Origin of the sequence: Sphingomonas humi, from assembly GCF_039536725.1 — a bacterium.
GTDB lineage: Bacteria > Pseudomonadota > Alphaproteobacteria > Sphingomonadales > Sphingomonadaceae > Sphingomicrobium > Sphingomicrobium humi.
Window position 1 is genome coordinate 615446 of sequence record NZ_BAAAZD010000002.1, and the last position, 112402, is coordinate 727847.

The 112402-nt window shown below is 67.1% G+C and carries 115 protein-coding genes and 2 tRNA genes (2 of these 117 cut by a window edge); 70 read left to right on the plus strand and 47 right to left on the minus strand.

Translation table 11 applies throughout. From position 1 onward, the window contains the following. The 4 genes from ABD729_RS10875 to queA form a co-directional block, all read left to right on the plus strand. Positions 1-647, plus strand: the 3' portion of a protein-coding gene (locus ABD729_RS10875) for a polyprenyl synthetase family protein (protein WP_425564889.1). The gene continues 262 nt to the left of window position 1, outside the view; the window shows 647 of its 909 coding nt (coding positions 263-909); its start codon lies off the left edge, out of view; its stop codon occupies positions 645-647. Beyond that, positions 644-1144, plus strand: coding sequence for a pantetheine-phosphate adenylyltransferase (gene coaD, locus ABD729_RS10880; RefSeq protein ID WP_344710267.1), 501 nt, complete (start codon positions 644-646; stop codon positions 1142-1144). The genes ABD729_RS10875 and coaD overlap by 4 nt, the downstream gene beginning before the upstream one ends. Before the next feature lie 7 nt (positions 1145-1151). Continuing rightward, positions 1152-1730, plus strand: coding sequence for a peptidylprolyl isomerase (locus tag ABD729_RS10885; protein ID WP_344710268.1), 579 nt, complete (start codon positions 1152-1154; stop codon positions 1728-1730). 96 nt (positions 1731-1826) lie between these two features. Next, positions 1827-2858 (plus strand): tRNA preQ1(34) S-adenosylmethionine ribosyltransferase-isomerase QueA, encoded by a 1032-nt coding sequence (gene queA, locus ABD729_RS10890; protein WP_344710269.1) that lies wholly within the window; start codon positions 1827-1829, stop codon positions 2856-2858. Here queA and ABD729_RS10895 read toward each other — a convergent pair. Together ABD729_RS10895 and ABD729_RS10900 are read right to left on the minus strand one after the other, a co-directional pair. Then, complete coding sequence (locus tag ABD729_RS10895) at positions 2855-4036, minus strand: glycosyltransferase (protein WP_344710270.1); 1182 nt, start codon at positions 4034-4036, stop codon at positions 2855-2857. The two genes, queA and ABD729_RS10895, sit on opposite strands and share 4 nt — an antisense overlap. Before the next feature lie 49 nt (positions 4037-4085). Beyond that, positions 4086-4820 (minus strand): fatty acid desaturase, encoded by a 735-nt coding sequence (locus tag ABD729_RS10900; RefSeq protein WP_344710271.1) that lies wholly within the window; start codon positions 4818-4820, stop codon positions 4086-4088. A gap of 107 nt (positions 4821-4927) precedes the next feature. Between ABD729_RS10900 and mscL the strand changes: the two genes are divergently transcribed. Next, a complete protein-coding gene (gene mscL / locus ABD729_RS10905) occupies positions 4928-5386 on the plus strand; it encodes a large conductance mechanosensitive channel protein MscL (RefSeq protein ID WP_344710272.1) in 459 nt (152 codons plus the stop codon). Here the strand turns inward: mscL and ABD729_RS10910 are convergent. Both ABD729_RS10910 and ABD729_RS10915 read right to left on the minus strand, forming a co-directional pair. Then, the gene (locus ABD729_RS10910; RefSeq protein ID WP_344710273.1) at positions 5357-6043 is read right to left on the minus strand and encodes a VV20781 family protein; all 687 of its coding nucleotides are present in this window, start codon (positions 6041-6043) and stop codon (positions 5357-5359) included. The genes mscL and ABD729_RS10910 overlap by 30 nt on opposite strands. Positions 6044-6131: 88 nt before the next feature. Beyond that, entirely contained in the window at positions 6132-6887 is a 756-nt protein-coding gene (locus tag ABD729_RS10915; protein WP_344710274.1) for a TSUP family transporter, read from the minus strand. Positions 6888-6942: 55 nt separating this feature from the next. Here ABD729_RS10915 and tgt point away from each other — a divergent pair, with 55 nt between their 5' ends. From tgt to ABD729_RS10935, 4 genes are read left to right on the plus strand one after another with little or no spacing between them, the layout of a single operon-like run. Continuing rightward, positions 6943-8085: a tRNA guanosine(34) transglycosylase Tgt gene (gene tgt, locus ABD729_RS10920; RefSeq protein WP_344710275.1), complete on the plus strand. Its 1143-nt coding sequence runs from the start codon at positions 6943-6945 to the stop codon at positions 8083-8085. A gap of 46 nt (positions 8086-8131) precedes the next feature. Beyond that, complete coding sequence (locus tag ABD729_RS10925) at positions 8132-8287, plus strand: hypothetical protein (protein WP_344710276.1); 156 nt, start codon at positions 8132-8134, stop codon at positions 8285-8287. Further along, positions 8284-9003: a hypothetical protein gene (locus ABD729_RS10930; protein ID WP_344710277.1), complete on the plus strand. Its 720-nt coding sequence runs from the start codon at positions 8284-8286 to the stop codon at positions 9001-9003. Before ABD729_RS10925 ends, ABD729_RS10930 begins: the two co-directional genes overlap by 4 nt. 44 nt (positions 9004-9047) lie before the next feature. Continuing rightward, positions 9048-9620, plus strand: a complete 573-nt coding sequence (locus ABD729_RS10935) for a J domain-containing protein (protein WP_344710278.1) — start codon at positions 9048-9050, stop codon at positions 9618-9620. Here the strand turns inward: ABD729_RS10935 and arsC are convergent. The 3 genes from arsC to ABD729_RS10950 all read right to left on the minus strand — a co-directional run bounded on the left by arsC (position 9617) and on the right by ABD729_RS10950 (position 11899). After that, positions 9617-9964, minus strand: a complete 348-nt coding sequence (arsC, locus tag ABD729_RS10940) for an arsenate reductase (glutaredoxin) (protein WP_344710279.1) — start codon at positions 9962-9964, stop codon at positions 9617-9619. The two genes, ABD729_RS10935 and arsC, sit on opposite strands and share 4 nt — an antisense overlap. 3 nt (positions 9965-9967) lie before the next feature. Further along, positions 9968-11425: a DEAD/DEAH box helicase gene (locus tag ABD729_RS10945; RefSeq protein ID WP_344710280.1), complete on the minus strand. Its 1458-nt coding sequence runs from the start codon at positions 11423-11425 to the stop codon at positions 9968-9970. Between the two features lie 99 nt (positions 11426-11524). Then, positions 11525-11899, minus strand: coding sequence for a hypothetical protein (locus ABD729_RS10950; protein ID WP_344710281.1), 375 nt, complete (start codon positions 11897-11899; stop codon positions 11525-11527). Between the two features lie 269 nt (positions 11900-12168). Between ABD729_RS10950 and ABD729_RS10955 the strand changes: the two genes are divergently transcribed. Further along, positions 12169-12972 carry a SapC family protein gene (locus tag ABD729_RS10955; protein ID WP_344710282.1) on the plus strand — a complete coding sequence of 268 codons (804 nt, stop codon included), beginning with the start codon at positions 12169-12171 and terminating at the stop codon, positions 12970-12972. A 144-nt stretch (positions 12973-13116) separates the two neighbouring features. Here the strand turns inward: ABD729_RS10955 and ABD729_RS10960 are convergent, their stop codons facing one another. Further along, positions 13117-13911: an N-formylglutamate amidohydrolase gene (locus tag ABD729_RS10960; protein ID WP_344710283.1), complete on the minus strand. Its 795-nt coding sequence runs from the start codon at positions 13909-13911 to the stop codon at positions 13117-13119. 201 nt (positions 13912-14112) lie between these two features. On the opposite strand from ABD729_RS10960, the gene cpdR reads away from it, so the two are divergent. Together cpdR and ABD729_RS10970 are read left to right on the plus strand one after the other, a co-directional pair. Next, entirely contained in the window at positions 14113-14490 is a 378-nt protein-coding gene (cpdR, locus tag ABD729_RS10965; RefSeq protein WP_344710284.1) for a cell cycle two-component system response regulator CpdR, read from the plus strand. A 90-nt stretch (positions 14491-14580) separates the two neighbouring features. Beyond that, positions 14581-16044 (plus strand): M48 family metalloprotease, encoded by a 1464-nt coding sequence (locus ABD729_RS10970; protein ID WP_344710285.1) that lies wholly within the window; start codon positions 14581-14583, stop codon positions 16042-16044. A gap of 81 nt (positions 16045-16125) precedes the next feature. On the opposite strand, the gene ABD729_RS10975 is transcribed toward ABD729_RS10970, so the two are convergent. Together ABD729_RS10975 and ABD729_RS10980 are read right to left on the minus strand one after the other, a co-directional pair. After that, the gene (locus tag ABD729_RS10975) at positions 16126-16308 is read right to left on the minus strand and encodes a Flp family type IVb pilin (RefSeq protein ID WP_344711421.1); all 183 of its coding nucleotides are present in this window, start codon (positions 16306-16308) and stop codon (positions 16126-16128) included. A gap of 98 nt (positions 16309-16406) precedes the next feature. Further along, on the minus strand, positions 16407-17156 hold the full coding sequence (locus ABD729_RS10980; RefSeq protein WP_344710286.1) for a hypothetical protein: 750 nt from the start codon (positions 17154-17156) through the stop codon (positions 16407-16409). Positions 17157-17171: 15 nt separating this feature from the next. On the opposite strand from ABD729_RS10980, the gene ABD729_RS10985 reads away from it, so the two are divergent. From ABD729_RS10985 to ABD729_RS11025, 9 genes are all read left to right on the plus strand, one after another. Next, entirely contained in the window at positions 17172-17915 is a 744-nt protein-coding gene (locus tag ABD729_RS10985) for a ComF family protein (RefSeq protein ID WP_344710287.1), read from the plus strand. Between the two features lie 67 nt (positions 17916-17982). Beyond that, on the plus strand, positions 17983-18237 hold the full coding sequence (gene grxC / locus ABD729_RS10990; protein WP_344711423.1) for a glutaredoxin 3: 255 nt from the start codon (positions 17983-17985) through the stop codon (positions 18235-18237). Continuing rightward, a complete protein-coding gene (locus ABD729_RS10995) occupies positions 18234-19061 on the plus strand; it encodes a carbon-nitrogen hydrolase family protein (protein WP_344710288.1) in 828 nt (275 codons plus the stop codon). The genes grxC and ABD729_RS10995 overlap by 4 nt, the downstream gene beginning before the upstream one ends. Before the next feature lie 53 nt (positions 19062-19114). Further along, positions 19115-19191: transfer RNA gene (locus ABD729_RS11000), tRNA-Arg, on the plus strand. Positions 19192-20201: 1010 nt separating this feature from the next. Beyond that, positions 20202-20846 (plus strand): hypothetical protein, encoded by a 645-nt coding sequence (locus ABD729_RS11005; protein WP_344710289.1) that lies wholly within the window; start codon positions 20202-20204, stop codon positions 20844-20846. 172 nt (positions 20847-21018) lie between these two features. Then, positions 21019-21264: a DUF6356 family protein gene (locus ABD729_RS11010; protein WP_344710290.1), complete on the plus strand. Its 246-nt coding sequence runs from the start codon at positions 21019-21021 to the stop codon at positions 21262-21264. Further along, complete coding sequence (locus ABD729_RS11015; protein ID WP_344710291.1) at positions 21254-22573, plus strand: FAD/NAD(P)-binding protein; 1320 nt, start codon at positions 21254-21256, stop codon at positions 22571-22573. The genes ABD729_RS11010 and ABD729_RS11015 overlap by 11 nt, the downstream gene beginning before the upstream one ends. Then, positions 22566-23180 carry a GTP cyclohydrolase I FolE gene (gene folE, locus ABD729_RS11020; protein ID WP_344710292.1) on the plus strand — a complete coding sequence of 205 codons (615 nt, stop codon included), beginning with the start codon at positions 22566-22568 and terminating at the stop codon, positions 23178-23180. Before ABD729_RS11015 ends, folE begins: the two co-directional genes overlap by 8 nt. 2 nt (positions 23181-23182) lie before the next feature. Then, positions 23183-24337, plus strand: coding sequence for an aromatic ring-hydroxylating oxygenase subunit alpha (locus ABD729_RS11025; RefSeq protein ID WP_344710293.1), 1155 nt, complete (start codon positions 23183-23185; stop codon positions 24335-24337). On the opposite strand, the gene ABD729_RS11030 is transcribed toward ABD729_RS11025, so the two are convergent. After that, positions 24276-25634 (minus strand): APC family permease, encoded by a 1359-nt coding sequence (locus ABD729_RS11030; RefSeq protein WP_344710294.1) that lies wholly within the window; start codon positions 25632-25634, stop codon positions 24276-24278. The two genes, ABD729_RS11025 and ABD729_RS11030, sit on opposite strands and share 62 nt — an antisense overlap. Positions 25635-25712: 78 nt before the next feature. On the opposite strand from ABD729_RS11030, the gene fabD reads away from it, so the two are divergent. The 7 genes from fabD (at position 25713) to ABD729_RS11065 (ending at position 33036) form a co-directional block, all read left to right on the plus strand. Beyond that, positions 25713-26639: an ACP S-malonyltransferase gene (gene fabD / locus ABD729_RS11035; protein ID WP_344710295.1), complete on the plus strand. Its 927-nt coding sequence runs from the start codon at positions 25713-25715 to the stop codon at positions 26637-26639. Then, the gene (gene fabG / locus ABD729_RS11040; protein ID WP_344711425.1) at positions 26639-27379 is read left to right on the plus strand and encodes a 3-oxoacyl-[acyl-carrier-protein] reductase; all 741 of its coding nucleotides are present in this window, start codon (positions 26639-26641) and stop codon (positions 27377-27379) included. Before fabD ends, fabG begins: the two co-directional genes overlap by 1 nt. A 172-nt stretch (positions 27380-27551) precedes the next feature. Next, positions 27552-29477: a molecular chaperone DnaK gene (gene dnaK, locus ABD729_RS11045; RefSeq protein ID WP_344710296.1), complete on the plus strand. Its 1926-nt coding sequence runs from the start codon at positions 27552-27554 to the stop codon at positions 29475-29477. A 92-nt stretch (positions 29478-29569) separates the two neighbouring features. Continuing rightward, positions 29570-30688: a molecular chaperone DnaJ gene (dnaJ, locus tag ABD729_RS11050; RefSeq protein ID WP_344710297.1), complete on the plus strand. Its 1119-nt coding sequence runs from the start codon at positions 29570-29572 to the stop codon at positions 30686-30688. A 38-nt stretch (positions 30689-30726) separates the two neighbouring features. Further along, positions 30727-31797, plus strand: coding sequence for a serine hydrolase domain-containing protein (locus ABD729_RS11055; RefSeq protein ID WP_344710298.1), 1071 nt, complete (start codon positions 30727-30729; stop codon positions 31795-31797). 71 nt (positions 31798-31868) lie between these two features. Then, entirely contained in the window at positions 31869-32789 is a 921-nt protein-coding gene (locus ABD729_RS11060) for an MBL fold metallo-hydrolase (RefSeq protein ID WP_344710299.1), read from the plus strand. Between the two features lie 100 nt (positions 32790-32889). Further along, entirely contained in the window at positions 32890-33036 is a 147-nt protein-coding gene (locus ABD729_RS11065; RefSeq protein WP_344710300.1) for a hypothetical protein, read from the plus strand. Positions 33037-33068: 32 nt separating this feature from the next. Here ABD729_RS11065 and purB read toward each other — a convergent pair whose 3' ends face one another. From purB to radC, 5 genes are read right to left on the minus strand one after another with little or no spacing between them, the layout of a single operon-like run. Further along, positions 33069-34391: an adenylosuccinate lyase gene (gene purB / locus ABD729_RS11070; protein ID WP_344710301.1), complete on the minus strand. Its 1323-nt coding sequence runs from the start codon at positions 34389-34391 to the stop codon at positions 33069-33071. Positions 34392-34443: 52 nt separating this feature from the next. Further along, positions 34444-36042 (minus strand): Na+/H+ antiporter, encoded by a 1599-nt coding sequence (locus ABD729_RS11075; RefSeq protein WP_344710302.1) that lies wholly within the window; start codon positions 36040-36042, stop codon positions 34444-34446. 22 nt (positions 36043-36064) lie between these two features. Continuing rightward, positions 36065-37915 (minus strand): ABC-F family ATP-binding cassette domain-containing protein, encoded by a 1851-nt coding sequence (locus ABD729_RS11080; RefSeq protein ID WP_344710303.1) that lies wholly within the window; start codon positions 37913-37915, stop codon positions 36065-36067. A 10-nt stretch (positions 37916-37925) separates the two neighbouring features. Beyond that, positions 37926-38465, minus strand: a complete 540-nt coding sequence (locus tag ABD729_RS11085) for a P-loop NTPase family protein (RefSeq protein ID WP_344710304.1) — start codon at positions 38463-38465, stop codon at positions 37926-37928. A 9-nt stretch (positions 38466-38474) separates the two neighbouring features. Continuing rightward, positions 38475-39155 (minus strand): RadC family protein, encoded by a 681-nt coding sequence (gene radC, locus ABD729_RS11090; protein WP_344710305.1) that lies wholly within the window; start codon positions 39153-39155, stop codon positions 38475-38477. Between the two features lie 153 nt (positions 39156-39308). On the opposite strand from radC, the gene ABD729_RS11095 reads away from it, so the two are divergent. From ABD729_RS11095 to ABD729_RS11105, 3 genes are read left to right on the plus strand one after another with little or no spacing between them, the layout of a single operon-like run. After that, positions 39309-42485 (plus strand): intermembrane phospholipid transport protein YdbH family protein, encoded by a 3177-nt coding sequence (locus ABD729_RS11095; protein WP_344710306.1) that lies wholly within the window; start codon positions 39309-39311, stop codon positions 42483-42485. Continuing rightward, the gene (locus ABD729_RS11100; RefSeq protein WP_344710307.1) at positions 42482-42706 is read left to right on the plus strand and encodes a YnbE family lipoprotein; all 225 of its coding nucleotides are present in this window, start codon (positions 42482-42484) and stop codon (positions 42704-42706) included. Before ABD729_RS11095 ends, ABD729_RS11100 begins: the two co-directional genes overlap by 4 nt. Beyond that, positions 42703-43071 carry a YdbL family probable chaperone protein gene (locus ABD729_RS11105; protein ID WP_344710308.1) on the plus strand — a complete coding sequence of 123 codons (369 nt, stop codon included), beginning with the start codon at positions 42703-42705 and terminating at the stop codon, positions 43069-43071. The genes ABD729_RS11100 and ABD729_RS11105 overlap by 4 nt, the downstream gene beginning before the upstream one ends. Here ABD729_RS11105 and ABD729_RS11110 read toward each other — a convergent pair. Further along, the gene (locus ABD729_RS11110; RefSeq protein ID WP_344710309.1) at positions 43053-43766 is read right to left on the minus strand and encodes a PdaC/SigV domain-containing protein; all 714 of its coding nucleotides are present in this window, start codon (positions 43764-43766) and stop codon (positions 43053-43055) included. The genes ABD729_RS11105 and ABD729_RS11110 overlap by 19 nt on opposite strands. A gap of 181 nt (positions 43767-43947) precedes the next feature. Between ABD729_RS11110 and ABD729_RS11115 the strand changes: the two genes are divergently transcribed. The 5 genes from ABD729_RS11115 to ABD729_RS11135 are packed head-to-tail and all read left to right on the plus strand — an operon-like array spanning position 43948 to position 46389. Further along, positions 43948-44274, plus strand: coding sequence for an AtpZ/AtpI family protein (locus ABD729_RS11115; protein WP_344710310.1), 327 nt, complete (start codon positions 43948-43950; stop codon positions 44272-44274). Further along, entirely contained in the window at positions 44274-45065 is a 792-nt protein-coding gene (locus tag ABD729_RS11120) for a F0F1 ATP synthase subunit A (RefSeq protein WP_344710311.1), read from the plus strand. Before ABD729_RS11115 ends, ABD729_RS11120 begins: the two co-directional genes overlap by 1 nt. Positions 45066-45097: 32 nt before the next feature. Then, positions 45098-45325, plus strand: coding sequence for a F0F1 ATP synthase subunit C (locus tag ABD729_RS11125; RefSeq protein WP_129383163.1), 228 nt, complete (start codon positions 45098-45100; stop codon positions 45323-45325). Between the two features lie 28 nt (positions 45326-45353). Further along, the gene (locus ABD729_RS11130; protein WP_344710312.1) at positions 45354-45848 is read left to right on the plus strand and encodes a F0F1 ATP synthase subunit B family protein; all 495 of its coding nucleotides are present in this window, start codon (positions 45354-45356) and stop codon (positions 45846-45848) included. Beyond that, entirely contained in the window at positions 45841-46389 is a 549-nt protein-coding gene (locus tag ABD729_RS11135) for a F0F1 ATP synthase subunit B (RefSeq protein ID WP_344710313.1), read from the plus strand. Before ABD729_RS11130 ends, ABD729_RS11135 begins: the two co-directional genes overlap by 8 nt. Before the next feature lie 8 nt (positions 46390-46397). Here the strand turns inward: ABD729_RS11135 and ABD729_RS11140 are convergent, their stop codons facing one another. From ABD729_RS11140 to ABD729_RS11170, 7 genes are all read right to left on the minus strand, one after another. After that, a complete protein-coding gene (locus tag ABD729_RS11140) occupies positions 46398-46916 on the minus strand; it encodes a hypothetical protein (protein WP_344710314.1) in 519 nt (172 codons plus the stop codon). A 3-nt stretch (positions 46917-46919) separates the two neighbouring features. Then, on the minus strand, positions 46920-47300 hold the full coding sequence (locus ABD729_RS11145) for a hypothetical protein (protein WP_344710315.1): 381 nt from the start codon (positions 47298-47300) through the stop codon (positions 46920-46922). Between the two features lie 92 nt (positions 47301-47392). Then, positions 47393-49417, minus strand: coding sequence for a phenylacetic acid degradation bifunctional protein PaaZ (paaZ, locus tag ABD729_RS11150; RefSeq protein WP_344710316.1), 2025 nt, complete (start codon positions 49415-49417; stop codon positions 47393-47395). A gap of 150 nt (positions 49418-49567) precedes the next feature. Next, entirely contained in the window at positions 49568-50350 is a 783-nt protein-coding gene (gene paaG / locus ABD729_RS11155) for a 2-(1,2-epoxy-1,2-dihydrophenyl)acetyl-CoA isomerase PaaG (protein WP_344710317.1), read from the minus strand. After that, positions 50347-50619 carry a PqqD family protein gene (locus ABD729_RS11160; RefSeq protein WP_344710318.1) on the minus strand — a complete coding sequence of 91 codons (273 nt, stop codon included), beginning with the start codon at positions 50617-50619 and terminating at the stop codon, positions 50347-50349. The genes paaG and ABD729_RS11160 overlap by 4 nt, the downstream gene beginning before the upstream one ends. Further along, a complete protein-coding gene (locus ABD729_RS11165; protein WP_344710319.1) occupies positions 50616-51158 on the minus strand; it encodes a YkgJ family cysteine cluster protein in 543 nt (180 codons plus the stop codon). The genes ABD729_RS11160 and ABD729_RS11165 overlap by 4 nt, the downstream gene beginning before the upstream one ends. Then, complete coding sequence (locus tag ABD729_RS11170; protein WP_344710321.1) at positions 51145-52947, minus strand: ABC transporter transmembrane domain-containing protein; 1803 nt, start codon at positions 52945-52947, stop codon at positions 51145-51147. Before ABD729_RS11170 ends, ABD729_RS11165 begins: the two co-directional genes overlap by 14 nt. Positions 52948-53074: 127 nt before the next feature. Between ABD729_RS11170 and ABD729_RS11175 the strand changes: the two genes are divergently transcribed. Genes ABD729_RS11175 through ABD729_RS11210 form a run of 8 tightly spaced genes read left to right on the plus strand, consistent with a single transcriptional unit; the run spans position 53075 to position 62838 of the window. Beyond that, the gene (locus ABD729_RS11175) at positions 53075-54295 is read left to right on the plus strand and encodes a polyhydroxyalkanoate depolymerase (RefSeq protein WP_344710322.1); all 1221 of its coding nucleotides are present in this window, start codon (positions 53075-53077) and stop codon (positions 54293-54295) included. Positions 54296-54318: 23 nt separating this feature from the next. After that, the gene (locus ABD729_RS11180) at positions 54319-55443 is read left to right on the plus strand and encodes a glycosyltransferase family 4 protein (RefSeq protein WP_344710323.1); all 1125 of its coding nucleotides are present in this window, start codon (positions 54319-54321) and stop codon (positions 55441-55443) included. An 11-nt stretch (positions 55444-55454) separates the two neighbouring features. Next, positions 55455-56237, plus strand: coding sequence for a metallophosphoesterase family protein (locus ABD729_RS11185; protein WP_344710324.1), 783 nt, complete (start codon positions 55455-55457; stop codon positions 56235-56237). After that, positions 56230-57282 carry an SDR family oxidoreductase gene (locus ABD729_RS11190; RefSeq protein ID WP_344710325.1) on the plus strand — a complete coding sequence of 351 codons (1053 nt, stop codon included), beginning with the start codon at positions 56230-56232 and terminating at the stop codon, positions 57280-57282. Before ABD729_RS11185 ends, ABD729_RS11190 begins: the two co-directional genes overlap by 8 nt. 9 nt (positions 57283-57291) lie before the next feature. Next, entirely contained in the window at positions 57292-58047 is a 756-nt protein-coding gene (locus ABD729_RS11195) for a polysaccharide biosynthesis/export family protein (protein ID WP_344710326.1), read from the plus strand. Between the two features lie 32 nt (positions 58048-58079). Further along, positions 58080-60287, plus strand: coding sequence for a GumC family protein (locus tag ABD729_RS11200; RefSeq protein WP_344710327.1), 2208 nt, complete (start codon positions 58080-58082; stop codon positions 60285-60287). Further along, positions 60287-61474 (plus strand): tetratricopeptide repeat protein, encoded by a 1188-nt coding sequence (locus ABD729_RS11205; RefSeq protein ID WP_344710328.1) that lies wholly within the window; start codon positions 60287-60289, stop codon positions 61472-61474. The genes ABD729_RS11200 and ABD729_RS11205 overlap by 1 nt, the downstream gene beginning before the upstream one ends. Beyond that, positions 61471-62838 (plus strand): O-antigen ligase family protein, encoded by a 1368-nt coding sequence (locus ABD729_RS11210; RefSeq protein ID WP_344710329.1) that lies wholly within the window; start codon positions 61471-61473, stop codon positions 62836-62838. Before ABD729_RS11205 ends, ABD729_RS11210 begins: the two co-directional genes overlap by 4 nt. Here ABD729_RS11210 and ABD729_RS11215 read toward each other — a convergent pair. Further along, the gene (locus ABD729_RS11215) at positions 62828-63907 is read right to left on the minus strand and encodes a nucleotidyltransferase family protein (protein WP_344710330.1); all 1080 of its coding nucleotides are present in this window, start codon (positions 63905-63907) and stop codon (positions 62828-62830) included. The two genes, ABD729_RS11210 and ABD729_RS11215, sit on opposite strands and share 11 nt — an antisense overlap. Positions 63908-63909: 2 nt before the next feature. On the opposite strand from ABD729_RS11215, the gene ABD729_RS11220 reads away from it, so the two are divergent. After that, complete coding sequence (locus ABD729_RS11220) at positions 63910-64794, plus strand: hypothetical protein (protein WP_344710331.1); 885 nt, start codon at positions 63910-63912, stop codon at positions 64792-64794. Here ABD729_RS11220 and ABD729_RS11225 read toward each other — a convergent pair. The 4 genes from ABD729_RS11225 to ABD729_RS11240 form a co-directional block, all read right to left on the minus strand. After that, a complete protein-coding gene (locus ABD729_RS11225) occupies positions 64712-65992 on the minus strand; it encodes a multidrug effflux MFS transporter (protein ID WP_344710332.1) in 1281 nt (426 codons plus the stop codon). The two genes, ABD729_RS11220 and ABD729_RS11225, sit on opposite strands and share 83 nt — an antisense overlap. Positions 65993-66004: 12 nt before the next feature. Next, positions 66005-66793, minus strand: a complete 789-nt coding sequence (locus ABD729_RS11230; RefSeq protein ID WP_344710333.1) for an HAD hydrolase-like protein — start codon at positions 66791-66793, stop codon at positions 66005-66007. A 1-nt stretch (position 66794) separates the two neighbouring features. Continuing rightward, positions 66795-68120, minus strand: coding sequence for a dicarboxylate/amino acid:cation symporter (locus ABD729_RS11235; protein ID WP_344710334.1), 1326 nt, complete (start codon positions 68118-68120; stop codon positions 66795-66797). 110 nt (positions 68121-68230) lie between these two features. Further along, on the minus strand, positions 68231-70276 hold the full coding sequence (locus ABD729_RS11240; protein WP_344710335.1) for an elongation factor G: 2046 nt from the start codon (positions 70274-70276) through the stop codon (positions 68231-68233). 171 nt (positions 70277-70447) lie between these two features. Here ABD729_RS11240 and ABD729_RS11245 point away from each other — a divergent pair, with 171 nt between their 5' ends. Next, on the plus strand, positions 70448-71695 hold the full coding sequence (locus tag ABD729_RS11245) for a YihY/virulence factor BrkB family protein (protein ID WP_344710336.1): 1248 nt from the start codon (positions 70448-70450) through the stop codon (positions 71693-71695). Here ABD729_RS11245 and ABD729_RS11250 read toward each other — a convergent pair. The 3 genes from ABD729_RS11250 to ABD729_RS11260 all read right to left on the minus strand — a co-directional run bounded on the left by ABD729_RS11250 (position 71682) and on the right by ABD729_RS11260 (position 74129). Further along, complete coding sequence (locus ABD729_RS11250; RefSeq protein WP_344710337.1) at positions 71682-72164, minus strand: NUDIX hydrolase; 483 nt, start codon at positions 72162-72164, stop codon at positions 71682-71684. The genes ABD729_RS11245 and ABD729_RS11250 overlap by 14 nt on opposite strands. 41 nt (positions 72165-72205) lie before the next feature. Further along, entirely contained in the window at positions 72206-73111 is a 906-nt protein-coding gene (gene rpoH / locus ABD729_RS11255; protein ID WP_344710338.1) for an RNA polymerase sigma factor RpoH, read from the minus strand. 61 nt (positions 73112-73172) lie between these two features. Continuing rightward, positions 73173-74129 carry an RluA family pseudouridine synthase gene (locus ABD729_RS11260; protein WP_344710339.1) on the minus strand — a complete coding sequence of 319 codons (957 nt, stop codon included), beginning with the start codon at positions 74127-74129 and terminating at the stop codon, positions 73173-73175. A 96-nt stretch (positions 74130-74225) separates the two neighbouring features. Here ABD729_RS11260 and ABD729_RS11265 point away from each other — a divergent pair, with 96 nt between their 5' ends. Further along, complete coding sequence (locus ABD729_RS11265) at positions 74226-74852, plus strand: histidine phosphotransferase family protein (RefSeq protein WP_344710340.1); 627 nt, start codon at positions 74226-74228, stop codon at positions 74850-74852. Here the strand turns inward: ABD729_RS11265 and ABD729_RS11270 are convergent. After that, positions 74849-75838 carry an NAD(P)/FAD-dependent oxidoreductase gene (locus ABD729_RS11270; RefSeq protein WP_344710341.1) on the minus strand — a complete coding sequence of 330 codons (990 nt, stop codon included), beginning with the start codon at positions 75836-75838 and terminating at the stop codon, positions 74849-74851. The genes ABD729_RS11265 and ABD729_RS11270 overlap by 4 nt on opposite strands. Before the next feature lie 65 nt (positions 75839-75903). Between ABD729_RS11270 and ABD729_RS11275 the strand changes: the two genes are divergently transcribed. Genes ABD729_RS11275 through rplS form a run of 3 tightly spaced genes read left to right on the plus strand, consistent with a single transcriptional unit; the run spans position 75904 to position 77350 of the window. Beyond that, positions 75904-76200, plus strand: coding sequence for a hypothetical protein (locus ABD729_RS11275; protein WP_344710342.1), 297 nt, complete (start codon positions 75904-75906; stop codon positions 76198-76200). Continuing rightward, positions 76197-76934: a tRNA (guanosine(37)-N1)-methyltransferase TrmD gene (trmD, locus tag ABD729_RS11280; RefSeq protein WP_344710343.1), complete on the plus strand. Its 738-nt coding sequence runs from the start codon at positions 76197-76199 to the stop codon at positions 76932-76934. The genes ABD729_RS11275 and trmD overlap by 4 nt, the downstream gene beginning before the upstream one ends. Next, positions 76931-77350, plus strand: a complete 420-nt coding sequence (gene rplS / locus ABD729_RS11285; RefSeq protein ID WP_344710344.1) for a 50S ribosomal protein L19 — start codon at positions 76931-76933, stop codon at positions 77348-77350. Before trmD ends, rplS begins: the two co-directional genes overlap by 4 nt. Positions 77351-77459: 109 nt before the next feature. Here rplS and ABD729_RS11290 read toward each other — a convergent pair whose 3' ends face one another. Further along, the gene (locus ABD729_RS11290; protein WP_344710345.1) at positions 77460-79700 is read right to left on the minus strand and encodes a M20/M25/M40 family metallo-hydrolase; all 2241 of its coding nucleotides are present in this window, start codon (positions 79698-79700) and stop codon (positions 77460-77462) included. 59 nt (positions 79701-79759) lie between these two features. Between ABD729_RS11290 and ABD729_RS11295 the strand changes: the two genes are divergently transcribed. Next, on the plus strand, positions 79760-80782 hold the full coding sequence (locus ABD729_RS11295; RefSeq protein ID WP_344710346.1) for an aspartate-semialdehyde dehydrogenase: 1023 nt from the start codon (positions 79760-79762) through the stop codon (positions 80780-80782). An 86-nt stretch (positions 80783-80868) separates the two neighbouring features. After that, complete coding sequence (locus ABD729_RS11300; RefSeq protein ID WP_344710347.1) at positions 80869-81318, plus strand: GFA family protein; 450 nt, start codon at positions 80869-80871, stop codon at positions 81316-81318. A 74-nt stretch (positions 81319-81392) separates the two neighbouring features. Here ABD729_RS11300 and rpsI read toward each other — a convergent pair whose 3' ends face one another. The 5 genes from rpsI to ABD729_RS11325 form a co-directional block, all read right to left on the minus strand. Then, positions 81393-81974: a 30S ribosomal protein S9 gene (gene rpsI, locus ABD729_RS11305; protein ID WP_344710348.1), complete on the minus strand. Its 582-nt coding sequence runs from the start codon at positions 81972-81974 to the stop codon at positions 81393-81395. A 1-nt stretch (position 81975) separates the two neighbouring features. After that, positions 81976-82455, minus strand: a complete 480-nt coding sequence (gene rplM / locus ABD729_RS11310) for a 50S ribosomal protein L13 (protein ID WP_168069155.1) — start codon at positions 82453-82455, stop codon at positions 81976-81978. 189 nt (positions 82456-82644) lie between these two features. Next, entirely contained in the window at positions 82645-83007 is a 363-nt protein-coding gene (locus tag ABD729_RS11315; RefSeq protein ID WP_344710349.1) for a bleomycin resistance protein, read from the minus strand. A gap of 3 nt (positions 83008-83010) precedes the next feature. After that, positions 83011-83331, minus strand: a complete 321-nt coding sequence (cutA, locus tag ABD729_RS11320; RefSeq protein ID WP_344710350.1) for a divalent-cation tolerance protein CutA — start codon at positions 83329-83331, stop codon at positions 83011-83013. Then, a complete protein-coding gene (locus tag ABD729_RS11325; RefSeq protein WP_344710351.1) occupies positions 83328-84434 on the minus strand; it encodes a COX15/CtaA family protein in 1107 nt (368 codons plus the stop codon). The genes cutA and ABD729_RS11325 overlap by 4 nt, the downstream gene beginning before the upstream one ends. Before the next feature lie 145 nt (positions 84435-84579). Here ABD729_RS11325 and ABD729_RS11330 point away from each other — a divergent pair, with 145 nt between their 5' ends. Then, positions 84580-84966: a MerC domain-containing protein gene (locus tag ABD729_RS11330; protein WP_344710352.1), complete on the plus strand. Its 387-nt coding sequence runs from the start codon at positions 84580-84582 to the stop codon at positions 84964-84966. On the opposite strand, the gene ABD729_RS11335 is transcribed toward ABD729_RS11330, so the two are convergent. Further along, positions 84963-85670 (minus strand): TMEM175 family protein, encoded by a 708-nt coding sequence (locus tag ABD729_RS11335; protein WP_344710353.1) that lies wholly within the window; start codon positions 85668-85670, stop codon positions 84963-84965. The genes ABD729_RS11330 and ABD729_RS11335 overlap by 4 nt on opposite strands. A gap of 71 nt (positions 85671-85741) precedes the next feature. On the opposite strand from ABD729_RS11335, the gene ABD729_RS11340 reads away from it, so the two are divergent. The 11 genes from ABD729_RS11340 to ABD729_RS11390 all read left to right on the plus strand — a co-directional run bounded on the left by ABD729_RS11340 (position 85742) and on the right by ABD729_RS11390 (position 96451). Then, complete coding sequence (locus ABD729_RS11340; RefSeq protein ID WP_344710354.1) at positions 85742-86200, plus strand: Fur family transcriptional regulator; 459 nt, start codon at positions 85742-85744, stop codon at positions 86198-86200. A 73-nt stretch (positions 86201-86273) separates the two neighbouring features. Further along, complete coding sequence (gene dxs, locus ABD729_RS11345; protein WP_344710355.1) at positions 86274-88202, plus strand: 1-deoxy-D-xylulose-5-phosphate synthase; 1929 nt, start codon at positions 86274-86276, stop codon at positions 88200-88202. A gap of 4 nt (positions 88203-88206) precedes the next feature. Then, positions 88207-88944, plus strand: a complete 738-nt coding sequence (locus tag ABD729_RS11350) for a TlyA family RNA methyltransferase (protein ID WP_344710356.1) — start codon at positions 88207-88209, stop codon at positions 88942-88944. Positions 88945-88947: 3 nt separating this feature from the next. Continuing rightward, complete coding sequence (locus tag ABD729_RS11355) at positions 88948-89493, plus strand: TspO/MBR family protein (protein WP_425564891.1); 546 nt, start codon at positions 88948-88950, stop codon at positions 89491-89493. An 18-nt stretch (positions 89494-89511) separates the two neighbouring features. Continuing rightward, positions 89512-89826: an accessory factor UbiK family protein gene (locus tag ABD729_RS11360; RefSeq protein ID WP_344710357.1), complete on the plus strand. Its 315-nt coding sequence runs from the start codon at positions 89512-89514 to the stop codon at positions 89824-89826. Positions 89827-89831: 5 nt separating this feature from the next. Further along, complete coding sequence (locus ABD729_RS11365; protein WP_344711428.1) at positions 89832-90344, plus strand: type III secretion system chaperone family protein; 513 nt, start codon at positions 89832-89834, stop codon at positions 90342-90344. Positions 90345-90482: 138 nt separating this feature from the next. Beyond that, positions 90483-91271 (plus strand): pyrroline-5-carboxylate reductase family protein, encoded by a 789-nt coding sequence (locus ABD729_RS11370; protein ID WP_344710358.1) that lies wholly within the window; start codon positions 90483-90485, stop codon positions 91269-91271. Between the two features lie 33 nt (positions 91272-91304). Beyond that, positions 91305-92177, plus strand: a complete 873-nt coding sequence (locus tag ABD729_RS11375; RefSeq protein WP_425564892.1) for a branched-chain amino acid aminotransferase — start codon at positions 91305-91307, stop codon at positions 92175-92177. Positions 92178-92248: 71 nt separating this feature from the next. Then, positions 92249-93844 carry an MFS transporter gene (locus ABD729_RS11380; protein ID WP_344710361.1) on the plus strand — a complete coding sequence of 532 codons (1596 nt, stop codon included), beginning with the start codon at positions 92249-92251 and terminating at the stop codon, positions 93842-93844. Positions 93845-93953: 109 nt separating this feature from the next. Further along, positions 93954-96314, plus strand: coding sequence for a putative bifunctional diguanylate cyclase/phosphodiesterase (locus ABD729_RS11385; RefSeq protein ID WP_344710362.1), 2361 nt, complete (start codon positions 93954-93956; stop codon positions 96312-96314). A 62-nt stretch (positions 96315-96376) separates the two neighbouring features. Beyond that, positions 96377-96451 (plus strand) — tRNA-Gln (locus tag ABD729_RS11390). Between the two features lie 127 nt (positions 96452-96578). On the opposite strand, the gene ABD729_RS11395 is transcribed toward ABD729_RS11390, so the two are convergent. The 7 genes from ABD729_RS11395 to ABD729_RS11425 all read right to left on the minus strand — a co-directional run bounded on the left by ABD729_RS11395 (position 96579) and on the right by ABD729_RS11425 (position 105446). After that, the gene (locus ABD729_RS11395) at positions 96579-97721 is read right to left on the minus strand and encodes a DUF1501 domain-containing protein (protein WP_344710364.1); all 1143 of its coding nucleotides are present in this window, start codon (positions 97719-97721) and stop codon (positions 96579-96581) included. 2 nt (positions 97722-97723) lie between these two features. After that, entirely contained in the window at positions 97724-99205 is a 1482-nt protein-coding gene (locus ABD729_RS11400) for a DUF1800 domain-containing protein (RefSeq protein WP_344710366.1), read from the minus strand. Positions 99206-99302: 97 nt separating this feature from the next. Continuing rightward, a complete protein-coding gene (locus ABD729_RS11405) occupies positions 99303-100340 on the minus strand; it encodes a methyltransferase domain-containing protein (protein ID WP_344710368.1) in 1038 nt (345 codons plus the stop codon). 87 nt (positions 100341-100427) lie between these two features. Further along, positions 100428-101507 carry an LLM class flavin-dependent oxidoreductase gene (locus ABD729_RS11410; protein ID WP_344710370.1) on the minus strand — a complete coding sequence of 360 codons (1080 nt, stop codon included), beginning with the start codon at positions 101505-101507 and terminating at the stop codon, positions 100428-100430. Continuing rightward, entirely contained in the window at positions 101504-102403 is a 900-nt protein-coding gene (locus ABD729_RS11415) for an aldo/keto reductase (protein ID WP_344710372.1), read from the minus strand. Before ABD729_RS11415 ends, ABD729_RS11410 begins: the two co-directional genes overlap by 4 nt. Positions 102404-102405: 2 nt before the next feature. Beyond that, positions 102406-103413 carry a LacI family DNA-binding transcriptional regulator gene (locus tag ABD729_RS11420; RefSeq protein WP_344710374.1) on the minus strand — a complete coding sequence of 336 codons (1008 nt, stop codon included), beginning with the start codon at positions 103411-103413 and terminating at the stop codon, positions 102406-102408. Further along, entirely contained in the window at positions 103410-105446 is a 2037-nt protein-coding gene (locus tag ABD729_RS11425; protein WP_344710376.1) for an alpha-glucosidase, read from the minus strand. Before ABD729_RS11425 ends, ABD729_RS11420 begins: the two co-directional genes overlap by 4 nt. 90 nt (positions 105447-105536) lie before the next feature. Here ABD729_RS11425 and ABD729_RS11430 point away from each other — a divergent pair, with 90 nt between their 5' ends. The 6 genes in view from ABD729_RS11430 to ABD729_RS11455 are tightly spaced (at most 34 nt apart) and all read left to right on the plus strand, a layout consistent with a single transcriptional unit that may run on beyond the window. Continuing rightward, the gene (locus tag ABD729_RS11430) at positions 105537-107969 is read left to right on the plus strand and encodes a TonB-dependent receptor (RefSeq protein WP_344710378.1); all 2433 of its coding nucleotides are present in this window, start codon (positions 105537-105539) and stop codon (positions 107967-107969) included. A gap of 5 nt (positions 107970-107974) precedes the next feature. Next, entirely contained in the window at positions 107975-109273 is a 1299-nt protein-coding gene (locus tag ABD729_RS11435) for an MFS transporter (RefSeq protein ID WP_344711430.1), read from the plus strand. Between the two features lie 34 nt (positions 109274-109307). Next, positions 109308-110780, plus strand: coding sequence for a glycerol-3-phosphate dehydrogenase (locus ABD729_RS11440; RefSeq protein WP_344710380.1), 1473 nt, complete (start codon positions 109308-109310; stop codon positions 110778-110780). Then, positions 110777-111334 (plus strand): NADPH-dependent FMN reductase, encoded by a 558-nt coding sequence (locus ABD729_RS11445; protein ID WP_344710382.1) that lies wholly within the window; start codon positions 110777-110779, stop codon positions 111332-111334. Before ABD729_RS11440 ends, ABD729_RS11445 begins: the two co-directional genes overlap by 4 nt. Next, on the plus strand, positions 111331-111924 hold the full coding sequence (locus ABD729_RS11450) for a 3,4-dihydroxy-2-butanone-4-phosphate synthase (protein WP_344710384.1): 594 nt from the start codon (positions 111331-111333) through the stop codon (positions 111922-111924). Before ABD729_RS11445 ends, ABD729_RS11450 begins: the two co-directional genes overlap by 4 nt. Next, positions 111911-112402: the start of an FGGY family carbohydrate kinase gene (locus ABD729_RS11455; RefSeq protein WP_344710386.1), read on the plus strand. It continues 981 nt past the right edge of the window; only the first 492 of its 1473 coding nucleotides appear in the window; the start codon lies at positions 111911-111913; the stop codon falls past the right edge of the window. The genes ABD729_RS11450 and ABD729_RS11455 overlap by 14 nt, the downstream gene beginning before the upstream one ends.

Below are 112402 nucleotides of genomic sequence, written 5' to 3' on the forward strand. Positions count from 1 at the left end.
GCCTGATCCACGACGACCTGCCGTGCATGGACGATGACGATCTGCGCCGCGGCAAGCCGACCGTCCACAAGGCCTTCGACGAAGCGACCGCAGTGCTTGCCGGGGACTGCCTCCACGCGCTGGCGTTCGAACTGCTGGCCGACGAGCGCACCCATGAGGATCCCTTCGTCCGCTGCGAACTGGTGCTCGCGCTGTCGAATGCGTCGGGCATCGACGGTATGGGCGGCGGGCAGGCGATGGACCTCGCGGCCGAGGGTCAGTCGCTCGACCTCCAGGCAATCACACGTCTGCAGCAGCTCAAGACCGGCGCGCTGATCGAATATTCGGTCGAGGCGGCGGTGATCATGGGCCGCGTCGCCGAGGAAGGCCGCGCGCGTTATCGCGGCTATGCCCGCAACGTCGGGCTCGCCTTCCAGATCGCCGACGACCTCCTCGATCATGAGGGCGACGAGGAAGCGGCGGGCAAGAAGCTCCACAAGGACGCGGAGATGGGCAAGGCGACCTTCGTCTCGCTGCTCGGCGCCGACCGAGCGCGCCAGCAGGCGACCATGCTGGTCGATCAGGCCATCGAGCATCTCCACGGCCATGGCGAGGAAGCCGACCTGCTCCGCGCCATTGCCCGCTACGCCGTGGAACGCGACCGGTGAGCCAGCGCACCGCCGTCTATCCCGGTACCTTCGATCCGATCACGCTTGGCCATCTCGACATCATCCGGCGCGGTAGCCGGCTGGCGGACCGGCTGGTGATCGGGGTCACCACCAACCCGTCCAAGACGCCGATGTTCTCGACCGAGGAGCGGATCGAGATGGTCCGCCGCGAGACTGCCGACATCGCCAATATCGAAGTGGTCGGCTTCGACGCCCTGCTGATGGATTTTGCGCAGACACAGGGCGCGTCGATGATCCTGCGCGGCCTGCGCGCGGTCGCCGACTTCGAATATGAGTATCAGATGGCGGGCATGAACCAGCAGCTGAACGACCAAATCGAGACGGTCTTCCTGATGGCCGACGTCTGCCTTCAGCCGATTGCGTCAAGGCTGGTGAAAGAAATCGCTCGCTATGGCGGCGACATCAACAAGTTCGTGACGCCCGCCGTTGCCGCCGACATGGCGGGGCGGAGCGGGCGCGACGGCCAGAGGGGCTAAGACAAGGATGTTCAAGAAGTTCGCGTTGCCGTTGCTGGCGCTGCTGGCGGCACCTGCCTTCGCCCAGGCCCCGGTCGCCGCCGCCCCGGCTGCGGCGCTGCCGATCAACGCGCCGGAATCGGTCACAGCGGACGCCTCCAACCGCTGGACGCTCGAGCTTTCGAATGGCGGGACGGTGGTCGTCCAGCTTCGCCCCGACGCCGCCCCGCAGGCGGTGGAGCGGATCAAGACGCTGACCCGGCAGGGTTTCTACAACGGCCTCGCCTTTCACCGCGTGATCCCAGGATTCATGGCGCAGGGCGGCGACCCCAAGGGCGATGGTACCGGCGGAAGCCCGCTTCCCGACGTGAAGGCTGAATTCAACGCCCTTCCGCACTTGCGCGGGACGGTGGCCGCGGCGCGCGCCGACAGTCCGGACAGCGCCAACAGCCAGTTCTACATCATGTTCGTGCCGCGCATCTCGCTCGACAACAAATATACGGTGTTCGGCCGGGTTGTCTCGGGCATGAACTTCGTCGATCAGATCGCGCCTGGCGAGCCGCCGGCGGAGCCGACCCGCATCGTCCGCGCGACCCTGGGCGGCTGACCCCGCCGATCGTCATCACGAGCAAAGCGAATTAAGGCACTCCGGCGCTGCCGCCATGGATTGCCTCGTTGCCTCGCTCCCCGCAATGACACCGCGATGAAGGTTTCCGACTTCGACTTCGCTCTCCCGGAGGAGAATATCGCGCTGCGCCCGGCGCGCCCGCGCGACTCTGCGCGGATGCTGCTGGTGGATGGCGAGCGGCTTGAAGATCGCGGCGTGCGCGACCTGCCCGCGCTCCTGTCTCCCGCCGACGTCCTCGTGTTCAACGACACCAAGGTCATCCCCGCGCAGCTCGAAGGCCGGCGCGGGGAAGCAAGCGTTGGGGCAACGCTTCATAAGCGCCACGACCTGCGCGCCTGGTGGGCGTTCGTCCGCAACGCCAAGCGGGTCCGGGTCGGCGATACGATCACCTTCGGCGGCGGGGTCGAGGCCGTGTGCGAGGAGAAAGGCAGCGACGGCGCGCTCCTGCTCCGCTTCGGCGGGGAAGAACCGGTCGAGCTGCTGCTTTACCGCGCGGGGACCATGCCGCTGCCCCCCTACATCGCTTCCAAGCGCACGATCGATGAGGCCGACGCCGCGGACTATCAGACCATGTTCGCGGCGAAGGAGGGGGCCGTCGCGGCGCCGACCGCCTCGCTCCACTTCACCCCGCGGCTGGTCGCCGCGATCGACGCCGCCGGCATCAAGCGCGAAACGCTGACGCTGCATGTTGGGGCCGGCACCTTTCTTCCGGTCAAGGCGGAAGACACCGCGGATCACAAAATGCACGCCGAATGGGGGCGGATCGATGCCGACACGGCCGATCGCCTCAATGCCGCGCGAAAGCGGGGCGGGCGGATCATCGCGGTCGGCACCACCGTACTGCGCCTCATCGAAACCGCGGCGGGGGAAGACGGCCTCATCTGTCCGTTCGAAGGCGACACCGACATCTTTATCACGCCCGGCTATCGCTGGAAGGCGGTCGGCGGACTGATGACCAATTTCCACCTGCCCCGCTCGACGCTGTTCATGCTGGTCAGCGCGCTGATGGGCCGCGACACGATGCAGCGCGCCTACGCGCATGCGATCGCGAGCGGATACCGCTTCTACAGTTACGGCGACTCGAGCCTGCTGCTGCCCGCGGGCTAGGGCAGGCACTGCTCGACAATATCGGCAGCCTTGCGCGCACCACCGGCACTGGCGAGCGCTTCCGCGACAACCGCGCAGCGCGACGCCATTGCCGCATCCTCGACCAGCCGCGCGACCTGTTCGGCAATCCTGCGCGGACGCCGCGGGCTCGCAAGCTTCTCGCCCAGCCCATGGTGCCGGATCCGGGCAAGGTTGCCCGGCTGATCGAAGCCGACCGGCCTCACCAGCAGCGGCACCCCGCACGCCAGCGCGTCCAGCACCGTGTTGCTTCCCCCGTGAGTGATGACGAGCGAGGAGCGCCGCATCACCGCACGATAGGGGAGGAAGGCGGCAGCGTGGTGAACACCGAGGGACGCGGCCTCGGCATCGCTCAGTCGCCCACCATGGGCAATCACCAGCGCGGCCCCGGCGTCCTTGCAGGCGACGGCCAGCGCGCGCCACAATTTCAGGTCTCCGCCTAGCAGGGTGCCCATCGTCGCGAAGACGAGCGGATGGCCGACAGGTACTGCGAAGGGAGGCGGCGCATCGGCGATGTCGGCCGCGCGGCGAAGCGGCCCGACGGGAACGAAGGGCAGGGGATCGGGCCGCGGGAAGTCCAGCGCCGGCACCATCTGCGCCAGCTGCACCTCGCCAAGGCAATCCTCCAAGATCGCATGCGGCCCGATGCCGAACCGCTCGGCCCAGGCGGCGATCATCCGGTTCTGCCGCCGGCTGAGCGCGGCCGCGATTGCCGACGTGCGCCGCAGCTTGGCTTCTGCCTCTGGCTCATACGGCCAGTCCAGGAAGGGCAGCGGGACACCGGGCGCCGGGTCGATCGGGACGGCGCAGGCAAGGCCCACGAAGGGCAGGTCGAGAGCCCTCGCCAGCAGAAAGCCCGCCGGCTCCAGCTGGTCACCGACGATGAGCTCGGCGCCAAGGGCGCGAAGCTGGTCGGGGCCTCCCTCGCACAGCTGATCGGTCAGCGCGGCGCTGTCGGCGATGGTGCGCAGGGTCGCGAGGAGGCCGCCGGGCTTTTCCGCCGCCGCCAGCACGCGATCGACCTCGGGGTCGCCGCGCCGTCCGGGCACGTGATGGACGGGAATCGCGCCGCTGCTCTCCTCAGCGCCGGCATTCAGGAGGAAGAAGGGGGCATGCCCGCGCGCCGCAAGCTCGTCGCCGAGGGCGCGAAAGCTCGCCACATGCGCCGCGAACGGCGGGCAGAGAAAGGCAATGCGGGCCAAGGCTGGCTTAGAGCTTCAGTTCGCGCCGCTTGGCGGGAAGCGACCACCAGGGGGTTCCCGGGCTCAAATGATGCTCGCGGTGATAGCCGAAGTGGAAACAGGTCAGCAGCGAAGCGAGCGCGCCAAAGTCGTTGCTTCGCGCCTTGTGCTCGTCGGCGAACGGCGTCTCCTCGTGTCGGTGCGGCAGGAAGGTGCCGAAGTAGAACAGCTGCAGCGAGGAGAGGATCGAGGGCAGCGCCCAGAACAATAGCAAGTTTCCGAGCGGCGCGCCGAGGACCAGCACGTAGCTCCAGACCAGCACGCTCAGCACCAGGAATTCGCGCAGACCGAAATACCGCACCATGAACTGCAGGTACCACGGCCAGAAGCGGGTCGGATGATCCGCCGCAAAATCGGGATCGCGCTCGCTTCCGACATGCTTGTGATGGTCGAAATGCTTGGGGCTAAGCCGGTCCATCCAGAAGCCTGCGTACAGCAGCAGGGTCAGCCGCCCGAAGAACAGGTTCACCCCGCGCCGGCCGGGGGCAAGGCTTCCGTGCATCGCGTCATGGGCGATGATGAACAGCCCGACGCTCAGCCAGCTCAGCACCGCCACCAGCGGCACCGCGAGCAGCCAGCCGGTGCCCTTCAGGGGAAGGAAGAAGACCGCCCAGACATGAAGCGCGACGAACGCAGCGATAATGCTCACGGCGAGGCCGATCCCGATCATGGTCTGCCGCCGACGCTGCACTTTGTTGAGCATTGCCGTTATATAGGCGCCGCCGCCCGCCCGCGCCACGGGCCAAAAGGCTGGCGTCTGGCGCTACGGGCGTGTCATAGTGCGCCCGCACCAAGGGGGAGCTGACGCAGATGCTTTCGGAATTCCGCGCCTTCATTGCCAAGGGCAATGTCTTGGGCCTTGCCGTCGCCGTGATCATCGGCGCGGCCTTCGGCACCATCGTCAGCAGCCTCACCGACGACATCATCATGCCGTTGATCGGGACCGTCACCGGCGGGATCGATTTCTCCAGCCACTTCCTCCTGCTCGGCGACGTCCCCGCCAGCTATACGGGATCGCCGACCGATTATGAGGCGCTGAAGAAGGCGGGCGTGCCGCTGCTCGGCTATGGGAAGTTCGTCACCGTGGTGGTCGGCTTCCTCATCCTCGCCTTCATCATCTTCCTGCTGGTGCGCACCGCCGCGCGGCTCATGAAGGAAGAAGAGGCCGCCGCGCCGCCCGAGGAGGTGCTGCTCCTCCGCGAGATCCGCGACAGCCTCAACCGTGGCCCGGCGCTACCGTCAGGGGTTGATGACCGCCGGATCCCATAGCACCGACAGCGCGAGGCCCCCGGCGAACACCGCTTCGCGCGCGGCCCCGGCGCGCGGCGCGAACAGGGTCTTGTTGGTGCCGTTGAGGTCGACCGCCCCGAAGCTGCGTCCGGCGCTGTCGAAACGATAACCGAGCGGCGTGGCGTTCGCGAGGCCGCCGCCCTGGTCGCGGTGGATCGACTTCACCTCGTAGCGGACCCCGTCGAACAGCATGAAGCCCTCGCGCCCGCGCTTGCTCAGCATCGATCCCAGTGTGCCGCGTTCTTCCTCGATCACCAGCTCACCGGCGAGCGCGCCGTTGCGGCTGAAGAGGCAGCGGTAGGAAAAGGGCCGGGCCCGGGCCGAGATCACGCCGACGTTGACCTCGCGCTCGCGGTAACGGCACGCGCCTTGCAGATTTGCGTAGCGAAACGTCCCCGCGCCCGTGTTGCTGACCAGCAGGTCATCGAGGATCTGCAGCCGGTCGGCGCCGCGGGTGAATTCGCCCGGCGCTCCGGCCAGCGTGAAGGTGCCGCGGCGCCATCCGCCCATGCCGTCGATGCCAAGCTCCTCGACCGACGCTGCAAGCTCGCTCGGCAGGGCGATCCGTGCTTCCCGCACACATCCGCCAAGCATCAGTGCAGCCGCTGACGCCGCTGCCATTCCGAAATATCTCATGGGTCGTTCCCCTCGTTGTCGTCGCGTAACGAGGGTTCGATTAACTGGGGGTAGGTTCGCGTTAACTGAACGAGTGGTTGTGGCAGGTTCAGGCGGAAAGATAACCCCACAGCAGGCGTCCGGTCATGGCAATGCTGGCGGTCACCAGCAGCGGCCGGATCAATTTCGCTCCGTGCCGCATCGCTGCATGACTGCCGAGCCAGCCGCCGGCCATCGCGCCGACCGCCATGTTAAGCCCGAGCAGCCACAGCACCTTGCCGCCGATCGCGAACAGCAGCACCGCGGCAACGTTGCTAATCCAGTTGAAGAACTTGGTCAGCGCCGTCGCCCGCGTCAGGCCGTAGCCACGCAGCGCGACCAGCGTCGAGGTGAAGAAGCTGCCCGTCCCCGGCCCGAAGAAGCCGTCGTACAGCCCGATGACGCCGCCAAGCGGGGCATAGCCTGAGGCACTGACCCGCTGGTGCGCGTCCTCGTCCGACATGCGCGGACTGACTAGGATATAGACTGCGTTGGCAAGCAGCAGCAGCGGGATCACCAGCGCCAGGGTGCGCGCCTCGACATGCTGCACCAGCAGCGCGCCGCTGACCGCCCCGGCGAACACGACCAGCGCCGTCGGCAGGTTCGGGCGCCACTCGATCAGGCCCTTGGCGGCATAGTTGCGCATCGCGACAAAGGTGCCGCACATCGATTGCAGCTTGTTGGTGCCGAGCGCGAACAGGGGCGGGACCCCGCTCACCAGCAAGGCCGGCATCATGATCAGCCCGCCCCCGCCGGCGATGGCGTCGATGAAGCCGGTCACGAAGGCGACGCCGGTCAAGACGGGGTAGAGCCAGGGTTCGATCACGGGCGCGTTCGTAGACGGTGGCTTCGCCGGCGGCCAGCTTGTAGGGGCCGCTGCCGTGACCCGCTTTTCCTTCACCGTCCAGGCGACCGACGGCCGCGCCCGGCTCGGCACCATCGCCATGCAGCGCGGCGAGATCCGCACCCCCGCCTTCATGCCGGTCGGCACCGCCGCGACCGTCAAGGCGGTGAAGCCCGAAGGCGTCCGCGCCGCGGGGGCCGACATCATCCTTGGCAACACCTATCACCTGATGCTCCGTCCGGGCGCCGAGCGCGTCGCGCGGCTGGGCGGGCTCCACCGCTTCATGCACTGGGAGCGGCCGATCCTGACCGACAGCGGCGGCTACCAGGTGATGAGCCTGTCCGACCTCAACAAGGTCACCGAGGAAGGGGTGACCTTCAAGAGCCACCTCGACGGGTCGCGCCACCTCCTCAGCCCAGAGCGATCGATCGAGGTCCAGCGTCTGCTCGGTTCGTCGATCGTGATGCAGTTCGACGAACTGGTCCGCCCCGACGTCACACCCGCCAAACAGCGCGAGGCGATGGACCGCTCGATCCGCTGGGCGCGCCGGAGCCGCGACGAATTCGACCGCGGCGAGGCCCATGCCGAGGCCAACGCCATCTTCGGCATCCAGCAAGGCGTCCTCGACGAGGCGCTGCGGCGGGAAAGCGCCGACGCGCTGATCGACATCGGCTTCGACGGTTACGCAGTGGGCGGCCTCGCGGTGGGGGAAGGGCAGGAAGCGATGCTCGGCTGCCTCGACTTCGCGCCGGGCCAGCTCCCCGCGGACAAGCCGCGCTACCTGATGGGGGTCGGCAAGCCCGACGACATCGTCGAAGCGGTCACCCGCGGCATCGATATGTTCGATTGCGTGCTTCCGACCCGCTCGGGACGGACCGGCCAAGCGTTCACCGCCGATGGCCCGCTCAACATCCGCAACGCCCGCCACGCCGAGGACCAGGAGCCACTGGAGGCAGGCTGCCCGTGCCCGGCCTGCACCAGCTACAGCCGCGCCTACCTCCACCATCTCGTCCGTTCGGGCGAGATCCTCGGCGCGATGCTGATGACCGAGCACAACCTGTGGTTCTACCAGCGGCTGATGCAGGGCCTGCGCGACGCGATTGGCGAGGGCCGGCTGACGACCCACGCGCACGATTTTCTTTCGCGCTACCGACAAAAGGGCACGACCGAACAGGCTTGACCCGGTCCTGCGCTGTCACGCACTCTCCCGGCACGGGAGGGGCGGCATGCAAAAGAAGGCAGGGTTCGGGCTCGGTGCATTCCTGCTGGTGGCGGGTTTCATCTGGATCGTATTCGACAACCTCGCGCTCGGCCTGATCTTCGGCCTGTTCGTCGGGCTCGCGGTCAACACGCGCCGTTCCGCGGCGGAACGCGAGCAATGAACGCGGAAACGAACACCCGTCACGAGCCGCGGATTCGCTTCGCCGACCTGGCCGAGGAAACGACCGGGTTCGGTGAGATCGAGTATCGCACCTTCCGCGACCTCCTGCTGCGGCCGCGCGCCGTGCTGATCACCTACCTTGAACGTGGTCCGACGGGCGGCGGTCACTATGCCCGGCCTTTCGGCTTCTATCTCGCGCTTTGCGGCGTGCTGATGTTCTACATGTTCCTGCTCGGCGGTTTGAAGGGCGTGATCGAAATGCAGCCCGCCGACCGGCTCGACCGCTGGATCGCCTTGTCGGGCAAGAGCCGGGAAATGTTCATCGACGATGCCGACGGCTGGATGGGGCTGGTTGCGGTGCCGCTGATGTCGCTCTTCTATGCGGGCTTCGGAATGCCGCTGATCCGCTGGTGGAGTGGCCTCGACTGGCGGCGGTCGATGCGCAGCACGCTTGTCCTGTTGTGCGCTTGGACGGTGCCGATCCTGTTTCTGGGCCCGCTGCCGATGGTGAAGGGGTTCGAAATCGCGGGATCGATCGTCATGTATGGCTTGCTGATCGTCGCCTTCATGCGAATGGGGCGCGGGATCTGGTATGAACGGATGGCCGCGGGTTTCGGCAAGGCGGTGATCTTCCTCGTCGCCATGGGCCTTGCAGCGTCGATCTCGATGACCCCGGTATTCGCGATCGGCGTCATGGGGGCGATCCACGGGAACTGAAGGGCCGTGTTGATGCCTACGAAAAGCGCGGGTATCTCAGCGGGATGGAGGCAATCGCCGACTATTATGCGATCCTCGGGGTCGAACCGGCGGCCGATGGTGCGGCGATCCGGATCGCTTATCGCAACCTCATGCGGCGTTACCATCCCGACGTGAACAAGACGGCGGAAGCGATCGACAAGGCGACCGCGATCAACGAAGCCTATGCCTGCCTCAGCGATCCCGATGCGCGGGCGGCCTATGACTGGCGGCGCGGCGCCTCCGAACAACGACGCAAGAGCACGCGCCAGAACCACGGCTTCGTTCCCAATCCCGCGTGGCAGCCGCCGCAGGACCATTATGGCCAGCACCCGTGGAACCGCCGACCCGACCATGACCTAATGGCTGATCTCAGGATCCTCCTGCAGCCACACAAGTGGAACTGGCTCAATCTCGGCCTCGCGGTCGTGATCACCGGCTGCATCTTCACCGCGACGTCGTTCGTCTCGCCGATCGCGCCCGCCCCGGCGGAAGCCGTGCAGGTGGAACTGAGGTCAGCGGAAGCGCGGTGCGCGGAAGGCGGGTCGAACGTCCAGCCGAGCGCGGAGTGCGCGCAGGCCCCGGCGGCCCGGCCCTAAAGCAGCTCGAGGAGCTTTTCCTTGGGCCGGCAGAGCGCCGTGCCCTTGGGCGTGATTACGATCGGCCGGTTGAGGAGGATCGGGTGCGCCTCGATCGCGTCGAGCAGTTGCTCGTCGCTGAGGCCCGAATCCGCCAGGTTCAGCTCGGCATAGGGCGGTGCATTCTCGCGCAGCAGGGCGCGAAGCGGAACGCCGGCGGTGCGGGCCAGCGCCTGCACCGTCTCGCGGCTCGGCGGCGTCTTCAGATATTCGATGACCTGCGGCTCGATCCCGCGCTCCTCGAGCATGCCGAGGACGTTGCGCGATGTGCCGCAGGCGGGATTATGGTAGACGGTGACCGTCACCGCCTAGCTTCCGAACCCCACCGACAGGAAGCCGGGCAGCGGACCATTCCAGCCTTCCTCGTCCGCCGGTTCGGGCCTGCGCTGCTCGGTGCGCGGGGCTGGCGCGGGCTGCTTGCGCTCGTCCCTTTGCGGTCTGGGCTCGGGCTGCCGCTGCTTTTGCGGCTCGTCCTGGGGCGAGGGCTGCTGCTGCTGTGGCGAGGGCTCCGCCCGTTCGCGCTGCTGCGGCGCGGGCGCTTCGGCCTTCGTGCGGCGCCGGGGTGCCTTTTCCTCGCTGTCACGCGAACGGCGCGCCTTGGCGGGCTGTTCGGAAGCGGGGGCTTCGTCCGCGCTGGCAGCAACCGGCGCGACGTCGGCGCCGACGCGCGTGATCCTGTTGCCGGTCAGTTTCTCGATCTGCGCGACCGCTTCTCCATCCTCACGGGTGGCCAGCGTGAACGCCTTGCCCTTGGCGCCGGCGCGGCCGGTGCGGCCGATCCGGTGGACATAATCGTCGGGCTGCCAAGGCACGTCGAAATTGAAGACGTGGCTGACGCCCTTTATGTCGAGCCCGCGGGCGGCGACGTCGGACGCCACCAGGATGTTGATCTCGCCGCCCTTGAAGCGGTCGAGTTCGGCGATCCGCGCCGCCTGCTCCATGTCGCCATGGATCTGGCCGACCGCGAACCCCGAACGCTTCAGGCTGGTGGTCAGCTCGCGCACGGTGGTCTTGCGGTTGCAGAAGATGATCGCGGTCGACACGTCCTCGGCGCGCAGCAGGTCGCGCAGGACTTCGCGCTTCTTGTCCGAACGGGTCTCGACCAGCTTTGCCTCGATGTTGAGGTTGGACGAGGCCGGGCGCGACACTTCGATCCGGCGTGGGTCGGTCAGGAACTTGGCGGCGAGCTTCTGGATCACCGGCGGCATGGTCGCCGAGAACAACAAGGTCTGCCGCTGCTTGGGCAGCTTGGTGCAGATTTCCTCGATGTCGGGGATGAACCCCATGTCGAGCATCCGGTCGGCCTCGTCGATGACCAGCAGGTCGCAACCGGTCAGCAGGATCTTGCCGCGCTGAAACAGGTCCATCAGCCGGCCCGGGGTGGCGATCAGCACGTCGACACCCTTTTCGAGCGCCTTGATCTGGTCGCCCATCTGCACGCCGCCGATCAGCAGCGCCATCGAAAGCTTGTGATACTTACCGTACTTCTCGAAATTCTCGGCGACCTGGGCCGCCAGTTCGCGGGTCGGTTCGAGGATCAGGCTGCGCGGCATACGGGCGCGGCTGCGTCCTTCGCCAAGGATGTCGATCATCGGCAGGACGAACGCAGCAGTCTTGCCGGTTCCGGTCTGGGCAATTCCGATCAGGTCCTTACCCATGAGAACGGGCGGGATCGCTCCAGCCTGGATGGGGGTCGGTTCGGTGTAGCCGCTATCGCCGATGGCGCGCAGCAGTTCGTCGGAAAGGCCGAGATCGGCAAAAGGCATCAAGTTATCCGGATAAGAGAAATGGCCGGTCACGAACAGGTTCGTGCCGGGCGCTGTGCGCCCTGCGTCAGACCCGCCTGGAAGTCAAGGAAATCCGCCTCAAAGCGGCTTTGGAACCATCCGCCGAAACTTGTCGATCCGGCACGAACCACCGATCCGGCTGCGGATCTCGTCGCGCTTGGCGCACAGTTTTTCGTCTTCGGGCTGGATGTAGAAATTGCCGTAGAAATCGAGCGTCGGGCAGTCATCTTCCATCCGCGCCCGGATGCGGGTGCGATCGCTGAGCAGGAAGTCGACCGATCGCTCCTCACCCAGCGCCGCCGCGACGATCTGGTCGGCGGCGATGCACTTGGGGCCCTTCTTCTCTTCCCAGCGAAGCGGACGCATGGCGCGCGGGCGGATCACCGGTACGCGAAAGATAACCTCTTCCCGGACCACCAGGCGCGTGACGGCGACCGGTTGCAGGGTCGCCAACCCGGCCAGGGACGCAAGCCAGGAGAGGGACGAGAACAACAGCATCAGGGCAGGGGAACCTGGTTGTGATGCGCCGGGCAGCGCTTGGATGACAGGCCCGCCAAATGGTGTGCGTGCGTTGAACTCAGGCTGAACTCACCGTGGCATTTGTGCACGGGAATGTGCCACACTTGCAAGCGGCAGCGAGCCCGCATAGAGGCGCGGCCCACTAGACTTTTCGAAAAGGGCGGCCAGCGAGCCTTCCCGTATCCAATAATCAGGAGAGTTCAATGGCTTCCGCTGCGCCGATCACCGGCCTTCCGCTCCTCTACAACCAGCTCGAGCCGATCAGCAGCCAGCAGCATGGCAAGATGAAGGTGCGCGGCCTCGACGCGCTACCGCAACTTGCCAACGTTCATGCCATTCCGCTGACCGTCGACGAGTTCGCGCTGGCGCAGCGCCATTACCCGATCATCTTCTCGGCCGGCGAGGATCCCCTCCCGCTCGCGCTCATGGGTCTGAACGAAGGCGTCAACACCTTCATCGACGCCGAGGGCAAGGGCATCGAGAAGTCGGTTTACCTGCCGGCCTATCTCCGCCGCTATCCCTTCCTCCTCGCCCGCCTCAATCCGCAGGGCGAGGAACTGTCGCTGTGCGTCGACCCGACCTCGGGCGCGGTCGGCGAGTTCGAGGACGGCCAGGCCCTTTTCGAAGACGACGGTCAGCCGAGTGAGGCGACCAAGTCGATCCTCCAGTTCTGCGAGCAGTTCGAGGAAGCCGGCCAGCGCACCACCCTTTTCATGGCCGAACTGAAGAAGGCCGGGCTGCTGATGGAAGGCGAAGTCGCGATCCAGCCGGAAGGCGCCGAGCAGCCGTTCATCTATCGCGGTTTCTCGATGGTCGACGAAGAGAAGCTGCGCGAGCTGCGCGGCGACGAGCTTCGCAAGATGAACCAGAACGGCCTCCTGCCGCTGGTCTTCGCCCATCTGTTCAGCCTGTCGCAGACCCGCGAAATCTTCGCTCGCCAGGTCGAGCAGGGCAAGGGACCGATCGATCGCCCGGCGACTGCGGCGCCGCAGCCCGTCGAGGCGTGAGCCTGACGCGGTGAGGTGAGGGCGACCCCCGTTGCCCTCGCCGCGCCGCTCACCACATCGGAATTGCGGCAGGCCTCTGGTCGAGGCCTGATTGCGTTCCCCAGACCTCAGAGCCCTCGGCACCTAGCTTGCCGGGGGCTTTTTTTATTCGGCGGCGAGCGGCACCTGGCGTTCCAACAGCGCCTTGCCGAGTTCGGACGCGATTGTTTCGATAAGGCGGCTGGCGCGATCGAAGCCGGGACCGGGCGCTCGTCCTGCGCTGTCGAGGTAGGACCGGCGGTCGAGCTCGAGCTGGAGCGCGTAGACGCCCTGTGCGGGCGCGCAATGGGCGGCGATCACCTGGCCGCCCGCGTAGGGGTCGTTGAGGGTCGTGGAGAAGCCGGCGTCCTCGCCGACCTTCCGGCACATCTCGGTGAGGAAGGGGGCCGCCGTCGTGCCGTGGCGATCGCCGATCACCAGCTCGGCCTGTCCCGCCCGCCACGGCATCGAATGGCAGTCCAGCAGCAGCACTTCGCCATGCTGCCGCTGCAGCAGCGCAAGCTGGTCGGCGATCAGCGCGTGAAAGGGCCGCCAGGCCGAAGCGATTCGCGCTTCAAGCTCCGCGGGCCCGATCCGCCGCCGCCATAATTCGCCCCCCGCGTTCAGTCGTCCGGGCACGAGGCCCAAGCCGGCGCGGGCGCGCCAGCTACCATGTTCAGAACCCGGCGGAAGGTTGATGACTGTAGGGTCCAGCTCATCTTCCGCCCGGTTGCAGTCGATCGCAGCGCGCGGCGCCTCTGCGATGACGCAGGAGAGGCCCAGGGCCTGGGCGCGCCAGACCAGCCGGTCCACCAGCGGATCCTCGAGCGGATAGAGGCTGCTTTCGCCGCGGCGACTGAGCCTTACCAGCCAGTCGGGGTAGGTCCGGCCGGCGTGCGGGACCGACAGCAGGAGCGGCAAGCGTCCGGTGCCCGGAACCAGGCGTGGCGGAGCAAGAAGGGGTGCGTTGCTCCGGGAAAGGATCAAGTCCGGCCTGGCTTTCATGGCTTCAGTGGAGTGCGACCTAGATGCACAGCGGGACAGATTCTTTCAACGGTGGCGCCGTTGTCTTCCGTTCCGCCTAGAAAATCTTAAAGCTTCACGGCATAAGAGACCACTCTGATGATCAAGATCCTGCTAGCCGAAGACGATAGTTCGATGCGCGAGTATCTCGCGCGGGCGCTTGAGCGCGTGGGCTACAGCGTGAAGGCGGTCGGTTGCGGTACCGAAGCGATGCCGCTTCTGGAAAGCGAGTCGTTCGATCTTCTCCTGACCGACATCGTGATGCCCGAAATGGACGGGATCGAACTGGCCCAAAAGGCCGGCGTGATCGATCCCTCGATCCGGGTGATGTTCATCACTGGCTTTGCCGCCGTCGCCTTGCAGAGCGGGCGGACCGCCCCTGAAGCGAAGATGCTGAGCAAGCCTTTCCACCTCAAGGACTTGGTCGCGGAAGTCGACCGGCTGTTCCAAACCGAGGATCAGCACGGCCGCCTGTAAGCCCGGCCTGCGTTGCCCCCACTTGCCGGAACCGGACCGCCTCCGTTCCGTTCAGCATGGCGAAAAGCCCCTCCCTCTAGGGTAGAAACCATGCGCAAGACCTTGTTTTTCCTCAGTGCTGCAGCGGTCGTCTCGGCGCCCGTGGCGCTCTCCGCCCAGACCGCCGTCCGCAACCTGCCGGCCCGCTACGTCCAGGAAGCGCAGCAGCAGCATCCCGCGGTCGTCCAGGAGTTCGGCGGCGCCGACACCGGACCTCGCGGCGCCTATGTCGACAGCGTCGGTCGCCGGGTCGCGGCTTATTCGGGCGTCAATCCGGGCTCGTATCGCTTCACCACGCTGAACTCGGCTGTCGAGAACGCTTTCGCTGTTCCGGGCGGTTACGTTTACATCACGCGCCAGCTGATGGGGCTGATGAACGACGAGGCGGAACTGGCCTTCGTCCTTGGTCACGAGACCGGCCACGTTGCGGCCAACCATGCGCAGGCCCGCGAGTCCGCGTCGCAGCGCAATGCCATCGGCGGTATCCTCGGCGCCATCCTCGGCTCGGTCATTGGCGGCGGCATCGGCAATGCGATCGGTCAGCTTGCCCAGACGGGTTCTCAGCTCAATACGCTGAAGTTCAGCCGCGCGCAGGAATATGACGCCGATCGGCTCGGCATCAGCTACATGACACGGGCGGGCTACGACCCGGCAGGCTCGTCGACCATGCTTGCCGCGCTTGGCCGCGCAACCGCGCTTGAAGCGCGCGTGCAGGGGCGCGACAGCCGTTCAACCCCCGAATGGGCGAGCACCCACCCGCTTTCCGAAAACCGGGTCTCGCAAGCCAATCAGATGGCGCGCGGAACGGGCCGCTATGGCACCGGCCTTCACAATCGCGACCAGTTCTTGGCGCAGCTCGAGGGCGTGTACGTCGATGACGACCCCGCGCAGGGGATGATTGAGGGTCGCACCTTCGTGCATCCCGACCTTCGCCTCGCCTTCACGGTCCCGACCGGTTACCTGATGCAGAACGGTTCGGACGCGGTTTCCATCGAGGGGTCCGGCGGGCAGGCCCAGTTCAAGACCGGCCGCTTCTCGGGCAATCTGCAGGCCTATATCCAGCAGCGCCTCCAGGAACTGACCGGTGGCCGGACGCAGGTGCAGATCGTGGACAACAATCGCACCACCGTGAACGGTATCCCGGCCGAATATGTCGTCGGTCGCGCGCAGACGTCGAACGGCATCGTCGATGTCAGCGTCTTCGCATACGCATTCGACCAGAACACCGCTTACGACTTCACGATGCTGACCCGAGGCGGGCAGGGCATCGGGCAGTTTGCGTCGATGGTGAATTCGCTGCGCCGCATCTCCGCCCAGGAGGCGGCGGCCATTCGCCCGCGGGTGATCGACGTCTACACCGTCCGTGGCGGCGATACGGTCCAGAGCCTGGCGGGCCGGATGGCCTATTCAAACTTCCAGGCCGAGCGCTTCCTGTCCCTGAACGGCCTGCCGGCGAACGCGCGGCTGGTCCCAGGCCAGAAGGTCAAACTGGTCGTCTTCGGCCAGCGCCGCTGACCGACGGCTGATATGGGTAATGGTCGGTGCCTTGATGGCACCGGCCGCTCCCTTCACTGATCTTTCCTGGCTTTCCGGCGCCTAGTTGACCTTGTTGGTTGCGCCATCGACGAAGCCGCCGATCTTGCCCCACAGGCCGTTCGATCCACCACCAAGGGTGGACATGCCGGAGATGCAGGCCACTGCAAGCAGGGCTGCTATCAAGCCGTATTCGATCGCCGTTGCGCCGCTCTGGTCAGCGCGCAACTTGCGCAACATCATCAGGATAGCGTCCAAGCCACCCTCCTCTGGTCCACGTCCACGACGATGGTGCTAAAGACCCAAGGTTAACGAACCTTCCGCATCATGTCCTTGCCTGTCCGTTAAGCAGCTTTTTGCGTGCTAGGTGTCCAGGCGGCGTAATGGAGGATCTCGATCCGCTCTTCGGTGGCGGTTCCGTCGCCTGCCGACGCGAAGGCGGTCCGGGCCGTCGCCCAGCGTGACTTCCCAAGGCTGCTGCGCGGTCGGGCAAGAAGGGCATTGGTTGCGCCATGATCGCGCAGGTCGCCGATCAGCCGGTCGAGGCTGCGGTAGCGGAGGGTCAAGCGATCGACGTCGACCACCGCGTCGGCAAGTCCTGCCGCTGACAGCAGGGTTGCCAGCGCGCCCGGCTCGACTCGCGGATGGCTTCGCGCGGCAAAGGCGCCGCTGTCACGGTCGGCCGCGTGGAGCGCCGCACGTAGGGCCGGCAGGCTGTTCCCCCCGGCCATCGCTCCCGCCAGCAATCCACCCGGCGCGAGGCGTGACGCGATGACCCGCAACAGGACGGGCAATTCGTCGCGACCCTCCAGCTCCCCCATGACGGCGATGAGATCGAGGCTGCTTTCGGTTTCGTCGGCAAGTGCGTCGATGGTGTCGGCGAAGCGAACCTCCCCGCCGATCGACGCCAGTCGGGTGCGAAGCGCAGGCGGCACCCCGGTCACCAGCACCCGATCGAACCGTCGGGTGACAAGGGCAAGCCGCTCACGCCACTCGTCGATTACGCGTTCGGCCAGAAATGGGCGGGTGTCGCGGGACAGTGCACGCCGCCACCGCAACCGGCGGGCTTTCTCGTCGAACAGGGCATCGGCCATGCCCCTCTTGTGGGAGTGCGCAAGCTGACGGACAAGGGGTGGATGGAAGCGGTGGTCGCAACGCATGGGCTCAAACGGGTAGGGGGCTGGCTCCTCGACTTCGCGCTTCCGCCGCGCTGCCCCGGCTGCGGCGAGATCGTCGGCCAGGTGGACCTCTTCTGCGGCGACTGCTGGGGAACCCTCGACTTCCTTGGCGGCGGATGCGCCGGCTGCGGCCTGCCGTTATCGCCAGGCGAGGTCGAAGAGTGCCGCGCCTGCGAGCAGGGCAGTGGACCGCTCGCTCGCACACGCGCGGCGCTTGCCTATGGCGACGTCCCGCGCTCGATCGCCATGCGCCTCAAATACGGGCGCAAGGTGGCGCTGGCGCGGACCATGGCTGGCCTGATGAAGCGCCCGCTGATGGACCTCGACCCCGCCTCGGTGCTGGTCCCGGTTCCCCTGCACCGCTGGCGGCTGTGGGGGAGAGGGTTCAACCAGTCCGTCCTGATCGCCAAGGCGATGGGCCGTCCGTTCGAACCAGATCTTTTGCGCCGCACGGTCGCGACGCCCAAGCTCAAGGGCCTTAACCCGAGCCAGCGGCGCAAGACCGTCGAGCGCGCCTTCGCCCTTCGGCCCGGCGCGGTTATCAAGGGTCGCAGCTTCATCTTGATCGATGACGTGATGACGACCGGCGCCACCGCCGAAGCCTGCGCCCGGGTGCTCCGCACGGCTGGCGCGGCGAAGGTTGAACTGCTCGCGTTCGCCCGTGTCTTGCGCTGAGGGTGGCGAACCGCGCCGCGGCTTCTATCTAAGGGGCAGACCAGAATCTGTTGGGAGCATGAGCGCCGTGGCCAATGTCGAAATGTATCTGAAGACCACCTGCCCGTACTGCATCCGTGCCGAAGCCTTGCTGCGCGGCAAGGGCATCACGGCGGTGACCTATAATCTCGATGCTGGCGGGCCCAAGCGCGAGGAAATGATTGAGCGGGCGGGACGCATGACCGTTCCCCAGATCTTCATCGATGGACGCCACGTCGGCGGCTGCGACGACCTGTTCGCGCTCGAGCGGGAAGGGCGGCTGGACCAGCTTCTCGCCGCATGAGCCGGATCGCGCTGCTCCAGGCACAGACCGGGATCGATCCGGCGCACAATGCCGAGGCGCTGATCGAGGCCGTGCGGCAGGCGCGGGCGGGCGGCGCGGACATGCTGTTCACCCCCGAGATGAGCGGCCTACTCGATCGCGATCGCGCCCGGGCCGCCCGGAACCTCAGCAGCGAGGCGGATGACCGTGTTCTGGCCGCGGTGCGCGACGCTGCGGCGCGCGAGGGCATGTGGGTTCACCTTGGCAGCCTTGCGATCAGGCGCGAGGACGGGCTGCTCGCCAATCGCGCTTTCGTGATCGATCCCGCGGGCGAGATTCGCGGCACCTACGACAAGATTCACCTGTTCGACGTGGACCTGCCCACGGGCGAAAGCTGGCGTGAATCGGCGAGCTATGCCCGCGGCAACCGGACCGTCGTAATCGAGGGCACACCGGTCGGTCGCCTTGGCCTCACCATCTGCTACGACCTGCGCTTCCCGGCCCTGTTCTCTGCTTTGGCGGAAGCGGGGGCAGAGACGATCGCCGTGCCTGCGGCCTTCACGGTCCCGACCGGCCAGGCGCATTGGGAAGTGCTGCTGCGTGCCCGAGCGATCGAAGCAGGACTGTTCATCGTCGCCGCCGCGCAGGCCGGCAAGCATGAGGACGGGCGCGAGACTTACGGGCACAGCCTCGTCGCGGGACCCTGGGGCGAACTGCTGCTGCAGATGGACGGTGCGCCGGGGCTTGGCTTTGCTGATATCGAGCTCGGCCGGATCACCGAGGTGCGCAGCCGGGTTCCGGCTCTCAGCCATCGTCGGTCCATTCCGCCGGTCGAGCGCGCCTGAGGGCGCTCACTCGTTGATCTTCGGCGCCGCCATCCTCTAAGAGACGCGCTGAAGGCCCCGTAGCTCAGCAGGATAGAGCGCCGGATTCCTAATCCGTAGGCCACTGGTTCGAATCCAGTCGGGGTCACCAAAGGTATCCAGATACCAGATTTAACCAGTCTGGTTCTGAAATTACTCTCAAAATTCATACACTTAGCTTGGGAAGGTTGGTTCGCCACTTTCCTAAGCTGAGTGCTGCTTACAGTAGATTTTGCAGTAGGTTGCCTTCGGGGTGTGAGTTACTGCGGGTTCGCGGAAAACGACTCGATATCAACTACTTAGAATTCAAAAGCTTTTCCGGTCAGTTCGAATCCTGGCAGTCACTGGTTCGAATCCCACCCTGGTTCTCATTTGCTTGATGCAGACTTTTAGGCTGCATAGCGGCACCCCGCCGGATCTTGTTGCCGGTTTTCAGGTTGTGTTGTGGCTGGCAGAGCACACCGCGATGGGACGGAAGTGCTGTACTTGACTTTACGTCAGGCCCCGTTAAGGGGCGCCGCCCCATACGCCGAAAAATTTTTGTGTCAATGTTGTTGCGCTTCCACTCGTCGAAAACTATCTTCAACTCGTCGCAAAGTGGTTGCTGCTCGCTTGGACATAGCACACATGTCTGCACAGACAATTTGATTCGAGTGGAACATTTGCAGAACTGGTTGCGCGGTTTTGTAAATTATTATCAGTAAGATGGGGAAGATGATGTCGAATGGTCCACGATTGCTTGAAGCGAACGCGGCATGTGGATCAGTTTTCTCTTACCCGGCCGCTCAGTCGGAAATTGCTACTAGAGAGAATAGAAAGGAGGCTGGTGAAATGAATGCAAAACATGACGCTCTGGCCGGCCTTCTCTTTGGAGGCGACCGGAAGCTTGTAAACCTAAAGCTGTGTCGGGGTGATGCTCCTGAGGTTAGTGAAGCGGATCTGCGCAGCGAGGTCCACTTTGCCCTTACTCAGGTCTTCCTAGGCATGTCCGAGGTTCACAAGGATTTCCCGGAAGATCCGAACGCAAAGAGAGTGGATCTAGCCGCTCTGTAGTTTGCGTTGAATCAGGCTACACGCTAAGCCCGGAGGCTCGCCTCCGGGCTTTTCTTTTGAGACGCGTCGATGATTGTTCAGAAGCTTTTGGATTGGTTCGACCAGAACGTCACCCAGCTGCACATCGACGTTAATGCCGTCCGCGATAAGCTGATCGAGATTGGAGTCCAGGACGAGATCGAGTTCCATTTCGTGAAAATGGACAAGGATAAAGTCCGGGGTCTGCTCTACAGGTACACGACGCATAGCGCTCCCTACGCACATCCCACATTCCACTCGCGCATCATTATTCCGCGGGAGATGGGAGAAGAAAGCGAAGCTTGGCAGCGCTTGGTCGCGGTCAAGGAACTCTTGCACATTACTGACTGCGACAGGCTCACTGCTGCCAGCCCTGAAGCTGTTAACAACCTGTTTGAGAAGTTCTCCATCCCGCCGGAGCTGCGTACCGCCGATGAAGATGAGCCCTTTGGGGGTTCCTTCCTGAACGATCGAGTACGCATCTATTTCGCGCTTGCTGTTCTGGTCCCAGCCAAGCCGCGCGACAAGCTCCGAGAGCTCTTTGCGGCAAAGGTGCTTACGGCACGAGAGATTGCTGAAATCGCCGCCATTCCCGTCCGCTATGTTCGGCATGTTTTAGACGATGATTTCGAGGCCCTGATCGGTACTCTCATCAAGTGGGAAATCTCCGAGCAGCCTGACGCGCACGCTGCTTAGTCGAACTCGTGTCATGCTGTCTCATATTGTCCCATGTCATCTCCCGAAGTTTGCAGTAGTAAAAGCAGTAAGTACATCTTCGACTTTTGGTTTTTTGTAATGAATTCAATTGGTTGCTCTGAACTAAGAGATACAGTCGGGGTCACCAGATACGCCAGGGGAGGCGACAAGAATGTTAGGCCGGCTGTTCCTCGACCACCCTCGTACGCTCGGCATGAGCTGGGCCGGCCACGGCGTCGGCGCGGTGGCGATCGGCCTCAGGATGATCGGCGGAGGCGCGGCCTGCCTGGTCCACGCCGTCGTCCCGGCGCTGTTCACCGAGACCGCCGGCCGCACGGTGATGGGGCTCTACGATTATATGACGCGGCGCAAGGCCGCTGCTCCCGATCCCCACGCCTGGCCCGATTATGAGATCTGAGCCGGCCGACGGCCGGCCTGTCGCGATTATCGGTGGTGGTTTCGCAGGAGCGATGACCGCCGCGCACCTGTCCGCGCGGGGTATTCCCGCGCTTCTCATCGACACCGCGGAACGGTTCGGGCGCGGCCTTGCCTATTCCACGCGCCAGCCTGTTCACATCCTCAACGTCGTCACCGCCAAGATGAGCGCGTGGCCGGCCGACCCTGCGCATTTCGCGACGTGGAGCGGCGATGACGGCACAACTTTCGCCGAACGGCGCGAATTCGGGCGCTACGTCGAGGAACAGCTTGCGGCTGCGCCACTGGTGAAGCGGGCTGGGGGAATGGCGGTCGACGCAGAGCGGGACGAGGGTGGCTGGACCGTCACCTTGTCGGACGGCGCCAAGGTTGCCGCCTCCGCACTGGTGCTCGCGCTTGGCAATCAGCCGCCAGCCCCGTTCCCGGGTTCCGACGGATTGCCGGAGCAGCGGTTCGTCAACAACCCGTGGAGCGACGCTGCGGAAGTCGCCATCGCGCGCGCGGCGGAAAGCCAGAGCGACGTCCTGATCCTCGGCACCGGGCTGACCATGATCGACGTGGTGCTGAGCCTCGCCGCCGCAGGGCATGAGGGCCGGATCACCGCGGTGTCGCGTCGGGGCCTTGTCCCTCGCGCCCACGTCAGTCCCCCTGGAGCACCGTCGCCCGTCAGCCTCGAAGAGGTTCCGCTTGGCAGCCTCATGGCCCTCTGGCGCTGGTTGCGCATCCGGTCGGCCGAAGTCGGCTTCCGGGCCGCCGTCGATGCGATCAGACCGCATAGTCTCGCGATCTGGCGCAGCCTCCCGCACGCCGATCGCCGCCGGTTCCTGCGCCATGCGCGGCCGCAGTGGGACGTCCACCGCCACCGTATCGCGCCGCAGGTCGCCGAGCAGATCAAGGGAATGATTGCCGCCGGCCAGCTCGACATCATTGCCGGCCGCGTCGCTTCAATGCAGGCCTCGGCCGACGAGCTCGAAATTAGCATCGCGCGGCGTGACGGGCGGGAGAGCGTCCGCCGCGTCGCCACCGCTTTCAATTGCACCGGACCTCTGGGCGATATCAGGCGCACGGCCGACCCGCTCCTTCGCGCATTGCTGGCCGACGGCGAGATCAGCTTCGATTCCCTCTCGCTCGGCCTCGAAGTCGATGAGCGAAGCAAAGCTGGGCCCTCGCTGTGGGCGCTCGGGCCGCTGACCAAAGGCATGTATTGGGAGATCGTTGCGGTTCCCGATATTCGTGGTCAGGCCGAAGCGGTCGCTTCGGACATTCACAAGGAATTGCTGAGCCATGGCTGACAGCCCACCCGACGGCGACCTGGTCGCGCCGGCTCCCAAGATCGCGGTGCCCGACGAAGTGGCCGAGGCGGTTCGAACCCTGATCCGCTGGGCCGGGGACGATCCCGACCGCGAGGGACTTCTCGATACGCCGGCTCGCGTGGCGCGGGCGTGGAAGGAATATGCCCGGGGTTACGAGGAGGACCCTGCCGCGCACCTTTACCGCACGTTCGAGGAAGTGGGCGGTTATGACGAAATCGTGCTGCTGAAGGACATTCCTTTCCAGTCGCATTGCGAACATCACATGGCGCCGATCATCGGCAAGGCGCATATCGCCTACCTGCCGAACACGCGGGTGGTCGGCATTTCCAAGCTCGCGCGGGTGCTGCACGGCTTTGCCCGCCGCCTGCAGGTCCAGGAACGCCTGACCGCGGAAGTCGCCGACTGCATCTGCGAGCATCTCCAGCCCAAGGGCGTGGCAGTCGTGATCGAGGCGACCCACGCCTGCATGACGGCGCGCGGGGTCAATACGCCGGGCGTGCTGATGACGACCAGCCGGATGATGGGCACGTTTCGCTCGGATGAGCGGAGCCGCAAGGAAGTGCTGTCGCTGATGGGACGCGGCTAGGCTTGGCCACCCGGCTGCGCCCGGCCGCCGACCCGCTCGACGACGTGAGCTTGCCCGGCTGGCTCTACTGGCATCCGGCCTTCTTCGCGGCCGAGCAGAAGGCGTTTCTTCGTGCCGTGCCCCAGATCGTCTGCCACCAGAACGAGATCGCCGAGCCTGGCGCATGGCGCAGCCTTGAGTTCCTTGGCGAGAGCATCATCGTCGTCCGCGGCGACGACGGGGTCGTACGCGCCTTTGCCAATGTCTGCCGGCATCGCGGGTCTCGCCTGCTCGATGGAAACGGCGGCTGCGTCAGGCTGCTGACCTGCCCCTACCACGCCTGGAGCTATGCCCGCGACGGACGCCTCGTTGCCGTGCCCCAGTCCGAAGATTACCCCGGGCTCGACAGGTCGCGGCTTGGCCTCAAGCCGGTCACGCTCGAGAATTGGCGCGGTTTCCTGTTCGTGACCCTCGAGCCCGGCGCTCCGACCGTTGCCGACATGATGGCGCCCTTCGAAGACGAGGTCGCGCCTTATCGTTTCGAGGAGTTGAGCGCGATTGGACGCGTGACGCTGCGATCCCGCGATCTCAATTGGAAGACCATCGCCGACAATTATTCGGACGCGCTCCACATCGCCGTCGGCCACCCGGGCCTGACGCGCCTATTCGGACGGGGGTACAGGGTCGAGGCGCATGAGCATGTCGACCGGATGGAGGGCGATCTTGTCGAGCGGCCTTCGAGCAATCTTTCGGAGCGGGCCTATCAGCAGATGCTGCCGGAAGCGGGGCATCTGCCGTCCAGCCATCGCCGCAAGTGGCTTTACTTCAAGCTGTGGCCGAACACCGCTTTCGACATCTATCCCGACCAAGTTGACTTCATGCAGTTCCTGCCGGTGACCGCCGAGCAGACCGTCATTCGGGAAATCAGCTATGCGCTGCCCGACGAGCGTCGGACAATGAGGGCGTCGCGTTACCTCAATTGGCGCATCAACCGGCGGGTCAATGCCGAGGACACCGCGCTGATCGGGCGGGTGCAGCAGGGCATGCGCTCACCTTCCTATGAGCCAGGGCCGCTTGGACGATCGGAAGTGGCGCTGCGCAGCTTCGCGAAGAAACTCAGGCGACTGGTTCCGGAGGCGCGGCTGCCTGCTCCGCCCGCGCACTGGCACGTCGGCTGAACCAGCGGATCGGCAGGCCCGCGACGGCCAGCAGCGCGGCCCACAGTACGGCTTCACCGCCCGACCCCCAGAACATCGCGACCGAATAAAGCAGCGCCGGGACCGCGACGGCGGCGCCGACCACCTGCAGCCGCCACGCCACCGCCGCGCAGGCAAGATACAGGACCAGCGCTCCGACGGCGGAAACCAGCGCGACGAAGTTGAAGGCGCTGAGGAAATTCTCGCTGACGCTGCCGGCCACCATCGCCATGGCGAGAAGCACCGCCGCGACCAGGCTGCGGCGCGACACGCCATTGCTGTCAATTGCAGCGAAGGAGGCAGGAAGGTCGCCCGCATTGGCAAGCGCGCGGGCAACCTCGACGGAAAGCAGGATCAGCGCGTTGCAGGTGCCGAGCGCGCTGACCGCCCCGACCAGCGCAACCAGGGTCCGCGCCGAGGGCCCGAAGCTGGGCGCGATCGCATCGGCGATAGGAGTGGGCGAGGCCGCGGCAATCGCACTCGGCAAGAGCCACAGCACCGCGAGCGTTGCGGCAAGATAGAGCATCGCGACAAACGCCGTTCCCCGGATGGTCGCGGAAGGCACCGATTCCTGCGCATTGTCGGTGACATTCGCGCTGATCGTACCCGCTTCGAACCCCGTGAAGGCGAAAAGCATGAGGGCGGCGGCGGCGATCGTCGCGGTCAGAGTGAGCGGGACCGGGGCCAGCGGCTGGACCGATCCTCCGCGCGCGACCAGCAGCAGGACGAGGAGAAGCACCAGGACCAGCGGGACCAGCTTGATCAGCGCCGCCGTCACTTGGACCCGCCCGGCCGATCGCGCGCCGCGCGACTGGACCAGCGCCAGCACGAGCAATGTCACGAGGCCGATGACGGTGATCGAAACCGGTGAGGCGAGCGCCGGAACGGCAACCCCGATCGCTCCTCCGACAGCGATGGCAGTGGCGGCTGCACCGGTCACCTGTGAGAGCATGCTGCTCCACATGGCGATGAAGGCGGCACGATCACCGAACGCCGAGGCGACATGGCTGTACGGCCCACCCGGCAATGCTCCGGCAAGCCGCGCCATGCAGAGCGCGAGCAAAAAGGTGCCGGCGCCCGTCAGCACGAAGGCAAGCACGAGATTGGCCCCGAACGGAGCGACCTGTGCCGGCAGAACGTAGATGCCCGAGCCGACGATCGTGCCGACCACCATCGCCAGGCTCATCATCCGTCCCAGTCGCTTGGCAGGTGGCGGCGGCGGGGGTGGGGGCGGAACGTCCGCTGCAAGATGCAGGTGACCTTCGGCCTCAACAGTCATTTGCTTCCCCCAACATCTTGGCATTGGCGCCGCACGCGCCTAGCCCCCGTCCGATCACTAGCAGCAACAGAGTATTTGATGCGCGCATTTCTTTTCCCGGGACAAGGCAGCCAGTCGGTCGGAATGGGCGCGGCACTGGCCGACGCGAGCCGCGCTGCCAAGGACGTGTTCGCGGAAGTCGATGAGGCACTCGGGCAGCATCTGTTCCGGCTGATGCGCGAAGGGCCGGAAGCCGAGCTGACGCTTACCGAAAACGCACAGCCCGCGATCATGGCGCACAGCATCGCTGTGCTGCGAACGCTCGGGCTGGACCTCGGCGCGAAGGCCGACTTCGTCGCGGGCCACTCGCTTGGCGAATATAGCGCGCTGTGCGCCGCCGGAAGCTTCGACCTTTCCACTACTGCCCTGCTGCTGAAGAAGCGCGGGCAGGCGATGCAGGCGGCCGTGCCGGTGGGCGTGGGCGCGATGGCGGCGCTGCTTGGCGCCGACCTCGACAAGGCGCAGGCGATTGCGTCCGCCGCAGCGCAAGGCGAAGTTTGCACCGTCGCCAACGACAACGACCCGTCGCAAGTCGTCATCTCCGGCCACCGCGCGGCGATCGAGCGCGCGATCGCCGTCGCCAAGGATCATGGCGCCAAGCGCGCGGTGCTGCTGCCCGTCTCGGCACCCTTCCACTGCCCGCTGATGCAACCCGCAGCCGACTTGATGGCCGAGGCGCTTGGCGACACCGACATCAAGGCGCCGGCGGTGCCGCTCTACGCCAATGTCATTGCCGCGCCGGTCACCGATCCCGACCGCATCCGCGAGCTGCTGGTCGAGCAGGTGACCGGCATGGTCCGCTGGCGCGAGAGCATCAAGGAAATGCGCGCTGCCGGGGTCGAGGAATTCGTCGAGATCGGCGGCAAGGTATTGGGTGCGATGGTCAAGCGGATCGCGCCGGACGCCAGGATCACGAGCGTGGTGATGATGGAAGACGTCGAAGCCCTCGCCAAGGAGATCGCATGATGTTTTCGCTCGAAGGAATGACCGCGCTCGTGACCGGCGCTTCGGGAGGGCTCGGCAGCGCCATCGCCAAGGCGCTTGCGGCGCAGGGCGCACGGCTGGCGGTGAGCGGGTCCAATGCCGACAAGCTCGAGTCCTTTCGCGCCGGGCTCGGCGGCGACCATGTCGCGCTTCCGTGCAACCTGTCCGACGGCGCCGCGGTCGATGCGCTGGTGCCGCAGGCGGTGGACGCGCTTGGCGGCAAGCTCGACATCCTCGTCAACAATGCCGGCGTGACGCGCGACAATCTGCTGATGCGGATGAAGGACGAGGAGTTCGAAAGCGTCATCGCGATCAATCTCGAAGCGGCCTTCCGCCTGATGCGCGCGGCGGCAAAGCCGATGATGAAGGCGCGCTACGGCCGCATCATCAGTGTCACTTCGGTGGTCGGTCAGACGGGCAATCCGGGACAGGCGAATTACGTGGCATCGAAGGCCGGGCTTGTCGGGATGAGCAAGGCGGTCGCCCAGGAACTCGCCACTCGCAACATCACGGTGAACTGTGTCGCTCCAGGCTTCATGGCGTCGGCCATGACCGATGCGCTGAACGATCAGCAGCGTGCTGCCATCCTGTCTAAGATTCCGTCGGGTGCGATGGGGACGGGCGACGACGTCGCCGCTGCCGTGGTGTTCCTCGCCAGCCGCGAGGCGGGCTATGTCACCGGCCAGACACTGCATGTGAATGGCGGCATGGCAATGATCTGAAGGCCGGCACCGGAAAGTTCCGGCACCGGCGCAACATCACTGCAGCCGTATTGCATCTCTGCAACACCGACTCCTTGTCGCGGCTTTGCCGCTCCCTATATCGCCGCCAGAACAGCAAGAACGGACGTGCTTGTTCAAGGCGTCCGGGGGCGAGTGAAAGGGTAACAAGACTATGGCGAAAGTGATCGGGATCGATCTCGGCACGACCAACAGCTGCGTTGCGGTGATGGAGGGCGGCAAGCCCAAGGTCATCGAGAATGCCGAAGGCGCGCGCACCACTCCCTCGGTGGTCGCCTTTACTAAGGATGGCGAGCGCCTCATCGGCCAGCCGGCCAAGCGCCAGGCCGTCACCAATCCTGACAACACGATCTTCGCGGTGAAGCGCCTCATCGGCCGCCGCTTCGACGACCCGGTGACCAAGAAGGACACCGAGCTGGTCCCTTACAAGATCGTCAAGGGCCAGAATGGCGATGCCTGGGTCAATGCCGGCAGCCAGGATTACAGCCCGTCGCAGATCAGCGCCTTCATCCTTCAGAAGATGAAAGAATCGGCCGAGGCTTATCTCGGCGAGACTGTCACCCAGGCGGTGATCACCGTGCCGGCCTACTTCAACGACGCGCAGCGCCAGGCGACCAAGGACGCCGGCCAGATCGCCGGCCTTGAAGTGCTGCGCATCATCAACGAGCCGACTGCCGCGGCGCTCGCCTACGGGCTCGAGAAGAACGACGGCAAGACGATCGCGGTCTACGACCTTGGCGGCGGCACGTTCGACGTGTCGGTGCTGGAAATCGGCGACGGCGTGTTCGAGGTGAAGTCGACCAATGGCGACACCTTCCTCGGCGGCGAGGATTTCGACGCCAAGATCGTCGAGCATCTGGCGGCCAAGTTCCAGGCGAAGGAGGGGATCGACCTGCGCAAGGATCGGCTCGCCCTGCAGCGCCTGAAGGAAGCAGCCGAGAAGGCCAAGATCGAGCTGTCGTCGGCCCAGACGACCGAGATCAACCAGCCCTTCATCACCGCCCGCATGGAAGGCGGCGCGACGACTCCGCTTCACCTCGTCGAGACGATCACTCGTTCCGACCTCGAGAAGCTGGTCGCGGACCTCATCAACCGCACCCTCGAGCCCTGCAAGAAGGCGCTCAAGGACGCGGGCCTCGACGCCGCGGCGATCGACGAAGTGGTGCTGGTTGGCGGCATGACCCGCATGCCGCGCGTGCGTGAAGTCGTGAAGGAGTTCTTCGGCAAGGAGCCGCACACCGGCGTCAATCCGGACGAGGTCGTCGCCATCGGCGCCGCGATCCAGGCCGGCGTCCTTCAGGGCGACGTCAAGGACGTGCTCCTGCTCGACGTGACCCCGCTGTCGCTCGGCATCGAGACGCTGGGCGGTGTCTTCACCCGTATGATCGATCGCAACACGACGATACCGACCAAGAAGAGCCAGGTCTTCTCGACCGCGGACGACAACCAGAATGCCGTCACCATCCGGGTCTTCCAGGGTGAGCGCGAAATGGCTGCGGACAACAAGATCCTCGGTCAGTTCGATCTCGTCGGCATTCCGCCGGCCCCCCGCGGCGTGCCACAGGTCGAGGTCACGTTCGACATCGACGCCAACGGCATCGTCAACGTGTCGGCCAAGGACAAGGGCACCGGCAAGGAACAGCAGATCCGCATCCAGGCGTCTGGTGGTCTGTCGGACTCCGACATCGAGAACATGGTCAAGCAGGCCGAGCAGTTCGCCGAAGAGGACAAGAAGCGGCGCGCCGCGGCCGAGGCGAAGAACAACGCCGAAAGCCTTGTCCATTCGACCGAGAAGCAGCTTGCCGAGCATGGCGACAAGGTGTCGGCCGACGTGAAGGCCGAGATCGAAGCTGCGATCGCCGAAACCAAGACCGCGATCGAGGGCAACGACCCCGACGTCATGACCACCAAGACCAATGCCCTGACGCAGGTCGCGATGAAGCTTGGCCAGGCGATCTACGAGAGCCAGCAGGCCAGCGGTTCGCAGGCGCAGGCCGACACGGCCGAAAGCGGTCAGGCGGCTGACGAGGAAGTAGTCGACGCGGAATATTCCGAAGTCGACGACGAGAAGAAGGCGTAACCGATGCTTATCGTCGTTCCGGCGACGGTTGCCTGTCGAAGTGATGCTTCGCCGGGCACCGCCGCCGGGACGTCGTTCCAAGGGTATACGTCATGAGCGTCCATGTTGATTATTACGAGCTCCTCGGCGTTCAGCGCGGAGCCGACGAAAAGACCATCAAGTCGGCCTTTCGCCGGCTTGCGATGGAATGTCACCCGGATCGCCACGGCGGCTGTCCGGAGCGTGAGGCGAAGTTCAAGCAGCTGAACGAGGCTTACGACTGCCTCAAGGATCCGCAGAAGCGCGCCGCCTATGATCGCTTCGGCCATGCTGCCTTCCAGAACGGCGGCGCGGGCGCGGGTGGCTTCGGCGGCGGGGCGGGGCCCGACTTTTCCGACATCTTCTCGTCGATCTTCGGCGAGTTCATGGACCCCCGCGGCGCTCGCCAGAATGCGGCTCGCGGCGCGGACCTTCGCTACGACCTCGAGCTGACGCTTGAGGAAAGCTTCGCCGGCAAGGCCGCCACCATCGACATCGAGACCATGGCCGCGTGCGAGCCGTGCGAAGGCGACGGCGCGCGCGGAACCGCGGTTCCCGAACGCTGCGGCACCTGCAACGGCGCCGGCAAGGTCCGCGCGCAGCAGGGCTTCTTCGTGGTCGAGCGCGGATGCCCGACCTGTCACGGTCATGGCGTCACCATCGCCGATCCGTGTCCCGTCTGTCAGGGCGAAGGCCGTTCGCTGAAGCGCCGCACCTTGACCATTCAGGTCCCAGCCGGGGTCGATGAAGGCACCCGCATCCGTGTCGCCGGCGAAGGCGAGGCGGGCATTCGCGGCGCGCCGGGCGGCGACCTCTACCTGTTCGTCCATTTGAAGCGCCACCCGATCTATGCCCGCGAGGGGACGACCCTCGTCGCCGACTGCCCCGTCACCTTCACCACGGCGGCGCTTGGTGGATCGATCACCGTTCCGGGGATCGACGGCGAGGAGATCGAGGTGAAAATCCCCGCCGGCATCCAGTCGGGTGAGACCCTGCGCCTGCGCGGTAAGGGAATGGCGGTGCTGAATGGCCGCGGCCGGGGTGACATGATCACCCGCGTGCTGGTCGAAACCCCGACCAGGCTGACGGCCAAGCAGAAGGAAATCCTCTGCCAGTTCCGCGAAACGGAAACCGGCGAGGAGTGCCCCAACGCGAAGAGTTTCTTCTCGCGCATCAAGGATGTGCTGGGCTAGGGTTCTCTTTGTAACTGCGTTTTTCCCCACGAGGCACGATGACGATCTTTTCCCGGCGGTCCTTCATGGCCGCCGCTGCCGCCACGCCCCTCGTGCTGCGCGTCGCCCCTGCTTCCGCCGCACCGTTGCCGCCTGGCGCCGCGGCGCTGATCGACGACTTCGTTGCCCGCCAGAAGCTGGGCGGCTCGGTCGCCTTTGGCCGGCAAGGGAAGATCACGTCCTCCCGGGTCTTCGGCCTTGCCGACCGGGAACGCGGCATTGCCTTCGGGCCCGCCACCACCGTTCGGATCGGATCGGTGTCGAAGTGGCTGACCACCGTGGCGGTGCTGCGGCTTGCCGAGCGCGGATTGCTGTCGATCGATGCCCCGCTTCGTGCGGCCTTGCCCGAGCTTGTCGGCCCTTATGGCGACGTGCCGCTGGTGCAGCTGCTCGCCAACAGCAGCGGCATCCCCGATCGCGTCACGCAGGCGATCGGCGCCGAACCCGGCCTTCGTGCATCGCTCGCCGGATCGCGCGAGATGGTCGCCCGCTTCGGCAGCGGTGAGCTGGCCTTCGCGCCGGGCACCCGCTTCGATTATGCCTTCAACAATTGGGTGCTGATTCACGCCGCCATCGAGCGCGTGACCAAGGCGCGCTTCGAAGACGTACTCGCGCGCGAAGTCTTCCGGCCCGCGGGACTTCGCCAGACCGGGTTTGCCGACACGAGGACCGGGCCGCTGCCAGGATCGGCCCGCGCCTACGACAATGGCGGAAAACTCAAGGAAGCGCTCGTGCCGCCGTTCGGAGGAGCAAGCGGCAATATCGTCAGCGGTGCCGCTGACCTCGTGCGCGCGGCCCATGCCATCTTCGATACGCGCCGCCTGCTGACGCCCCAATCGCGCACGCGGCTCGTCACTGTCCGCATGGCCGACGATCATTATGCGCTCGGCGGCCGGGTGCGCGACATCGCCGGACGGCAGGTCGCCTGGGAAACGGGCAAGGTGCAGGGCTATCGGACGCACCTTGCGCATGACCTTTCGAGCGGTCGCTCGGTCGTTCTCCTGTCCAACAGCGACACCAGCCAGGACGACATGACCGCGCTGGTCGATCGCTTGCTGCCCTACGCCTGAGGCGATGAGCGGTATTCCCGCGAGCGCCTGGCGCGACTAGCGTGCGCGCAAGGAACACAGGGGAGACCATCATGCGCCGTATCGCCGCCGCTATCGCATTGCTGCTTGCCGCCACCCCGGCTGCGGCCCAGCAGGACTATTCCAAGGTCGAGATCAAGGTCGAGCGCGTCGCGCCCGGCGTGGCCGTGCTGTTCGGTGCCGGGGGCAACATCGGCGTCAGCTACGGCGAGGACGGCAACGTCATTATCGACGACCAGTTTGCGCCGCTGGCACCCAAGATCATCGCGGCAGTCAAGTCGCTCCATCCCGATCCCATCAAGTTCCTGATCAACACCCACTGGCACGGTGACCATACCGGCGGAAACGTGGCGTTCGGCGAAGCGGGCGCGATCATCGTCGCGCATGACAACGTCCGCCGCCGGCTGTCGGCCGACACCTTTTTCAAGACCATGAACGAGCAGATCAAGGCGACCCCCAAGGCCGGCCTGCCCGTCGTTACCTTCGCCAAGGGAGTGACCATTCATCTCAATGGCGACGACCTGCAGGTGACCCACGTCGACAACGCCCACACCGATGGCGATTCGCTGGTCTATTGGAGCAGTGCCAACGTATTGCACATGGGCGACACCTTCTTCTTCAAGGCGACCTATCCCTTCATTGATCGCGAGAGCGGCGGCTCGATCGACGGGATGATCGCCGCGGCCAAGACCGGGCTCGGGATCGTCAAGCCGGGCGGCAAGGTCATTCCCGGCCACGGCCCCGTCGCCACTCGCGAAGATCTTCAGGCCTATCACGACATGCTGGCCGACATCCGCGCCAAGGTCGCCGCCGGCATTCGCGCCGGTCGGACCAAGGCGCAGGTGATCGCGTCCAGGCCAACCGCCGCCTACGAAGGCAAGGTCGCATCCAACGGCTTCATCACGCCGGACCGCTTTGTCGAGGGGACATACGACGAACTCAAGCCGAAGCTGGCTGGCAAGGCCAGGCGGTAAAGGTCGAGAAGTCGACCGGCAGGCCGGCTTGCGATTTGACCATTAGGCAGCGACCCACCGTGGCGCTAAACCGAAATAAACCAGCCAACGGAGGGCATGCATGAGCAAGAAGCGTCAGATGGAAACGGAGATAGCGCGCGAAAAGCGGCTCGCCGAGAACACCGAGGAGAAGATCGCGGCGCGCAAGGAAGCCTCGGACCGCCTCGATGAACGTGTCCGTGAAAACATCAGGGAGCACGGCGCCTAGGCCCCGCAAGGCGGATGGCGGCGGCTGGCTCGCTACGCCCGTCCGAATACCCGGGTGAAGATCGTGTCGACCTGGCGGAAGTGGTAGCCGAGGTCGAAGCTCTCATCGAGCTTCTTGGGCGGCAGGACCGCGGTGACTTCGGGGTCAGCCTTGAGCAGGTCTAGCAGTGACAGGGCGCCGTCGGATTCCCATACCTTCATCGCGTTGCGCTGGACCTTGGCGTAGGCATCCTCGCGGCTGAGCCCGGCCTGCGTCAGCGCCAGCAGCACGCGCTGCGAGTGGACGAGACCGCCCATCCGGTCGAGGTTCTTTTGCATCCGCTCAGGATAGACCAGCAGCTTGTCGATCACGCCCGTCAGCCGCGCTAGCGCGAAGTCGAGGGTGATCGTCGCGTCGGGGCCGATGAACCGTTCGACGCTGGAATGACTGATGTCCCGCTCGTGCCACAGCGCGACATTCTCCATCGCGGGCGTGACGGCGCTGCGCACCAGGCGGGCAAGGCCGGTGAGGTTCTCGGTCAACACCGGATTGCGCTTGTGCGGCATCGCGCTCGAACCTTTCTGGCCGGGCGAGAAATACTCCTCCGCTTCCAGCACTTCGGTCCGCTGCAGGTGCCGCACCTCGGTCGCCAGCCGCTCGATGCTCGACGCGATGACGCCCAGCGTCGCGAAAAACATGGCGTGGCGATCGCGCGGAATGACCTGCGTCGACGTGGGCTCGGGCGTCAGGCCGAGGCGCTTTGCGACATGCTCCTCCACCCGTGGATCGATGTTGGCGAAGGTGCCGACCGCGCCCGAGATCGCACAGGTCGCTATCTCCTCCCGCGCCGCTTGGAGGCGGGCGAGGTTGCGCGCGAACTCGGCATGCGCCTGGGCAAGCTTCAGCCCGAAGGTGACCGGCTCGGCATGGATTCCATGGCTTCGGCCAATAGTCGGGGTGAGCTTGTGCTCGAACGCCCGCCGCTCGAGAACTGCTAGCAGCTGCTTCAGGTCCTCGATCAGGACGTCGCTCGCCTGCGCCAGCTGTACCGCCAGCGCCGTGTCCAGCACGTCGCTGCTGGTCATTCCCTGGTGGAGCCAGCGCCGCTCGTCGCCAAGCTTTTCGCCGGCCCACGTCAGGAAGGCGATCACGTCATGCTTGGTCACCGCCTCGATCGCGTCGATCGCGGGCACGTCCACCGGGTCGATGACCCCGCGGCCATGCGCTTCGACGATCTTGGCCGCATCCTCACGCGGGATCATCCCGATTTCGCCCATCGCCTCGGCGGCGAACACTTCGATGTCCCACCAGATGCGGAAGCGGTTTTCGGCCGCCCAGATGGCGGTCATGGCGGGGCGTGAATAGCGGGGAACCATGGCCGCGCCCGCTAGCAGGGGAGGGGCGCTCCCGCAACGCGGACGGAGCGGATCAGCGCAGGTCGAGCTGCTCGCCGCGCTGGAAAGTGATGCTGACTTCCTCGAGGTCGAGGTCGCGTTCGAGGTCGTGCAGCACCTCGTCTTCGATCTTTCCTGCCCGGTGCAGGCGGATCAGCTCGCGGCGGCCCTCGGCGATGGCCAGCAACAGGACCTCGAAGTGGGACTGGATGCCGTCCATGAAGCCGTCCGCGTCCCGTGCGTATTTCTCCGATGCGCGGGCCCTGGCGCGCTGCTGTTCCAGCAATTGGGGATGGATCAGCTGTCCGTCCGCGTCATAAGCGTGGGCCTCGACCGCGCGAAGCTTGGCCTTGGCGATCGCGGCTTCGGTTTCGGGCAGGCTCATCCGCGGCGGCGGATCGCCATCGACGGGGCGGAGGCGACCGATCAGCCAGCCAAGACTGCCGCCCTGGACGATCACCGTCATCAGGATGGCGGCAAAGGCGGTGATCAGCATGAGATCGCGCCCCGGCATGGCGGCGGGCAGGGTCAGCGCAACTGCCAGGGTCACCACGCCGCGCATTCCGGTCCACGCCAGGACGCCGGCCTGCGAAGCGCCGAGCGGCCGCGCCCTGCGAACGCCAAGTCGTCGTGCGGCATGGAGCAGGGCGTCGCTTCCGAATACCCAAACCACCCGGGCGAAGGTCATCGCCGCAAGGACCCCCAGCACCGGCACCGCCATCGTCGCCGTGACTTCCGCAATGCCTCCGGCGCGGTCGACCACGCTGCGGAGCGAGAAGCCGATCAGGATGAAGACCAGTGCTTCCAGCGAAAAGATCATCGTCCGCCAGAAGCCGGTGCCCTGGATACGCACCCGTGCCGGCATCACCACGTGCTGGTACCAGCCAACCACCAGGCCCGAGGCGACGGTGGCGATCACCCCCGACACGTGGAGCGCTTCGCCGGCAAGATAGGCTGCCCAGCAGATGAGTGTCGAGGTGGTGACGAACAGGGTCCGGTCCTCGATCTTGGTGAGGAGGAAGACCGACAGGCGGCCGACCACCACACCGACCACCGCGCCGCCCAGCGCAAGCAAGGCGAAGCTGCCGATCGCCTCGCCGAGGTGGAAGGTGCCGCTCAGCGTTGCGGCGACGGCGAAGCGGAACAGCACGAGTCCGGTCGCGTCGTTGAGCAGGCTTTCGCCTTCCAACAATGCTTGCAGGCGGCGCGGAAGGCGGATGCCCTGCAACACGGCACGGGCCGAAACCGCGTCCGGCGGCGAGACAATGGCGCCAAGCGCGAAGCAGGCCGCCCAGGGCAGGTCCGGCACCAGCCACTTCACCGCCACGGCAACGAGGCAGGTGGTGAAGATCACCGCTCCGACCGCAAGCGAGATGATCCCGGGCAGGTGGGCGCGGAAACGGCCGAAGGCGGTGTAGTAGGCGCCTTCGAACAACAGTGGCGGAAGGAACAGCACCAGCGCCAGCTCAGGGTCGAGGGTGAAGGGCGGCAGCCCGGGGATGAACGCCAGCGCGCCGCCGCCGACCAGCAGCGCTGCGGACGGCGGGAAACGCAGCTTGTCGGCGAGCGCGTGCAGCGCGACCACTGCCGAAAGCAGTAGCAACACCAGTTCGAACGTCTCGACCGCTTTCATTCGCCCCCCTGCCTGCGGCCCGTCAGGCCGGTTCGCGTTCCAGTTTTTCCGCCAATGCCATCCAGCGCGCCTCGGCTTCCTCCAGCGCGGCCGCGACCTTGGCCCGGCGTTTCGACAGTTCGCTCATCGACAGCTTCGCAAATTGCGGTTCGGCGCCGGAGGGATCGAACATCGCGCGGTCGAGCTCGGACCTTTGCTCGGCAAGGCGCAGGCTTTCCTTTTCGGCATCGTCGGTCGCCTTTTTGAGCGCCTTGGCGTCTTCACGGGCCTTGGAGCCCTTCGGAACCTTGGACTTCGTGTCCGCCTTCGGCTGGTTCCGGCCAAGCACGAAATCGATGTAGTCCTCGATGCTGCCGGCGTAATCGACCGCCTTGCCATCATCCACCAGCACCAGCCGGTCGGCGGTCAGCTCGACCATGTGACGGTCGTGGCTGATTAGGATGACGGCGCCATCATATTCGTTGAGCGCCTGGACGAGCGCCTCGCGGGCATCGACGTCGAGGTGGTTGGTCGGCTCGTCGAGGATGAGAAGGTGCGGCGCCTCGCGGGTGATCAGCGCCAGCGCCAGCCGCGCCCGTTCGCCGCCCGACAGCTTGCTGGTCAGCGTCGTCGCCTTGTCCCCGGAGAATCCGAAGCGCCCGAGCTGCGCGCGCACGGCGGCGGGCGAGAGGCCTTCCATTGCCCGGCTCATGTGCATCAGCGGCGTCTCGTCGCCGTGCAGTTCCTCGACCTGATACTGGGTGAAATAGCCAACGCGCATTTTGCCGGTCGCGACCATCGCGCCTTCCATCGCCGGAAGCTGCGCCGCAAGCAGGCGCGCCAGTGTCGTCTTGCCGTTGCCGTTGCGGCCGAGCAGCGCGATCCGATCGTCGGGATCGATCCGCAGGTTCAATTTCCGCAGGATCGGCGTGTCACTGTAGCCGACCGCCGCCATCTCAAGCGTGATCAGCGGCGGCTTGAGTTCGGTTGGGCTGGGGAAAGCGAAGCTGAGGCTCGGATCGTCGGCCATGGCCGCGATCGGCTGCATCTTCGCCAGCATCTTGGCCCGGCTCTGCGCCTGCTTGGCGGTCGAGGCGCGCGCCGAATTGCGGGCGATATAGTCCTGCAAGCGCGCGCGCTGCGCATCCTGGCTGGCCTTGGCCGCCGCCAGCTGCGCCGCCCGCTCGGCCCGCTGCCGCTCGAAATCGTCATAGCCACCGGCATATTGCGTCAGCCGGCCGCCCTCGACGTGAAGGATCGTGTCGACCACGTTGTTGAGCAGGTCGCGTTCGTGGCTGATGACGACAAGCGTGCCGGCATAATCCTTGAGGAAATTCTCCAGCCACAGCGTCGCTTCGAGATCGAGGTGGTTCGACGGCTCGTCGAGCAGCAGGATGTCGGGTTCCGAAAAGAGCAGGGCGGCGAGCGCCACACGCATCTTCCAGCCGCCCGAATAACTGTCGAGCGGGCGCGCCTGCATTTCTTCGTCGAAACCGAGGCCGAGCAGGATCTTCGACGCCCGCGACGGCGCCCCATAGGCGTCGATCGCGAGCAGGCGCTCGTGCACTTCGCCGAGCCGGTCCATGTCGCTGTAATCTTCGGCGGCGAGCATCAGTTCGGCCCGCTCGGTGTCGGCGGCGAGCACGGTCTCGAACGGGGTCGCATCGCCACTCGGCGCTTCCTGAGCGATATAGCCGAGCCGGGTGCGCTTGGGCATCTCAATCTCGCCGTCGTCGGCCTCGAGCTGGCCGATCATGACCTTCATCAGGGTCGACTTGCCTGCACCGTTGCGGCCGATCAGTCCGACCCTGCTCTTGGGGCGGATGGTCGCGGTGGCGCGGTCAAGGATAGTCCGCCCGCCGAGGCGAACCGTGATTCCGTTGATAGTCAGCATGGCCGCGCGCCTACACGGATTGTGTGGCAAACGCGAGGCGGAGGCGATCGACCAGTGCGGCGGCCTCTTCGTCACTGCGCAGCCGCTCGACCTGGCAAGTGGCGGAAGTGGCCAGCTGACCGAGCCTGCGCCGCTGCGAGCGGCCAGTGGTCAGGATGTAATGCGCGAATTCCGGCAGCGAGCTAAGCCGTTCGGGGCAGCCGTCGGCCATGTCCGGGCGGGTCCGGCCGAGTTGGGTCAGCGCACGCCGCAACACTCGCCACAGTCGCAGCCCCATCGGGCGATCGACCCATATCAACAGGTCGGCACGCCGCAGCCGGCTCGGCCAGGTCGGGCTGAAGCCGCCCTCGAAAATCCAGCGCTCTCCGGCCTCCGTCTCGAGGCAAAGACGGCGCTTCTCGGCTTTCGATCGTTCAACCCAGCCAGATTGCCAGTGGATGCGGTCGATGTGGATGACGGGCAGCCCGGTTACGTCCCCGATCCGCCGTGCCAGCGTGCTTTTGCCCGAGCCAGGCTGACCGACAATCATGATCCTTTGCGGCAGTGCCATCGCGGACGTTCACATCAGTCCCATCGATCGAAGGCTGCTGCGGCCCTGCGCACCGACGATGACATGGTCGTGGACGGTGATCTTCATGTGCCGCCCGGCATCGACGATGTCGCGGGTGAGGCGGATGTCCTGCTGGCTCGGCGTCGGATCTCCGCTCGGATGATTGTGGACGAGGATCAGCGCGGTAGCGCCAAGCGCGATGGCCCGGGCGATGACTTCGCGCACGTGGACCGCGGCCTCGTCGACCGACCCGCGCCACATCGCCTCGTTGGCGATCAGCACGTTCTTGGCGTTGAGAAACAGCACGCGCACTTCCTCGACCTGGCTGTGGCTCATCGCTGCCTGGAGGTAATCGCCGAGCGCATCCCAGCTCGACAGCAGCGGGCGGCCTTCGGTGCGGGTCTCGAGGAGCCGTAGCGCGGTCGCGCGGGCGATCGCCAGGGCGCCGATGATACCGTCGGTCAGTCCCTCACGGCGAAGCACTTCGGGCGGCGCTTCGAGCAGTTGGCCAAGGCCGCCGAATGACGAAATAAGCTGTTTCGCCAAGGGCTTGGTATCGCGGCGGGGGATCGCGAGAGTCAGCAGATATTCAACCAGCTCATGGTCGAGCAACGCGTCGCCACCGCCCTCCAGCAGCCGATGCCGAAGGCGCGCGCGATGCCCATCGGCGCCATTCGGCTTGTCGCCCATGGGTTTGAAGCTATGCCCTTGCCGCGCGGCTGGCAACATGTCGGTTGCGGAACGGTCGCGGACACCGGAGGTTGGGACGCGTTAGTGACGGAAGAGACGACGGCCCGAAGTGAAGAACAGCAGGCGGAGGTGGTCGTCCGCCGCCGGCGCCGCGTGATTCCGCGTTTCCTCGGCTTCCTCCTCGTCGGCCTGCTGGTGCTTCTGGTCGTGGCCGCGATCGTCCTGTGGAGCCAGCGCCGCCCGATCGCGAACAACATCTTGTCGCGCGAACTCGCGAAACGCGGGGTACAGGCGACCTTCAAGCTCGACCGCATCGGCCTTCGCACCCAGCAGGTGTCGAACCTCGTGATCGGTGATCCGCGCCGCCCGGACCTCACCGCCAGGCTCGCGCAGATCCAGATGCGGATCAAATGGAACGGTCAGGTCGAATTCTACCGGGTGGTTGCGCGCGGGGTGCGCCTGCGCGGCCGGGTGGTCGGCAACAAGGTCAGCTGGGGGCAGGTCGATCGCCTGCTTCCACCGCCTTCGGGAAAGCCGTTCTCGCTTCCCGACATCAGCGTCGACCTTGCCGATACGTCCATCGCCGTGGCGACCCCCTACGGCCCGATCGGGGCAGCGGTGGAGGGTGAGGGCAAGCTAACCGGCGGCTTCAAGGGCCGTCTGGCCGCTGCTTCGCCCGCACTCGATGCGGGGCGCTGTACCCTGACCGGCATGCGCGCCGCGCTGGCGGTGGCCGTCGTCGCTCGCCGCCCGCAAGTGAGCGGGCCATTGAGCGCCGCCCGCTTTGCCTGCCCCACAAGCAATATCGCGATCAACGCACCGCGGTTCGATATCGACAGCCGTTTTTCGGAAGGCTTTGATCGCTTCACCGGCAAGGGACGGATGAGCGCCGCGGCCCTGGCTGCCGGGATCAATCAGCTGGCGCGCTTCAATGCCGATCTCACCTTCAGCGGCCGGCCGACGAATATCCTCGGGACGGTGAAGCTCAGCGCGGCCGGCGCCCGAATGGCGCAGCTGACGGCAGAGCGCACTCGCCTCGATGGCAGCTACCTGCTGAATGCGGCAAGCGGCCAGATCACCTTGGTGGCCGACTATGGCGCCAATGGTGTCGACCTCGACCGCGGCCTTACCGACCCGTTGGCGGCGGCCCTCGGCGGCGCGGCCGGGACGCCGCTGGAGCCGGTTGCGGCGGCACTCCGGGCAAGTTTCCAGCGTGCTACCCAGGATATGAACGCGGTGGGCAAATTGCGCCTCGTTAACGCCGCTGGCGGCGGCGCGGTCCGGGTCGACAGCGCCGACGTCCAGAGCGCGTCGGGTGCCCGCATTCTCGTCGGCGGCGAAGGGGACGGCATCACCTATTACTGGCCAACCAACAAGCTTCGGATCGACGGCCGCGTCCGGACCGCCGGTGGCGGGCTTCCGACCGCCGACCTCGCCCTTTCGATGCCGCGCGGCGGCGGGCCGATGAGCGGTCGGCTGGTCATGCAGCCCTATGCCGCGGGCGGCGCCCGGCTCGCGCTCGAGCCGGTCCGCTTCGCAGCCCTCGCCAACGGGGGCACCCGCATCGACACCGTGGCACTGCTCGACGGCCCGTTGTCGGGAGGGCGGGTGACCGGCCTTCGCCTGCCGATCAACGGAACGGTTGGGCCCGGCCGGCAGCTGGCGTTCGGGCAGGGCTGCGTACCCTTGTCGTTCGCGACCCTGCGGCTTGGAGCCTTGCAGCTCGGTCAGAGCCAGGTTCCGGTCTGTGCCGTCGGCCAGTCGGTGGTCTTCCGCCAACCTGACGGCGACATCGCGGTGCGGGCGTTCACCCGCAACCTCGGCCTCAACGGGCGGCTGGGGACTTCGCCCTTCGGCCTTCGCGCCGAACGTGCGGCGCTGGTCGGATCGCGCGCCTTCGATCTCGTCGGCATCGCTGCACGAATGGGCAATCCGGACGCGCCCGTCCTCCTCAACGCCGCCCGGTTGCAGGGTACCTTCAAGGGCAGCGGTATCAACGGCACTTTCGCCCGCGCCGACGCGACCATCGGCCGGGTTCCGATCAAGCTGACCGAGGCGGACGGCCGCTGGCTCTACTATCGCAATCGCCTGACCGTGAACGGCAGTGGGACGGCCAACGACATTGGCGCCGATCCGCCCCGTTTCTATCCGCTGCGCTCGAACGATCTGACCTTCAGCCTTGCCGGCAACGCCATTCGCGCCGGCGGCTCGCTTCGCAACCCGGGGACCGGCGCCCTCGTCACCAATGTCGCGATCCGCCACGATCTCGGCAACGGTGTCGGCAACGCCACCCTCGATGTGCCGGGCCTCGCTTTCACGCAGAACGGCCTTCAGCCCGAGATGATCACCCGCCTGACCGAAGGCGTCATCGCGCTCGTCAACGGCACGGTCACGGGGCAGGGCCGGATAGCCTGGAACGGCAGCGGGCAGGTAACCTCGACCGGCGAGTTCTCGACCACCAACATGGATCTCGCTGCCGCCTTCGGACCGGTCACCGGCCTCAATGGCACCATCCGTTTCAGCGACCTGCTGGGCCTCGAGACCGCGCCCGGTCAGACCATCCGCGTCGCGACCATCAACCCCGGCATCCTGGTCGAGAACGGGGTCATCACCTATCAATTGCTGCCCGGACAGCTGGTCCGCATCCAGTCGGGCCGCTGGCCCTTCATGGGCGGCGAACTGATCCTGCGCGAAACCGTGCTTAACCTCGGCCGGCCAAGCCCCAAGCGTCTCACGTTTGAAGTGCGCGGGCTCGACGCGAACATGTTCGTCAACAGCTTCGGCTTCACCGACCTCAAGGCCGAGGGCACGTTCGACGGCGTATTGCCGATGATCTTCGATGACAGTGGCGGCCGGATCGTCGGCGGCCGCCTCGACAGCCGCGCGCCCGGCGGACGGCTGTCGTACAATGGCGCGGTCAACAAGGCGAATCTCGGCACCGCAGGCAACCTTGCCTTCAATGCGCTCAAGGATCTGCGCTTCCGCTCGATGATCATCCGGCTCGACGGTGATCTGGCCGGTGAATTCGGAACCACGCTGGTCATCGACGGGGTCGGCCTTGCCGGCACGAATGGCACGCAAAAGCTGATCAGCCGCTTCGTCGGCCGCCTCCCGCTCAAGTTCAACGTCTCGATCCGCGGGCCCTTCCGCGCCCTGATTGGCACCGCCAAGTCCTTGCGCGACCCGCGCACGTTGATCGACAGCGTGCTCGACCGCCCGCTCGGCAACATCCCCGGTATCGTCACCGAGGTCCGTCGCCGCGAGGAAGACAGCACCCAGACCCAGACTCCCGTCCAGGAAGAAATCACGCCAGAAAGGAAGCAGCCATGAAACGGCCGATCCTGATTGCCATGCCGCTCGGACTTGCGCTTGCCGGCTGCGTCAATCTCAAGACCCCGGAAAAACCGATTGAGATCAACCTCAACGTCGCCATCCGTCAGGAAGTGCTGGTGCGCATGCAGCGCGACGTCGATACGCTGATCGACCAGAACCCGCAGGCCTTTCCGCAGCGCCCGGTCAGCCCGGCGCCGGCCCCTGCGAAACCGCAATGATCCGCTGGGCCGCCCTGGCAGTTGTCGCGGTTGCGGGCGCGGCGGCGGCGCAATCCGCCTACTTCGACGCCCGCGCCGCAGGTCAGGTGGGAGAGCGATACGACGGGTATCTCGGCTATTCCCAGACGCCGCCAGGGGCGCAGACGCGGGCCCAGACAGAGGCGCTGAATATCCGCCGCCGCGCGCTTTATTCGGACCTGGCCCAGCGCCGCGGCGTCAGTCCGCAGGAAGTCGGGATCACGGCCGGATGCACGCTACTGGCGCGTGTCGCCGTAGGGGAACGCTATATGCTGAGCGACGGCCAGTGGCGGGTGCGCCTCGCCGGCCAGCCAGCCCCCACCCCGGACTATTGCACGGGCGGTTGAGCCTCGAAGCTCGCCCGAAATTCGGGCTTCAGTCGCTGCACCATCGTCGCGGTGATCGGCAGGCTGATCTCGTACGGCCCCTCGGCATAGGGACCGGCGACATAGCTGTCCGCCGTCAGGTCGGCATGGTCGAAGCGGCCATTGCGATCGTGATCGGCGAGGGCAATCGTCAGCTCCTTCATTTCGGGGCACTGGCTGGGCCATTCTCCGTTCACGACCGTCTCGCCGCGGCGCTTGGCGCGTTCGCGGTCCAGCAGGACGCAGAAGGGAAGGCGGAGTGCTCCGTCCCAGCGCTGCCCCGCGAGCAGCAGGGCGGAATAGTTCGTCTCCCGACTGAGCTTCCGGTCCCACAGCAGCGCCGAGGTCCTGCCATTGGGATGCGCGCCGCCGGTATAGCTGCTGGTCGAAGTGACCAGTGACAGCAACTTGCCGCTCTGGCCCGCGGTCTCGACGCTCCGGCTGAACTGGAGCCCGTTCCAGTCCGACGTGCCCATTTCGCGACGCGCCTTCTTTTCGGCTACGGCCATGCGGTTCATCGCCTGCCGTTGCCGAACGGCATCAGCCCTGAAGCGTCGCGACAGGGCAGGGACCGCTTCGGCTTCGGCCGACCAGTTATATTCGAAGTCCAGATCCCTGGTTTCGCTAGCGATCGAAACCGGGGCGAGGGACAAGGCAAGAAGCAGCGGAAAGGGCATGCCCACAGGCTATTGCCCCGGCCCGCGAGCGGCAAGCGGTGTCCGCCGCCGGTTGACCTGTCGTCCCGCCCTGCTAAAGGGGCCGCGCCTTGGCGAGCTTTCCGCCGCCATGCCCCTTTGCCTATCCGCGTGACCACGCGCCTCCGTCTCGGAAGCGCCGCCACGCACAGGAGGAACGGTTATGGCGGAAGACAGTGAGCAGCAGGACGACCGGCTTCCCGCCGACCAGCGTCTCGACCACCTCGAACAGAGGGTGGCCGAAGCGCAGCGGAAGGAAGCGCTCAGGACCGGCAAGGGACCGGCCCCGGATGCGAACGAGCAGATGGGGCAGAAGGTGCTTGCGACCCTGATTGGCGGACTGCTTGGCGGCACGTTGATCGGCTGGCTTCTCGACAAGCTGCTGGGCACGTGGCCAGCGCTCTTCATCACGCTGATGGTGCTTGGCACCGCAAGCGGGTTTTGGAGCATCATCAAGATGTCGAACACGAAGACAAAGAGGGACCATTAGTGGCCGCCGAATCGGGCAAGATCGATCCGATGCACCAGTTCCAGGTCGAACCGCTGTTCGGCCAGGATTGGACCATTGCGGGCCACTCGATCGCCTTCACCAACTCGTCGCTGTGGATGGTCTTCACGCTCGCCGCCATCTGGCTGTTCATGCTTGGCGGCATGAAGCGTGAACTGGTTCCGGGCCGCTGGCAGGTCGCTGTCGAAGGCGTCACCGGCTTCATCAGCAACATGATGGAAACGAACGTCGGCCCCGCCGGCCGCAAGTTCGTGCCCTATGTCTTCACCTTGTTCATGTTCATCCTGTTCGCCAACATGCTGGGCCTGCTTCCGGTCGGCATCGTTCCGGGCGTCCACCCCTTCACCGTTACCAGCCACCTCACCGTCACGGCGGTGCTGGCGATCGTGTCCTTCTCGATCGTGCTGATCGTCGGCTTTGCCAAGCACGGCTTCCACTTCTTCAGCCTGTTCGTGCCGCACGGTGCGCCGTGGTGGATGCTGCCGATCCTCATCCCGGTCGAATTCGTTTCCTTCATGGTCCGTCCCTTCAGCCTGGCGCTGCGACTGTTCGTCGCCATGACCGCCGGCCACATCCTGCTGAAGGTGCTCGCGGGCTTCGTCATCAACGGCCTCAATGCCGAGGCTTTCTGGGTTGCCCCGGTGGTCAGCTTTCCGAGCCTGCTGCTGATGATCGGCATCAGCGCGCTCGAGCTGCTGGTGGCCGCGATCCAGGCTTATGTCTTCGCGCTGCTGACGAGCCTGTATCTCAACGACGCGATCAACCTTCACTAACCATAGCAACAAGATACAAAGGGAGTTTGAACATGGACGCAGAAGCCGCAAAGCTGCTCGGTGCTGGTCTCGCCGCCATTGGCGTTGGCATGGCCGCGCTCGGCGTGGGTAACGTCTTCGGCTCGTTCCTCGAGAGCGCGCTTCGTAACCCGGCCGCAGCCGACAGCCAGCAGGGCCGTCTCTTCATCGGCTTCGCCGCCGCCGAACTTCTCGGCCTGCTGGCGTTCGTCGTTGCGATGATCCTGCTCTTCGTCGCCTAACAACCAACCGCAAGTTCGAGGTCGGCCAGTGCCGCAAATCGCGCAAATCTCGGAGATCTTCGCCTCCCAGCTGTTCTGGCTGGTGGTCACCTTCGGGTTGATCTTCGTCGTCGTGGGTCTTGGGATGGTGCCTAAGATCCAGGGCACCGTTGATGCGCGCGACGCACGGATTGCGGCCGACCTCGCAACCGCCGCCACTGCCCGCGAAACCGCGGACAGGCTGGAGGCGGAACATCGCGCCGCCCTCGACCGCAGCCGGGCCGAAGCGGCCCGCGTCGCGGCCGAAGCGAAGGTGGAGGCGGCCAAGGCCACCGAAGCCCGCGTCAAGGAATCCGATGCCCTCGCGCAGGGCCGGGTCGACCAGGCGATGCAGCGGATCGCAGAAGCGCGTTCCTCTGCCGAAGCCGAGATCGAAGCGGTTGCGGCCGACGCCACCGCGGCGATGGTCCAGCGCGTCGCCGGCCTCGCCATCGACGAGAATACGGCCCGTGCTGCCGTGAAGCAGGAGCTGGTCCGTGGCTGACAACGTACAGCAGGAGCTGCACACCGAGGTGCAGGCGGGCGCCGAGCATCACGTCGACCCGAGCGCGCTCGGTTTCGACGCGACCATGCTGGTCGGCCTGTCGATGGCGGTCGTAGTCATTCTTCTCCTGTGGAAGAAGGTGCCGGCCGCGATCGGCAAGGCTCTCGACGGCAAGATCGCCGGGATCCGCGCCCAGCTCGACGAGGCTGCTGCCCTGCGGGCCGAGGCCGAGAAGCTCAAGGCGGACTATGAAGCCAAGGCTGCGTCGTCCGAAGCCGATGCCGCTGCCATGCTGGAGCGTGCGCGGCACGAGGCTGACGCCATCCGCGCCAAGGCCGAGGCCGATGCCGCCGCTCTGGTCGAGCGGCGCACCCGCATGGCCGAGGACAAGATCGCTGCCGAGGAGCGCACCGCCCTCCAGCAGCTCCGCGCCACCGCGGCCGACGCCGCTGCCAAGGCCGCGGCCAAGATCATCGCCGAGCGTCACGACGGCAGCAGCGACAAGGCGCTGATCGACCAGGCGATCGCCGGCATCCGCTAGGCCAGTTGCTAGGCGATCTCCCAGTCGAGTGACTGGGAGCCGCCGAGGGGCAAGGCGCTCCATTCTTTCGTGAAGTCGGCAATGCCGCAACGAATGGCGGTGACCTGCTCATCGCCAAGCCCTGGCATCGGGACGTGCGACTGCCAGCAGCCGCTTTCGGCCATGTCGCGCACGCCCTGCGGATCGCCGGTACCGCCGCTCCATTGATCGGCCTCGAACGCTTCCACGATTCGCTCGGCCTGGATCGCCTCGACGAACTCGGCCGTGGGAGGTTCGCCGCGCTTGGCGCTGGGGTGACCGGCCTGCCTGGCCATCTCAGCGATGGCTTCAGGGTGGTGGCCCTCGGCGATCAGGCCCCAGAAGCCTCGGGTGAAACCAAGACCGCGCTCGACGAAGACGTGCACCGCGTCGTGGGGCGTCGGGCCCTTGTGCGGAAGCTCGGTCGAAACCTGGCTGCCGTCCGGCCGCTGCACGTGGATGCGGTCCGACTTTTGCCCTTTGACGAAGGTAATCCGCATGGCGGGCATTCGCTAGGCTCGTTCGGTCTGGGGGGCGTCCGCGCGAGCGGCGCGAACGAAGAAGGCGGCGGATACCAGCCAGAAGCCGGTCAGGACGGTCGTGGCGACGATGGCGCGGGCGATCTCTCCCGGGATGGTCGCGGTGATCGGCGCCGTGAGGGTGAGGGCGCCCAGCGCGAGCTGCATCATCGCCACTGCCACCATACCCCGCGCCCAACCAACCGCACGGAAAGTTGCGGCAAAGCCCGTCGCGGGAATGGCGAGAAGGATCATGAACTGAGCGGCCGCAGACCCGTCGTCGTGTACGATCGTTGCCCAGACCGTGAGGAAGGAGCCCAGCAGCGCCACTGCCACACCGCCTCGATAGGCACGTCTGTCCGACAATCGCTGCATGACCCTGTCTCCCGTGCCAGGCTCACTTGGCCTCATCTCTTGCTTGAAGTCATGAGCGCGGAGTGAGGATCGGGTGAGGAATGCGTGGGTGCTCAGGGCACGTTTTCCGTCAGAAGATCATAGGTCGCAACCAGCTCGTCCTTCTGGTTGAAGATCTCGACCGCCCAGCGGACGACGCCGGTTTCCTCGCTCTTCAGCGACTTGGAGCGAACGGTCAATTCGACCCGCATCGAATCGCCGGGGTACAGCGGGGTCAGGAACCGCAAATTCTCGAGACCGGTGTTGGCAAGCACGGGGCCGGGGTCGGGGTCGACGAACAGGCCGGCGGCGAAGCTCAGGATCAAATAGCCGTGGGCGACGCGGCCTTCGAAAATGGGCGAGGCCTTGGCTGCTTCCTCGTCCATGTGGGCATAGAAAGTGTCGCCGGTGAAATGGGCGAAATGCTCGATATCCTCGACGCTGACCGTGCGGCTTGCGGTGCGCAGGGTGTCGCCGACCTCAAGCTCGCTCATCCGCTTGCGGAAGGGGTGCGCGTCGATGACGTGCTTGGGCCCGCCCGGAATATATTGCGAGGTAATGGCCGCGATCATCGTCGGCGAACCCTGCAAGGCGGTACGCTGCATGTAGTGGGTAACGCCGCGGATCCCGCCCATCTCCTCACCGCCGCCGGCGCGGCCCGGGCCGCCGTGGACGAGGACGGGAAGGGGGCTACCGTGCCCGGTCGAATCCTTCGCATTGTCACGATCGATGACCAGCATCCGGCCATGGAAGGCGCCCGCGCCGAGGATGAAGTCTCGCGCCACCTCGCCCGAATGGGTGAAGAGCGAAAGCGCCAGGCTGCCCTTGCCGCGATTGGCAAGACGGACGGCGTCGGCAAGGTCCCTGTAGGGCATCAGGGTCGCGACGGGCCCGAAGGGCTCGACGTCATGGGCCGCGTCGCAGGCCCAGGGATCGTCGGCGCAGAGCAGGACGGGCGCCATGAAGGCGCCGCCATCGGGGCCGGTCACCGCATCGGGATCGCCGGCGGCAATCCGGGCGCCCCCGGCGGTGATGAGGCCCACGGCTTCGCGAACGCTGTCGCGCTGGGCGCGGCTGACGAGGGCGCCGACCCGCGTCGCCTTGTCGCGCGGATCGCCGACGGGGAGCGCGGCGAGACTGGCGGCAATCGCCCGTTCGGCCTCGGCAAGGAACGCCTGCGGGACCATCGCGCGGCGGATGGCGGTGCACTTCTGCCCGGCCTTCACGGTCATCTCGTTGACCACTTCGGCGATGAACAGGTCGAATTCGGGCGTGCCGGGCGCCGCGTCGGGCCCCAGGACCGAGGCGTTGAGGCTATCTTGTTCGGCGATGAATTTGACGCTTTCGCGCTGGACCACCGGATGGGTACGAAGCTTGAGCGCGGTCGCGGCCGAGCCGGTGAAGCTGACGACGTCCTGGCCGGTGAGGTGGTCGAACAGGTCGCCGACCCCGCCCACCACCAGTTGCACCGCGCCGGGCGGAAGCACCCCGGCATCGATCATCACCCGGAAGGCGGCTTCGGCCAGCCAGGCGGTGGCGCTGGCGGGCTTCACGATGGCGGGAACGCCGGCGAGCAGGGTCGGGGCGAGCTTTTCGAGCATCCCCCAGACCGGGAAGTTGAAAGCGTTGATGTGAACCGCGACGCCCTGCAGCGAGGTGTAGATATGCTGGCCCTGGAACAGCCCTGACTTGCTCAACGGTTCAAGCTGGCCGTCGAGGAGAACGTGCGCATCGGGAAGCTCGCGCCGGCCCTTGCTGGAGAAGGAAAGCAGCGTGCCGGCGCCGCCTTCGATGTCGATCCAGCCGTCCCTGCGGGTCGCGCCGGTGGCATAGTTTAGTTCGTACAGCTCTTCCTTGGCGGCCATGATCGCGAGGCCGAGCGCCTTCAGCATCCGGGCGCGCTGGTGAAAGGTCATCGCCCGGAGCGCGGGGCCGCCGACGTTGCGGGCGAAATCCGCCATGGCGCCGAAATCGAGCCCGCCCGACCCGGTCAAGGCGACCGGCGAGCCGTCTAGCGCGCTCGGAAGCTCGGTCAGGCTGGCGGCATCGCCGGGGGTCCACTCACCGCGGGCGAAGTTGAGGAGCTGCTTGGTCTTCATTGGACACCGCCGGAAAGAGAAATACTGCCTTCGATTTCACTTTGTCTACTTCGCCCGCCAGCCGCTCGTGCGGGCCGCAAAGTCAGTCGCGGTGAAGGGCCGTGCATCGCACTTGCGATGACGGGTGCAATCCTATTGTTCAAGAGCCGCTCAGCGCCCGTGATAGGTGGCCGGGCGCTTCTCGAGGAAGGCGGCGACGCCTTCCCGATAATCTTCGGTGAAGCCGAGCCGGCGCATTTCGTCGCGCTGGAGGTCGAGTTCCTGGTCGAGCGTGCGTTCGCCGGTGGTGCGGACGATCTGCTTGATCGCGGCAAGGCCGAGCGGCGGCAGGCCGGCGAGCCTGGCGGCAAGCGCGTCCACTTCGCCGTCGAGCGCCTCGTCATCGACGCATTTCCAGATGAGGCCCCATTCGGCGGCCTTGTCGGCGGGAAGCGGTTCGGCGGTCAGCGCAAGGCCGAGCGCGCGGGCCTGGCCGACCAGCCGGGGCAGGTGCCAGCTGCCGCCGCTGTCGGGGATCAGGCCGAGGTTGGCGAAGCTCTGGATGAACTTGGCCGAGCGCCCGGCGATGACGAGATCGCAGGCGAGCGCGATATTGGCGCCGGCGCCCGCGGCGACGCCGTTGACCCGCGCGATTACCGGCTGCGGCAGGCTAGCAAGGCGGCGGATGAGCGGGTTCCAACTCTGTTCGACGGTTTCGCCAAGGTCGACCGCTTCGCCCGGCGAGACGGCGCGGTCGTTGAGGTCCTGGCCAGCGCAAAAGCCGCGACCGGCGCCGGTCAGGACGATCACGCGGGCGGTGCCGGCCACCTTATCGAGGGCGGCGCGAAGCTCCTCGTGCATGGCCGCGGTGAAGCTGTTGAGGCGGTCGGGGCGGTTGAGGGTGATCCGCGCGATCCCGCCCTGCTCGGCAAGAAGGATGGTCGGATCGCTCATCGCGTGGTCCCCTCGATCAGGCCTTCGGTTTCGAGCATGGACAGGAGGTCGCGGATTTCGGCGCGGCACTGTTCCTCGTCCACGTCATAATCGTCGAGCAGGGCAGCGACGATCTGGTCTTCGCTGCGCGGCGTTTCCAGCAGCTGCCAGACCGCGGCGGTGACGCCTTCCATGCCGAACGCGAACCCGCGGGTCGCCTGCAGCGCGACGACGTCGTCGCCGACCTCGGCGGACATGGCATCGGGGGAGCGCGCGTAGGTCGAGGTCATTCTTGCGGGCCTTTTTCTTCGGTGCCGATCACGCTCATGGCGAGGCTGCCCTCTTCATCGGGGCGGCGGAAGCGACGGTCAAGGAACAGTCCGAGGGTCGCGACGCGCAGGCGCTGTTCGGCCTCTGCGCGGGAAAGCGGGTGGGCATCGGGGACGAAGGCGCGGCGGATGTCGGGCAGGCTTTGCCCGGCGTCGAGCGTCGCCGTTGCAGCCGCTGCAAGACCGTTCGCGGTGGCGGTGGCGGCCAGCGCCTCGTCGAGGGTCACCGTTCCTTCGCGCAGGTCGCCGAGCACCTGGCAGGCATATTTGCGGCAGGCGGCGGGGCGATCCTGGTAGACGGTGCAGGCCGTTCCCTGGAGCTTGGGGCAGGGCTGGCGCCAGCCGGTCCGTGGGGGTTCGCCGATCGGTTCGAGCGGGAAGTCTTGCGCGCGCAGCCGGTCGAGCTCATCCTCCCGCGCCGGGACCCAGGCGTAGAGCGCGCCGTTGCAGCACATCGCGCAGGACAGGCAGAGCGTCGCCTCCGCGTCAGGCGGCGACATCGAACTGCAGGCGGGCGAGGCGCGCATAAAGGCCGCCGCGGGCCGTCAGCGAGGCGTGATTGCCCTCCTCGACGATGCGGCCTTCTTCCATGACGATGATGCGGTCGGCGGCGCGGACGGTGGCGAGGCGGTGCGCGATGACCACCGTGGTCCGGCTCTGCATCAGCCGTTCGAGCGCGTCCTGGACCGCGGCCTCGCTTTCGGCGTCGAGCGCGCTGGTCGCTTCGTCGAGGAGCAGCAGGGGCGCGTCGCGAAGGAGGGCGCGGGCGATGGCGATCCGCTGACGCTGCCCGCCCGACAGGCGCGCGCCGCCTTCGCCGAGATAGGTGTCGTAGCCGTCCGGCATGGAAAGCAGGAAGTCGTGGGCGTTGGCGGCGCGGGCTGCGGCTTCGATCTCTTCCTGCGTCGCGTCCCACCGGCCGTAGCGAAGATTGTCGCGGGCGCTGGCGGCGAAGATCACCGTTTCCTGCGGCACGAGCGCGATACGGGCGCGAAGGTCGGCGGGATCGCAGTCGCGGATATCGACCCCGTCGAAGGTGATCCGGCCCGCCTGCGGATCGTAGAAGCGCAGCGCGAGCGAGAAGAGGGTCGACTTGCCGGCGCCCGAGGGGCCGACCACCGCGACGGTTTCGCCAGGCGCGACGGCGAGGTCGAGGCCGGTGACCGCCTTGCTGTCGGGCCGCGTGGGGTAACGGAAGTCGACGTTTTCGAAGGCGAGTGCGCCGCGCGCCGGGCTGGGCAGCGCGACGGGGCTGGCGGGCGCGCTGATCTCCGCCCTCGTGGCGATGAGCTCGGCGATGCGCCCGGCGGCGCCCGAGGCGCGGAGGAGGTCGCCGTAGATTTCCGACAGGGCCGCGAAGGCACCGCCGACCAGCAGCCCGGTGAAGACGAAGGCCGCAATGTCCCCGCCGGTCATGCGGCCCGCCGCGACGTCGGAGGTGCCTTCCCAGATCACCAGCACGATCGCGCTGCTGAACAGGGCGATCAGGAGGACGGTCATCACCGCGCGAAGGCGCATGCGGGTCTTGGCGGTGGCGAAGGCGCGTTCGACCGTGTCGGCAAAGCGCTGTTCCTCGCGGCGCTCCTGGCCGAACGCCTGGACGATCTTCATCGCGCCGAGCACTTCGCTGACGTTGGTGCCGACGTCGGCGATCCGGTCCTGGCTGTCGCGCGACAGTTTGCGGACCTTGCGGCCGAACAGGATGATCGGGCCGAACAGGAGGGGGATGGCGATCAGCAACAGGCCGGCGAGCTTGGGGCTCAGCACGAACAGGTAGAGCGTCCCGCCGATGCCGGTGACGAAATTGCGCAGGCCAAAGGAGATCGAGCTGCCGACCGTCTGTTCGAGGACAGCGGTATCGGCGGTGAGGCGCGAGGCGATCTCGCTCGGGCGATTTTCCTCGAAGAAGCGGGGGGGCAGGGTGAGGAGGTTGCGCTGTACCTGCCGACGCAGGTCCGCGACCGTCCGCTCACCCAGCCACGACACGAAGTAGAAGCGAAAACCGGTGGCAAGGGCCAGCACCAGCACGATCATCAGCAGGTAGTGAAAGGCCTGCCCGACCGCCTCGTTGCTGACCGACCCGCCGGCAAAGCCGCGGTCGATCACTTCCTTGAAGCCGCGCGGGATGGCGAGAGTCGCGGCCGAGCTCAGGCCGAGGAACAGCAGCGCCCCGGCGATGCGCCACGGATATCGGGCCGCGGCCTGGAAGACGAGCTTGAGATTGCCGAGGCTCCGGTCGGCCTTGTCGCCGTCCTTCGCATTGTCCTTGTCCGTCGCAGCAGTGGCCATGGCGGCGAGGTAGCAGGGGAGTTCAAAACGACAAAGCCCCGCCAAAAGGGTGAGCGCGCCGCGGCTTGCCAGCGGACCCTTTCGGTTCCACACCGGTTGACGGGCAAAAGACTTGAAAAGAGCGTGGATGCTTTACGACGCATATGAAATGCAGCGCAGCTGGCTTGCCGGTGCGAGCCAATGGGCCGGAATGTCGGCCGACTGGCTGAACAGCAGTGCCAATCCGCTGAGCTACCACGGGATGAGCGGTATCGTCGCCGCCAGCCTCGACGTGTTCGCCCATGCCGCCGCGCCGCGCGGCAAGCCCGAATTCGGCCTAACCAGCGTCACCGTCGACGGCAAGGTCCTACCGGTCCGCGAGGAAATCGTCGACCGGATGCCGTTCGGGCAATTGAAGCATTTCGTCCGCGAAGGCGCGCCGGAAGGCCAGCCGAGGCTGCTGATCGTGGCGCCGATGTCGGGCCATTTCGCGACCCTGCTGCGCGGAACGGTCGAGCGGCTGCTGCCCGGCCACGAGGTCTATATCACCGACTGGCGCGATGCGCGGATGGTGCCGCTCAAGGACGGCAGCTTCGACCTCGACGATTATGTCGACACGCTGATAGGCTGGCTCGAGAAGATCGGGCCGGGCGCGCACATGCTGGCGGTGTGCCAGCCAAGCGTGCCGGCCTATGCCGCGACCGCGCTGATGAACGCCGACAAGCATCCGGCGACTCCGCGCACGCTGACCATGATGGGCGGGCCGATCGACACCCGCGAGGCGCCGACCGCGGTCAACACGCTGGCGACCGAACGGCCCCACGCCTGGTTCCAGCAGAACGTCGTCTGCACCGTTCCGGCCGCTTTTCCGGGCGGCGGGCGCAAGGTCTATCCGGGCTTCCTGCAGCTTGCCGGCTTCATGACCATGAACCTTGGCAGCCACCTCGTCAGCCATTGGGAGATGTTCAAGCATCTGGTCGACGGCGACGAGGAAGGAGCCGACGCGACCCGCGCTTTCTACGACGAATATCGCTCGGTCTGCGACATGACGGCGGAATTCTACCTGCAGACGGTGGACGTGGTGTTCCAGCGCCACCTGCTGCCCAAGGGCGAGATGATGCATCGCGGACGCCGGGTCGATCCAGGCGCGATTACGAAGACAGCGCTGCTGGCCATCGAGGGCGAGCGGGACGATATCTCGGGCGTCGGGCAGACCAGGGCGGCGCTCAAGATCGCCACCAGCCTGCCGGCGTCGGAGAAGAAATATCACCTCGCCAAGGGCGCGGGCCATTATGGCATCTTCAACGGCCGCAAGTGGCGCGAGAAGATCGCGCCGGTGGTCGAGCGCTTCATCGCCGAGCACGACTGAACCGCATCGTCCGCCGCAAGGCCGTGAGCGCTTCGAACCCGATCCTGTTCGTCGCCAACAGCAGCTGGAACCTGTCGCACCAGCGCGGCGGGCTGATCCGGGCGCTGCTGGCGGACGGCAAATGGCCGCTGGCGGCGGTGGTGCCGCGTGGCGACCGGCCGGTCGGCAACCTCCCCACTTATGAAGTGCCGCTGATCGCCGACGGGACCGCGCCGCTGACCGAGCTGAAGAGCCTGGTCGGGCTGATCGCATTGTTCCGCCAGGTCGCGCCGCGGGTGGTGCTCGGCTTCACCCCCAAGGGGAATATCTACGCCGGGCTGGCGGCGCGGGCGACCGGGCGGCCGTTCCTGCCCAACGTGTCGGGGCTCGGCACCGGCTTCATCCGCGGCGGCATGCTGCTGAAGATCCAGGCGGCGATGTACCGCGAGGCGTTCCGCGGGGTGCCGACCGTTTTCTTCCAGAACCGCGACGATGCCGCACTTTTCGAGAAGATGGGGCTGGTGAACCGCGATCAGGTCACGGTGATCCCCGGCTCCGGGGTCGACTGCAAGGCGTTCACCGCCGCCCCGCCCAAGGACCGCGAGGACGGCAAGCTGCGGCTGCTGTTCGTCGGGCGGCTGCTTGGCGACAAGGGGGTGCGCGAACTGGCGGGCGCGATGCGGCTGCTGAAGCCGCGCTATCCGGACCTGTCGCTGACCCTGGTGGGGGAGCTCGGCGTGGCCAACCGCACCGCCATTTCGCAGGCCGAACTGGACGGCTGGATCGGCGAGGGGCTGCTGGTCCACGCGGGCCATGCCGGGGACGTCCGGCCCTTCATCAAGGCCGCGGACGCGGTGATCCTGCCGTCCTACCGCGAAGGCATGCCGCGCGCGCTGCTGGAAGCCGCCGCGATGGCACGGCCCTTGCTGGCGAGCGACGTTCCGGGCTGCCGCGAGATCGTTCGCGACGGCGAGAACGGCCTGTTGTTCGAAGCGCGCTCCGAAACGGCGATGGCGCAAGGCATCGAACGCCTGATCACGGCCGGGGCCGCGACGCGCCGGGCCTGGGCCAGCCGTTCACGCGCAATCGCCGAGAGCGACTATGACGAACGGATCGTCTTCGAGGCCTATCGCACTGCGGTAATCGCCTTGTCAGGAAAAGACCGCTAGGGCGCGCGGCCATGTTCCGCCGCTTCTTCTCCTCCACCCGCGCGACCGCCAAGGGCCAGCCGGGCTGGCGTGCCTATGTCATTGGCGACGTTCACGGTTGCCTCGACCTCCTCGACCGGCTGATCACGGAAGTCGCCGACGACCATGCGGTGCGCGGGCCGGCACGCGGCCTCCTCGTGTTCCTTGGCGACCTGATCGACCGCGGACCCGATTCCGCCGGCGTGCTGCGGCGGCTGCGGCAGTTCGACCTGCCCGGCTTCCGGCTGGTGGGGCTATCGGGCAACCATGAGGAAGTGCTGCTGAAGATCCTTGCCGGGGATTCCACCGTCGTCACCGACTGGCTGCGGTTCGGCGGGGCGGAGACGCTCGCCAGCTACGGCGCCGATCCCAAGGCGTTGGAGACGATCAGTCCCGAGGCCGCGCAGCGCCGGATCGCCGATATCGTGCCCAAGGCCGACCGCCATTTCCTCGAAGGGCTGGCGGACTCGATGCGCTTCGGGGACTATTTCTTCGTCCATGCCGGGATCCGGCCCGGCATCCCGCACGACCACCAGAGCCTGCGCGACCTGCGCTGGATCCGCGAGCCCTTCCTGACCGACAGCCGCGACCACGGAATGGTCGTCGTCCATGGCCACACCATCAGCGAGGCGGTCGAGGAGGTCGGGTCGCGGATCGGGATCGACACCGGCGCCTATGCCACCGGCCGCCTGACGGCGCTGGGGATCGAAGGCGAGCGGCGCTGGCTAATCGACACGGTCGATGGCCTGCAGGAAAAGGGCGCTGACCTTGTTTGACCGGCTGTTCGCCGCACCCGGCATCGCAGCGCACCTTGGCGACCTCAAGTCCCGGCCACGCCGCTGGCTGGTGACAGGTGCTGCGGGCTTCATCGGTTCGAATTTGGTCGAGAGCCTGCTGCGGCTGGACCAGGAGGTTGTCGGGCTCGACAATTTCGCAACTGGGCACCAGCGCAATCTCGAAGAGCTGCTGGCCGCGGTGACGCCCGAACAGGCCGCACGTTTTCGCCTGCTGACCGGCGATATCCGCGACGCCCGGACCTGCGCCGAAGCCTGCGCGGGGGCCGAGATCGTGCTTCACCAGGCGGCGCTCGGCTCGGTCCCGCGCTCGATCGCCGACCCGCTCACCAGTCACGAGGTGAACGTCACCGGCTTCGTGCAGATGCTGGAGGCAGCGCGGCAGGCCGGCGTCCAGCGCTTCGTCTACGCCGCCTCGTCCAGCACCTATGGCGATGAACCGAACCTGCCCAAGCGTGAGGAGCGGATCGGCAACCCGCTGTCGCCTTATGCAGTCACCAAGCTGGTCAACGAGCTTTACGCGGCGGTCTATGCCCGCAGCTACGGCTTCAAGGCGACGGGCCTGCGCTATTTCAACGTGTTCGGACCCCGGCAGGACCCGCATGGGCCTTATGCCGCGGTGATCCCGCGCTGGGTCGACGCGCTGCTGGAGGGCGAGGGGATCGTCATCAACGGCGACGGCGAAACCAGCCGCGACTTCTGCTTTGTCGCCAATGCGGTGCAGGCCAACCTCCTCGCCGCGCTTGCCCCCGAAGAGCGGCAGGGCGAGGTGTTCAACGTCGCGGTGGGGGAGCGGACCAGCCTCAACCAGCTGTTCGCCCTCCTGCGCGACGGGCTGGCCCGGCACGGACGCCCGACCAACGGCGAAGCGAGCTACGGCCCGTTCCGCGCGGGCGATGTCCGCCACAGCGAGGCCGACATCGCCAAGGCGCGGGAAATGCTTGGCTATTCGCCGACCCACGATATTGCCGCCGGGATCGAGGCGGCGCTGCCGTGGTACCTTGCGCAGGCGCCGCTAAAGGCCTGAATAGTCCTGTTGCTTGCGCGCCTGATCCGCTATCAGCCGACCCGTGGGCTGGAGGGTGAAGGTCTGAACATGGGTTTGATGGCGAAATCTGTTGCGGGCGCGGCCCTGTTCACCACGCTGGGCCTGAGCGGTTGCGCCGACAAGCCGGGCGGCCCGATCCCCTACAACGTGCAGCTTGCCGCCCCCGATGCGCCCAAGCCCGTCAGCATCGAACAGAATTATCGCATCGCCCCGCTCGACACGGTGACTGTCAGCATCTTCCGCCAGAAGGACCTGTCGGGCGATTATGAGGTCGACCTGACCGGCCGCATCAACATGCCGCTGATCGGCAGCCTTGAAGCGGCGGAACTCACCACCACCGAACTCGACCAGAAGATCACCGCTGCCTATGGCGCGAAATATCTGGTCAATCCCGACGTCGGCGTGGGGGTCAAGACCTCGACCCGCCGCTCGGTCACGGTGGACGGTTCGGTCAAGCAGAGCGGGTCCTTCCCGGTCGGCGCGCCGATCACCCTGCTGCAGGCGATCGCCCTGTCGGGCGGCGTGGCGGAAGATGCGAACCTGCGCCGCGTGGCGGTCTTCCGGACCGTCGACGGGCAGCGCAAGGCCGCCGCCTTCGACCTGCAGGCGATCCGGCGCGGGCAGGCGCCCGACCCGCAGATCTTCGCGGGCGACATCGTGGTGGTTGACGGATCGGGCATCAAGGATGCGCAAAAGCGGATCCTCAGCAACATCCCGCTCCTGTCCATTTTCCGGCCGTTCTGACCTGAGCAACGCGCCGCGCTAGGAATCTTGCCGTGAATCGTGACCTTGCTTTCCCCGCGAACGGGCGACTTCCGGCAGCGCCGGGCGACCTGCGTCCGGGTGCCACGCCGCCCGTCGGCCGTCGGCCCGCGGTCCAGCACAACAATCTCGACCTTGCCAGCCTGCTGCGGATCGTCCGCGAGTGGCGCTGGCTGATCCTGGCCGCGGCCGTGGTCGGCCTTGCCGGCGGGATCATCCTCACCATGCTGACGACGCCGCTCTATCGGTCGTTCGTCACGCTGGAGGTCAATCCGCCGCGCGTGCAGGTCCTCGCCAAGGACGAGAACGAGGGCCAGGCCTCGAACGACTGGGACTTCATCGCGACGCAGGTCGGCCTGCTGCAGAGCCGCGCCGTGGCCGAGCGGACCGCGCAGGACCTGAACCTCGCCGCAAACAAAGACGTGGTCGGCGCCGCCGGAACGCTGCAGGAGCGGCTTGGCCGGGCCACCGGCCTGGTCGCCGGCGGGCTCGACGTGACGGTGCCCGAGGAAGGCACGCTGATCCGCTACAGCTATACCTCGGCCAATCCGCAGCTGGCGGCCACAATCGCCAACGGGCTTGCCGACAGCTTCATCAATTCAGGGCTGCAGCGGCGCTTTGAAAGTTCGGCCTACGCCCGGCAGTTCCTCGAGCGGCAGATCGCCAAGACCCGCGGCGACCTCGAGCGCAGCGAACAGGCGCTTGCCCGCTACGCCCAGGCGCAGGGGATCATCAACCTTGGTGGCAGCGGCGGGCAGGGCGGTTCCAGTTCGCCCGATCCCGGAAACTCGCTGCAGGGCGACAGCCTCGCTGCGCTGAATTCTGCGCTAGCGCAGGCGACCGCGCGCCGGGTCGCGGCCGAGGGCGCCTATCGCGCCGCGGTGTCGACCGGGCCGGGCACGGCGGTGACGTCCTCGACCTCGGGCCTGCGCCAGGCGCGCGCCGGGCTCGAAGCGGAATATAGCGAAAAGCGCGCGTCGCTGCAGCCGGAACATCCCGAGATGGTCAGCCTGCGCCAGCGGATCGACGAGCTGACCCAGCAGATTGCGCGGGAAGGCGCGCAGGCGACCGCCGGCGTCAACAATACGCTGTCCGCCGAATATCGCGGCGCGGTCGCGGCCGAGCGGGCGCTGCAGGGCCGGGTCAATTCACTGAAGGGGCAGGTGCTCGATCTGCGTGGCCGAAGCGTCCAATATGGCACCATCCAGCGCGACGTGGACACCAACCGCAGCCTGTATGACGCGCTGCTCGGCCGCTACAAGGAGATCGGCGTGGCGGGCGGGATCGGCACTTCGCCCATCTCGATCGTCGACCGGGCCGAACCGGCCGCCGCACCGTTCAAGCCGAACCTTCCCAAGAATTTGCTGGCGGGCCTTGCCATCGGCCTCATCGGCGGGATGGGCGCCGCGGTCGGCCTCGACCTCCTGCGCGACACCATCCGCACCCGCGACGACATGCGCAACAAGCTCGGCCTCGCCTGCGTCGGCCAGATCCCCAAGCGCCAGACCAAGGGCGACTTCGTCGAGGATCTGAAGGACCCGGGCTCGGTCGTGTCGGAGGCCTATAGCGCCACCGCCGCGGCACTGCGCTTTACCACCGAACATGGCGCGCCGCGCACGATGATGGTGACCTCCACTTCGCCGGCGGAGGGCAAGTCCTCCTCGGCGCTGGCGCTGGCGCAGAACTTCGCCCGGCGCGGGATCAACGTGCTGCTGATCGACGCCGATCTTCGCAAGCCGGCCTTCCGCGCCGCCAATGACGAGATCGGCCTGACCAAGCTGCTCACCAACGAGGACGAGCTGCTCAGCCATGTCGCGCCCACGCAGTTCGACCATCTAAGTCTGCTGCCCTGCGGAACGCTGCCGCCAAATCCGGCGGACCTGCTGGCTACCACCCGCTTTGCGATGATCATCGAGGAAGCGCTGCAGCATTTCCAGATGGTGATCGTCGACAGCCCGCCGGTGATCGGCCTCGCTGACGCGCCGCTGATCGCGCACACCTGCCGCAACGTGCTGTTCGTGGTCGAAAGCGGCCGCACCCGCACCCGCCAGGCCGCGGAAAGCCTCAACAACCTGGAGGCGTCGGGCGCGCACCTCATCGGCGGGCTGCTGACCAAGGCCAGCGAGAGCAACGGCGACTATAATTATTACAGCTATCGCTACGGCGAACTGGCCGACAAGCGCGAGCGGATCGCCCTGATCCCGCATCACCAGGAAGGTTGATGGCCATAGAAGGGGCGGACGAAGGGCGACGGTCGTGGCTGGCGTGGGCCGGCCTTGCCGTGGTTCTCCTGCTTGGCTTCCAGGCGGTCCGATCCGCCCTTGTCGCGGCCGAAGGCGAGCGCCGGCCCGCCCTGGCGCATGCCTTGTGGCCCTCGCACCCCTTGCCTCAAACCACGCTGGCGCTGGCCAGCATTGGTGCGGCGGCAGGGCAGGGCAAGCCGCCACCGCCCGCCGCGCTCGAGCAGATCCGCCGCGCCGGGCAGGTCGATCCGCTGGCGGTCGAACCGCTGCTGGTGGACGGAACCGCAAGCCTTGCCGCGGGCGACCGGGCGAGGGGAGAAAAGCTGCTGAAGGCCGCCCTGCACCGCGAACCGCGGTCGACCGCCGGGCACTTCCTCCTGGCCGACCTTTACGTCCGCGAAGGACGGGTGGGCGAGGCGCTCGAACATGTCGCGGTGCTTGGACGCCGGCTTGGCGGCGGCGGCGCGCAGCCCTTTGCTTCCGCGCTTGCCGTCTATCTGCGCGATCCGGCCAAGGTCGGGGAAGTCAGGCCGATGTTCGCCAGGGGCGCGAGCCTGCGGCAGGCGGTGATGATCGCGCTCGCCCAGGATCCGGCAGGCGCGGCTTCGCTCCGCGCGCTGGTCCGGCCGGGCGACGCCGGCGAAAGCTGGTTCCGGATTGCCTTCGAACGCGAACTTGCCGCCGGCAACGTCTCCCAGGCGCGAGGCCTGCTGGCCGCGGCCGGGCTGCGCGGCGGCGGGACGGCCCTCACCTCATGGGCGTCGGGCACGGCCGCGGGGCCCTTGTCGTGGGCGCTGGCGACATCTTCCGACGGCATCGCCGAAGCCGACACGGCGGGGCCGCTGCGGATCGTTTATTACGGCCGCGGCGAGACGTCGCTGGCCGAGCATCTGCTGTTGCTGGCCCCCGGGCGCTATCGGCTGACGTCCCAGTTCGGCGGCCAGGTTTCACCCGGCACCCTCGAATGGCGCGTGACCTGCCTTCAGGGCGCCCGGGTGATCGCGCGCTCGGCAGTGAACGGACAGGGAAGCGCGCAGCTGGTCGATGTCCCCGCCGACTGTCCGGCCCAGCGGCTGGCGCTGTGGGGGCGGATGGGTGACTTTCCCCGGACGACCTCCGCCGACCTGATGCGGGTGGCCTTGTCGCCAGTGGGGGCCGCACAGTGAAACTGCCGCTCCGCCACCTCGTCGTGCCCGCGTTCCTCTTCGTCTGCCTCCTGCTGGGCGGCAGTCCGCAGGGGATCTGGCGGCACCTGATCCTTCAGCTTGGCGGGCTGGCGCTGATCGGCTGGGCCCTGCTGGCGCTGCGGCGGAGCCACCTGACCAGCGCCGGGCGGCTGCTGCTGTGGCTGTGCGGCCTGTGGTTCGCGCTGGTGCTGGTCCAGCTTATCCCCCTGCCGCCGGCGCTGTGGAGCGGCCTGCCCGGGCGCGCCGTCGCGGTCGAGGGCTTCACCCTGCGGGGCGAGGCATTGCCCTGGCTGCCACTGTCGCTCGCGCCCGCCGCGACCTTGTCCACCCTTCCGTTGCTTGCGGTGCCGCTCGGGCTGATCGTCGCGGTGGTGGTGCTCGGCGCCTACCGGTCGCGCTGGTCGGTGGTTGCGCTGGTGGTCGGCGCCTGCCTGTCGGTCCTGCTTGGCGCCGTGCAGCTGAGCCAGGGCGGACCCTATCTGTTTGCCAACACCAACATCGGTGCCGCGACCGGGTTGTTCGCCAACAGCAACCACCAGGCAACGCTATTGCTCGCGACCCTCCCTTTCCTGGCGGCGATGATCGGCTACCAGCAGCAGGACGGGCGTTCCCGCCAGCCGGCCGCGGTGGGGCGCATCGTCAGCGCGCTCGGAGCGGTGACGGTGATCGTGCTCGGGATCATCCTCAACGGGTCGATGGCGGGCCTCGCGCTGCTGCTTCCGGTGGCGCTTGCAAGCCTCGCGCTGGCGCTGCCCGGCCAGGGCAAGCTGCCGCGGCTCTTGGCCGGGCTGGCGCTCGTGCTGCTGCTCGGCGCCGTGGTCGGGATTGTCATCTTCACCCAGGCCGGAAGCAATGTCTCGTCGGCGGCCGAGCGGTCGGAAATCTACCGGATCACGCTTCGGGCCATCGCCGATACCTTCCCGGCGGGCACCGGCCTTGGCAGCTTCCAGGCCTATTACCGATTGTACGAAGACCCGGCGCTGGTGAATTCCTTCTTCATCAACCACGCGCACAGCGATCCGCTCGAATGGGTGCTCGAGACCGGGCTGCTCGGCGTGCTTCTGCTCGGCGCGCTGCTGCTGTGGTGGGCGCGCCAGGCGATCAAGCTGTGGCGGGCGGAGCGGCCCGACTTCGTTGCACTGGCGGCGACGGTCGCCTCGGGGGCGATCCTTGCCCACAGCCTGGTCGACTATCCGCTGCGCGATGCGGCGATCCAGGCGGTGTTCGCCCTGTCGCTCGCCTTCATGGCCGAGCCGCGCAGCCATTCGGCAGAGCGCGGAAGCCGATCGCGGGGTGGCCAGCGCTCGCCGCGGCACCTGACGCTGGACGATGTCAGCGGATGAGCAGGAGCCCCAGTTTCCTCGTCAGTTCGCTGAGGAAATAATGCGATCCGGGCATGGCCAGCAATTGCGAGCGGTGGATGCGCAGCGTGCCGAAGCGGTGCGCGGTCGGTTCGCGCGGATCGCCGAGCGCCGCGGTGGCGAGGTCGACCAGCTTGAGTGTCGGACCGTCGGCTTCGAGCTCTTCGGGAAGCGGGGTTCCGAGCAGGCGGTTGGCAAGGATCAGCGCCGCGGCAAGCGTGCGTCCGGCGCCAAGGCGCGGGGCCTGTTCGACCACGCTCGCCAGTTGCGGTGCAGGGGTCCGGGCGACGATCGCGGCGAAGTCCGCCAGCCACTTCAGGCGAAACCAGGCGCTCGAGGCGCCGTGGACGGCCAGGTACGGGATCAGCAGCCGGTCGGGCAGGGTCGGAAGGGTGATGCCGCCGGGCACCTCGACGCGCTGCGGGGTCACGGTGGCGGTCGCCGTTGGCAGCAGGGATGGATTGTCGGCCAGTCGGCTGTGGAGATCGAGCAGTACCCCGTCGTCGCTTCGCCACTGGCTTTCCTTGTGCGCGCGGTGCCAGTCGGCGGGATCGACCGAGGGGTCGGGCTCCTGCGAGACGTAGCCGAGCGCGTCGAGGATGCGGGCGGCCTGGCCGATCGCCCCGGGCGCGACCAGCAGGTCGATATCGAGCTGATGCTTGGTCAGCGGGTGATCCCACGCCAGCGCGCCCAGCGTCTGTCCCTTGACGAACAGGTGGGGCAGCGAGGCACGGCTGAACGCGTGATGGATGCGCCCGCTCTCGACCGCCATGCGCAGGCCATCGGCCGCAATGCGCCGCGCGGCTTCGCCGATCGGTTGCGCGCCCAGCGGAACGATGGCGGTGCGCGACATGGTGCGCCACACCAGGCCCTCGACCCGGTGGCGCCGGGCAAGCTCGGCCAGGCGCCGTCCGTCCGCGGCGGCAAGCCGGGCTCCGAGGATCGCCAGCTCCGCCTCGCCAATGTACGGGCGGCAGCAGTCGATCAGCAGGGTGAGCATCGGCTCCATCACATCGTCCTTAGCGGCGGCGGGCGCGAAGGGCAGGGGCAATCGTGAATCACCTTGTCCGCATGTTCGGCCTGACCATCGAGAGCGAGTTGCCACTGCCGGGGCTGCCTCCCGCGCAAGAAGGCATGGCTCCCGACGTGGTCGTCCGGCGCGGCACGATCGGCCCGGACGCGGCCGACCTCGTCATTCCGGAGGTTGGCGACTTTGCCGTGCGCGACGGGCGCGAGATCGTGGTGGATGCGCTGCCCGAGGTGCCCGAACGCAACCTCCGCCTCTATCTCCTCGGCAGCGCAATGGGTTTGCTGCTGCACCAACGCGGCCTGTTTCCGCTTCACGCAAATGCGGTCGCGGTCGGGGGCCACGCCATTGCCGTCGCCGGCGCGTCGGGGGCGGGCAAGTCGACGCTGGCGGCCTGGTTCCTGCGACATGGGCTGACCCTGATCGGCGACGACGTGCTGGCGCTGCGTCCGACGCCGGGCGGCATGATGGCGCTTCCGGGGCCCCCGCGGGTGCGGCTGTGGCGCGAGGCGCTGGATCGCTTCGGGCTCGGCAGCGAGGGGCTGGAGCCCAGCTACGTGGACGCCGATTACGACAAGTGGGACCTGCCGGTTGCCGCCGCGGACCTCGCCGCCGACGAGCTGCCGCTGGCGGCGATCTATGTGCTGGAAGATGCGGCCGAGATCGGCTTCGCGCCAATGGGCGGCGCGGACGCGGCCGAGGCGCTGTTCGATCACACCTACCGCGGCGGCTATGTCGAGCAGGTCGGCAATGCGGCGGCGCACTGGAAGACGGTGGCGATCCTTGCCGCGTCCGTCCCGGTGTTCCGCCTGCAGCGGCCGCGCGACCTCAACCAGCTTGAGGCGCTGGGTCGCGCGCTGCTGGCGCATGCTTCGGAGCAAGCCGCTCGAACAGACGCCGGCGGTCGGTAAGGACGACCAGCGCCAGCGACGACAGGCCGCAGATGGTCAGGCCCCACAGATAGGGGATCTGCGTCCCGTTGAACGACTGCCCGATCGCCAGCCCCGCAAGCGCGGCGAGGAGGGTGCCGACGACCCCCTGGATCGACGAGGCCATGCCCGCCACCGCCGCCATCCGTTCCAGCGCCAGCGTGTTCATGTTGGCCGAGCAGAAGGAGAAACTGGCGAGCACCAGCGCCTGGCCCACGATGAACATCGGAAGGCTTTCGCCGATGAAGGTGGCGATGCAGGCGTGGGCAACGGCGAACAGCGCGAAGGCGACGACCCCGCTGTGGGCGACGCGGCGCAGGCCGAAGCGGCCGACCAGCTTGCTGTTGGTGAAACTGGCCAGCGCCATCGGGGCCGCGACGGCGCCGAACACCACCCCGATCAGTTCGGGCCGCTTGAACACGTCGAACACGATCTGCTGGATCGAGGAGATATAGGCGAGGAGGCCGGCGAACAGCGCGGTCTGCGCCAGCGTGTAGCCGAGCGACTGGCGGTCGCTGACGACGGCCCTGGCGCCCTCGGCAAGGTCGCCGACGCGCAAGGAACGGCGATGCTTTTCGCGAAGGGTCTCGGGGATGCGAAGGAACGCCCAGACGCCGATCAGAGCGCCATAGAAGCCGAGCACCCAGAAGATCGCCTGCCAGGGCCCAAGCGTCAGGATCAGCTGGCCAAGGCTCGGCGCGAGCACGGGGATGACCATGAACACCATCGCGACCAGGCTCATGACGCGGGCCATGGCCTCGCCTTCGAACAGGTCGCGGACCATGGCGAGGACGATCACCCGCGTCGCCGCCGCCGCCGCTCCCTGGAGCGCGCGGCCAGCGATCAGCATCTCGAAGCTTGGCGCGGCCGAACAGAGGAAGGCGAAGAAGACGTAGACCGCGATTCCCGCCATCAACGTCGGCTTGCGACCGAAACGGTCGGCGAGCGGACCCCAGAACAGCTGCCCGACGCCAAAGCCCATGGTGTAGGCGATGATCACCAGCTGGCGGCGGTTCTCTTCCTGCACGCCAAGGTGGCTGGCGATGTCGGCCAGCGCGGGGATCATCGCGTCGATGCCGATGGCGTTGAGCGCCATCAGGGCCGCAAGCAGTACGATCGTTTCGCGCGAGCCAGGGCGCGGCCCGGTGCCGAGCGGGGAGGGGTGGTGGAGGGAAACCATGGGAAGGCTGCTCTACGCCCCGGCCCCGGCTGCGGTTCCGAGGCCCGAAACGGTGGCGACAGGCCGCCATCCCGCCGGGAAGCGCGGCTCCTCGCCCGCATGGATTCCGTCCGCGACGAACACCGCGTCGATCCCGAAGGCCGCGGCCCCCGCCATGTCGGTCTGCAGCCCGTCGCCGACCGCCAGCACGGTGTCGCGATCCGGGTTGCCGCCAAGCGCAAGCGCGAGATCGTAGATGGCGGGGTAGGGCTTGCCGTACCAGGCGACCCGCCCGCCGAGCGCTTCATAGGCATCGGCGAGCGCCCCGGCGCAGACCATGACCTCGCCCATGTGATGGACGATCCGGTCGGGGTTGAGGCAATGCATCAGCACGTCGGCATCGCGCCAGGCAGCAAGCTCGGCGGCATAGTCGGCCACCGTTTCGCCGCTAGCGAGCCCGGCGCAGGCCAGTTCGTCGTAGCTCCCCTCCGCGACCACCAGGCCTCGGGCGGTGAGGTCGGCGAGGTCCGCCGCGGTGCCGCAGAAGCCGACCGGGCGGCCGCGCACCGCTGCAAGCCCCGCCTCGCCAGCGGTGACGATGCCGTCGTCGAGCGTGGGATCGAGCCCGAGCGCGAGCAATTGCGCGCGGATCGCGTCGGCGCTGCGGGGAGCGTTGGTGACGAACAGGATCGTCCGGCCCTGCTGCTTCCACGCGGCAAGGGTCTCGGGCACGCCGGGAAAGATGCGGCGCCCGTCATGGACGCAGCCCCACAGGTCGCAGAGGATCAGCCGGTAGCGGTCCGGCAGCGCGTAGAGGTCCACCTCAGACGTTGGGTCCGGGCGGCGGCACGTGGCTCGGCGCATGGCCATGCTCGATCACCGGCGATTCCTCGACGTCGAGTGGACCCTCCCACTTGGCGACGAGCACGCTTGCCACCGCATTGCCGACGACGTTGGTCGCGCTGCGGCCCATGTCGAGGAAATGGTCGACCGCAAGGATCAGCAGCAGGCCCGCTTCGGGAATGTTGAACATCGCCAGGCTGCCGGCGATCACCACCAGGCTGGCGCGCGGAACGCCGGCGATGCCCTTGCTGGTCACCATCAGGGTCAGCAGGAGGAGGATTTCCTGCCCGATCGACAGGTCGATGCCATAGGCCTGCGCGATGAAGATCGTCGCGAAGGTCATGTACATCATCGAACCGTCGAGGTTGAACGAATAGCCAAGCGGCAGGACGAAGCTGGCGATGCGCGGGGGCACGCCGAACTTGTCGAGCGCTTCCAGCGTGCGCGGGTAGGCGGCCTCGGAGGAGGCGGTGGAAAAGGCCAGCACCAACGGATCGCGCACGTAACGGACGAGGTGCGAAACGCGGCGACCAACCGCCAGGAAGGCGATCCCGAACAGGAAGGCCCAGAGGATGAACAGGCCGAGATAGAAGCTGCCGATGAAGCGGCCGAAGGTCAGAATGATTCCCGGCCCATTCTCGGCAATCGAAGCGGCGACCGCGGCGAACACCGCGAACGGCGCAAAACGCATCACATAGCCGGTGACGGTGAGCATGACCTCGACCAGGCCCTCAATCCCGCGCACGAGCGGCCGCGCCTTCTCGCCGACGGCAGTGATCGCCACGCCGATGAACAGCGCAAAGATGACGATCTGGAGGATTTCGTTCTCGGCCATGGCCTGGATGCCCGAGGCGGGAACGACATGGGTCACGAACTTGGCAAGATCGAACGACGAGCGATCGATGCCGCTGGCCGCATTTGCCGCAGGAAGGGGCAGGTTCAGCCCGACGCCAGGCTGGAGGAAGTTCACCAGCAACATGCCAAGCGTCAGCGAGACAAGGCTGGCGGTGATGAACCAGGCCATGGTGCGCGCGCCGACCCGGCCGAGCGCCGCCGTGTCCCCCATATGTGCCACCCCCGCGACGAGGGTCGCGAACACCAGCGGCGCAATGATCATCTTGATCAGGCGCAGGAACAGGGTGGTGATGATGCCGAAATAGTAAGCGACATTCTTGAGGAAGGTTTCGGTGTCGCTGCTGGGGGCAAGCAGATTGGTCAGGCTGTCGGCATTGGCATTGATCAGCCAGCCCGTGATCAGGCCGAGAACCAGCGCCGCCAGAATGTACCAGGTCAGGCGTTTCGCCACGTGTCTCCGCTCCCTTTAAACCCGTCATTGCGAGGAGCGCAGCGACGAAGCAATCCAGTGTCGCCGCTGGATTGCTTCGCTTCTTTCGCAATGACAAGTGCAGGCGGGTGTCAGGCCGCTTGCAGATCGCGGCCCTTGACGACTTTCTCGGCCTGCGGACCGTTGAGTTCGGCCAGATGGTCGAAGCTCGCCTCGAAGGTGGCAAGGCCCTGGCTGAGGCTGCGAAGTTCGCCTTCGAGCCCCTGCAGCTCGGCCTCGGGGACCAGCGCCTCGATCCGGTCCCACCCGGTCCAGCCTTCGCGCGGGACCATTCCCAGCAATTGCCCGCGGCGGGCGGCAAGCGCGCTGCTGACCTTGCTGGTCGCGCTTCCGGGGGTGACTACCACCACCTTGTGCACCGGTTCGAGGAGGTGCGGCTGCGCGGCGGCGAGCGCTTCCTGCATCGCCATCCGTCCCGCGGTGCGGAAGGCAAGCTCGCTCGAATCGACACTATGGTAGCTGCCGTCGGTCAGCGTGACGGTGACGTCGACCACGGGAAAGCCGAGCGGTCCCTTCTGGCAGGCATCGCGCACCCCCTGCTCGACCGCGGGGATATACTGGCGCGGGATGGCGCCGCCGTGGATCTGCTCGGCAAAGGCGATCCCTTCGCCGCGGCCGAGCGGCGCTACTTCGATCAGCACGTCGCCGAACTGGCCGTGCCCGCCCGACTGCTTCTTGTGCCGGCCGCGCTGGACGATCGAGCGGCGGATCGATTCGCGGTAGCCGACGCGCGGTGGCCGCTGGGTGACGTCGACCCCGTGGCGGCGCTTCAGGCGGGCGAGGACGACGGACAATTGCTCCTCGTTGACGCCCGACAGGACGAGGGCATGGTCCTCCTCGTCATGGTCGACGTGGAGGGTGGGGTCCTCCTCGCCAAGCTTGTGGAGCGCGCCGGACAGCTTGACGTCGTCCTTGCGGTCGGCCGGCTGGATCGCGATCCGCACGTTGCGCGAGGGCAGCGGCACGTCGAGCTCGGGCGGAAGCGCGCCGCTGCCGGCCCAGTCGCCGGCCCTGAGCGCATCGGCCTTGGCCAGCGCCAGCACCGCGCCGTCGGGCGCCACGGGAAGGCGCTGGTTGCGCTCTCCCTGAAGGGTGAACATCGCGCTCGCCTTGGCCGAGCGGCCGTCGCTGGTGGCGAGTTCCTGGCCTTCCTTCAGCGTCCCACCAAGCAGGCGCCCGAGCACCAGCCGGCCAAGCTGATGCGCGTGGCTGACCTTGAAGGCGTGGAAGGCCAGCCGGTCGACGCCGAGCCGGCTGGCCGTGGCGGCGGGGGCGGGGGCTTCGTGGCGCAGCGCCTTCATCAGCCGCCGCACGCCAAAGCCGTTGCAGGCGGAGCCGAAGAGGACGGAAACGCCGAGGTTCTCGCTCGTCTCGCGCGCAAGGTCGCTCAGCACGCGGTCCAGCGGCGGGGTTTCGTCCATTAGAAGCTGCTCGAGCAGCGCATCGTCATGGTCCGCAAGCTGTTCGAGGAGGTGGGTGCGGGCCTGCGTTTCCAGCGCGTCGAGCTCGGCCGGCATCGGGATCGGCTCGGACGGCTTGCCCGGGCGATAATGGAAGGCGCGTTCCAGCGCGACGTCGACGAAGCCGGTGACTCGATCACCGCTGGTGATCGGCACCTGGCGCGCGATCAGCGGCGAAACGCTCAAGGGCTGCAGCGCTTCCAGGAGCTCGCCGATCGACCCGCGTGCGGCGTCGATGCGGTTGACGAAGATGAGGTGGGGAAGGCCAAGCTCGTCGAGCAGCCGAAGCATCGGCGCGGCCAGCGGGGCGCGCGCGGGATCGGGGTCGACCACCACGATCGCAAGGTCGCAAAGCGCGAGCGCGCGGGCGCCGTCGGCCTGGAAGCCGGTGCCGCCGGGTACATCGACCAGCGCGAATTGCTCGCCCAGCCAATCGAATTGCAGGAGATTGAGCTCGGTCGATCCGCCCCGTGCCCTCGCCTCGGGGCTGAAGTCGCCGACGCTGCTTTTCGCGGCCGTATCACCCTGCCGATCGGTCGTGCCGCTGGCGAACAGCATCGCCTCGGCGAGGCAGGTCTTGCCTGCCCCGGCTGGACCGACCAGCGCAATGGCTCTCGTGCCGTTGACGGTCTCGTGCGGATGGGTGGCGGATTGCATGGCTGCAGCTCTCCTTGCGTCCGGTTGGGCGCGGCGAGTCGCTACGGGGCGCCTCACGCGCCAGGGGAGGTGAAGCGTCTGCCTGTCGGCGCCGCTTGGCAAGGGGAACGGTCGCGGCGGGGCGTCGGTTGGGCGCGTGAGCCTGTGCTGACAAGGAAGTGACGCGTTCCCATGGCCACTGCCGCCGCTGCCGCCCCAGTGACCGACAAGGGCCGGTCGGCCGACACGCCGACGCAAATCCCGCGAGGCGGCTGGGCGGAAATCGCGCGGCGGACCTGGAAGGAGGTCGGCAAGGATAATGCCGGCATCGTCGCGGCGGGCGTCGCTTTCTACTTCTTCCTCGCGCTGGTCCCGCTGCTTGGCGCGACGGTGCTGACCTACGGCCTGTTCGCCTCGCCCGAGACTGTGGTGCGCCAGGCGCAGGGCCTGACCAGCTTCCTGCCGGGGGAGGCGGCCAGGCTGATCGGCGACCAGCTGCTGAACGTGGTCGAGACCTCGGGCGGCAAGAAGGGGTTCGGGCTGCTCGTCGCGATTGCCGTCGCCTTCTGGGGCGCCAGGAATGCCGCGGGGGCGATCGTGACCGCGCTCAACATCGCCTACGAGGAGGACGAGAAGAGGGGGTTCGTGATGACGACTCTGCTCAGCCTCGCCATGACGGTGGGGGCGGTAGTGATGGCGGGGATCGTCGCGGCGGCGACCGGGTTGCTCGCCCTGTTCGAACGGCTGCTGCCGAGCCTCGGCGGTTTCGGGCATCTGCTCATCGTGGTGGTGACCTACGGCGTTCTGACGGGAATAGCGGCGGCCGCGGCGGCGACGCTCTACCGCTACGGGCCGAGCCGCGAAAAGGCGCGCTGGACCTGGCTGACCCCGGGATCGATCTTCTTTGCGGTGGTGTGGTTATTGCTGACGCTGGCGTTCGGTTTCTACGTCCGCAATTTCGCCAGCTACGGGGCGACCTATGGCGCGCTGTCGAGCGTGGTGGTTCTGCTGACCTGGCTCTACCTGTCGAGCTACGTTCTGATCTTCGGCGCCGAATTGAACAGCGAGGTCGAGCACCAGACCGCGCGCGATACGACCGCCCGGGGTGGCGACAAGCCGCTCGGCACGCGCGGCGCGTGGAGCGCGGACCATGTCGCGACAGGGCAAAACGAAAGCCGCGACGACAGGCAGAGCGCGCTTTCAGCCGAGCCCGCGGACCCGGCACCCCCGGCCGTTCACGAAGCGGCGGGCGGCCACCCCTATCTTGCCAGCCGCCTTGCGTCGCGCGCCGGGCAGCTTGCCGGGGCGCGGAAGATCTCGATGTTGAGCTCGGGCCTCGCGACGCTGGGGCTCGGCTTCCTGAAAAGGCGGGGACGCGAAAAGACGGGCGCGGCGCTGCTGATCACCGCGGCGGGGCTGGCGCTGCTCAGGCGGCGCTAGTCTTGGGCACCGCGAATTCGCGCAGGATCGGGCCAAGGCTGCTCGGGTGGACGAGCTTGGCGGCCTGCTCGGGCGAAAACCACGCGCGCTGCCGCTCCTCGGCTTCGGGGTATTCGTCGGCAAGCGCGTCGACCCGCAGCGGAAACACCGCCATCTGCCATTCGATCTGCCCCGCGAGGCGATAATGCTTGCGCTTGGGAACGACGGCGAGGACCCGGTTGCCAATCGTTCCGCTGACCCCGGCTTCTTCCCATGCTTCCCGTTCGGCGGTGGCGGCGAGTGGGCGGCTGCGCAGCGCCCAGCCGCCGGGAAGCACCCAGCGCTGGGACTTGCGGCTCTTGACCAGCAGAACCTGCAGTTTCCCCTCGTGCCGCCGCCAGCACAGCGCGCCCGCTTGCGCCGGCTTGCCGCCAAGGCGCGGAACTTCGATCGTGTAGAGAAAACGGAAAAGGGGAGAATGGATGCCCATCGCTCCCCTCAACTAACCGGTCATGGTTAGCGATCCGTTATTCAGGCCGCGGGAAGAAGCCTTTGTTCGGCCGCGCTCTTCATCAGTGCCGCCTGCAGCTTCTCGAACGCGCGCACCTCGATCTGGCGGATCCGCTCGCGGCTGACGCCATAGACCTGGCTGAGCTCCTCGAGGGTCTTGGGATCGTCCGCAAGGCGCCGCTCGGCGAGGATATGCTTCTCGCGGTCGTTCAGCTTCTCCATCGCCGCATTGAGCAGAGCATGGCGAACCTGCTTCTCCTCTTCCTCGGCGACTAGCTCGTCCTGCAGCGGGCCGTTGTCGACCAGGAAGTCCTGCCACTGGCTCTCGGCGCCCTCGTCGCCCTTCAGCGGGGCGTTGAGGCTGGTGTCGCCGCCCATCGCCATGCGGCGATTCATCGAGATGACCTCGTCCTCGGTGACGCCGAGATCGGTCGCGATCTTGGTCACGTCGGCGGGCTTCAGGTCGCCTTCCTCGAAGGCGTCGATCTGGTTCTTCATACGGCGCAGGTTGAAGAATAGCTTCTTCTGGGCGGCGGTGGTGCCCATCTTCACCAGCGACCACGAGCGCAGGATGAATTCCTGGATGCTCGCGCGGATCCACCACATGGCGTAGGTCGCCAGGCGGAACCCCCGGTCGGGCTCGAACTTCTTGACGCCCTGCATCAGGCCGATGTTGCCTTCGCTGATCAGCTCGCTGACCGGCAGGCCGTAACCGCGGTAGCCCATGGCGATCTTGGCCACGAGTCGCAGGTGCGAATTGACCAGCTTGGCCGCCGCGTCGGTGTCGTTATGCTCCCGCCAGCGCTTGGCGAGCATATATTCCTCTTCCGGAGCCAGAAGCGGAAACTTCTTGATCTCAGACAGATAGCGGTTGAGCCCGACTTCGCCGGAGCCCGCTGGGATCGAAAGTGCCTTCGCCTGTGCCATCGTCAGTATCGCGTCCTTGTTCGTCGGAGCGGCCACCGGGACCGCCCTGACACATGAAATCCTATACCCCAAGTGCCGTGAACAGTTCCTGCATATCCTGCGGAACGGCGCTTTCGAACGACAGACGGTCTTTCGTCACGGGATGAACGAAGCCGAGGTGGGCCGCGTGCAATGCCTGTCGCCGGAAGTTCAAACGATTGAGAAGCTCCCTCAGTTTCTGCGCCGGAGCCCGACCATAGACCGGGTCGCCGAGCAGGGGGTGCCCGATCGAGGCCATGTGGACCCTGACCTGGTGGGTCCGCCCCGTCTCGAGCCGGCATTCGATGCGGGCAGCGGCATTGCTCACCCCCAGCACCTTATAGTGGGTCACCGCCCGCTTGCCGCGATCTTCCTCGACGATCGCCATCTTCTTGCGGTCGTGGCTGGAGCGGGCGAGCGCGGCATCGATGCTGCCCTCCATCTTCGCCGGGCGGCCACTCACCGCGGCTAGATAGCGGCGATCGATCGTATGCGCCTGGAACTGCCTCGCCAGTCCCTCGTGCGCGACATCGGTCTTGGCGACCACCAGCAGGCCCGTCGTATCCTTGTCGATCCGGTGGACGATCCCCGGCCGCGCCACCCCGCCGATCCCGCTGAGGCGCCCGGCGCAATGGTGGAGGAGGGCATTGACCAGCGTCCCGTCGAGATTGCCCGCGGCCGGATGGACGACCAGCCCCGCCGGCTTGTCGACGACCAGCAGGTGATCGTCCTCGTAGACGATGACGAGCGGGATATCCTGCGCCTCGGCGCTCGCGGCCTCGGGCAGGGGGATGGCGAGCGAATAGGTCTCGGTCCCTTCGACCTTCTGCGCGGGATCGCGGACGAGCTGGTCGTGGCGGGTCAGAGCCCCGGCCTTGACCAGGCTCTTCAGCCGCTCCCGGCTCATCGTCGGCACCGCATCGGCAAGCGCGCGGTCGAGCCGCCACCCGGCGTGCCCGGCGTCAAGCGCCACTTCGATGATATCGGACCCCCCGGTCATTGGACGATGCAACTTGGGAAATGTCCGCGGCGTTTCAAGATGTCGCTCACCCGAGGTGGGTTGAACAACTTGGTTCTATCCGCCACTCCGAGGCCCATGAACGCGATCGAACTCGCCAGTCTGCTCTGCTCCCGCCTGTGCCACGACCTGTTGAGCCCGGTCGGGGCCCTCAACAACGGTCTCGAGCTGATGGCCGACGAACAGGATCCGGAGATGCGCCAGCGCTGTCTCGACCTGCTCGCCGAAAGCGCCAAGGCAAGCGCCTCCAAGCTCAAATTCTTCCGTCTCGCCTTCGGTGCGGCCGGCGGCTTCGGCGAAGAGATCGACACCCGCGAAGCGCGCCAGGCGCTCGAAGGGCTGTTCGGGGCCGAAAAGAAGATCACGCTTGGCTGGATGGTCTCGTCCGAAAAACTGCCCAAGGAAGCGGTCAAGGTGCTGCTCAACCTCGCGCTGGTCGCCGGTGACGCCCTGGTCCGCGGCGGGCAGCTCGACATCGGTGCCGAGCGCGGCGCCAATGGCACCGAGATCGTGATCCGCGCCGAAGGCCCGCGCCTGCTGCTCGACCCCAATCTGCGCGCGACGCTGGAGCGCGGGGCCGCTGGAACGGTAGAACCCCGCGCGGCCGGCGCCTGGCTCGCCCACGCCCTCATCACCGAGGCCGGCGGCAAGTTGCAGCTGTCGCCGCCCGACAGCCCGGTGCTGATGATCGGCGCTGCCTTCTAGGCGTCGCCCGTCTCCTCCATCTCGCGCTCGGTCTCGCTGCTGGCCGGGACGACCGGCTGGCGCAGCATGGGGCGTTTGGCAGCAAGATCGTTGCGGATGGTGGTGGCGGCCTGGCCCCCTTCGCCCATCGCATGGCTGATCTGGTCGAGGCCGTGGACCACGTCGCCCGCCGCATAGAGCCCCTCGACGCTGGTGCGCATCTTGTCGTCGCACACCAGGCAGCAATCCTCCGGATTGATCTTGGCGCCGACCATCTCGGCAAGCCCCGTATGGGTATCGCTGCCGAGCGCCGGGTAGATGCTGTCGAAGCTCAGCAGGCCCGCCGCCGTATCGATGGTGATGCAATTCTCGACACAGCCGATCGCCTCGGCCGGGCCGTCGACCAACGTCACGCCCGCTTCCTCCAGCTTGCGCCGGTCTTCCTCGGGAAGATCGAGCGAAGCGTCGGGCGCGATCAGGGTCACGTCGGCGGTGTAGGAGCGCAGGAACAAGGCCTCGCCGACGCCGCCCTTGCCCGAACCGATGATCCCGACCCTTTTGTCGGTGACCTCATAGCCGTCGCAGATCGGGCAATAGCGGATGAGGCCGCGCGCCATCGCCTCGTCGTGAAGCTCGGGGTCCATCGGCGGCTTGCGATTGGTCAGCCCGGTCGCCAGCAGCACCGCGCGCGCCTGCCGCGGGCCGGCGCCCCAGTCGGCACTGAACAGCCCGTCGCCCTCTTCCTTGTCGAGCCGGTGGACCCGCCCGGTCTCGATCTTGGTGCCATATTTCTGCGCCTGCGTGCGCATCAGCTCGAGCAATTCCTTGCCGTTGATGCCGTCCGGATAGCCGGCATGGTTGTGCGAGCAGGGGATCCAGCTTGCGCGGCTCTTGCCCTCGTCGACCACGACGATGTCGAGGTGGAAGCGGGACAGATAGATGGCGGCGGTCAGCCCGGCCGGGCCGCCGCCGATGATGAGAACGTCGTAAGGTTCGTTGTCAGCCATAACGCAAGCGCAATGAGCGGCGCGGCTTGGCGGTTCCTTGCACCCTGCTAAAGCGGCAATCGATCATGATGATCTGGACCTCCTTCGCTTTCATCTTCCTCGCCGGGTTCGCGTTGGGCGTCTGGCTGGGCGGTCGGCCCGAGCGGGCGGGCTGGAAAGCCGCGCTGGTCATGCCACTGGTTCTGCTCGCCGGCAGCCTCTTCCTCATCCTGTACCTGTTGTGGGCGGCGCGGGAGGGTGACAGCTTCGCAGCCCTTGCCGCCGCCTCGGTCACGGTGGTCGGGCTGGCCGCCGCGGCGTTGGCATTTGCCGGAGGCCTGTTCGGGGTGCGCTGGCGGCGCGCCGGAAAGCGCTTGCCATGACCTTCCGCGCGTCGGTCCTGACCCTCTATCCCGACATGTTTCCGGGACCGCTCGGGACCAGTCTCGCCGGCCGCGCGCTGGAAGCGGGCACCTGGAACCTCGATGCCACCAACATCCGCGACTTCGCGATCGACAAGCACCGCACCGTTGACGACACGCCCGCCGGGGGCGGGGCGGGGATGGTGCTGCGCTGCGACGTGCTGGCCGCCGCCATCGACAGCGTGGCCGACGGTCGGCCGATCCTCGCGATGAGCCCGCGCGGCGCCCCGCTGACGCAGGAGCGGGTCCGCGGCCTCGTTGCCGGCGAAGGCGCGATCATCCTGTGCGGCCGGTTCGAAGGCTTCGACGAGCGGATCTTCGACGCGCGGCCGGTCGAGCCGGTCTCCATCGGCGACTACATCCTCTCCGGCGGAGAGCTTGGCGCGATGGTCCTGCTCGATGCTTGCGTTCGGCTGCTTCCCGGCGTAATGGGCGCCCCCGATAGCGGTGTGGACGAGAGCTTCGAAACGGGGCTGCTCGAACATCCGCATTATACCCGACCGCAACAGTGGGAAGGGCGCACGATCCCCGAAGTGCTGCGATCGGGGGATCATGCGAAGATTGCCGCATGGCGCAAGGCCAGGGCAATCGAGGATACACGGCTACGGCGGCCGGACCTGTACGAGCGCCACGGGGGCGTCTCGCAGGCGTCGCCCTCTGGTGCGCGGCAACGAGACGAAGGTAGAAGTAAGTGAACCTGATTCAGACCCTCGAGCGTGAGCAGATCGACGAGCTCACCGCCAAGCGCGCCATTCCCGAATTCCGCCCGGGCGACACGCTCCGCGTCGGCGTCCGCGTCGTCGAAGGCGAGCGCACCCGCGTCCAGAATTACGAGGGCGTCTGCATCGCCCGTTCGAACAAGGGCATCGGCTCCAACTTCACCGTCCGCAAGATCAGCTTCGGCGAAGGTGTCGAGCGCGTGTTCCCGCTCTACTCGCCGTCGATCGAAGAGATTCACGTCGTGCGCCGCGGTGTCGTGCGTCGCGCCAAGCTCTACTACCTGCGTGGCCGCACCGGTAAGTCGGCGCGTATCGCCGAGCGCCGCGACCCGCGTCCGGCCAAGGGCACCACTGCTCCGGCCGCTCCGGCGAAGGACAGCGCCGAAGGCTAAGCCTTCCGGCCTTGCCGACACGAAACAGGGGTCCGGCCGCAAGGCCGGGCCCTTTTTCATTGGGGAGCGGCAACCCACCCGCTCGCAATGACGGTAAAGTGCCGGCGCCTTAGATCCGCACCCGCTCCACCGTGATCGACGCGTCCGGAAGATATTGCGGACGCGCGTTGGCGGGGCGGGCGGCGACCAGCGGCGCGGCGACCGGCGGCAGCGCCCAGCGGGTCCCGACGACCTGCAGCACCACCGGCCGCGGCCCGATCTGCAGCTCGACCACCTGTCCATCGCACGACCGGCCGGTACAGGTCAGGCTGTAGGGGCCCTTCGCGCGTCCCTCGATCGCCCGCAGCTGCCCGGGGATGCCGAGCCCGGCGACGATTGCTCCGGGCGGGGCGATCAGCGCGATGCTGTCGGCACCATTGGCCTGCAGCCTGAGGCGCACCCGTCGTCCCCCGGGCGCACCGCTCGCCTCGACCGGCAGGGCTCGGGCCGGGACGATGCCTGCGACCGGGCGCGCCGGGGCCAGCCAGCGCGGCCGGCTGCTGAACGGCAGCACGCTCTGGCGCCACGGCCCGAACCCGGCCCACTCGCCCGGCAGCGGCTTGCGGTCGTTGACCACCGACCACAGGGGCTGATCGGGCCCGGCGCCCACGACATATTGCAGCGTCCATTGCTGCTGCCGGTCGGCGCTGTAGGCGGGGGCAAGCGCCGCCGGGACCCACGCCAGCACCGCAAGGCCGAGCGCCAGCGGGGTGACGCGCGACCAGCGATGCCCTTCGACCAGCGGCCGCGCTTCGATCAGCCACGGCATCAGTACCAGTCCGCCGAGCAGCGCCAGAAGCCACAGTGGCCCGCTGTTGATGAGGTCTTGCACCAGCCCCACCGCGGCGCCGAGGGTGACGAACAGCACCGCGGCGGCCAGCAATGCGCCAAGCGTCTCGACCGGGGGCCAGCGCGTCCCGAGCGCCGCTCCGACCCAGAATATGAGCGGCGGAAGGACGAAATAGATCATCGCGCCCGGCGCGAAGAAGCTGAACAGGGTGCCGATCAGGAAGAACAGCAGCCACCACGCACGGCGCAGCACGGGCAGGGACCAGCGCCTCGCCGCCGCGAGTACGGCCAGCCCGGCCGCGATCACCCCGGCATAGATCGCCAGTTCGGTTCCCGTCTGGTGCGCACGCCAGAATTGCCCCTCGCGCAGCGCTCCGAGCAGGCCAAGCCCCGCCCAGGCCAGCGCCACCGGCACCAGCAGCGCGGCGAGGAGCGGAAGCATGGCGGTCGCGACCGGGACCACCGGCACGCGGCGCCTGGCCCGCACGGCGTCGCCGATAAGACTCGCGGCGAGGGCGAGAGCGATCAGCCACGGAGAAAGGGCGCCCATGGTAAAGAGCCAGCGCGACCCGATGCTCATGAACAGCCGGTCGCCGTCCCTCCTCTCGGGTGTCGCGCCGCTGGCCAGCGCACCGCCTACTTGCAGCAATTGGTCGCCCATGTGCTGCAGCGTGGCGAGGTCGACTGCCGCCAGGTCGTCGCCCGGTGAATGATAGCGCGTCTCGTTGCCGATCGGCGCGAAGTTGAGGAACAGCCAGTCGCGTTCCTCGGCGAAGGTGTTGGCGTCGGTCGAATTGGGCAGCAGCCGGTAAGCGCTGACCGCCATGCTGTTGGCGACCGGGTTGCGGACTTGGTCCCTGAACAGCGCCACTGCCGCCCGGTTCGGGACCGAGGTTTCGAACATGTTGACCGGCCCGGTCGTGCCCCGCGCCTCGAGGTTGATCAGCGCATCGACCCGGCGGCTCACGGGATCGGCATCGAGGAACGCGCGCGCCCCGATCAGGCCGATTTCCTCGCCCTCGTTGAACAGGAAGGTCACCTGCCGCGGCATCTGGCGATCCTTCAGCAGCGCCAGCGTCTCCAGCATCGCCGCGACCCCCAGCCCGGCGTCGGACGCGCCCGGACCCACCGGCACGCTGTCATAATGCGAATTGATCAGCAGGTTGGGCGCGCTTGCCGGGGTGCCGATCGTCACCAGGACGTTCCTCACCCGCGCACAGGACACGCCGCTCGACTTCTGCAGCTTGTTGCAGGCGAAGCGGTCGGTGATCCGTGGCTCCAGCCCCATTGCACGGATCTCGCCCACCAGCCGGCTGCGAACGCCGTCGCTGGCAGTGCTGTCGGCGGGGTGGGGGGCCTCGTCCCCCAGCACCCGCGCCAGCCGCGCCTTGGCCCGCACCGCATCGAACTCGCCCGGCGCATTGTTGGTGCGAAGCGGGGGCGGCAGGCTCAGCCAGCGCGTCGCCGCCATGCTGGCCAGCAATCCGGCGACGATCAGCGCCAGCAGCAATGTCTTGCGCATTCGTTCCCCCTCGCCACATGCAAGGCCGCACGATAAGGGGCGGCTCAAGGAGAACAAGCATGGGTTATCGGGTCGTCGTGGTCGGCGCGACGGGCAATGTCGGGCGCGAAATGCTCCAGATCCTGTCCGAGCGTCAGTTCCCGCTCGACGAGGTGGCGGCGGTCGCTTCCTCGCGCAGCCAGGGCGACATCATCGATTTCGGCGACAGCGGCGAAGAGCTCAAGGTCAGCAACCTCGAGAATTTCGACTTTGCCGGCTGGGACATGGCGCTGTTCGCCGCCGGCTCGGCGGTCAGCAAGCTCCACGCTCCGCGCGCGGCGGCGGGCTGCACCGTAATCGACAACAGCTCGCTCTACCGGATGGACCCGGACGTGCCGCTTATCGTGCCCGAAGTGAACCCCGAGGCGCTCGCCGGCTACAAGGCCCGCAACATCATCGCCAACCCCAATTGCTCCACCGCGCAGATGGTGGTGGCGCTGAAGCCCCTCCATGATGTGGCGAAGATCAAGCGGGTGGTCGTCTCGACCTACCAGTCGGTCTCGGGCAGCGGCAAGCAGGGCATGGACGAGCTGTTCAACCAGTCGCGCAACATCTTCGTCGGGGACAGCGTCGAACCGTCGTTCTACCCCAAGCAGATCGCCTTCAACGTCATCCCGCACATCGACGACTTCCTGGAGGACGGCACCACCAAGGAAGAATGGAAGATGGTGGTCGAGACCAAGAAGATCCTCGATCCCAAGATCAAGGTGACCGCCACCTGCGTCCGCGTGCCGGTGTTCGTCGGCCATTCGGAAAGCATCAACATCGAGTTCGAGCGCGACATCTCGGCCCAGGAAGCACAGGACATCCTGCGCGAAGCCCCCGGCGTGATGCTGGTCGATAAGCGCGAACCCGGCGGTTACGTCACCCCGGTCGAATGCGTCGGCGATTATGCCACCTTCGTGTCGCGCGTCCGGGAAGACACGACGGTCGAGAATGGCCTCAACCTGTGGTGCGTCAGCGACAATCTGCGCAAGGGCGCGGCGCTGAACGCGGTGCAGATCGCCGAGCTGCTCGGGCGCAAGCACCTGCAAAAGGGGTAGCCGCGCCGTCATCGCGAGCGAAGCGAAGCAATCCACTTCCGACCGCCGTATTGCTTCGCTACGCTTTGCGCCGACGAGGTGATCCAATGACGAGCATGACCGGCGGCTGCCTGTGCGGCGCCAAGCGCTTCACCGCCGAGGTGGCGGACGACGCCAAGCCCTATCTGTGCCATTGCCGCATGTGCCAGCGGGCCAGCGGCAACGTCAGCCTTGCCATGCTCAACGTGCGGCAGGCCGATGTCCGTTGGGACGGGGAGCCCGACTGGTATCGCAGCTCGCCGATCGCCGAGCGGCCGTTCTGCGCGACCTGCGGCACCACGCTAGGCTTCCGCTTCCTCGAAGGCAGCGAGATGATGGACCTGACGGTCGCTGCCTTCGACGATCCTTCCGGCTTCAGGCCCTTCTCGCACTTCGGTGCCGAAAGCATCCACCGCGCCTGGCTCAACACCGAAGGCCTGCCAGAGCAGCGCACCGACACCTACAAGGCGCTGCAGGACCGCTGGGACAAGGCCGGCGCGGCGCCGCCCAAGCTCTGATCCCCGACCGACAAAGAAAAAGGCGCCCCGGCCGAACCGGGACGCCTCTTCCTGTTTGAGGTCTGAAAGGAAGCTTAGCGCTTCGAGAACTGGAAGCTGCGGCGGGCCTTCGCCTTGCCGTACTTCTTACGCTCGACGACGCGCGGATCGCGGGTCAGGAAGCCGGCGCGCTTGACGGTGGTGCGCAGGATCGGCTCGTAGCGGGTCAGCGCCTGGGCGATACCGTGAAGCACCGCACCCGCCTGGCCCGACAGCCCGCCGCCCTTGACGGTGGCGATGATGTCATACTGGCCGGCGCGATCGGTGATCCCGAACGGCTGGTTGATGACGAGGCGCAGCGTCGGACGCGCGAAATAGACTTCCTGGTCGCGGCCATTGACCACGATCTTGCCCGAACCCGGCTTCAGCCAGACGCGCGCAACGGCGTCCTTGCGGCGGCCGGTCGCATAAGCGCGGCCGAACTTGTCGAGCTGCTGCTCGCGCAGCGGCGCATCCGACACGGCGGGAACGAACGGGGCCGGCTCGTCGCTGGCGGCTTCCGGAGCAGCGCCATTGGCGTCAGCGGCGGTCTCGGCCGGAGCGGCGTCGGCTTCGGGAGCCGGGGCCGGCTGGCTGGTCAGCGAGCCGAGATCGGCGAGGGACTTCTTGTCGGCCATGTTATGCGCCCACCTTGTTCTTGCGGTTCATCGACGCGACGTCGAGCGTCTGCGGGTCCTGACCGGCGTGCGGATGCTCGGTCCCGTTGTAGAGGTGCAGCGCACGCATCTGGTCACGGCCGAGGGGACCGCGCGGGATCATCCGCTCGACGGCCTTCTCGAGCACGCGCTCGGGGAAACGACCTTCCAGCACCTTGGCCGCGGTGGTCTCCTTGAGGCCGCCCGCATAACCGGTGTGCTTGTAGTAGATCTTCTGCTGCAGCTTGCGGCCGGTGAAGCGCACCTTGTCGGCGTTGATCACGACGACATGATCGCCGCAATCGACGTGCGGGGTGAAGCTCGGCTTATGCTTGCCGCGCAGGATGTTCGCGATCAGCGTGGCCACGCGGCCAACGACCAGACCTTCGGCATCGATCAAATGCCACTTCTTCTCGACCTCAGCCGGCTTGGCCGACTTGGTGGTCTTCATCAGCGCCTTCATGGCTGAAAACCCTTTTCAAACAGGAAAACGCCGCCCGGAGGGGCAGCGCTTGAGCGGCCTATTCGCGTCGGGGCGTCCGAAAGTCAAGCAAAACAGCGGGTTTCTAGGCGGGTAAAATAATACCCCGGCTTTTAGGAAGCCCGCTTCGTCCCGCGGAAAACCGCTGAAAACGAAGCCCGTTGCCCCGCCTCAATCGTTCTGGATGAGGTGCAGAAGGTTGAAATCGGGATCGAGCAGCGCGGCCCGGCGCCCGCCCCAATGTTCGGTTTTGGGCGGATGCAGCCGCGGCGCTCCCTCGTTCTTCACCGGCACGCCCGCGGCGACACACTTGGCATAAAAGCCATCGAGATCGTCGAGCCGCAGGCACGCGCCGAAATTGCTCTGCTCCGCGTCGAGCCCGGCGAACAGGAAGAATTCGAGGCACAGGCTGCCCCGCCGAAGGATCAGCCAGCCGCTGTCCCGATAACCGACGCTAAATCCCAGCGTCGCGAAGAAGGCGACCGTCGTATCGAAGTCGCGCGACGCGAGATTGGGGGTCTGGAAATCGGCCACGCGTCAGTCCTCGCGCACGCTTTCGCTCACCCATGCCGCATAAGCGCCGAGCGCCTGCTCGACCGGCCAGACGGTGATCGCCGGCACGTCATAGCTGTGAAGCAGCGCAAGCCGATCGACCAGCCGCCCGGCCGCGGCCTGCGTCGTCTTGAACAGGACCGGTACTTCGCGCGCCTGCTGCACCGCCCCGTCCCAGCGGTAGAAGGAGCGGCAGGGGGCAAGGACGTTGACGCAGGCCGCCAGCCGTTCCTCGACCACCTTGCGCCCGATCCGCTCGGCCTCGTCCGCATCCGCGAAGACGCAATAGACGGTGGCGATGGTCACGGTCCCTCGACTTCGCTCGGGATCAGCGGGACGTAGGTGCGCCCGTCATCCCGGTCCGTGCCGAGCGCAGTCGAGGCGCCCTGGCCGGCTTGGGCCAGCCGGTGCACCGCGGCAACGAAGCTCGCCACCACCAGCACCGCGGTCGCCTGGTGCGCCACCGCGACGTGCAGGCTGACGCCCGACAGCAGGGTCCAGATGCCGAGCAGGATCTGGATCCCGATCGCCGCATGGAGAAAGATCGATTCGCGGCGTCCACCGGCCGCCTTGACGTTGCGCGCCACGACCACCGCCAGGACCAGCACCACGAAGGCCCACCAGCGGTGGATGAACTGCACGGTCACCGGATTGTCGACGAAATTGCGCATCACCGGCTCAAGCCAGGGCGCGGCTTCGGGATAAAGCTCGCCGCCCATCAGCGGCCAGGTGTTGAAGGCATAGCCCGCATCGAGGCCCGCGACATAGGCGCCGAATAGCAATTGCAGCGCCAGCGCGGCAAAGGCCCACAGCCCGATCGTCGGCACCCGCCGCGGTTCAGCGCCCGGACTGCGCAGGTCGAACGCGGTCCACAAGGTGAAGCCGAAGATGAACAGCGCGGTCAGCAGGTGGACGGCAAGGCGCACGTGGCTGACGTCGGTCCGTTCGGTCAGGCCGCTCGCCACCATCCACCAGCCGATCGCGCCCTGCACGCAGACGAGCAGGAAGATGCTTCCCGTCCGCCAGCCATAGCCGTTCGGAATCGCCTTGCGCGCCGCGAACCACACCAGCGGCACCAGCGCGACCAGCCCGATCACTCGGCCGAGCTGGCGGTGCACCCATTCCCAGAAGAAGATGCTCTTGAATTCGGCCAGCGTCATCCCGCTGTTGAGCTGCTGATATTCTGGGATCCGCTTGTAGAGCTCGAACTGGTGGCTCCACTGCGCCTCGGTCAGCGGCGGTATCGCACCGGTGATCGGCTTCCACTCGGTGATCGACAGCCCGCTTTCGGTCAGCCGGGTGATCCCGCCGACCACCACCATGACGAAGATCAGCGCGCAGATGCTGAGCAGCCAGTTGGACACGGCGAGCGGGCGCGCTCGGGACGGGACGAGGGCAGGGGCGTTCATATGCGGCCGCCATATGCTCGCGCGCACGAACGCGGGCAAGCGGACCGATTGTCCTACCTCCTTCCACGAAAATTTCGTGTGCGGGCTCCCCCGGTGATGTTGTAACCCCGCCGATGTTGCACTATAACATTGCATACCGACGCTCATGACCAGAACGCACGCCTCGAACGCCCTGTGGGACCGACTTGCCATTGGCTTGTCCGGGCTGTGCCTGGTGCATTGCATCGCGACCACCGTGCTGATCGCGGCCATGTCGGCCTTCGGCGGATTGCTCGGATCGCACTGGATCCACGAGGTGGGCCTCACCCTGGCGATGGCGCTCGGCGCCTTTGCGCTCGGCCGCGGGGTCATGGAACATGGCTTCGTGATGCCAAGCGCGGTCGGCGGGCTCGGGCTTGGCGTGATGGGCGGCGCGATGACCTTGCCGCATGACGGGACCGAAGCGGTCGCGACCATGCTCGGCGTGCTGATCCTCGCGCTCGGCCACGACCTCAACCGCCGCGGCACCGCGCACCCCTTCGGGCGACGCTAGCTTTCGCCCTCGATCGGCGGCGCTTCGGTCTGATAGCGCGGCGTTTCCGGCGGCCTCAGCTTGATGACCAGTCCCAGCAGCGCCATCACGATGCCGACCCGCCACTCGGCCCAGACCAGCACGGCCGCAGCGACATTCCACGCCGTCACCAGCCGGTAGCGCCGCGTCAGGCGCGCGACATATCCCTGCTCCAGCCGCGCATCGACATGCCCGTGGCGGTTGCCGATCGTCCACTTCAGCAGCCAGGAACAGGACACCAGCGCAAGGCTGGTCACCAGGAATACCGCGGCGTCGCGCTGTGCTTCGGGATGCGCGAGGCTTGCGGCGAAGGTCCGCACCGGAAAGGCGATATAGCCGATCATGGTCAGGAACAGCGTCGTCGCGATCAGGAACCAGTGCCCCGTCGTCCGGTAGATCGCGCCCGAGAAATGATGGTGGATCCAGTACAGCCCGATGACGAAACACGAGGCGGCATAGCCAAGCGTCTGCGGCCATTCGGCCAGCAAGTCGCGGCCTAGGTTCGCGCCCTCGCGCCCAAGCTCGGGAAGCACGAGGTTGAAGATCGACAGGGTGAAGGCGATCGCGAACACCCCGTCGGCAAAGGCTTCCATCCGGTTGGTGCCACGGGTCGCGCCCTCGCCTTCATGCGCGTCGCGCCGGACCGGCTCGTCGGCGGGCGCGCTGGTCGGGGCAGGGGCGGGCATGGCCATTGTAACGCCGCGGCAACGATGGTGGTTCACTTGCCGGTCGCAGGCGCGAGGCTTATTGTTATACCATGGCCAAGCATGATCACCACGCGCACGGCGGCTCCGACCTCAAGAGCGCCGCGAAGGAGCGTCTCACCGGCAGTGGCGAACAATGGACCGGGATGCGCGAAGCGGTGTTCGACGCGCTGGCCGGCTTCGACCGCCCGGCGTCCGCCTACGACATTGCCGAGGCCGTCTCCAAGGCGCAGGAACGCCGGGTCGCGGCCAACAGCGTCTACCGCATCCTCGACCTGTTCGTCGGCGCCAACCTCGCCCGCCGGGTCGAGAGCGCCAATGCCTATGTCGCGAACAACCATCCGGGCTGCCTGCACGACTGCATCTTCCTGATCTGCGACAGCTGCGGCCAGGCCAAGCACATCGACAATGACACCATCGCCAACGACGTCCGCAAGGCCGCCGAAAAGAGCGGCTTTGCACCGACCCGCCCGGTGATCGAAGTGCGCGGCACCTGCGAGGACTGCGCCTGATCGCCAGCGCCGGCGGGTAGGAGCGAAAGCCCTATTCGACTTCGCTTCACGCTGGTTGTAGGGAGGACGGCTTATGAGTTCGCGCCCCGACACCCCGCTCCTCGACACCATCCACCTGCCCGCCGACATCCGGGCCCTCGACAAGAGCCAGCTGCCGCAGCTGTGTGACGAGCTTCGGCAGGAAGTCATCTCCGCCGTGTCGGTCACCGGCGGCCACCTTGGCGCCGGCCTCGGCGTGGTCGAGCTGACGGTCGCCATCCACTATGTGTTCGATACGCCCAGCGACAAACTGGTCTGGGACGTCGGCCACCAATGCTATCCGCACAAGGTCGTCACCGGCCGCCGCGACCGCATCCGCACCCTGCGCATGGGCGGGGGCCTGTCGGGCTTCACCAAGCGCAGCGAAAGCGAATATGACCCGTTCGGCGCGGCGCACAGTTCGACCAGCATTTCCGCCGCGCTGGGCTTTGCGGTCGCCTCCCGGCTCGAAGGCGCCAACCGCCGCGCCATCGCGGTGATCGGCGACGGCGCCGCGACCGCCGGCATGGCGTTTGAAGCGATGAACAATGCCGAGGCTGGCGGCAGCCGGCTGATCGTCATTTTGAACGACAACGACATGTCGATCGCGCCCCCAGTCGGCAACCTGCGCAATGCGCTCGCCCGGCTGGTTTCCAGCAACAAGTATCTTTCCCCCCGCAAGCTCGCCGCGCGCCTTGCCGGCCACCTGCCGAAGCCGATGCGCAACGCCGCCGAACGCCTCGAGGAATATGCCCGCGGCATGATGACCGGCGGCACCCTGTTCGAGGAACTGGGCTTCTATTACGTCGGGCCGGTCGACGGGCATGACGTCATCGGCCTGGTCGAGATCCTGGAGAACGTCCGCGACAGCGACCACGGCCCGATGCTGATCCATGCCGTGACCCAGAAGGGCAAGGGCTATGCCCCGGCCGAAAGCAGCGCCGACAAATATCATGGCGTGGTCAAGTTCGACGTCGTCACCGGCCAGCAGGACAAGGGCCCCGGCGGCGGCCCGCCCGCCTACACCAAGGTGTTCGCCGACGCCCTCGTCGCCGAGGCCAACCGTGACGAGAAGATCGTCGCCATCACCGCCGCCATGCCCGGCGGCACCGGCCTCGACGTGTTCGGCGCCGCGCACCCGACCCGGATGTTCGACGTCGGCATCGCCGAACAGCATGCGGTGACCTTCGCCGCCGGCCTCGCCGCCGAGGGCTTCCGCCCGTTCTGCGCCATCTATTCGACCTTCCTCCAGCGCGCCTACGATCAGGTGGTCCACGACGTCGCGATCCAGAACCTGCCAGTCCGCTTCGCGATGGACCGCGCCGGTCTGGTCGGGGCCGACGGCGCGACCCACGCCGGCTCGTTCGACCTCGCCTACCTCTGCACGCTGCCCAACTTCGTCGTCATGGCCGCCGCGGACGAGGTTGAACTGACCCACATGGTCCACACCATGGCCAAGCATGACAGCGGTCCGATCGCGGTCCGCTATCCGCGCGGCAACGGCCGCGGCCTCGCCATGCCGGCCGAGCCGCTTGAGCTCGAAATAGGCAAGGGCCGCGTGGTCCGCGAAGGCAAGACCGTCGCCATCCTTTCGCTCGGCACCCGCCTGGAAGAAGCCGAAAAGGCCGCCGAGCAGCTCGAGAGCATGGGCCTCAGCACCACCGTCGCCGACCTCCGCTTTGCGAAACCGCTCGATGAAGCGCTGATCCGCAAGCTCCTCACCAGCCACGAGGTCGCCGTCACTATCGAGGAAGCGGCAGTCGGCGGGTTTGGCGCGCACGTCCTCACCATGGCGAGCGACGAAGGCCTGATCGACGCCGGCCTCAAGCTTCGCACCATGCGCCTGCCCGACTCCTTCCAAGACCAGGACAATCCGACCAAGCAGTATGACGAAGCCGGCCTCAACGCCCCGCACATCGTCGATACGGTCCTGAAAGCCCTGCGCCGCAACAGCGTCGGCCTGGAGAATGGCGCGCGGGCCTGAACCCTTGGCCAAGCAGCGCGTAGACCAGGCGCTCGTCGATCGCGGCCTCGCCGAGTCCCGCTCGCGCGCGCAGGCCCTGATCATGGCCGGCGTCGTCTTCGCGGGTGAGCGCAAGATCGCCAAGGCCGGGGACACGATTCCCTCCGACGCCCCACTCGAGGTGCGCGGAAAGGACCATCCCTGGGTTTCCCGCGGCGGGCTGAAGCTGGTCGGCGGGCTCGACCATTTCGGCATCGATCCCGCGGGCGCGACCTGCCTCGACGTCGGCTCCTCGACCGGGGGGTTCACCGACGTCCTCCTCTCGCGCGGCGCGGCGAAGGTCTATGCGGTCGACGTCGGCACCAACCAGCTGGCCTGGAAATTGCGCCAGGATTCGCGCGTGGTCGTCCTCGAACAGACCAACGCCCGGCACCTCACCGCCGAGCATATCCCCGAACCGATCGACCTTCTCGTCTGCGACGCGAGCTTCATTGCGCTTCACAAGGTCCTCGACAAGGCCGTTGATTTCATTGTCCCTTCCGGCCACGCGCTGCTGCTCGTCAAACCCCAGTTCGAAGCCGGCCGCGCTGAAGTCGGCAAGGGTGGGGTGGTCCGTGACGAGGCGGTCCACGAGCGCGTCGTCACGGAAGCGCAACAATGGATCGCTTCGCGGGGTTGGACGGTTCTTGGCGTGACGCGTAGCCCGATCACAGGACCCGAGGGCAATGTCGAGTTCCTGCTGGCAGCACGAAAGGAATCCTGAGCTTTGGCGACACATTCACAGCATGGCTGGCACCATTGGAAGTGGTGGCAGATGGCGCTCATCACCGTTCCGCTGGTGGTCATTGCTGGCAATTTGTCGGGCTATGTGTCCAATTCGGGCTTCGGCAACCCCTGGTTCGACATGGTCGAAAAGCCGAGCTTCATGCCGCCCGGCTGGGTGTTCGGCGTCGCCTGGACGACCCTCTACACGCTGATGGGCCTTGCACTGGCGATTGTGCTGGTCGCTCCGCAAAGCCGGTATCGCCGCCTCGGCCTCATCATCTTCTTCGTCCAGCTTGCGCTCAACTACCTGTGGTCGCCGGTCTTCTTTGGCGCAGGCGCGATCGACTGGGCCTTCATCATCGTCATCGCGATGGCGGTCGGCGCCTGCCTCACCGTCAGTTTCTTCCTCCGCGTCAACAGGGTAGCCGGGCTGCTGCTTCTGCCTTATCTGGCGTGGCTGTGCCTGGCGACCGCGCTCAATTTCGAGATCGGGCGCCTTAATCCGGGCGCTGACCGGGCGCCGCTCGGGATCACGTCGGCGCGATAGAATCTGGGGGTCAAGATTATGCAGTCGCAGAACCGCTTCTTCGAAGATCTGGTGAAGATCATGAACGGCGCCGCCGGCACGGTCGCCGGAATGACCCGCGAGGCTCAGGACGGAATGCGCGAGCGGGCGAAGGAATGGGTCGCCGGTATGGACTTCGTCTCCCGCGAGGAATTCGAAGCGGTCAAGCAGATGGCCGCAACCGCCCGCGAGGAGGTCGAGACCCTGAAGGCCGAAGTGGCCGCGCTGAAGGGCGGCAAGGCCCGCAAGGTCCCGACCGGCGATGCCAAGGCGCCGCCTGCCGGGGTGACCGGCATCGAAACGCCCGAGGAGTGAGCGTTCTGGCGCGCGACGAGGAAAATCAGGGCGAGGAGCGCGACGACGGCGCCCCGATCGAAGTGCTCGAAGCCTATTTCGAAGCGCGCGGCTGGGCGTGCGAGCGGACCGGCGACGGCGAGATCGTCGCCTCCGCGCCCGGCAGCTGGGCGCAATATGAATTGCGCGGCGTGTGGCGGCCCGAGGACCAGGTTCTCCAGTTCCTGGCCTTCCCCGACGTTAAGGTATCCGCCGACAAGCGTGCCGCCATGTACGAGACGCTCGGCCTGGTGAACGAGCAGCTCTGGCTCGGCCATTTCGAACTCTGGTCGTCGAGCGGCCTGATCGTTTTTCGCTATGCCGCGCTGATGGACGGCGGCGACGATGGCCTCAGCTTCGAACAGGCCGAGGCGCTGAGCGAGGCCGCGCTGGAGGAGTGCGAACGCTTCTACCCCGTCTTCCAGTTCGTCATGTGGGGAGGCAAGAGTCCGAGCGAAGCCATTTCGGCCGCCCTGATCGAGACCGCGGGCGAAGCCTGACCGGCTTGCAATGTAGGATTTCGCCTGCTTCGGCTGTTCGGGCTTTCGAACCGCCCGCGAATCGCGAAATTGGCGGAATAGCGCCACTTCCGGCACCCCGTACCCTGTAAACTTCGACAACTTCGAGCGAGCGCATCCATGACCCACACCCTCTTCTACGGCTGCGGAAACATGGGCTCGGCGATGGTCGCCGGCTGGCTCGCTGCCGGTGAGAACCCCGCCAGCTTCACCGCCGTCCGCCCCAGCGGCACGCCGGTCCCGGGTATCCGCACCGTCCGCGGCGCGGGCGAGGCCGGGCTCATCCCCGACCGGATCGTCCTCGGCTTCAAGCCGCAGCAGTTGCGCACCCTCGCGCCCGAGGTCGCCAATTGGATCACGTCAAAGACGACCATCATCTCGATCCTCGCCGGCGCCGACATGGCGACCCTGCAGGGCCTGTTCCCCCGCGCCCGTGCGGTCGTCCGGGTGATGCCCAACCTGCCGGTCGCGGTTCGCCGCGGCGTCCTGCCGCTCCTCTGTTCGGACGCGGCGCTCCAGTCCGAGCTTCAGCCCTGGTTCTCGATGCTCGGCTTCGCCCCCTGGTGCGCGACCGAGGAGGAGTTTGGCGCGATCGGCTTTGTTGCCGGTTCGACCCCCGCCTATGTCGCCCGCTTCATCGCCGCCTTCGCCGCCGCCGGTGAGGGCAGGGGCCTCGATCCCTTACTCGCCCTCACCGCAGCGCGCGAAGCCGTGCTCGGCTCGGCCTGGCTTGCCGCCTCGAGCGGGGAGGCGATGGACGACCTCGCCCGCCGCGTGACCAGCCCGAGGGGAACCACCGAAGCCGGCCTCAAGGTGCTCGACGCCGAGCTTCCGGGCCTGATCGATCGCACGCTGGCGGCGGCGACCGCCCGCTCGGCGGAGCTTGCGGCTGAGACGCGCGGCTCCTAAGCGCGGGCTCAAGCAATCCAGGGGACTATGCACGTGAGCTTTGACGACCGCGACGGCTGGATCTGGTTCGACGGCAAACTGGTGCCGTGGCGCGAAGCCAACGTCCACGTGCTGACCCACGCCCTCCATTATGCGTCCAGCGTGTTCGAAGGGCAGCGCGCCTACGGCGGCAAGATCTTCCGCCTGTCCGATCACAGCGCCCGCCTCCGCCGCTCGGCCGAGCTGATCGGCTTCGAACTTCCGTGGAGCGTGGCCGAGATCGACGCCGCCTGCGAGGAAGTGCTGAAGGCTAATAACCTCGTCGACGCCTACATGCGTCCGGTCGCCTGGCGCGGGTCGGAAAGCATGGGGGTGAACCCCATTGGGACCAAGCCGCACCTCGCCATCGCCGCCTGGAACTGGGGCAAATATTATCCGCCCGAAAAGGCCGCCAGGGGCATCCGCCTCGACCTTGCCGAATGGCGTCGCCCCGCGCCTTATACGGCGCCGACGCAGAGCAAGGCTTCGGGTCTCTACATGATCGCCAGCATGTCCAAGGCGCGCGCCGACAGCCGCGGCTTTGACGATGCGCTAATGATGGACTGGCGCGGGCAGGTGGCGGAGGCGACCGGCGCCAATGCCTTCTTCATCCGCGACAATGTTATCCACACGCCGACGCCCGACTGCTTCCTTAACGGCTTAACCCGCCAGACCCTGATCGATCTTGCCCAGCGCCGCGGGATCGAAGTCCAGGAACGCGCGATCTGGCCGGAAGAGCTGGAAACCTTCCAGAGCTTCTTCCTCACCGGCTCGGCCGCCGAAGTGACCTTTGTCCAGTCGGCCGGCCCGTGGAACTTCGAGATCGGCGCGGTCCAGCAGCAGCTGGCGCAGGATTACGACGAGCTGGTCAACGGCCGCCTCGGCTGATCGGGACGGCGGGGGCGCTTGCCCTCGCTATCCGCCTCGCTAGAACCGCTGGCGAGGGGGATTTCACGAGCATGGCAAGCACTTCCGCAAACGCAGCGGATTCCTACGTCGTCGATCCGCAGCGCGACCGGCTGGTCATCACCGCCAGCGCGCTCGGGACCGTGTTCGAATGGTATGACTTCTTCGTCTACGGGATCCTCGCCGCATTGCTCGGCCGCCTGTTCTTCCCTGCCGACAATCCCACCGCCGCAACCCTCGCCAGCCTCGCCGCCTTCGGTGCCGGCTTTGGGGTTAGGCCCTTGGGCGCCTTGCTGTTCGGCTGGTTCGGCGACCGCGTCGGCCGCAAATACACCTTCCTCATCACCATCAGCCTGATGGGCGGCGCCACCGCGGCGATCGGCTTCCTGCCGACCTACGCCAATGCCGGCCTCCTAGCGCCCGCGCTGCTGGTCGGCCTGCGCCTGCTTCAGGGTCTTGCCCTTGGCGGCGAATATGGCGGCGCCGCGATTTACGTCGCCGAGCACGCCCCGCCCGGCAAGCGCGGCCAATATACCAGCTGGATCCAGGTCAGCGTGGTCGGCGGCTTCCTCCTCAGCCTGATCATGGTGCTCGCCTGCCGCGCCGCCCTGACGCCCGAGCAATTCGACGCCTGGGGCTGGCGCATCCCGTTCCTCGCCAGCCTGATCATGCTCGCGGTCTCGCTCTACATCCGGATGAAGCTGAACGAGAGCCCGGTGTTCAAGGCGATGAAGGAAGCCGGCACCACCAGCCGCAATCCGTTCAAGGACAGCCTGACCTATCCCGGCAACATCAAGCGGGTGCTGGTCGCCCTGTTCGGCGTCGCCGCGGGCCTGACGGTGATCTACTACACCAGCCAGTTCGGGACGCTCTACTTCCTCCAGGGCACCGCGCGCGTCGGCGAGACCGAGGCGCTGCTCTACATGGCCGCCGGTGCCTCGCTCGCCGCCCCGCTCTACGTCGGCTTCGGAGCGCTGTCGGACCGGGTCGGGCGCAAGAAGGTCTTGCTGATCGGCTACGCCCTCACCTTGGTGCTCCTGTTCCCGCTGTTCCACTTGATGGCGAACGGCGCCAATCCCGCGCTCGCCCGCGCGGCGGCGGCCAATCCGGTGACGCTGGAGCTGCCGGCCGATTGCGACTTCAACGTCTTCGCTTCCAAGCACAAGACGCCCTGCGCGCAGGCGCTGAACTACCTGTCGAAGCGCGGTGTCAGCTATACCAAGGCGGAAACCGGGGCCGTGGCGCTGCGGGTCGGCGACCAGCGGATCGAGGGCTTCGACCAAGCGAACTACACCGCGACGCTCGCCGCCGCCGGCTATCCTGACAAGGCCGATCCCGCCGAGAAACGCCCGTGGATGATCATCTTCGCGGTGGCGGTGATGGTCGCGCTGTCGGCGATGACCTACGGCCAGGTTGCCGCGATCCTGGTCGAGATGTTCCCCGCCCGCATTCGCTATACGTCGATGAGCGTTCCCTACCACATCGGTTCGGGCTATTTCGGCGGTTTCCTGCCGTTGATCAGCCAATATATCGTGGTCCGCACCGGCGATGCCTATGCCGGCCTGTGGTATACGATCGCGGTGGTGGCGATGGCCTTCGTGGTCAGCGCGATCTGGCTGCCTGAAACCTACCGGAAAGAACTCGACTAGGCAGGGTCGCTCCGTTTCGGCGAGGGGGCTCGTCAGACCGGATCTATTCTTCAGCTTTCATTGGTAATTCCGGGCTACCGCCGGCCTCGTGGCAGGGGGGCAACAAAGCATGAGCGAGGGATTCGCACCGCCGCCGCGCATCCCCTTGCTGCAACTCTGCTTCCTCGCTCCTCCGGCCGATTGCCGCGCGCATCGCGTTCGGCAGGGTCAGATCGACGCTTTCGTGCGGATGGTGCCGCTCACCATCATCGTCAACGTCTTCGCCGCCCTGATCCTTGCCGCCTGCCTGTGGCGCGACGTGCCCAAGGCCGAGGTCGCGATCTGGTTCTCCACCCTCCTGTTTTTTTGCCTTGCGCGCTGGGCCCGTGTCGCCCGCCTCAAGCACGACCCGTCCTATGCCCTTCGCAAGCCGGCGACGATCCGAACGATCCTTCCGCCCATTGCCTTCCTCAGCATCCTCTGGGTCCTCCCGTCGGTCTTCTGGTTCCAGCAGATCCCTGTCTACGACCAGCTAATCACCGTCGTCGTCCTGTTCGGCATGGCCAGCGGTGCGAGCGTTACCCTGTCGACCGTGCCCCCGGCCGCGCTGTGCTACGTCGCGGCGGTTGCGGTGGCGGGCTTCGTCAGCATGACCTCGCTCGACCCGGTGGCCATTCCGCTTCTCCTTCCTCTTTTCGCGGCGCTGCTGACCTACGCCGTGCTGTGGAATGCCGCGCAGTTCGCGGGCCACCTCAGCGCCACCATCGAGCTGCAGGAAAAGGCCGAGCTCATCACCCTCCTGCGCGAATTCGACGCTTCGGGCAGCGAATGGCTGTGGGAACTGGGGCCCGACCTTACCATCAGCCGCGTTTCGAACGACTTTGCCGATGCGCTCGGGACCAGCGCGGAGGCCCTTGTCGGGGTGTCCGCCTTCCAGCTGCTCGATCCGCATGGACGCATCGCGCCCGTCTCCGCCGGCATGCGCTCGATCATCGAGGCGTTGCGCGGGTCACGCTCGTTCCGCGACGTCGCCGTTCCCGCCCTTGGCGGCCGCGCGTGGTTCTCCCTGTCGGGAAAGCCCGTCATCGGCGACCACGGCCGGCTGCTCGGCTGGCGGGGCGTGGGGTCCGACATCACCGCGACCAGGCTTACCGGCCACGACAGCGTCACCGCCGCCCGTCACGACCTCATGACGGGGCTGGCCAACCGCCTCCTCATCCGCGAGCTCCTTGAGGAGGCCCTGCTGCGCCGTCACGTCGGTCATGGCGGCTGCGCGCTGATGCTGGTCGACCTCGACCGCTTCAAGCTCGTCAACGACACGCTCGGCCATGAAATCGGGGATGAACTGCTGTGCGAGGTGGCGCGCCGTCTTGAGCGCGTCGCGCCTGGGCCGCGTGTCGGGCGCCTCGGCGGCGACGAGTTCGCGCTGGTGCTGACCCTTGGCCACAGCCGCGCCGACCTCGCCCGGCTTGCCGAGGAGATCATCCGCGTGCTCTCGGCGCCCTATCGGATCGGCGCCGCCGACCTCAACATCGGTGCGACCATCGGCATCGCCGTCGCCCCGACCGATGGCGTGACGCAGGAGGAGCTGACCCGCAGCGCCGACCTTGCCCTCTACAGCGCCAAGGACGCGGGCCGGGGAGGGTTTCATTTCTTCGCTGCCTGGATGGCCGAACAGGCGGCCGCCAACCGCGCGCTGGAGAGCGACCTGCGTTCGGCACTCAAGAGCGGCGAGTTGAGCCTTGCCTATCAGCCGATCGTCAACAGCCAGACCCACCAGGTGATTGCCCGCGAGGCGCTGTTGCGCTGGAATCATCCCACGCGCGGCGACGTTCCGCCCGACCTGTTCGTGCCCGTGATCGAGGACGCCGGGCTGATCGGGCAGGTCGGCAACTGGGTCCTGCGCGAAGCCTGCCGCGAAGCCGCGGGATGGGAGGACGAGGCACGCGTCGCCGTGAACGTGTCGAGCGCGCAGCTCGCCGCCGGGTCGGTCCTCGTCGGCCACGTCATCCATGCTCTCGGGACCAGCGGGCTGTCGGCCCAGCGGCTCGAGCTGGAAGTCACCGAAAGCATCTTCCTCGCCGACGACAGCACCACGCGGGCCACGCTCGAGCAGCTGCGCGCGGTTGGCGTGCGCCTCGTCCTCGACGATTTCGGGATGGGCTATTCGAACTTCAATTGCTTGGTCAGCGGCGCCTTCACCAAGGTCAAGATCGACCGCAGCTTCACTGCCGCGGCGGCGCGGCCCGGACGCCCGCCCGAACGCGCCATCATCGAATCCATCCTGACCCTCGCCCGCGGCCTCCGGCTGGAGGTTACCGCGGAAGGGATCGAGACCGCCGAGCAGGCCGAGCAGATGACCCTGCTCGGCTGCGGCCAGCTGCAGGGCTTTCTGTTCGGCCGTCCGGCCATTCCGCCGGCGCCGGCACCCCTCGACCGTGTCGCGACGAGGCCCGTCCCGCTGCTCCCGCACCGCCCGCGCGCTGCCTGACGAGCCACGGCAAGTCGAGGCTTCCCGAGCGCCGCGCAATCGCTATAAGCCGCCGCGCGCACTGGGGCGTCGCCAAGTGGTAAGGCACCGGTTTTTGGTACCGGCATTCGCAGGTTCGAATCCTGCCGCCCCAGCCAGCATCTTCGAAGTGACCAGCGTCACCTCTGGTGGACGAGGGCACTTGTCCGCCGCACCTGCCTGGGAACGCCCGCTTTCCTCGCCCCTGCTGCGACCAGCGCAGTCAGAAGGCCGGCGCGGCCTTCTTCAGCTCAGGATCAACGACTGGCGCAGCGGCGCAGAGGCGGTTTCCGGGAACAGCAGCTGCGCCAGCCGTGCGGGGTCCTGTCCGAAATGCTGGCCGAGCGCGGTCGCGATCAGCGCATCGAGATTGATCGTCGGCTTGAGGTCGCGCTCCTCGTATAGCGCGGCCGGTGCGAGGCCCGGCCAGTCCGCCAGGACCTTGCCGCCGGCAACCGATCCGCCGAGCAGGAACGCGCCAGAGCCGGTCCCGTGGTCGGTGCCGCCCGTGCCATTCTCATGCGCCGTACGGCCGAATTCGGTGGCGACCAGCACGAGCGTGTTCTTCCAGTCCTCCCCCAGCCCGTCGCGATAGGCGGCAAGCAGGGCATCGAGCCCGGTCAGCTGCGCATTGAGGCGCCCCCGTTGCGCGGTGTGGGTATCCCAGCCGTCGGTCTCGACCATTCCGATCCGCGCGCCGCCGGGCCCTTTCATCATGCGTGCCGCGAGCGCGCCCGCGGCGGCCGCGCCCCGGCCGGTCGCAAGATCCCCCGCCTTGGTCCGCGCCGCCAATGCCTCGTTCCACAGCGGGCCGAGCTGGGGATCCTGCGCGTACAGGTCACCAACGCGGATCATGAGGTCGTCACTGGCATCGGGGAGGTTGGAGGGCGCATAGGTGGCGACCCGCGCCGCGCCGCGAAGGGCGGGCGGCACGGCGGGGGCGAAGGCGATCGCCTGCGGGTTGTCGGGCATGGTCCGGACCAGGCGGTTCATCCAGCCGTCGCGCATCCGGTAGGGCAGTGCGCCGCCGGTCTCGAGCACGTTCTGCCCGTCGAAGTGCGAGCGGTCGCGATACGGGGAGGCAACCGCGTGGACCAGCAGCGCCTGCTTCGACGCGGTCATCGCCGCGACCTGCTTCAGTGCCGGGTGGAGCGCGAACATGCCGTCGAGCCTTGTCCCGCTACCGGCCTCGGCGCCCAGTTGTGGGCGGAGCCTGGCATAGCCCGGGTCACCGGTCGGGGCGAGGATGGCAAGGCCATCGGCGGCGCCGCGCTGGATCACGAACAGGAAGCGGCGGTCGGTCGCGGCCGCTGCGAAGGCCAGGCGCGGGGCGAAGGTGACGGCGGCGACGCCGCTCGCGCCGGTGGCGAGGAAGCTCCTTCGATCCATGACTACCTCTTGAGGAATTCGGGCGAGACGAGCAGCAGCGCAAGCCCCGTCGCCGGGCTCTCGGCGCGGCTGATCGCTGTCGCGGTGACAGTGCTGAGCGCCGCGCCCAGCATCTTGGGCGCCAGGGCCCGGGCGTCGACGCCCTGGCCGGCGGCGGTGGCGAAGCGTCCGGCTGCCTCGACCCTGCGGACCAGCGCATCGGGGCCGGCCCAGCTGGCGGCGATGTCGTCGAAGCCCGCGGGGGAAGTCGGACGCCAGACCGGCATTCCAAGTTCCTGAAGCAGCCCGGCCGTGCGCTGGGCGGGCGGCGCCGGCATGTCGAGTGCCCGCAGGCTGGCGATCGTCCATTCCCAGGGGTTGCGGAACTTGGGACGGTCGGTCTGCCACGCTTCGGGTGCGGCGATCAGTGCGCGGTAGACGGTTGGAAGGTCGCCGCGGCTGTCGAGAAACGCCTTTTCTACCCCCGCTACTGCTGTCGCTGGCGGATCGTCGGCAATGAAATGGCGGGCAAGCTTGGTCGCGATGTGGCGGGCGGTTGCCGGATGCGTCGCAAGGTCGAGCAGCACCGCCCGCGCCTGCGCTTCGCCATCCTCCCCGTAGCGCTTGCCAAGGATGGTCCGTGCACCAGGCTCGTGCAGCACGTCGGCAAAGCCGAAGTCCCCGCGCGGCCCGGACAGAAAGCGCTGCATCGGCCCGCGACCGATCCCGGCGACCGTCCAGCCCGTCAGCGCGCGGGCGAACTCGGTCACATCGACCTGGCTGTAGCCCGTGCGAACGCCAAGAGTGTGCAACTCCAGTATCTCGCGCGCGAGATTCTCATTGAGGCCGATGTCACGGCCACGTGCACCGGCGCGCTGCCCGACAATGCTGTTGGGCCCGACCGACTGCGCCTGATCGAGATAGAGGAGCATCGCGGGATGGCGCTCGACCGCGAGCAGCAGGTCGGCAAAGCTGCCGGTCAGATTGGGACGGATCGCGTCGAGTTCGAGCAGCCCGGCATAGCCGATCGTGGTCACCTTGGTCGCCGCGACGGCGAAGTGATTGGCCCAGAAATGCGCCATCCGCTCAAGGAACGGAGTCGGCGTCGTCAGGGCCGCGCTGGTCCGAGCGGCCACAGCCCTCAGATACAAGTCGCGCTGCTCACGGCGCGCCGCCATCAGCTCTGGCGGACGGGGAGGGCGAGGGGCGGGCGCAGCAGTGCCCGGAACAGGCCTCGGTGTCATCGACGCGGCCGACATTTCCGCACTGCCAGTCGCCGCGCTTGCGGGCGCCTGCGTCGCGCCCTGCCGCGCATCGCGCTGCTCCTCGCGATAGGCGATCAGCGCTTCGGCGGCTTCGGAGCGGGTGGGGGCATTTTCCAGCGCCGCCAGTCGCCCAGCGACCTGCGCCTCAACCCAAGCGCGGCCGTCGCGCGTTCCCGCCGGCTCACTGCCGCGCGGGCCAAGGCCAAACCGGTTCTGGGCGAACTGGATGTCGCTCATCATTCTCGCTCCACGCGCCGTGCGTCAGGATAGTCAGATCCTGCGGGTGAACGAACAGTGACTGGAACGAGGCAAGGACGGCGAAGCTAGAGTCCTGTCCTCAACAGCAGCCGCTCGATGCCGTGTCTGCCACCTCCTGATCGTCGAAAGGCAGCGACGATCCGCATCCGGCGAAGACCCCGTAATGCCGTGCGAAATCACCGAAGAAGTCGAAGTGCGAGGCGAAGCGGGTTTCCGCCAGCATCTTCCACGTATTGCCGCAGACGGGAAAAACGCGGCCGGCCTCGATGTGGTGGTGCTTGTCGAGGGTGAAGCTGCCGGGGATGGTGCCGCGATAGCGCACGGCCTGGCCGTAATCCTCGCATTGCGGCTCCAGCCCGTCGAGCTTGAACAAGCGGTAGGTTGCCGAGAAGAAGCGATGACCGGCCACCTTCTCGGCGACGGCGGGATCGCCGATGCCGAGCGGTCGGTCGGTCACCAGGCGCGGGTCGGCGAACCCCGCCGCCTTGGCGAGCGAGTCGAAGTCGCCCCAGTAGAGCGCTCCGGCAAGGCATTCGCCATGCAGCACAGGGTCGGCGAGCAGCTCGGGCGCGACCCGCCGGTCGGCGTAGACGTCCGAGAAGTAGAGCTCGCCCCCAGGCTTCAACAGGCGGTGGGCGGCGCGGAACACCGCGGCCTTATCGGCGACGAGATTGATGACGCAATTGGACACGATCACGTCAAAGCTCGCGTCGGCAAGGCCAAGCTCGTCCAGCCACTCGATGTCGCCCTGGAGGAAGCGGGTATTTGCAAATCCGAACTTCTCGGCGTGCCAATCTCTGTGACGCTCGGCGACTTCCAGCTGTTCGGGCGTGGCGTCGACGCCGGTGACGCTGCCGCGCGCGCCGACCAGTTGGGAAAGGAGATAGGCGTCCTGTCCCGACCCCGAACCGAGGTCGAGGATCGCGCACCCTTCGATCGCATCCGGAACGACCAGCCCGCACCCATAATAACGGGATCGCACTTCCTCGTGCACGTTGGCCAGCGCGGCGCGAATGGCCGGCGGCGGCGCCTCGGTCGTGCAGCAAGCGTCGGTGCGAAGGTCTGCGGAGCCCGAAAGCACCTGCCCGTAATAGTTGCGGCTGTTCTCGATGTTCATACGGGCAGGTCCTTACACGATCCCATCGCCGGACGCTTCGCTGGACGAAGGTCCGCCTCCCTTTCGATCGCCGGCCAGACCCTGGCCCTAGAACGGCGCGTGGTCGAGCCTTGGCAGGACGTGACGGGCGAACAGGTCGCATTCCGCCTGGTGCGGGTATCCCGACAGGATGAAGGCATCGATCCCCGCCGCGCGATATTCCTGGAGCTTGGCAAGCACCTGGTCGGGATCGCCGACGATCGCCGATCCGCAGCCCGAACGGGCACGGCCGATGCCGGTCCACAGATTGTCCTCGACGAAGCCCTCGCCATCGGCAGCGCCGCGCAATTCGGCCTGGCGCTGGACGCCGTAATTCTGCGCATCGAGGCTCTTGTTGCGGATGGCGTCGCCGGTCGCCGCATCGAGCTTGGAAAGCAGGCGGTCGGCGTAGGCGCGTGCCTCGCTCTCGGTCTCGCGGACGATGACGTGGACGCGGTAACCAAAGCGAAGGGCGCGCCCATGCCTGGTGGCGCGCTCCTTCAGGTCGGCGATCGTTTCCTTCACCTTGGCCATGACATCGGGCCACATCAGGTAGACGTCGCAGCCGATCGCCGCCGCCTCGCGCGCTTCGTGGCTGAGGCCACCGAAGTAGAGCAGGGGAGGCTTGCCGGACAGCGTCCCGATCCGCATCGGATCGAGCTCCATCTTGTAGAAGTCGCCGTCGATCTTGAGATGCTCCCCCGCCAGCAGCGTCTTGAGGATCTGCATTACCTCGATCGCGCGCTGGTAACGTGCGTCGCCGGGCAGCTTCTCGCCCGGCAGGTCCGACGCGATGACGTTGACGGTGAGCCGTCCGCCGTCACCCGCGGCATTGGGGCCGAGGATGCGGTCCAGCGTGGCGATGCGCCGCGCCAGTTGCGGCGGCCAGTCCTCGCCCATCCGGCACGCCCACAGCAGCTTCAGGCGCTGCAGGTAAGGCGCAATCGCCGCGGCAAAGACCGTGGTGTCGATCCCGAGCTGATAGCCGGACGGGAGGAGGACGTTGTCGAAGCCGCCTTCCTCCGCCGCCAGCACGATGTTGCGGCAATGCTCCCAGCTTGAGCGGAGCCGCTCGTCGGGAACGCCGAGGAACTCGTAATCATCGTCGCACAGCGCCGAAAACCAGCTGACTTCACAAGGGGTCGTCATGGCAGTTGCTCCCCACGCGCGGCGACCAGCACCGCATACCATTGTTCACGATTCCAGCGCACCTCGAGCGCCTTGGCGGCAGCGGCGATGCGTTCGGCCTTCTGGGTGCCGAGGATCGGCACGATCCCGGCCGGATGCGCCATCAGCCACGACAGGGCAGCGACGCTGCGGTCCGCGGAATGCACCGCGTCGAGCGCATGGGCGACCGCCTTGTCGCGCTCGCTTTCCGGCGAGAGGAGACGCCCTCCGCCGAGCGGCGACCAGGCCAGCGGGCGCATACCCATCCGCATCGCCTGGTCGAGCTCGCCATTTTCGAAGCAGGTAATCCGCAGCGGCGAGATTTCGGGCTGAGTCGTCGCCAGCGGCTGCGACAGGAATGCCTGCAGCGCCTCGACCTGCGGCACCGTGAAGTTGGAAACGCCGATCCGCCCGATCTTGCCCGCGGCGACCGCCTGTTCGAGCGCGGCGGCTGTTTCCTGCGGGTGCGCAAGGATGTCGGGCCGATGGACCTGCCACAGCTCGACATGGTCGGTCCGCAGGCGGCTGAGCGATGCGTCGATCGCCTCGGCCAGATACGCCGGGCTCTGGTCGTAGGGGAGGGGCGGGCGGATGCCGCCCTTGGTCGCCAGCACCATGCGCCCGCGCAAGCCTGGCTCGGCCGCCAGCACTTCGCCCAGCAGCGCCTCGGCATCGCCGAAGCCGCCCGACCCGTCGAAGCCGTAGATGTCGGCGGTGTCGAGGAGGTTGAGGCCGTTATCAAGCGCCGTATGGACCAGGCGCGCCGCTACTTCCCGCGTGCCCGCAAGGCGCCACATGCCCCAGCTCAAGGGGGCGATGGCGGGCCCGTCCGGCCCGAGGGTCAGCGTCCGTTCGGACGCCGGGGGAAGATCGCTCATGGTCACTCCTGATGGGCCCGCCGGACGGCCGAAGCGCGCTCGACGAGACGATGATCAAGCCGCCGGTGCGCAAATTCGCCCGACAGCAAAAGGCTGGTTGCCGTGCGCGCAAGGTCGAATACGGGCTGGTGGATGGTGGTCAGCGGCGGCCATACGGTCTGCGCCAGAGTGGTGTCATCGAAGCCAACGACGGAAAGCGCGTTGGGCAGCTCGATCCCGCGGGCATGGGCCACCGCCAGCACGCCCGCGGCCATGTCATCGTTGCTGGCGAAGATGGCGGTCGGCGGATGGACCGAATCAAGAAAGGTCCGCGCCGCCGCCTGCCCGCTCGCAAAGTCGAATTCGCCGTCGGCGACGAGCGCCGGGTCGTGGGCAATCCCGGCCCGGCTCAGCGCGCGGCGGTAGCCGGCCAGCCGTTCCTCCGACGCAAGGTGGTTGGGATGGCCCTTGATGAAGCCGATCCGGCGGTGCCCAAGATTGACGAGGTGGGTCGTCATGTCGTCGGCCGCCTGGACGTCGTCCATGTAGACCGAGCTCGATCGCGCGTGATTGGTGCCGGGGCTGATCCGCACGAACGGCACGTTCATGCTTTCGAGCGCGCGGAGGACCGGCTCGCAGTCGGTGACCGGAGAGGACAGGATCGCGCCGTCGATGCGGGTCTCGGCGATGAGGTCGCGGACCTCGTCCCCAACATTGGCTTCGGTGACGACGACAGGCTGGGCGACCAGCCGCACACCCTCGACATGGCAGCGCTCCCAGCAGCCGGTCAGCACCTGGTGCATGTAATAGGGACTGTGATTGTCGTAGATGAGCGCGATCTGATTGGACTTGGCGCCAGACAGGATGCGCGCCGCGATGCTCGGGCGGAAGTCGAGGCGCCGCATCGCCTCATCCACCCGCAACTTGGTGTCCGCGCGGACGTAGGGGTGTTCGTTCAGCACGCGGCTGACGGTCTTGATCGAGACCCCCGCCGCGGCGGCCACATCCTTGATGGTGGGCCGAATGCTCATCGCAGGATGTCCGGGATGGCGGCGAACAGTTCGGCGTGGGCGGAGCCATCGCGCACGAACAGCGGCGGGCGACCAAGCGGGGCGGGAACGTCGTGCCAGCCGGCCTCGACCATGCTGCCACTCCACAGGTCGCGCCATAGCTCGCCGCCGGGCACGTAGACGCGGCGTTCGACTGCATTCTCCTCGACCACCGGGGCGACCATCAGGTCGCGGCCGTAGAGATACTGGTCCTGGATTCCCGCGGTCTCGCGGTCGCCGGGGGCGTGGAGGAAAAGCGGCCGCTGCGCGGGCAGGCCGGTCGCCTGTGCCTCGTCACACAAGGTGCGGACGTAAGGGGCTAGGTGGCGGTGCACCCGGCTCCAGCGCGCGAAGCCGGCGAGCAGGTCCGGATTGCTGTCCACCTGCAGATTGTCGTCGGGCCGATTGCCCTCGTGGGTGCGGAAGACCGGCGAAAAAGCCGATAATTCGTACCAGCGGTGAAGCAATTCCTCGGTGCGGGTCTTGTGGCCGAGACTGGTATAGCCGCCGCAGTCGGAATGGCTGTAGGCATTGCCGACAAGGCCCGAGGACAGGGCCGCCGTAATGACGGTGTTGATCCCGTCATGCCGCGAGAAATCCACCGACTGGTCCCCGGCCCATAGCAGGGAGCAATGCGCCTGCACGCCCGAGAAGCCGGCACGCATGAAGAACAGGGCGTCGCCGGTGCGGCCACGGCTTGCCACGGCGCGGGCGTTGACCTCGGCCCACAGGACCGGCCAGCGATTATGCGCGGTCATCGGGTCTTCGCCGCTCGCCAGCCGGACGTCGGTTGGGAGATATTCGCCGAAATCGGCCATCCAGCCGTCGATGCCGATGTCGAGCATCTCCTTGCCGATCACCCGTTCCGCGAACCAGGCGGCGCTTTCGTCGCGCGTGAAATCGACCACGCCTGCGTCGAATTCTCCAAAATCGACCGCATAGGGGCTGTCGCTGTCCCGCTGCAGCGCAAGATGACCGCCCGCCGCGGCTTCGGCGAACAACGGTCCGTCGACGCACAGATAGGGGTTGGCATACGCCAAGAAGCGGATGCCCCGACTGTGCAGTTCGGCGATCCGCGCGGGTAGGTCGGGATAGCGGCTGTCGTTCTTCTGCCAGTCCCAGAACAAGCGCCGCCCGAAGCTGGTCTCGCGGATGCCGGCCCAGTCTTCGCACCACAGGCCGGACACGGCGACCCCGGCATCGACCATGCGGTCGAGGCGCTCGAAACTGTTCAGCCCGTCCTTGAGCCCGACGATCGCGCCACCGATCGCCCAGTCGGGGAGGGGAGGCTGCCGGCCAAAGCGGGTGGAGAGCTGGTCCACCAGGCCAGCGAGGGTCGGCGCGCGATGGACCTCGATCGCTGCTTCGCCTTGCCATATCTCGAACGCGGCACCGTCACCGGTGGCGTCGATGACCGAATAGCAGGCGGCGTCGAGGTGCAGCGCAACGCCTGCCGACCCGATCAGCGTGGGCTGCGGGTAATTGGTGGTCCAATAGTCGCCGCCAGCCAAGCCGGAGGCGTCCATCGCCTGGGTGTACGGATCGCTCTTGTCGCGGCCGACGCCGGGTTCGCTCGTCCAGATCGGAAAGCGGCGGCCGTTCAGCCGCAGATAGCTCATCTGCTCGCCGCCGCCGTAGAAATCCTGACCGGCAAGGCCGGCAAAGCGCAGGACGATCCGGTCGAGGCCTGACGACAGGGTCCGGACCTTCAAACGCCCGGCATTGCCCCCGCCCGCATCGATCGCGATCGACAGCAGGGGCGATTCGCCCTCACGGGTCGCCAGCATAACGCCGTCCGCCGTTCGCCAGGCGTGGCCAAGCGGCATCATTTCGGGCGAATCGTCGATGGCGAAGTTGCCGCGATACATTTCGATCGACGGATTACCGCGGCCGACCGCAGCCGCGCCGGGCCCCAAACGCAGCAGGAGAAACTCTCCGCTGACCAGCAGGATCTGATCGCCGTCACGCTCCCAGCGAAGCGCGACTTCCGGCGTGGATCGTTCGGATACGGCCATATGACAACGCTTGACATAAATGACCCTGAGGTTTCAACCTCTGATCCGTGAGACGCGTCGAGGAGTGGCGCGGAGGAGGAGGGGGGACCAATGTCCAAGGCGAAGTTTCTGATCGGCACCATGCTCGGCATGGGCCTGACAACCACGGCTGCGGCGCAACAGGCGCCTACGCCAGCCGCCAGCCAACCCGCGCAGACGACCACTGCCGAGGGTCCGTCCAATGCGACGAATCCCGCGACCGTGACCGACGTCAGCCCGGCCGACATCGTCGTCACCGCCCAGAAGCGGTCCGAGCGCCTGCAGGAAGTCCCGCTGGCAGTGTCGGTGGTCAGCGGCGCGGCCCTTTCGACCGCCTCGCGTCCCAGCATCGAGACCGCGACATTGCTGGTCCCGGCGCTGAACTTCCTCAAGTCGGGAACGACCCTCAACCAGACGATCTTCCTGCGCGGGGTCGGTACCGCCACCTTCTCGATCGCCGGTGAACCGAGCGTCTCGACGGTGGTCGACGGCGTCGTCTACGCCCGCTCGGGCGAAGCCTTCACCGATCTCGTCGATACCGATCAGATGGAAGTCCTGCGCGGGCCGCAGGGCACCCTGTTCGGCAAGAACGCGTCCGCCGGCGTCATCAACATCACCACCAAGCGCCCGACCGCTACCGCTGGCGGATCGGTCGAGGCCGGCTATTTCGAGGGTAACGAATTCCGCCTGCGCGGCACCGTCAACGTGCCGCTCGGCGACCAATTGCTGTCGCGCGTGACCGCCTTCTACGGCAAGTATGACGGCAACATCCGCAACGTGACGCTGGGCACCGACGTCAACGGCTACAAGCGCTGGGGTGTGCGCGGGCAATTGTTGTTCCAGCCGCGCGAAAGCACGGTCCGGCTGCTCGTGATCGGCGATTATTACAAGAACAACGACGATTGCTGCGCTGAAGTGATCGGCACCTACGCCCCGCTGACGGCGACGCTTGGCGGCACCAACCAGCTGACCGGTTTCTCCTCCACCAATCCCGTTTTCACGGTGCTTCCGACCCCCCTTGGCGACAAGACCCGGCAGGTCGCGCAGAACCTCGTCACCCGTACGCAGGAACGCGGCTGGGGCCTGTCGGCGCAGGTCGACGTCGATGTCGGCACCAACACGCTGACCAGCATCACCGCCTACCGTGACTGGAACAACACCGAAATCCGCGACGGCGATTTCCTGCCGCGGGCCTATGTCGGCTTCAACGAACTGCACGATCGCGGCCCGCAGCAGAGCACCACGCTCAGCCAGGAAATCCGCCTGACCAGCCCGGGCAACCAGTTCTTCACCTACGTGCTGGGCGGCTATTTCAGCCGCGCCAAGGCGGAACGCATCTTCAACCGCGAGGATATCGTGTGCACTGCGGCGGCCGGCGCACCGACCGGCGTGCTGATCCCGTGCGGCGGCCCGAACGCCACGCCGTCCACCTTCCCGGGCGCGACCGCGGACTTCGGATCGACCTTCACCAACGCCGCGGCGTTCGGCCAGGGCGTGGTCAATCTGACCGACGCCTTCCGGGTCGTCGTCGGCCTGCGCTACACCCACGACAAGCTGAGCGTCTTCCACAGCCGCAACACCCGACTTGCCGGTCCCGGCATCCAGGCGAGCTTCCCGGTCACCACGACCGGCACCGGCCAGCCCGCGACGCAGTTCCGCGCCAAGACGTCGGAAAGCAACGTGTCGGGCAAGGTCGCGGTCCAATATGACCTGACCAAGGACGTTATGGCCTATGCAAGCTACACCCGTGGCTACAAGGGGCCGGCCTACAACGTCTTCTTCAACCTCAATTCGACCGGCACCAACGTCATCGATCCGGAGACGGTGAACAGCTACGAGGCGGGCCTCAAGAACAGCCTGATGAACGGGCGCCTGGTCGTCAACCTCACGGCATTCTCGGCCAAGTACAAGAACTTCCAGGCCAACAACCCCGACGTGGTCGCCGGCGTGGTGGTGACCCGCTTCACCAACGCCGGTTCGGTCTCGACCAAGGGCGCCGAGCTCGACCTCAACTTCCAGCCGGTGCGTGACCTGACCTTCAGTGGCGGCCTTGCCTACACCAAGGCGCAGGTCGAAGCATTCCGTCTTCCGCCGGGCGCGCTGCCCTCGCAGGTCGTCCCGTCGGGCACCCGGCTTGGCTATGCGCCCAAGTGGAAGGGCTCGCTGTCGGCCGACTACCGAGTCCGTGACGTCGGACCCGTCGACATCTTCCTCGGCGCAAGCACCAGCACGCAGACCAAGCAGCTGGCGCAATTCTCGCCCGACCCGGTGGTCCGGAAGATCGCGACCATCCAGGGCTATTCGATCACCAATGCCACCATCGGCATCGGCGGCCACATGGACGAATGGCGGGTGACGCTGCTGGCCCGCAACCTGTTCGACAAGAGCTATGCGGCCGCCATCCAGAGCGGCGGTCCGGCGGGCGCCTACCGCTTCCAGATCCCGCGCGATGCCGATCGCTACATCGGCGTCACCGGCCGCTTCAACTTCGGCGGCGGGCGTTGAGCGAGGTGGGGACGGTGCAGCCGGGCGGACACGTACCGGCGGCGCCGTCCCCGCTCGCGCCCAGATTGCGCTGGGTGCTGTTCGGGATCCTCTGCCTCGCAGGGATCTCGAACGCGCTCGACCGGCAGATCATCTCCCTCCTCAAGACGGAGATGTCGGCAGACCTTGGCTGGAATGACGCCGATTACGGGCGCCTTGCGGCCTATTTCCAGTTTGCCGCGGCGGCGGCCTTCCTCGTGACCGGATGGCTGGTCGACAAGCTCGGGGTCAAATGGGGCAACGTCATCGGCGTCGCCGCATGGAGCATTGCCGCGGCAGCGCATGGATGGGCGACCGCGGCCTGGCATTTCGTCGCCTGCCGGATCGGCCTTGGCGCGACCGAGGCGATGGGCACACCGCTAACCATCAAGACGGTTGCCGCCATCTTCCCTGCGAACGAGCGATCGCTCGCCATCGGGCTTCAGACCCTGATCGCTGCGGTCGGCCTCGTGTCGATGCCGTTCCTGATCCCCTGGATGGCAGGGCTGGTCGGCTGGCGCGGGGCGTTCATCGTGGCTGGCGCGTCGGGCATCGTGATCATCGCCCTGTGGCTGCTCGCGACCCGCGGGGTTCGCTTCGACGATGGCGCGGAACTGCCGCGGATCGATTTCGCGGACGACGGCCAGCCCTATGGAGCGATCCTCGCCGAGCGCCGGACCTGGGCGATCGCCATCGCCAAATTGCTGTCGGACGCCACCTGGTGGCTGTTCCTTTACTGGCTGCCGGACTTCTACCGGCGCGAATTCGGCCTGTCTGGCTCCAGCCTCGCCGCGGCCATGGCGATCGCCTACTTCGGTTCGGGCGGCGGCGCGTTCCTGTGGGGCTGGCTCTCGACCCGGCTGCTCGAGCGGGGGTGGAGCGTCGACAAGGTGCGCAAGCGGGTCATGCTCATCTCCGCGCTGATCGTCACCCCGGTGCCGCTGGTGCTGAATGTCGACAGCTTCGTCGTGGTCGCCTTCATGATGGCGATCGTGCTCGCCGGGCACCAGGGCTTCTCGCTCAGCCTGTTCTCGGTGATCACCGACGTGGTCCCGCGCGGCAAGGTCGGGCGGGTCACCGCCTTTGGCGCCTTTGCCGGCAACCTCGGCGGCGCGGCCATCGCATGGATCGCGGGCATCGTCCTGACGGCAGGTTACGGCTACCTGCCCTTGTTCCTGTTCGCGGCAAGCTCCTATCTGCTGGCCTTTGCCTGCATCTCGCTGCTGATCCCCCGGATCGAGCGGGTCGAAGGCGCCGGCGGCAAGTCCCCGCTGCCGCTTCACTGACGCCTGACAACGAAGGACAGGCCTGGCGATCGACGTGACTGAACCGCACGGACCCTATGACCTTGCCGTGATCGGAGGAGGCATCAACGGCGCCGGGATCGCCTTCGATGCGGCGGGGCGCGGCGCGCGCGTCCTGCTGCTCGAGAAAGGCGACCTCGCGTCGGGCACGTCGAGCGCATCGACCAAGCTGATCCATGGCGGTCTTCGCTACCTCGAACATTATGAGTTCGCGCTGGTTCGCGAGGCGCTGAAGGAACGCGAAACGCTGTGGCGCATGGCACCGCACGCCATTCGCCCGCTTCGCCTCGTGCTTCCGGTCAGCGGCGGCCAGCGCCCGGCCTTGCTGCTTCGGGCCGGGCTGTTCCTCTACGACCATATGGGTGGCCGGCGCCTGCTTCCGGCAACCTCGACCATCCGGCTCGGCACGCATCCGGCTGGCGCCGCGCTGCAGAAAGGCGGGCTGGCTTTCGAATATAGCGACGGCTGGGCGGACGATTCCCGGCTGGTCGTGCTGAACGCGCGCGGCGCGGCGGAGCGCGGAGCAACTGTCCTTACCCGTCACCCGCTGACCAGTGCCGTGCGCGGCGGGGATCACTGGCAGCTGACGGCCGGCGGCAAGCAGTTCAGTGCCCGCGCGCTCGTCAATGCCGCCGGTCCCGGCGTGAACAGCGTTATCGAGGCGGCGGCCGCACCCGCCCTCCCGCCGCTCCGGCTGGTGCGGGGATCGCACATCGTCGTCGACCGCCTGTTCGACCATGACTTCGGATACTTCCTCCAGATCGGCGACGGACGCATCTTCTTCGCGCTTCCGTTCGAGGAGGATTTCACCCTCATCGGCACCACCGATGTCGACCACAAATCCGGCGACCCGATAGCGGCGAGCGAGGCGGAAATCGATTATCTGATCGACGCCGCCAATGGCTGGTTCAGGCGCAAGCTCGACCGCGCCGACGTTCGCCACAGTTTCAGCGGTGTCCGCCCCCTGGTGGCGGCCGCCAACGGCAAGCCCGAAGAAGCTAGCCGCGGCTATCGCTTCGATCTTTCTCCCCACGACCTCGGCGCACCCTTGCTGACGGTGCTTGGCGGCAAGCTCACTTCCTATCGCCAGCTCGGCGAAAAGGCGCTCGACCTGCTCGCCTCCCGACTGCCGGGGCTCGGCCCGGCGTGGACCGCGCAGGCAAGCCTTCCAGGCGGCGATTTTCCGGTCGACGGAGCGGCCGCGCTGGCCGACAGGCTTGGCGCCGACTATCCCTTCCTCGACCGCGCCGAGGCGCTGCGGATCGTCCGTGCCTATGGCACCGATGCGTGGCGCTGGCTTGGCGAGGCCCGGACGCGCGGCGATCTCGGGCGCGATTATGGCGCCGGATTGAGCGAGGCCGAAGTGAACTGGATGCGACAACAGGAGTGGGCGATGAGTGCGGACGACATTCTCTGGCGGAGATCGAAGCTCGGCCTCCGGCTCGGCCCCGACGCCGTCCGCCAGCTGTCCGGGAATCTCGGCGCATGAGCCTCAAGATCGTCGCCCTTGGCGGGACCATGCGTCCCGGCAGCAGCACCGAACGCGCCCTTGCGGTGGCCTGCGCGGCTGCCCGTGACGAAGGCGCCGAGGTGATCGTGTTCGATGGGACCTACATCTCCCACCTCCCGCATTACCGCGGTCCCGACTGGACCCCCGACAAGGCCTCCGAGCTGGTCGAGGCGGTGCGCGGGGCGGACGGCATCCTCATCGCCACGCCCGGCTATCATGGCACCGTGTCGGGTATGGTGAAGAACGCGATCGATTATTTCGAGGAGCTCGCCAACGATGCGCGGCCCTATCTCGATGGACGCCCGGTGGGCCTCATCGTTACCGCCTTCGGTCATCAGGCGGCCAACAGCGGGATGACGACCATGCGGACGATCGCCCATGCCCTGCGTGGCTGGCCGACCCCGTTCGGCGCCGCGGTAAAGGTCGCTGCCGACAGCTTCCACGACAATGGCGCCTGCCTCGATCCAGCCGTCCAGGGGCAGCTCGAACTGGTCGGCCGCCAGGTCGCGCAGGCCGCGGGGCGGCTCGGATGAGCAACCTCAAGGCGCACCTTGCCGCGGGCGGTCTCATCATCCTTGCCGGCGATGCGCTGCGCGGCGGGGACCTCGACCTGGCCGCCGCCGCCAGCTGCATCACGCCCGACACCATCGCCTTCATGGCCCGCCATGGCCGCGGCCTCATCTGCCTCGGGCTCAGCGCCAGCCGCGCCGAGGCGCTTGGCATCGAACCCCAGCAGAGCGAGGCGCACAGCGGCAGCGGCCGCCCGTTCGGGCGCTCGATCGAGGCCGCCAGCGGCGTGACGACGGGTATCAGCGCGGCGGACCGTGCGCGCACCATCTCCGTCGCGGTCGATCCGGCCAGCCAGCCCGAGGACCTCGTCTCGCCGGGGCACATCTTCCCGCTGATCGCCAACGACGCCGGCCCGCGCGCGCGGCTCTCCACGCTCGAGGCGGGGCTCGCCATCATGGACAAGCTCGGTTTTGGCGAAGGGGTCGTGCTGTGCGCCATGCTCCGCGACGATGGCGGCATGGCCCGCCTCAGCGAGGTTCGCAGCTGGGCGGACAGCGAGAACATCCCGGTGATCGACATCGCCGAGTGGGTGGAAGCCAATGTCCCGGCCTGACGAACGGCTGATCCTCGTTCTCGACGAGGGGACGAGTTCGACCCGCGCCGTCCTCTACACGGCGGAGGGCGAGCAATGCGGCACCTGCGCGCAGCCGCTCGACCAGCATTATCCCGGCCCCGGCCTCGTCGAACATGACGCAGCGGAAATCTGGACCAAGACCCTCGCCTGCGCCCGTGAGATGGTCACCAAGGCCGGCGGTCCCGAACGGATCGCTGCGATCGGCATCACCAACCAGCGCGAGACGGTGGTCGCGTGGGACAAGCAGAGCGGGGAACCGCTCGCCCGCGCCATCGTCTGGCAGGACCGCCGCACCGCGGACAGCTGCGAAGCGCTCCGCCAGGCGGGCCACGAGCCGATTGTCCAGCGCGAGACCGGGCTTCTCCTCGATCCCTATTTCTCCGCGACCAAGATGGCGTGGCTGCTGGAACATGCTCCCGCGGTGCGCGGGGCAGGGGACCGGCTGGCGTTCGGAACG

Coding starts and splice junctions, on each gene's coding strand:
- ABD729_RS10885 (WP_344710268.1), top strand. CDS start 1,152: ATGTTCAAGAAGTTCGCGTTGCCGTTGCTGGCGCTGCTGGCGGCACCT.
- queA (WP_344710269.1), top strand. CDS start 1,827: ATGAAGGTTTCCGACTTCGACTTCGCTCTCCCGGAGGAGAATATCGCG.
- ABD729_RS10900 (WP_344710271.1), bottom strand. CDS start 4,820: ATGCTCAACAAAGTGCAGCGTCGGCGGCAGACCATGATCGGGATCGGC.
- mscL (WP_344710272.1), top strand. CDS start 4,928: ATGCTTTCGGAATTCCGCGCCTTCATTGCCAAGGGCAATGTCTTGGGC.
- ABD729_RS10910 (WP_344710273.1), bottom strand. CDS start 6,043: ATGAGATATTTCGGAATGGCAGCGGCGTCAGCGGCTGCACTGATGCTT.
- ABD729_RS10925 (WP_344710276.1), top strand. CDS start 8,132: ATGCAAAAGAAGGCAGGGTTCGGGCTCGGTGCATTCCTGCTGGTGGCG.
- ABD729_RS10930 (WP_344710277.1), top strand. CDS start 8,284: ATGAACGCGGAAACGAACACCCGTCACGAGCCGCGGATTCGCTTCGCC.
- ABD729_RS10935 (WP_344710278.1), top strand. CDS start 9,048: ATGGAGGCAATCGCCGACTATTATGCGATCCTCGGGGTCGAACCGGCG.
- ABD729_RS10945 (WP_344710280.1), bottom strand. CDS start 11,425: ATGCCTTTTGCCGATCTCGGCCTTTCCGACGAACTGCTGCGCGCCATC.
- ABD729_RS10955 (WP_344710282.1), top strand. CDS start 12,169: ATGGCTTCCGCTGCGCCGATCACCGGCCTTCCGCTCCTCTACAACCAG.
- cpdR (WP_344710284.1), top strand. CDS start 14,113: ATGATCAAGATCCTGCTAGCCGAAGACGATAGTTCGATGCGCGAGTAT.
- ABD729_RS10970 (WP_344710285.1), top strand. CDS start 14,581: ATGCGCAAGACCTTGTTTTTCCTCAGTGCTGCAGCGGTCGTCTCGGCG.
- ABD729_RS10980 (WP_344710286.1), bottom strand. CDS start 17,156: ATGGCCGATGCCCTGTTCGACGAGAAAGCCCGCCGGTTGCGGTGGCGG.
- ABD729_RS10995 (WP_344710288.1), top strand. CDS start 18,234: ATGAGCCGGATCGCGCTGCTCCAGGCACAGACCGGGATCGATCCGGCG.
- ABD729_RS11005 (WP_344710289.1), top strand. CDS start 20,202: ATGATTGTTCAGAAGCTTTTGGATTGGTTCGACCAGAACGTCACCCAG.
- ABD729_RS11010 (WP_344710290.1), top strand. CDS start 21,019: ATGTTAGGCCGGCTGTTCCTCGACCACCCTCGTACGCTCGGCATGAGC.
- ABD729_RS11015 (WP_344710291.1), top strand. CDS start 21,254: ATGAGATCTGAGCCGGCCGACGGCCGGCCTGTCGCGATTATCGGTGGT.
- folE (WP_344710292.1), top strand. CDS start 22,566: ATGGCTGACAGCCCACCCGACGGCGACCTGGTCGCGCCGGCTCCCAAG.
- ABD729_RS11030 (WP_344710294.1), bottom strand. CDS start 25,634: ATGACTGTTGAGGCCGAAGGTCACCTGCATCTTGCAGCGGACGTTCCG.
- fabD (WP_344710295.1), top strand. CDS start 25,713: ATGCGCGCATTTCTTTTCCCGGGACAAGGCAGCCAGTCGGTCGGAATG.
- fabG (WP_344711425.1), top strand. CDS start 26,639: ATGTTTTCGCTCGAAGGAATGACCGCGCTCGTGACCGGCGCTTCGGGA.
- dnaK (WP_344710296.1), top strand. CDS start 27,552: ATGGCGAAAGTGATCGGGATCGATCTCGGCACGACCAACAGCTGCGTT.
- dnaJ (WP_344710297.1), top strand. CDS start 29,570: ATGAGCGTCCATGTTGATTATTACGAGCTCCTCGGCGTTCAGCGCGGA.
- ABD729_RS11055 (WP_344710298.1), top strand. CDS start 30,727: ATGACGATCTTTTCCCGGCGGTCCTTCATGGCCGCCGCTGCCGCCACG.
- ABD729_RS11060 (WP_344710299.1), top strand. CDS start 31,869: ATGCGCCGTATCGCCGCCGCTATCGCATTGCTGCTTGCCGCCACCCCG.
- ABD729_RS11065 (WP_344710300.1), top strand. CDS start 32,890: ATGAGCAAGAAGCGTCAGATGGAAACGGAGATAGCGCGCGAAAAGCGG.
- purB (WP_344710301.1), bottom strand. CDS start 34,391: ATGGTTCCCCGCTATTCACGCCCCGCCATGACCGCCATCTGGGCGGCC.
- ABD729_RS11075 (WP_344710302.1), bottom strand. CDS start 36,042: ATGAAAGCGGTCGAGACGTTCGAACTGGTGTTGCTACTGCTTTCGGCA.
- ABD729_RS11080 (WP_344710303.1), bottom strand. CDS start 37,915: ATGCTGACTATCAACGGAATCACGGTTCGCCTCGGCGGGCGGACTATC.
- ABD729_RS11085 (WP_344710304.1), bottom strand. CDS start 38,465: ATGGCACTGCCGCAAAGGATCATGATTGTCGGTCAGCCTGGCTCGGGC.
- radC (WP_344710305.1), bottom strand. CDS start 39,155: ATGGGCGACAAGCCGAATGGCGCCGATGGGCATCGCGCGCGCCTTCGG.
- ABD729_RS11100 (WP_344710307.1), top strand. CDS start 42,482: ATGAAACGGCCGATCCTGATTGCCATGCCGCTCGGACTTGCGCTTGCC.
- ABD729_RS11105 (WP_344710308.1), top strand. CDS start 42,703: ATGATCCGCTGGGCCGCCCTGGCAGTTGTCGCGGTTGCGGGCGCGGCG.
- ABD729_RS11110 (WP_344710309.1), bottom strand. CDS start 43,766: ATGCCCTTTCCGCTGCTTCTTGCCTTGTCCCTCGCCCCGGTTTCGATC.
- ABD729_RS11115 (WP_344710310.1), top strand. CDS start 43,948: ATGGCGGAAGACAGTGAGCAGCAGGACGACCGGCTTCCCGCCGACCAG.
- ABD729_RS11125 (WP_129383163.1), top strand. CDS start 45,098: ATGGACGCAGAAGCCGCAAAGCTGCTCGGTGCTGGTCTCGCCGCCATT.
- ABD729_RS11140 (WP_344710314.1), bottom strand. CDS start 46,916: ATGCCCGCCATGCGGATTACCTTCGTCAAAGGGCAAAAGTCGGACCGC.
- ABD729_RS11145 (WP_344710315.1), bottom strand. CDS start 47,300: ATGCAGCGATTGTCGGACAGACGTGCCTATCGAGGCGGTGTGGCAGTG.
- paaZ (WP_344710316.1), bottom strand. CDS start 49,417: ATGAAGACCAAGCAGCTCCTCAACTTCGCCCGCGGTGAGTGGACCCCC.
- paaG (WP_344710317.1), bottom strand. CDS start 50,350: ATGAGCGATCCGACCATCCTTCTTGCCGAGCAGGGCGGGATCGCGCGG.
- ABD729_RS11160 (WP_344710318.1), bottom strand. CDS start 50,619: ATGACCTCGACCTACGCGCGCTCCCCCGATGCCATGTCCGCCGAGGTC.
- ABD729_RS11165 (WP_344710319.1), bottom strand. CDS start 51,158: ATGTCGCCGCCTGACGCGGAGGCGACGCTCTGCCTGTCCTGCGCGATG.
- ABD729_RS11170 (WP_344710321.1), bottom strand. CDS start 52,947: ATGGCCACTGCTGCGACGGACAAGGACAATGCGAAGGACGGCGACAAG.
- ABD729_RS11175 (WP_344710322.1), top strand. CDS start 53,075: ATGCTTTACGACGCATATGAAATGCAGCGCAGCTGGCTTGCCGGTGCG.
- ABD729_RS11185 (WP_344710324.1), top strand. CDS start 55,455: ATGTTCCGCCGCTTCTTCTCCTCCACCCGCGCGACCGCCAAGGGCCAG.
- ABD729_RS11205 (WP_344710328.1), top strand. CDS start 60,287: ATGGCCATAGAAGGGGCGGACGAAGGGCGACGGTCGTGGCTGGCGTGG.
- ABD729_RS11225 (WP_344710332.1), bottom strand. CDS start 65,992: ATGGTTTCCCTCCACCACCCCTCCCCGCTCGGCACCGGGCCGCGCCCT.
- ABD729_RS11240 (WP_344710335.1), bottom strand. CDS start 70,276: ATGCAATCCGCCACCCATCCGCACGAGACCGTCAACGGCACGAGAGCC.
- ABD729_RS11245 (WP_344710336.1), top strand. CDS start 70,448: ATGGCCACTGCCGCCGCTGCCGCCCCAGTGACCGACAAGGGCCGGTCG.
- ABD729_RS11250 (WP_344710337.1), bottom strand. CDS start 72,164: ATGGGCATCCATTCTCCCCTTTTCCGTTTTCTCTACACGATCGAAGTT.
- rpoH (WP_344710338.1), bottom strand. CDS start 73,111: ATGGCACAGGCGAAGGCACTTTCGATCCCAGCGGGCTCCGGCGAAGTC.
- ABD729_RS11260 (WP_344710339.1), bottom strand. CDS start 74,129: ATGACCGGGGGGTCCGATATCATCGAAGTGGCGCTTGACGCCGGGCAC.
- ABD729_RS11265 (WP_344710340.1), top strand. CDS start 74,226: ATGAACGCGATCGAACTCGCCAGTCTGCTCTGCTCCCGCCTGTGCCAC.
- ABD729_RS11270 (WP_344710341.1), bottom strand. CDS start 75,838: ATGGCTGACAACGAACCTTACGACGTTCTCATCATCGGCGGCGGCCCG.
- ABD729_RS11275 (WP_344710342.1), top strand. CDS start 75,904: ATGATGATCTGGACCTCCTTCGCTTTCATCTTCCTCGCCGGGTTCGCG.
- trmD (WP_344710343.1), top strand. CDS start 76,197: ATGACCTTCCGCGCGTCGGTCCTGACCCTCTATCCCGACATGTTTCCG.
- ABD729_RS11290 (WP_344710345.1), bottom strand. CDS start 79,700: ATGCGCAAGACATTGCTGCTGGCGCTGATCGTCGCCGGATTGCTGGCC.
- ABD729_RS11295 (WP_344710346.1), top strand. CDS start 79,760: ATGGGTTATCGGGTCGTCGTGGTCGGCGCGACGGGCAATGTCGGGCGC.
- ABD729_RS11300 (WP_344710347.1), top strand. CDS start 80,869: ATGACGAGCATGACCGGCGGCTGCCTGTGCGGCGCCAAGCGCTTCACC.
- rpsI (WP_344710348.1), bottom strand. CDS start 81,974: ATGGCCGACAAGAAGTCCCTCGCCGATCTCGGCTCGCTGACCAGCCAG.
- rplM (WP_168069155.1), bottom strand. CDS start 82,455: ATGAAGGCGCTGATGAAGACCACCAAGTCGGCCAAGCCGGCTGAGGTC.
- ABD729_RS11325 (WP_344710351.1), bottom strand. CDS start 84,434: ATGAACGCCCCTGCCCTCGTCCCGTCCCGAGCGCGCCCGCTCGCCGTG.
- ABD729_RS11330 (WP_344710352.1), top strand. CDS start 84,580: ATGACCAGAACGCACGCCTCGAACGCCCTGTGGGACCGACTTGCCATT.
- ABD729_RS11335 (WP_344710353.1), bottom strand. CDS start 85,670: ATGCCCGCCCCTGCCCCGACCAGCGCGCCCGCCGACGAGCCGGTCCGG.
- ABD729_RS11340 (WP_344710354.1), top strand. CDS start 85,742: ATGGCCAAGCATGATCACCACGCGCACGGCGGCTCCGACCTCAAGAGC.
- dxs (WP_344710355.1), top strand. CDS start 86,274: ATGAGTTCGCGCCCCGACACCCCGCTCCTCGACACCATCCACCTGCCC.
- ABD729_RS11360 (WP_344710357.1), top strand. CDS start 89,512: ATGCAGTCGCAGAACCGCTTCTTCGAAGATCTGGTGAAGATCATGAAC.
- ABD729_RS11370 (WP_344710358.1), top strand. CDS start 90,483: ATGACCCACACCCTCTTCTACGGCTGCGGAAACATGGGCTCGGCGATG.
- ABD729_RS11380 (WP_344710361.1), top strand. CDS start 92,249: ATGGCAAGCACTTCCGCAAACGCAGCGGATTCCTACGTCGTCGATCCG.
- ABD729_RS11385 (WP_344710362.1), top strand. CDS start 93,954: ATGAGCGAGGGATTCGCACCGCCGCCGCGCATCCCCTTGCTGCAACTC.
- ABD729_RS11395 (WP_344710364.1), bottom strand. CDS start 97,721: ATGGATCGAAGGAGCTTCCTCGCCACCGGCGCGAGCGGCGTCGCCGCC.
- ABD729_RS11400 (WP_344710366.1), bottom strand. CDS start 99,205: ATGATGAGCGACATCCAGTTCGCCCAGAACCGGTTTGGCCTTGGCCCG.
- ABD729_RS11405 (WP_344710368.1), bottom strand. CDS start 100,340: ATGAACATCGAGAACAGCCGCAACTATTACGGGCAGGTGCTTTCGGGC.
- ABD729_RS11410 (WP_344710370.1), bottom strand. CDS start 101,507: ATGACGACCCCTTGTGAAGTCAGCTGGTTTTCGGCGCTGTGCGACGAT.
- ABD729_RS11415 (WP_344710372.1), bottom strand. CDS start 102,403: ATGAGCGATCTTCCCCCGGCGTCCGAACGGACGCTGACCCTCGGGCCG.
- ABD729_RS11420 (WP_344710374.1), bottom strand. CDS start 103,413: ATGAGCATTCGGCCCACCATCAAGGATGTGGCCGCCGCGGCGGGGGTC.
- ABD729_RS11425 (WP_344710376.1), bottom strand. CDS start 105,446: ATGGCCGTATCCGAACGATCCACGCCGGAAGTCGCGCTTCGCTGGGAG.
- ABD729_RS11430 (WP_344710378.1), top strand. CDS start 105,537: ATGTCCAAGGCGAAGTTTCTGATCGGCACCATGCTCGGCATGGGCCTG.
- ABD729_RS11445 (WP_344710382.1), top strand. CDS start 110,777: ATGAGCCTCAAGATCGTCGCCCTTGGCGGGACCATGCGTCCCGGCAGC.
- ABD729_RS11450 (WP_344710384.1), top strand. CDS start 111,331: ATGAGCAACCTCAAGGCGCACCTTGCCGCGGGCGGTCTCATCATCCTT.